A 114,837-nucleotide genomic window follows, 5' to 3' on the forward strand; every position below is an offset into this window, starting at 1 on the left:
TCGTTTTCCTGGTGGCGTCGCCCGTCCACGACGTGCCCGCACGGAGCCAGCTCCGCGGTGAAGGGTGAACTGGTGCTGATCATCGCCCACCTCCTTGTCTGGCGGGTGGCCACACCGACGATCGGTCTCCTCGGCCGGACAGGCGGGGCCAGGCGCCATGCGCGCCATGTGATCCATCTCACATCGGACGATACGCTCATTCGGCTGGGGTTGATCCCGTGCGGACCAGTAAGTTAACGGCAGTTCGCAATCCTGTGGAGGTGGGGAGTGGTGCTTGGATGCCGGGCCGCGGTGCTGTCCGGATACGGCGAGCCCACCCGGATCCGCGACATCCAGACCGACTCGCTGAGGGATCGGGAGATCCTGGTGCGGATGGTCGGTGTCGGCATCTGTCACACCGATCTGACGGCGGCCGCGGGCAGGATTCCCTTTCCGCTGCCCGCCGTACTCGGGCACGAGGGATCGGGTGTGGTGGAGTCGATCGGCCCGGGGGTCGAGGCGCTGAGCCCCGGCGATCACGTCGTCCTGAGCTTCGCGTCGTGTCGGAACTGCCGGAACTGCGACGGTGGCCATCCGGCGTACTGTGCGGATTTCGCCGCGCTCAACTACTCGGGGTACCGGCCGGACGGCAGCACCACGCTGCGGTCCGGGGCCGAGGACGTGCACGGCGGGTGGTTCGGTCAGTCCTCCTTCGCGACACACGCCGTGGTGGGCGAAGCGGGTGCGGTCAAGGTCGCGGACGACCTCCCGCTGGCGTTGCTGGGGCCCCTCGGCTGCGGCATCCAGACCGGCGCGGGCGCGCTCATGCGGGTGTTGCGACCCCAACCGGGCGCCTCGGTCATCGTCTTCGGCGCGGGCGCGGTCGGACTGGGGTCGGTCCTGGCGGCCGCCGCCATCGGATGCGCGACCGTCATCGTGGTCGATCCGCTGCCCGCCCGCCGGGCACTGGCCCTCACGCTCGGCGCCACCGCGGCGCTGGACAGCGCGGACCCCGGGCTCGGGCGCGAGCTGCGCAGACTGACCGGTGGCGGCGCGGACCACAGCGTGGACACCGTCAGCAGTGAGGAGGTCCTGAACCTGGCGGTTGCCGCGCTGCGTTCGCCGGGCAGTTGCGCGACCGTGGGCCTGCGAGGTCGACGCAACCCGGTGCTTCTCGACCAGTCGAGCCTGTTGATGGGCCGCAGCGTGACCGGTGTGATCGAGGGCGACGTCGACCCGCGGACGTTCATTCCCGAGCTCATCGATCTCTGGCGGGCCGGGCGCTTCCCGTTCGAGGAGATGATCACGATCTTCCCGTTCGAGGAGATCGAGACGGCTCTTGCGGCGGCGGCGAGCGGGGCCGTCGTCAAGCCGGTGCTCACGTTCTGAACTACCGCAGTCATCCGACCGATTCACCCGAGGACAGGAAGAGGCCGTGGCCGACGCACAGAGATTCAGGGAGCTGCTCGAGAGTGAAGGGCCCGTCGATCCGCGTGATCTCGATGGCATCTGGGCGGCGCTGCCGACCGTGCGCATCGAGGAGCTCGAGGGCAGGTGGCGGGGCAGCGGCTTCGAGACGGGTCATCGCACGGCCCGGCTGCTGGCCGGGTCCGGGTGGTACGGCAAGAACTTCGGAACGCGATTCGATGTACAGCCGATGCTGTGCCGTGGGCCGGACGGCGAGCTCTACTCCGATGTGGCGGCGGGCAAGGGGGAGGCGAGCCTGTGGATGGTGGAGTTCAGGGGCGAGTGCACCGCGACGATGGTCTATGACGGGATGCCGGTGTTCGACCACTTCAAGCGGGTCGACGATCGGACCCTGATGGGCATCATGAACGGCAAGGACGTGCTCGACGGCGGCGAGCACTTCTACTTCGCCCTGGTCAAGGACGAGACCGGCTAGCCGGTCTTCCGTGCGGGTGATTTCTTTGCGGGTGCCTTCTTGGCCGCGGACTTCTTCGCGGGCGCGGCCTTCGTGGACGCCTCGCCGGATTTCCCCGACTTCGCCGCATCGACGCTGCGCTGCAGCGCGGCGACCAGGTCCACGACCTCCGCGTCCTCCTTGTGCGCGGCGACCTCCTCCGGCGGGGTGACCTTCTTGCCGCCGTTCTTGATCGCCTCGTCGAGCATCTTCTGCAGCTGGATCTGGTACTCGTCGGTGTACGACTCGGGCTCGAAGTCCTCGGACATCGACTCCACCAACGACTTTGCCATCGTCAGTTCCTTGTCGCTCGGAGCGGCCGCCTTGTCGAGGGTCTCGAACTCCGCGGCCCGCACCTCGTCGGGCCAGAGCAGTGTCTGGATGACCAGCACGCCCTCGCGCACCCGCAGTGCGGCGAGCCGGGTGCGCTGTCGCAGCGTGAAGTGCACCAGAGCGGTGCGGTCGCTCTCGGTCAGCGTGGACGCGAGCAGCTGGTAGGCCTTGGGGGACGCGGAGTCCGGCTCGAGGTAGTAGCTCTTCTCGAACAGGATCGGGTCGATCTGCTCGGACGGTACGAACTGCAGGACCGGGATCTCGTGTTTCTCGGCGGCGGGCAGCTCGTCGAAGTCCTCGTCCGTGAGGATCACCTGCGTCCCGTCCTCGGACGAATACGCCTTGTCGATGTCGGCGAACTGGATGGTCTTGCCGCATTCCTGGCAGACACGGTTGTATTTGATGCGGCCGCCATCGGCGCCGTGGACCTGGTGGAACTTGATGTCATGGTCCTCGGTCGCGGTGTAGACCTTCACCGGGACGTTCACGAGCCCGAACGCGATGGAGCCTTTCCAAATAGACCGCATGAAACCATGATGGTGCACAGGACGGGATCAGGCCAGGCAGTACCCGAAAATGGGTGGGCAGAGCATGAGTCACAACACCGCGGTGATGGTGGAGGGCAGGCGCCTGTCCCTGACCAATCTGGACAAGGTTCTCTACCCCGAGACGGGGACCACCAAGGCGGAGGTCCTGCAGTATTTCACCGCGGTCGGGCCGCTGATGGTGCCGCTGCTCGCCGGTCGACCGGTCACGAGAAAGCGCTGGCCGGACGGCACGTCCGCGACCCCGTTCTTCCAGAAGAACGTCGACGTGTCGACGCCGGACTGGGTGGATCGCCGGACCATGACCCACTCGTCGAAGACCATCACCTACCCGATCGTCGACGACCTGGCGGCGCTGGTGTACTTCGCTCAGGCGGGCTCGCTCGAGTTTCATGTGCCGCAATGGAGATTCGGCGCGGGTGGCGTGCCGATGGACCCGGACCGCCTGGTGATCGACCTTGACCCTGGGCCGGGCGTCACGCTGGACGAGTGCGCCGAGGTGGCCCTGCGGGTTCGTGATCGGCTAGCGGACAGCGGTCTGGGTGCGCTGCCGGTGACCAGTGGCAGCAAGGGGATTCACCTGTATGCCGGGATCGGGGAGGGCTGGACGGCGGCGCGGTGCGTGGAGTTCGCGAAGAAGATCGCGGTCGAACTCGAACGGGAGACGCCGAAGTCGGTGATCTCCAAGATGACCCGGGCTGAGCGTGCCGGCAGGGTGTTCGTGGACTGGAGCCAGAACTCGGCGTCGAAGACGACGGTGTCGCCGTACTCGCTCCGCGGCACCGCGATCCCGAACGTGGCCGCCCCGCGGACCTGGGACGAGCTGACACGGCCGGGACTGCGCCAGTTGGACTTCCGCGAGGTCCTCGACCGGATGGCCGCGGGGGGTGAGCAGCCGGGGATCCCGCCGGCCCCGGAGCCCGAGCGCGCAGGCTCCTCACGGCGATCGCGCGCCGCCGCGGGCGATCTGGCTCCGATGCTGGCGTCGGCGGTGACCGTGGAGGACTTCGCGTCCAGGGCCGACCCCGAGGTGTGGGCCCTGGAGCCGAAGCTGGACGGTATTCGCGCCCTGGTGCATTTCGATCACGACGTTGACAGCGGCGTGTCCACGGTCCGGCTGGTCAGCCGCAGTGGATCGGACCTCACGCCGGGCTATCCGGAGTTGCTGGCGGTTCCGGAAGGCTTGCATGGTCATTCGGGCGTGGTGGACGGGGAGATCGTGGTCCTCGGCGACGACGGCGCCCCGAGCTTCGGGCGGCTGCAGCAGCGGATGGGCCTGACGAAGCCGCGCGATGTGCGGGCGGCTGCGGAGAAGAACCCGGTGCTGTTGGAGATCTTCGACGTCCTGCAGCTCGACGGGACGTCTCTGCGCGCCAAGGTCTACCGGGACCGGCGCAGGGTGCTCGACGCGATACGCCTGGACGAGGACGAGCCCTGGCGGGTGCTCCCGCTGGCGCCCGCGGACCTGGGTGAGGCGCTCGAGTCCAGTCGAACCGCCCGCATGGAGGGGCTGGTCGCCAAGCGCTGGGACTCGACCTACCGGGCGGGCCGGTCCGCGTCCTGGCTCAAGCTCAAGCATTTCCTGGACCTCGAGGTGGTGGTGGGTGGCTGGCAGCAGGGGGAGGGCCGTCGGTCCGGGGGCATCGGATCCCTGCTGCTCGGGGTGCCGGAGCGCGCCGGTGGCCTCCGGTACGTCGGCAAGGTAGGGACCGGTTTCAGCGATGCCGCTCTGACGCGGCTGGCCGGCCTGTTGGCGGACGCATCCGCGGACAGCTCGCCGTTCGGCGACGCGGTTCCCGCGGTGGATGCTCGCGCCGCCCACTGGGTGCGTCCGGAAATCGTTGGGGAGGTGCGGTACTCCGAGCTGACCGGTGACGGGAGGCTACGCCACCCGAGCTGGCGCGGGCTCCGTCCAGACAAGAGTCCGGATCAGGTCGCGGGCCTGGGGTGAGGCCGACTGAACGGACGGACCGATTGGTCTAGACCTTATTGAACGCGCGATGAACAGTCGGGATACGCGGTGCCATTCGGTGCGCAATTGGTCTAGTCCTATTGCATTCTCGTCGGCGTGACCACGAAGCGCACCCGCACCCTGACCGCACTGTCCATCGCGATTGCCGGCGCAGTCTCCGCCGGAACAGCAACCGCCGCAACGCCTCCGGCCGCAACCGCGTCTGACGGTCCCGCGAAGATCGTCGTCATCGGACTCGACGGGACGATGCTCGACCACATCAAGCGCGCCAACACCCCGAACCTGCACCGGCTGATGGCGGAGGGGACTACCGGGTCCTCCTCGATCCTCGGCCACCCCACCATCTCCGCGCCGTCCTGGTCCACCATCCTGACCGGTGTCTGGAACACCGAGCACGGTGTCCAGGACAACTCCTTCGCCGGTGCCCGGTACGACCGGTACCCCAGTGCGTTCACCCAGATCGAGAACGCGGACCCCGCGCTGCGCACTGTGGCGATCTCGACGTGGGACGGCATCGCCACCGTCGCGGGCAGCGGCTCGCCGAAGGCCGACGTCGTCACCACCACGCCGAACGCGGGCAGCGAGGGCGCGACCGACACGGCGACCGCCACCGCGGTGGCAAGCGAGATCGCAGCGTCAGGACCCGATTTCGTCTTCACCCAGCTGGACCAGGTGGACGGGGCCGGGCATTGGACCGGCACCCTCGGCCCCGCGTACAACCAGGCAGTGGAAGCGGTCGACGTCGAGGTCGGCAGGATCGTCGCGGCGGTGGACCGGCGTCAGCGCGACGCCGGCGAGCGGTGGACCGTGCTGGTCACCGCCGACCACGGTCACCTGCTGTTCGGCGGGCACGGCGGTCAAACCCCCGACGAGACCTCGACTTTCGTGATCGCGCGCGGCGATGGATACCAGGCGGGCGGCATCGACAACGGCTACACGATCACCGATATCACCCCGACCGTGTTGGAGACCCTCGGCGTGCCGCGCCCGGCGAACCTCGACGGCAAGCCGTTGGCGAAGAGCGTTCCCGTGGCGTGACCGTTCGCTGGATCGGGTGCGCAGACGGCCGTGGAAGTCGGCGTGTCGGTGCGGGTTGCTAGTTTTGTGTGGGCGGCTCCGATCGGGCACTGCTCGACGGTTCCTCCGAAAGGTGTTCTCTCACATGGTGATGGGTGCTACCCATGCTGTTTCCGGCGCGGTCGCGGGTCTGCTTGCCGCGCAGGTTCTTCCACCCGAATGGGGCGGGCCGACCTCGACGGCCGAGGTGTTCACATTTGCGGGCGTGTGCGCGGGTGCCGCGCTCCTGCCCGACCTCGACACGGCGCAGTCCACGGTCGCGAGGTCCTTCGGTCCGGTCAGCCAGCTGGTCGCCCGCGGTGTGGACGAGCTCTCGCTGTGGTTCTACCGGCTCACCCGCGGGAAACGGGACCCCAAGCGTCGCGGCGGCCACCGGACGCTCACGCACACAGCGTTGTTCGCGATCGCGTTGAGTGCGGGGATCTCCGCGTTGGTGATCGAGTTCGGGCGCCCGGCGATCATCGGCACCCTGTTCGTCACCCTCGGCCTGGCGCTGCGCGGCCTGGCGGGGAGCTGGGCCGCGCGCAACGGCTGGATCGCGGTCACCCTCGTCGCCGCGGCGCTCTCGGCATTCACCTGGACCTGGTATCCGGACGAGGTGGGCTCCAGGGCGCTCGGTGTCGCGGTGGGCCTCGGGTGTGCGGTGCACTGCCTCGGCGATGCGATCACCAAGGAGGGCGTGCCGTTCCTCGCGCCGCTCCTGCCATGGGGGCGCAGGCGATGGTGGGAACTGCGCCTGCCGTCGATGCTCTCGATCCGGGCAGGCGGCACGGTCGAAAAGGTTGTCCTCGGTCCGCTGCTGACCCTCGTCGCGGTGGGTCTGGCGATCTGGGCGATCGAGGGTGTCCCCGGCGCGGTCACCGAGGTCGTGGCCGAGATCCGCGCCTGGGGTTGATGGTCGGCAGGGTTGCTCTCGCCAGCGTGCGCCGGACAGGGTTCGGGGCTCGTCGGAACACCGCGGCCATTGCCAGGCCAACCGCCACCGGGTCGGCACGCTCGGAGAGATAGGCGCGCTGTCGGCCGGCAGGCAAGTCGAAGAACGCCTCGAAGAACTCCGCGGTGAGTGGGGGTGGCAGCCGGAGCAGCGCGCGCAGTCCGACCTCGCGCAGACCGCGGACCGCCCGGGCGGCTGTCGGCCACAGCGCGGCAGTCGGATCGTCGTCGTCGAGGATGGCGCCGACCAGGACGTCGACGGCGGACAGCGAGGCGGCGACGCTGTATCCGGTGCCGGGGTGCATGATCCCGGCGCGCGCGCCGAAGGTGGCCACCGCGGACGCAGCGCGCGGAACCTGAACCGGGAACCGCACCCGTTCGCGTTCCCCGTCGGCGGCCAGCGGCACCCTCCGCGCGCGCAGCCTGGTCTCCAGGCGCGTGCGCAACACTTCCTGGGACAGCCCCGGCCGGCCCACCAGGCAGGTCTCCTCGAGCAGGACCCGGTCGCGGCCGAGGGGGACCGCGTAGAGGAACGACGGGGTCTCGTCCGGTGCTGCGCCGCTGTCCGCGCGCCAGTCCATGAACCATGCCTCGCCGTCCCCGAGGACCGGCACCGCGGCTTCCCCGGACACCACCACGCCGTAGGCGGTCTGCTCCGCCAGTCCCCGCGCGGGCTGGGCGCCGCGGGCATCGATCACCTGTCGGGCGCGCAGACGGCTGCCGTCCCGGAGGATCACCCGGTCCGGCTCGACCTCGGCGGCGGTACCGGCGAGCACCCGGGCGGAGCCGAGGTCCAGTGCCGCGCGCAACGCGTCGTTGTCGAGCACGCAGTAGGGCCGCGTCAGCACGTGCTCGCGGGTGGTCCACACCCGGGGCCGGTCGACCCGGGCCGCGGCCACCGCGTGCGCGTCGAGCCAACCGGGCAGCTCGTCGCACCATGTCGCGTAGGTGGGCGTCCATCGGCGGTCGGGATGCGGATCGACCGCGACCACGTCGAGCCCGGCGGCGGTGGCCCGGTGGGCCAGCGCCCGGCCGGCCGGCCCCAGTCCGACCACGGCGAGATCGGCAACCGGATCGTGGGTCGTCATCGGATCACTGGTGGCTCACCACGTTGATCACGCGGCCGTTGGGGTCGCGCACGAAGAACCGGCGCACACCCCACTCCTCGTCCTGCAGTGGGTGCACGATCTCCGCGCCCGCCTCGACTACGCTCGCGTAGACCGCGTCCACGTCGTCCACCTCGACGCTCATGTCGGGATGGACGGCTGCGGTGGCGTCCGGGCCCATGAGCGTCAGCTGGGCCGTCGGGTTCGACGGCGACGCCAACGTCCTCACCCAGCCCAGGTTCATCACCTCCACGAAGCCGAGGAGGCCGTAGAACCTCCCGCTCCCGTCCAGATCGTCGGTGTGAATGTCCGGCACGACACGGCGAATGGTCATGACTACATCGAACCCGTCGAGAGCAGCCCGCCGTCCACCCGGACCGTCTCGCCGGTGATCCAGGAGGCGGCGTCCGAGACCAGGAACCCGACCAGGTTCGCGACGTCCTCCGGCGACCCGAGCCGCTTCATCGGGTAGCCCGCCGCGGCCTGGTCCTCGCCCGCCGCGACCAGCGCGGCCGCGAACTGTGTCTTCACGATGCCGGGGGCGACCGCGTTGACCCGGATCTTCGGCCCGAGCTGCCAGGCCAGCTCCTCGGTCAGGCGGATCAGCGCCGCCTTCGAGGCACCGTACGCGGCGATCACCCCGGTCGATCGCAGTCCGCCGACGCTGGCGAGGTTGACCACCGCGCCGCCGTGTTCGCCCATCCAGGCCCGGTATGCCTGCTGGATGTAGCCGAGAGCGGCGACCACGTTCACGTCGAAGATCTTCCTGACCGCGTCCAGGTCGGCGTCCATCAGCGACCCGAAGACGGGGTTGATGCCGGTGTTGTTGACCAGGATGTCGAGCGAGCCCAGCTCGGCCACGGTCCGCGTGACCGCCTCCGCGCGCGCATCGGCGTCACCCGCGTTGCCCGCGATCGGCAGGACAACGGCGCCCGCGACGGCGTCCCGCAGCTCCTGCGCGGCGACCTCCAGCGGTTCCGGCTTGCGGGCGGTGATGGCGACCGTGGCGCCCCGGGCGAGGAACTCGGCCGCGATGGCCCGGCCGATGCCGCGGCTCGCGCCCGTGACCAGCGCCGTCATTCCCTGCAGATCCTTCGGGGGAGTCATCTGCGGAACGTTAGCCGAATCACATCGCCGCGCAACTCCCGCCGGGAATGTCACGGTAAAGTGGAGCGTTCTTGTGTCTCGTGCGCCGTCGGCGTTTGCCCGGCCACGAAAAGTTTCCCGTTTCCATTTAGGAGTTCTAGTTGATTACCGCCACCGACCTCGAAGTTCGTGCCGGTGTGCGGACCTTGCTTTCCGCGCCTGGCCCCGCCCTGCGGGTCCAGGCAGGCGACCGGATCGGCCTCGTCGGCCGGAACGGTGCAGGCAAGACCACCACGCTGCGCATCCTCGCGGGCGAGGGCGAGCCCTACGCGGGTTCGGTGATCCGCACCGGTGACCTCGGATACCTCCCGCAGGACCCCAAGGAGGGCGACCTCAGCGTCCTGGCCAAGGACCGGGTGCTCTCCGCGCGCGGCCTGGACACGATCATCCGGGACATGGAGAAGCAGCAGACCCTGATGGCCGAGCTGGTCGACGGCGCCGAGCTGGACAAGGCCGTCCGGAAGTACGGCGCGCTGGAGGACCGGTTCTCGTCCCTCGGCGGCTACGTCGCGGAGAGCGAGGCGGCCCGGATCTGCAACAGCCTGGGGCTCGCGGACCGCATCCTCGCCCAGCCGCTGCGCACGCTGTCCGGTGGTCAGCGCCGCCGCGTCGAGCTGGCCCGCATCCTGTTCGCCGCCTCGGACGGCAGCGGCGGCCGGTCGGACACCACCCTGCTCCTCGACGAGCCGACCAACCACCTCGACGCCGACTCGATCACCTGGCTGCGCGGGTTCCTGCAGAACCACGACGGCGGGCTCATCGTGATCAGCCACGACGTGGAGCTCCTCGGTGACGTGGTGAACCGGGTCTGGTTCCTGGACGCGGTCCGCGGCGAGGCCGACATCTACAACATGAACTGGAAGAAGTACCTCGACGCGCGCGCCACCGACGAGCAGCGTCGCAGGCGCGAGCGCGCCAACGCCGAGAAGAAGGCGGGCGCGCTTCGGGTGCAGGCCGCCAAGCTCGGCGCCAAGGCGACGAAGGCGACCGCGGCCCAGAACATGGCCAAGCGCGCCGACAAGCTGATGGCCGCCCTCGACGAGGTCCGGGTCTCGGACAAGGTCGCGCACATCCGATTCCCGGAGCCCGCGGCCTGCGGCAAGACGCCGCTGATGGCGAAGAACCTGACCAAGATGTACGGCTCGCTGGAGATCTTCGCAGGCGTCGACCTGGCCATCGACCGCGGTAGCCGGGTGGTCGTGCTCGGGCTCAACGGCGCGGGCAAGACGACCCTGCTGCGGATCCTGGCGGGCACCGAGCAGGCCAATGCCGGCGAGTTGGTGCCCGGTCACGGGATGAAGGTCGGCTACTTCGCGCAGGAGCACGACACCCTCGACGACGACGCCTCGGTGTGGGAGAACATCCGTCACGCCGCGCCGGACACGGGGGAGCAGGAGCTGCGCTCGCTGCTCGGCGCGTTCATGTTCACCGGCCCGCAGCTCGAGCAGCCTGCGGGCACCCTCTCCGGCGGTGAGAAGACACGTCTCGCGCTGGCCGGCCTGGTCTCCTCGGCGGCCAACGTGCTGCTGCTTGACGAGCCGACCAACAACCTGGACCCGATCTCGCGCGAGCAGGTGCTCGACGCGCTGCGCAGCTACAAGGGTGCCGTCGTGCTGGTCACCCACGACCCCGGAGCTGCGGAGGCGTTGAACCCGGAGCGGGTCATCCTGCTGCCCGACGGCCAGGAGGACCACTGGTCGCAGGAGTACCTGGAACTGATTCAGCTGGCCTGATCGTTGCCGCGGCGCGGCGCGGGTGGCTAGCCTGAGAGTGTTCGCTCAAGTCCGCCGAATGACGGCACGCGCCGCGCGCGAGGGATTCGTGCGCACTCCTGTATGGAGGTCAGCCATGGCCGAGCTCACGCGACTACCCAAGGGCGCCCGGGTGTCTGGGGGTGCGCGGGAGGCCCTGCAGACCGAGCTGCGGGATCGCTATCAGTCGGGCACCAGCATCCGGACGCTCGCGGACGCAACCGGCCGCTCGTACGGCTTCATCCGGGCCCTGCTCACCGAGGCGGGCGTGACGCTGCGGGGCCGCGGCGGCGCGAACCGCCGCGGCCGCCTCTCGCATTGATCGCGGCGGCCGCCGATCGCGTCAGTCTCGGCGGCGGACCGATTCCTCGACCAGGTCCAGCACGGCGGACAGGTTCTCGCCCGCGTGTCCCGACGCGATCCGGGCGATGAGCCCGTCGAGGACCAGATCGAGATAACCGACCAGCACATCGGTCGGGAGGTCGTCCCGCAGCCGGCCCGCGGACTTCTGGCGTTCGAGCCGGTTGATCGTCGCCTCGGTCAGTTCCGCGCTGCGCTGGGACCAGCCCCGCGCGAATTCGGGGTCGGTCCGGAGTCGGCGGGCGATCTCGAGCCGGGTGCCGAGCCAGTTGAACTGGTCCGGCTGGGCCAGCATGTCCCGCATGACCTGGACCAGGCCCTGGTTCGCCGCGACATCGGCCATCCGCATGGCGTCCTCGTGTGCGAGCGCGAGGAACAGGCCGTCCTTGTCCTTGAAGTGGTGGAAAATCGCTCCCCGCGAGAGACCAGTGGTCTCCTCGAGGCGGCGCACGGTGGCACCGTCGTAGCCGTACTCCGCGAAGCAGCGGCGAGCGCCGTCGAGGATCTGGCTCCGCCGTGCGGCGAGGTGGTCTTCGCTGACCTTCGGCACAGCCGACGTCCTTTCGTACGAAAAGGGAACGGCGGGCCCGAGACGAGACGTCCCGAGCCCGCCGTCAGCGCAACTGCGTGGTGCCAGTTGTGACTAGCCCTTGATCATGTTGCGGAGCACGTACTGCAGGATGCCGCCGTTGCGGTAGTAGTCCGCCTCGCCGGGGGTGTCGATGCGGACGACCGCGTCGAACTCAACCTTGGTGCCGTCCGTCTTGGTGGCCGTGACCTTCATGGTCTTCGGGGTGACGCCCTCGTTGAGCTTGGCGATGCCCGTGATGTCGAAGGTCTCGGTGCCGTCCAGGCCCAGCGACCCGGCGGACTCGCCGGCCGGGAACTGCAGCGGCACAACGCCCATGCCGATGAGGTTGGAGCGGTGGATGCGCTCGAACGACTCGGTGATGACGGCCTTGACGCCGAGCAGGCTGGTGCCCTTGGCGGCCCAGTCACGCGAGGAACCGGAGCCGTACTCCTTGCCGCCCAGGACGACCAGCGGGATGCCGGCGGCCTGGTAGTTCTGCGACGCGTCGTAGATGAACGACTGCGGGCCGCCCTCGAGGGTGAAGTCGCGGGTGTAGCCGCCCGAGACGTCGTCGAGGAGCTGGTTGCGCAGGCGGATGTTCGCGAACGTGCCGCGGATCATCACCTCGTGGTTACCGCGACGCGAGCCGAGGGAGTTGTAGTCCTTGCGCTCGACACCGTTGGCGTCCAGGTACTGCGCGGCCGGGGTGCCGGGCTTGATCGGTCCTGCCGGGCTGATGTGGTCGGTGGTGACCGAGTCGCCCAGCAACGCCAGGACGCGGGCGCCCGTGATGTCGGCGACCGGGGTGGTCTCCATCGTCATGCCCTCGAAGTACGGCGCCTTGCGGACGTAGGTCGAGTTCTCGTCCCACTCGAAGGTGTCGCCCTCCGGGGTGGACAGGTTCTGCCAGCGCTCGTCGCCCTTGAAGACGTTGGCGTAGGAGTTGACGAACATCTCCTGGTTGATCGAGGAGGCGATGGTCTCCTCGATCTCCTTGGTGGAGGGCCAGATGTCCTTCAGGAAGACGTCGTTGCCGTCCGTGTCCTGTCCGAGCGGGTCGGTCTCGAAGTCGAAGTCCATGGTGCCTGCGAGACCGTAGGCGATGACCAGCGGCGGGGAGGCCAGGTAGTTCATCTTGACGTCGGGGGAGATGCGACCCTCGAAGTTTCGGTTACCCGACAGCACCGCGGTGACCGACAGGTCGTTGTCGTTGATCGCCTTGGAGATGTTCTCCGGGAGGGGACCGGTGTTGCCGATGCAGGTGGTGCAGCCGTAGCCACCGAGGTAGTAGCCGAGCTTCTCGAGGTACGGCCAGAGGCCGGCCTTCTCGTAGTAGTCGTTGACGACCTGCGAGCCCGGCGCCATGTTGGTCTTGACCCACGGCTTGGTGGACAGGCCCTTCTCGACCGCGTTGCGGGCCAGCAGGGCGGCGCCCAGCATCACCGACGGGTTCGAGGTGTTGGTGCAGGAGGTGATGCCCGCGACCACGACGGCGCCGTGGTCGAGGACGAACTCGCCCTGCTCCGGCGTGGTGACGCGCACCGGCTTGGAGGGGCGGCCCTCGGCGCCGTTCGCGGCCGACGCCACGGCGCCCGCACCGTCGTCGGCGAAGGAGAGCGCGGCGGGATCGGACGCGGGGAAGGACTCCTCGACGGCCTCGTCCAGTTGGCTGTGGTCGGCCGCGGCGTGATCCTCCACGTAGGTGTGGATGTCGCGACGGAACGCGTTCTTCGAGTCCGAGAGCAGGATGCGGTCCTGCGGGCGCTTCGGGCCTGCGATGGACGGCACCACGGTGCCGAGGTCCAGCTCGAGGTACTCGGAGTAGTTGGGCTCGGCGTCGGCGTCGTGCCACATGCCCTGTTCCTTGGCGTACGCCTCGACGAGCGCGAGCTGCTCCTCGCTGCGGCCGGTCAGGCGCAGGTAGTTCACGGTCTCCTCGTCGATCGGGAAGATCGCGGCGGTGGAACCGAACTCGGGGCTCATGTTACCCAGGGTGGCGCGGTTGGCCAGCGGCACCTCGGCGACGCCCTTGCCGTAGAACTCCACGAACTTGCCGACGACGCCGTGCTTGCGCAGCATGTCGGTGACGGTGAGCACCACGTCGGTGGCGGTCACGCCGGGCTTGATCTCGCCGGTCAGCTTGAAGCCGACGACGCGCGGGATCAGCATGGAGACCGGCTGGCCGAGCATCGCGGCCTCGGCCTCGATGCCGCCGACGCCCCAGCCCAGCACGCCCAGGCCGTTGACCATGGTGGTGTGCGAGTCGGTGCCGACGCAGGTGTCGGGGTACGCCTGACCGTTACGGATCATGACGGTGGGCGCCAGGTACTCGATGTTGACCTGGTGCACGATGCCCATGCCCGGGGGGACGACCTTGAAGTCGTCGAACGCGCCCTGGCCCCAGCGCAGGAACTGGTAACGCTCGCCGTTGCGCTGGTACTCGAGGTCGACGTTGCGCTCGAGGGCATCGGCGCGGCCGAAGACGTCGAGGATGACCGAGTGGTCGATGACCATGTCGGCGGGGGAGAGCGGGTTGACCTTGCTCGGGTCGCCGCCGAGGGCGGTGACGGCCTCACGCATGGTGGCGAGGTCGACGATGCAGGGCACGCCGGTGAAGTCCTGCATGATCACGCGGGCCGGGGTGAACTGGATCTCGATGCTCGGGTCGGCCGACGGATCCCAGCTCGCGATCGAGCGGATGTGGTCGGCGGTGATGTTCGCGCCGTCTTCGGTGCGCAGCAGGTTCTCTGCCAGGACCTTCAGTGCATAGGGCAACTTCTCGGTGCCGGGAACGGCGTTGAGGCGGAAGATCTCATACGAGTTCTCTCCGACCTCGAGGGTTCCCTTGGCGCCGAACGAATCAATACTGGTGCTCACGTCAGCTCCACTCGTCATTGAGGTTCGCCGTCGACGGGGCTGTGCCGACGGCTGAAGCGAAGCGCATCGCGGCGGACCAAACGGTCACGCCGGGCGCATCGCGGCAAGTCTAACAGTACGCTTGTCCTGTGAGAATTTCGGGCATGTGTGTAGGGCGCGTCGCGCCCGATCCGACACCTGTCGATTCTTGTCGACGGCACCGGCGCCCGCAACGCGGCAATCCCGGGTTTCGCCGCGCCGCGACATGTGTCACGTAATGTGCATCGGGTCAGCAGCGATGGTCCCCATACCGTCGTTCCCGTAACGCTGCATATCCCTCGACCCGATCCGGATGAAAGATGCCTGCTGCTCTCACCTCTGTGTTTCGTCCGGTCCTGGCTGACGTTCCTCCCGATATCGGCATCGACGCGATCCTGGCCGACGTCCAGGACGACGGGGTGTCGGCGCCCGCGAGTGATGTGGACGGGCTCAGGAGCGTCGTGGACCGGGCCGAGCAGGACGGGATCGAGCTGAGCGTCGTTGTGCTCGCGGCGAACCCGGTGCGTGATTCGCAGCTGCGAGACATCGCGACCGAGGTGGGTCAGCAGGAGGGCGGCACCGTGCTGGTGCTGAGCCCGAGCTGGGTGGGTACCTACAGCGACACCCTCAGTCGGGTCACCGTCGAGGATGCGCAGGACAAGGCGTACACCGGAAACCCGGTGGCCTCGGCCGACAACTTCCTCGGTGCGATCACGCGACCGGACCCGCCGTACGGGCTCATCACGGCGGCGCTGGTGCTGCTGGTCGGCGGCGTTGCCGCGGTGAGCTTTTGGGCGCGCTCGCGGCGTTCGGCGGCCGCCGTCGACGGCGACGTAGACGCCCGATAAGGCGACTCATTCGGGTGGCCGTCCGTACCACTCGGGGATCGATCCGTCCGTAGCGAGAAATCCCAACTCCGCGAATATCTTTCGCAACCGATTCGACAAACCCGCAGCTCACGGCGCCCCGTGGGGGTGTGAATCAGTGTTTTTCTTGTGACTAGAGTTCCACTAGTGGGCATTGTGTCGTACGATACTTTTGGCACTTATGGGGAAGAAGTGTCGCTTTGAGCAGCATGACCACGCAAGTGGCGCGAGTTCGACGTTTGTTCGTTGACGTCGAGTGCTGCGGAGCTTGCGCGTCTTCCCTGTGCGGGTACGACCGAGCTGAGCGCTGATCCGTCCGGCTCGGTGGAGAACCGAGGGAGAGACCTGTGAGGCGAAGGGCACCGCGCACGAGGACTCGTAGTGCACAACTGCTGATCGGAATGGCGATAGTGGCCTCACTGGTCACGGGAACCCCAGGACTGGCCGCCGCAGTGCCGCCGCCACCGCCGAATCCGAGCGAATCCGAACTGCAACAGGCCGGCCAGGGCGTCGACGAGCGCGTCGGTCAGGTCAGCACCCTCATCAACGACGTGGCCGCCGCCGACCAGCAGTTGCGCGCGCTCGACGATGAGGTCGCGATCAAGCGTGAGCAGGTGAACAAGGCGCTGGTCGACCTGCAGATGTCCCGTGACGCGGCCGCCGCGGCCGCGGGTGCGGTCGGCATCAGCCAGCAGGCCCTGCGGGACGCGGGCGCCCAGATCGAGTTGGCGCAGACCAGGTTCGACGAGTTCGCGGCCAGAACGTACAAGCAGGGCACCGGCCTCGCGTCCTTCGCGTCGTTCCTGGGATCGCAGGGACCCGGCGACGTGCTCGACCGCGCCCAGGTGATGAAGATCCTCGCCACCAACAAGAATTCGGTGATGGACGCGCTGCAACGCGCGAGAACCGAACAGGCGAACAAGGATTCGTCGACGCGCGAGGCGAAGCAACAGGCGGATGTCGCCGCCGTCGCGGCCGAGTCCCGCAAGTCCGACGCCGAGAACGCCATCTCGGTCGCGAGGTCCGCGTTGGCGGAGCAGGCCGGCAAGAAGGCCGCGATCGAGGCACAGAAATCGTCGGCGGAGTCCGCGCTCGCGGCGGCACGGGAGAATGTCTCCGGGCTGCAGAGCCAGCGTCAGGCCTTCGTCAACTGGGACACCCAGCGGGCGGCCGAGCAGGCCGCGATCGCCGCAGCGGCTGCCGCTGCCCGAGAGGTCGCTGCCGCGGCCGCGGCGCGCGTCGCCGCGAACCAGGCGGCGAAGGACCGGGCCCGCGAGCTCGCCACGGGACAGCGCCCGCACACCCAGATCGAGGACGACACGGCGACCGACTACGGCACCGAGGAATCGGGCACCGTCGACTCGGAATCCGAGGAGGCCGAGTCCGAAGCGTCGGAGGAGTCCGAGGAGTCGCCGCCGGTCACCACCAAGCCGGTCAAGCCGAAGCCGAAGCCGAGCAAGCCCAAACCGGCCGTCACCGGCAGCGCCGCCGTCGAGACCGCGATCGACCGAGGGATGTCGCAGCTCGGTGTCACCTACGCCTGGGGCGGCGGAGACGAGAACGGGCCGACCCTCGGTATCCGGGACGGTGGCGTGGCGGACAGTTACGGCGACTTCAACAAGGTCGGTTTCGACTGCTCGGGCCTGATGATCTACGCCTTCGCAGGCATCGGCGTCTCGCTGCCGCACTACACCGGCTATCAGTACACGGCGGGCGAGCAGGTGCCGTCCTCGGAGATGCGACGCGGCGACATGATCTTCTATGGACCGAACGCCAGTCAGCATGTTGCGCTGTACCTTGGCAATGGGGAGATGCTGGAGGCGCCGCAGTCCGGTTCCATCGTCAAGGTGTCGCCGGTGCGCTGGGACGGCATGACCCCGTACGTGGTCCGAATGGTGTAGCGACCTGACCGCCTTCCGGGACACGGAGGCGGATCGAGGCGATCGATGTGAAAGCGGTGGATTCTTGGTGACCTCAGCTGACGGGGCAACCGGCAGTACGGACGTGCAGATCCTCGAGAAGGTGATCTACGAGGTCAAGCGAGTCATCGTCGGGCAGGACCGGCTGGTCGAGCGCATTCTCGTGGGGCTCCTCGCGAAGGGGCACGTGCTCCTCGAGGGCGTGCCGGGCGTCGCCAAGACGCTGGCGGTGGAGACCTTCGCGACCGTCGTCGGCGGTTCGTTCTCCCGGGTGCAGTTCACCCCGGACCTGGTGCCGACCGACCTGGTCGGTACCCGGATCTACCGGCAGGGCCGGGAGGAGTTCGACACCGAACTCGGTCCCGTCGTCGCGAACTTCGTGCTCGCCGACGAGATCAACCGGGCACCCGCGAAGGTCCAGTCGGCACTGCTCGAGGTGATGGCCGAGCGGCACGTCACCATCGGCGGCAAGACGTTCCCCATGCCGGAGCCGTTCCTGGTGATGGCGACCCAGAACCCGATCGAGAGCGAGGGCGTCTACCAGCTGCCCGAGGCCCAGCGTGACCGCTTCCTGTTCAAGATCCTGGTGGACTACCCGTCCGTGGAGGAGGAGCGCGAGATCGTCTACCGGATGGGTGTCGCGGCTCCCGAGCCGAAGCCGATCCTGGATCCCGCCGAGCTGATCCGCCTGCAGAAGGCCGCAAGCGCGGTCTTCGTGCACCACGCCCTGGTGGACTACGTGGTTCGCGTCATCGCGGCCACCCGCACCCCCGCCGATCTCGGCCTCACCGACGTGGCCGGGTGGATCGCGTACGGCGCCTCGCCGCGCGCGACGCTCGGCATCATCGCCGCCTCGCGGGCCCTCGCGCTGATGCGCGGACGTGACTACGTGGTGCCGCAGGACGTGCTCGAGGTGATCCCGGACGTGCTCCGCCACCGCCTGGTGCTCTCGTACGACGCCCTCGCGGACGACGTCTCGCCCGACGACGTCATCACCCGGGTGTTGCAGAGCGTCGGTCTCCCGCAGGTGGCGGCCCAGCCGGTCGCCCCGCCCGCGCAGGCGCCGAACGGCGCGGTCGCCCCGCAGGCGGCCCCGCAGTCCAACGGCACGCCGCAGCAACAGGCTGTCGCCGACCCGACCGCGTCGGTCGGTGGCCAGCAGCGGTGAGCGCCCCGGCTCATCGTGACGGCGGCGCGTTGCCCTCGTTCCGTTCGGGCGAGCTGCGCAACCCGGAGCTGTCCGCGGCTCTGCGCACCCTCGAGCTGACGGTCCGCAGGCGGCTCGACGGCGTCCTGCACGGCGAGCACCTCGGGCTGATCCCGGGGCCGGGCACCGAATCGGGCGACGCCCGCGAGTACCAGCCCGGTGACGACGTTCGCCAGATGGACTGGTCGGTGACCGCGAGGACGACGCATCCGCACGTGCGGATGTCGGTGGCCGATCGCGAGCTCGAGACGTGGCTGGTCGTCGACCTGTCCGCGAGCCTCGACTTCGGGACGACCGGGGCCGAGAAGCGCGACCTGGCGGTGGCCGCCGCGGCCGCCGTCACCCACCTCACCAGCGGGGGCGGCAACCGGATCGGCGCCATCGTCGCGACCGGCGAGCGGACCGTGCGCATCCCCGCGCGCGGCGGCCGGTTGCACGCGCAGGCCATGCTCCGGAAGATCGCGACCACCCCACAGGCCCCGGACGGGGTGCGGGGCGACCTGCGCGGCGCGATCGAGTCACTGCGCCGACCGCAGCGCCGACGCGGTCTCGCCGTGGTGATCAGCGACTTCCTCGGTCCGATCGACTGGGAGCGGTCGATGCGCGCGTTGTCCGGCAGGCACGACCTGCTGGGCATCGAGGTCCTCGACCCCCGTGACCTGGAGCTGCCGGACGTCGGAGACGTGGTGCTGCACGACCCGGAGACGGGCCGGACCCGGGAATTCCATACCAGCCCGTCACTGCGTGCTGATTTCGCCGCTGCCGCGCAGGAGCACCGGCGCGCGGTCGAGCACACGCTGCGGGGGTGCGGCGCGCCCGTCCTGGCGCTGCGCACCGACCGGGACTGGATCGCCGATGTCGTTCGCTTCGTGGCGTCGCGCCGACACAGTTATGGTGCTCGGGTGAATCGGGTGCCGCGCCAGTGAGCTTCGCTGATTTCGCGTCCCCGCTGTGGTTGGCGTTCCTCGTGGTGGTGGCGGCCCTCGCCGTCGCCTACGTCCTCGTCCAGCGCACCAGGCACAAGCATCTGCTCCGGTTCTCCAACCTCGAGCTGCTCGAGAAGGTCGCCCCGTCGCGGCCAGGGCGTTACCGGCACGTGCCCACCGCTCTGGTGCTGTGCGGACTGTTGCTGCTCACGGTGGCGCTCGCCGGCCCGACCTCGGAGAAGCGGGTGCCGCGGAACCGGGCCACCGTGATCATGGTGATCGACGTTTCCCTGTCGATGAAGGCCACCGACGTCGAGCCGACCCGGTTCGACGCAGCCAAGGCCGCCGCGAAGGACTTCGCGGACGGGCTGACGCCCGGGATCAACCTCGGGCTGGTCGCGTTCGCGGGTACCGCCTCGGTCCTGGTCTCGCCGACCATCAATCGCGAGGAGACCAAGACCGCGATCGACCACCTCAAGCTGAGCGAACGCACGGCGACGGGCGAGGCCATCTTCACCTCGCTGCAGTCGATCGAGACGCTCGGCGCGGTCCTGGGCGGCGGGGATCAGGCGCCGCCCGCGCGGATCGTGCTCCTCTCCGACGGCAAGCAGACGGTTCCCGACGATCCCGATGCCCCGCGCGGCGGCTACACCGCCGCCAGGGAGGCGAAGGAGAAGGGCGTGCCGATCTCGACGATCTCGTTCGGTACCACCTACGGCACCGTCGACATCGAGGACGAGCGGATCCCGGTCCCGGTCGACGATCCGTCGCTTCGCGAGATCGCGAACCTGTCCGGAGGTAGTTTCTTCACGGCGTCCAGCCTCGAGGAACTGCGCAAGGTCTACGACACCCTCGAGGAACAGATCGGGTTCGAGACGACAAGGGGCGACGCCAGCAGGCCCTGGCTCGTGCTCGGGGTGCTGTGCACCACGGCGGGGCTCGCCATGGCGCTGGTTCTGCGCCAACGCCTGCCCTGACGGGGCCATGACCCGTCACAATTCCACCGACCGACGCCGATACGGCGTACACGAACAGATAGGTTGATCGCATGTCGAACACCCCCTCTCCGTCCCGTTCCGTGCTCGTGACCGGAGGCAACCGCGGCATCGGCCTCGCGGTGGCCCAGCGTCTGGCGGCGGACGGCCACAAGGTGGCGGTCACGCACCGTGGCTCCGGGGTTCCCGAGGGCTTGTTCGGCGTGAAGTGCGACGTCACCGACGCGGAGTCGGTGGATCGGGCGTTCACCGAGGTCGAGGAGCACCAGGGCCCGGTCGAGGTGCTGGTCGCCAACGCGGGTATCACCGACGACACGCTGCTCATGCGGATGACCGAGGAGCAGTTCACGAACGTCATCGACGCCAACCTGACCGGTGCCTTCCGCTGCGCCAAGCGGGCCAACCGGGGCATGCTGCGCGGACGTTGGGGCCGGATGATCTTCCTCGGTTCGGTGGTGGGCATGGCCGGTCAGGCGGGCCAGATCAACTACGCCGCCTCCAAGGCCGGCGTGATCGGTCTGGCGCGCTCGGTGACCCGTGAACTGGGCTCGCGGTCGATCACTGCGAACGTGGTCGCGCCCGGCTTCATCGAGACCGACATGACCGCCGATCTGCCGGAGGACATGAAAGAGATGGCCAAGAAGTTCATCCCGCTGCAGCGAGTGGGCAAGGCCGAGGACGTCGCCGCCGTGGTCAGCTTCCTCGCCTCGGAGGACTCCGCCTACGTCTCCGGCGCGGTCATTCCCGTGGACGGCGGCATGGGTATGGGCCACTAGGTCCGCTCGAAACATCACGCACCCAACGACTTTCATTCACAGGAGTAGAAACATGGGCGGACTGCTCGAAGGCAAGACCATCCTCGTCACCGGGATCATCACCGACTCGTCGATCGCATTCCACGTCGCGAAGGTGGCGCAGGAGCAGGGCGCGAAGGTCATCATCACCGGGTTCGACCGGCTGCGGCTGATCGACCGCATCGCGCAGCGCCTGCCGCAGCCGGTGCCGCCGGCGATCGAGCTCAACGTGCAGGACGATGAGCACCTCGCGACATTGGCGGACCGCGTCCGTGAGCTCGCGCCCGAGGGCATCGACGGCGTCGTGCACTCCATCGCGTTCTCTCCGCGCTCCGGCCTGGGTGCACCCTTCCTCGACGCGCCGTGGTCGGACATCTCGACCGCACTCGAGGTGTCGGCCTACTCGTACGCGTCGCTGGCGAAGGCGCTGCTGCCGGTGCTCAACGACAACGCCTCGATCGTCGGCATGGATTTCGACCCGTCGCGGGCGATGCCGTTCTACAACTGGATGGGTGTCTCGAAGGCCACCCTCGAGGCAGTCAACCGCTACGTGGCGAAGGAGGTCGGCGTCCGTGGCATCCGCTCGAACCTCGTCGCCGCGGGTCCGATCAAGACCCTGGCCGCCAAGGCCATCGCGGGCGACAGCACCGGACCGGGTGCCGAGCTCGACAGGCTGAACACGGGTTGGGACGACGTCGCACCGATCGGCTGGAACGTCGATGACCCGACGCCCGTCGCCAAGAGCGTCTGCACGGTGCTCTCGGACTGGCTGCCCGGTACCAGCGCCTCGATCATCTACGTCGACGGCGGCTTCCACGCGATGGCCGGATAGGTACGAGCTCTCACACCATGACCACCGAGTTCGATGCCCTGCTGCTGCTCTCCTTCGGCGGACCCGAGAAGCCCGACGACGTCCGCCCCTTCCTGGAGAATGTGACCAGGGGCAGGGGAGTGCCGCCCGAGCGCCTCGACGAGGTGGTCGAGCACTACCTGCACTTCGGTGGGGTATCGCCGATCAATCGGCTCAACCGCGACATCATCGCCGCGGTCGAGTCGGAGTTCGCCGGTGCGGGAATCGAATTGCCGATCTACTTCGGTAACCGCAACTGGCATCCGATGGTCGAGGACACCGTCGCTCGCATGCGCGACGACGGTGTCCGCTCGGCGCTTGTGTTCCCCACTTCGGCGTGGGGCGGCTACTCGGGGTGCCGGCAGTATCACGAGGACATCGAGCGGGCCAGGTCCGCGGTCGGCGACGGTGCGCCCGCACTGGTGAAGTTGCGCCAGTACTACGACCACCCCCTGCTCATCGCCGCGTTCGCCGAGGCGATCGTCGCGGCCCGCGAGCAGCTCCCGGCCGATCGGCGCGCCGGGGCCCGGCTCGTGTTCACCGCGCACTCGATCCCGGTCTCCGCCGACGCCTCGGCTGGTCCGCCCGCCGACGGCGGCAGGCTCTACAGCCGCCAGGTGGCCGAGGCCGCCCGGTTGTGTGCGGACGCAGTCGGTGTCGAGGAGTTCGACCTGGTCTGGCAGTCGCGGTCGGGTCCGCCGCAGATCCCGTGGCTCGAGCCCGACATCTGTGATCACCTCGACGCGCTGGCCGCGGCAGGCACCGAGGCAGTGATCGTGTGCCCAGTTGGTTTCGTCTCCGATCATCTCGAGGTGATCTGGGACCTGGACACCGAGGCAAGGGACAGGGCCGCCGAGCTCGGGCTGGGCTACGTCCGGGTCGGCACGCCTGGCACCGATCCGCGCTTCGCGCAGTTGGTTTCGGCGCTGGTGCGGGAGCAGTCGGACGGGGCCGCCCCGCAGCGGCTCGGATCGGAACCGCTGTACGGAGCAGGTGCGAACGGCGCCCTGTGCGCGGTGGCGTGCTGCGAGCCACCTCGCAGGCCGGGGCGCTGACCGCTCGGATCAGCCGGAGATCTGTTGCAGGGTCCAGCTGTTGCCATCCGGGTCGGTGAAGCCCGCGTACGAGACGGTCGGCTTGCCAGGGGCGCCCATCTCCTCGACCTCACCCATCTCCACGCCGCGGCCCGCGAGTTCGGCCCGTGCGCCGTGGATGTCGTCGGCGACCAGGTGCAGGCCCTTCACCGAACCCGGAGTCGTGTCGACGATGCCGATGCCGAAACAGATGGAGCAGGCCGACCCGGGCGGGGTCAGCTGTACGACGCGGAACTGATCGCCCGCGCTGTGATCGTGGTCGAGCGTGAAACCCGCCTTGTCGATGTAGAAGGACTTCGCACGATCGACGTCGGCGACGGGAAGCGGTACGAGTTGGAGTCTCAGGTCCACGGTGGTCTGCCCTCTCCTGTGCGTGTCTGGGGACGATCATCGTGGATCCTCCTCCTCGGCCCGACCGGTTGTCGACGTACCTCGCCGACGGTGTCGGGTCGGCGAACAGCGGCGTAATGTTCGGACCGTCGGAACCTGGAGAGGCGATGGTACTGATGCGTACCGACGGAGACACCTGGGACATCGTGAGCAGCGTGGGCCGCACCGCATTGGGGGTGGCGACCTTCAGGGCGCTGGAATCGGAACGTCCCGATCCACTGATCACGGACGGATTCGCACGCTGGTTCGTGGAGGCGGCCGGTGACCAACACTTCACCCGGCTGCTGGCCGACCCGTCCCCACTCGAGAAGATGCCGTTCTTCTTTCCTGGCTTCATGGGCGTGCGGACCAGGTTCTTCGACGAGTACTTCACCGCGGCGTCCGCCGACGGGGTGGCGCAGGCGGTGATCGTTGCGGCCGGACTGGACGCGCGGGCCTACCGACTGGACTGGGCGCCGGACGTGGCGGTTTTCGAGGTCGACCAGCCGAAGGTGCTGGCTTTCAAATCCCGCGTGCTCGACGCGCACGGCGCCCGGCCGAAGGTCGATCGCAGGCCCGTCGCCGTCGACCTGCGCGAGGACTGGCCTGCCGCGCTGGAGGCCGGGGGATTCGACCCCGGCAGGCCGTGTGCCTGGTCGGCCGAGGGCCTGCTGCCGTACCTTCCCGGCGCCGCGCACGATGCGCTCTTCGAACGGATCGACGGGCTCTCGGCGGCGGGCAGCCGGATCGCCCTCGACGGGTTCGGTGCCGGGACGGACGTGAAACGGTTCCTTGCGTTGCGGGACAAGTACTTCGGGGACAAGCAGTTGGACGACATCGATATCGCGTCACTGTTCTACGACGACGAACGGGCCGACCCGGCGCAGTGGTTGACCGACCACGGCTGGACCGTGCGGCGGTTCAGCCCGGTCGAACTCACCGCGGCCTACGGTGTGGAGGTCCCGGATCTTCCCGACGACCTCGCGGACCTGGCGCGGACCCCCGCGTACCTGACGGCCACGAAATAGCGGCCGGGTCACACCCGAGGCCGGGCCGCTCGCACGGTCGCGGCGACCGCCCCCAGGCGGGCCGTCCGGATCGTCGACCAGAGCGGCCGAAGGGTCTCCTCGCGTGCCGCCACGCCCGCGGCGGTCTGCGCCCGGACTCCGGTTTCGCCCGCGACGGTGAGGATCGCGGCCACCTGGTCGGCGGTGTCGAAGATGCGCAGCGCGCGATCGGGAGTCGATTCGGGGTAGCTGTGGTGCGAGAACTCCTCGAGCGCCTCGGCGACTCGGGCGCGCGGGTCGCGGTCGTCTGCGGCGAACCCGCCGCGCATCGAGGCGAGGGTGTCGGCGGCGTCGCGGACGGCGCTGCGCATCTCGAACTCCGCCTCGCCCAACCCCATCTGTTCGGCCTGCTGCGGGATGACCGGCACCGGGAACACCGTCCAGCGCAGCACATCCGGGCCCTCCACGGTGGGCACGATGCCGACCCCCTGCCGGCCGGGCGCGCCGACCAGGATGCCCTCCTCGGCGTGGATGGCGGCCGCCGCGAAGTCGGTACCGGTGGGCAACCCTCGGACGTCACCCGGTGCGGGCAACACGAGGGTGAGCTGGGTGTCCGGGTCCTCGGCGCTCAGCATGCGGGCGATCCGCATCAACACGATCGGTCCGTTGTCCTGGAGCTGCGGCCAGGGCAGGTCCAGGCGCAGCGCCACCTCGGCGTCGCCCGCGCCCACCAGGTGCATGGGCGCCCAGGACTGGACGGCGTCGATGACGTCGTCGGGGGAGCTGGCCCCCGCGAGCCAGGAGGCGCCCCACAGGGTCAAGGTGGTGCTGGGACAGGACACGGTATTCCAGCATAGGTCGGCGTGGCGGGCTGCGACCAACCGAATCGGTGTCCTAGCGTTGTCGATCGTGAGTGCACGCGATATGTACGGCGGAAACATCTTCTCCGGCCACACCCGTAGCCGACGACCGGAGTACCCGAAGGTCCCCGCGGACAAGGGGCTCGTGGTCGAGGACTCGGCGACCGGCTACTGCGGCGCGGTGGTGGGCATGGAGAAGACGTACGACGGCGACTACGTGCGCCTCGAGGACTCCCGACGCCAGACGCGACTGTTCGCCATGCGTGAGGCTGCCTTCCTGATCGACGGAAAGCCGGTGACCCTGGTGCGGCCGACCGCCGCGAAGAAGCAGGCCGCGGCCACCAGGTCCGCGTCCGGATCGACCCGGGTGGAGGGGCTGAAGGCCCGCACCGCGCTGCCGAGCCGGATCTGGGTGGAGGGCATTCACGACGCCGCGCTGGTCGAGCGGGTCTGGGGCCACGACCTGCGGGTCGAGGGCGTCGTGGTCGAGCACCTGGAGGGGCTCGACAATCTCGCCGACCGGCTGGCCGAGTTCCGGCCAGGACCTGGACGGCGGGTCGGCGTGCTCGCCGACCACCTGGTCGAGGGCTCGAAGGAGTCCCGGATGACGCAGAACGTCGGGCCGCACGTGCTGGTCACCGGGCACCCGTACATCGACGTCTGGGAGGCGGTGCGGCCCAAGGCGGTCGGCATCGCGGCGTGGCCGAAGATCCCGCGCGGGCAGGACTGGAAGACGGGAATCTGCCGCGAGCTGGGCTGGGGGACCCCGCAGGACGGGTGGCGCCGGGTCTATGGCGCCGTGTCCAGCTTCCGCGACCTGGAGTCGCCGCTGATCGGGGCGGTCGAGCGACTGGTCGACTTCGTCACCGCCGCGGACTGATATCACGGTGCTTTCCCGGGCCGCACTCCGGCGGAACTCTGGTTAGATGGTGTTGTGGCAGCACTTGTCTGGCTGATAGCAGGAGTTTTGCTGGCCGCGGCCGAGGCATTGTCGGGGGACTTCTTCCTGTTGATGTTGGCCGGCGGCGCATTCGCCACGGCCGGGGTCAGTGCGGTGACCGACTGGCCGGTGTGGATCGACGCAGTCGTGTTCGGCGTGGTGTCGCTCGCGCTCGTCCTCGGGGTGCGGCCCGCGTTGCTGCGCCGCTTCGCGAAGCCGCCGCTGGTGCCAACCAATGTCGAGGCGCTGGCGGGTAAACATGCGCTGGTGCTCGAGGAGGTTGCCGAGCACGCGGGCCAGATCAAGCTCGCAGGCGAGGTGTGGACCGCGCGCCCGCTCGACAGTTCCGAGGTGTATCCGCCAGGAACGACCGTGACCGTGATGGAGATTGACGGCGCGACCGCCGTCGTATGGAGGGGACCCTGAATGGCTGGAGGGATGTGCACGTGGCCGCACTGATTGTTTTAGCCGTGATCGTGCTGCTGGTGGTGATCGTGGTGGCGAAGTCGGTCGCCCTGGTCCCGCAGGCGGAGGCGGCCGTCATCGAGCGGCTCGGCCGCTACGCGAAGACGGTGTCCGGCCAGCTGACGTTCCTGGTGCCGTTCGTGGACAGGATCCGGGCCAAGGTGGACCTGCGTGAGCGGGTGGTGTCCTTCCCGCCGCAGCCCGTGATCACCCAGGACAACCTGACCCTGAACATCGACACCGTCGTCTACTTCCAGGTGACCAACCCGCAGGCCGCGGTGTACGAGATCAACAACTACATCGTCGGCGTGGAGCAGCTGACCACCACGACACTGCGCAACGTGGTCGGCGGCATGACCCTGGAGGAGACGCTGACCTCGCGCGACTCGATCAACGGGCAGCTCCGTGGGGTGCTGGACGAGGCCACCGGCCGGTGGGGACTGCGAGTGGCCCGCGTCGAGCTCAAGAGCATCGATCCGCCGCCGTCGATCCAGGAGTCGATGGAGAAGCAGATGAAGGCGGACCGCGAGAAGCGCGCGATGATCCTCACCGCCGAGGGCCACCGCGAATCCGCCATCAAGACCGCGGAGGGCGACAAGCAGTCGCGGATCCTCGCGGCGGAGGGCGCCAAGCAGGCGTCGATCCTCAGCGCGGAGGGTGAGCGGCAGTCCCGCATCCTGCGCGCGCAGGGTGAGCGGGCCGCGAAGTACCTGCAGGCGCAGGGTCAGGCGAAGGCGATCGAGAAGGTGTTCGCGGCCATCAAGGCCGGCAAGCCGACGCCGGAACTGCTTGCCTACCAGTATCTTCAGACTCTGCCGCAGATGGCGCAGGGCGACGCGAACAAGGTGTGGTTGGTGCCGAGCGACTTCGGGGATGCGCTGAAGGGCTTCGCGCGGACCCTCGGGGCGCCAGGCGAGGACGGCGTGTTCCGCTACGAGCCCAGTCAGGCCGAGGAGGACCTGCTGAAGCCGGAGGACGACTCGGCGGAGGTCGCCGACTGGTTCGAGACCAAGTCGGATCCGGCCGTTGCTCGCGCGGTAGCGGCGGCGGAAGCCGTTGCGCGCCAACCCGTCGACACCTCGCTGGTGCCCGAGCATCAGCTCGAGCCGCAGCGTCACCAGGCGAGCGAGCTCCCGGCGGGCCCCGCGGATCCGGGTGGGCAGCTGCCGCAGCCGTAGCCGGAAGCGGTCGCTCAGGTCGGCGTGTGTGCGGGTCGACCCACGACCGATTCGACGACGCTGAGGACGGACGCCGCGAGACGCTCGGTCTGGCCGTCGCGGACGTAGTGGAGCACCATGTCGGGGTTGATGGTGGCCAGCAGGACCGGGGCCACTGCCTCGGCGTCGAGATCCGGTCGAGCCTCCGCGAGCAGAGCCGCGACGTGCCCGTACCAGAATCCGTGAATCGCCTCGGTGTGCGGGTCGGCGGTGGCGTTGTCGTAGGCGATCATCAGCTCGACGTTGTCCGCGACCAGTCGGAACATGGCGTCGAAGTACGCGAGCAGTCTGTCGCCTGCGGGCGCGCCGGGCCCGAGCGGCGGCTCGCCGCTGACGACCGCGTCGCGCAGATTGTGCGCGCGCTCGAGGACCAGGGCCTTCATCAGCCCGGCGCGGCTGCCGAAGCGGTGGAAGACGGTTCCCTTGCCGACCCCTGCCGCCGCCGCGATCTGCTCGACCGAGACGTTCGCGGCGCCGAACTCGCTCAGGAGCGCGTCGGTCGCGTCGAGGATCGCGCGGCGATTTCGGGCGGCGTCGCTGCGCTCCCGCGTTGATCCGCTACCCACTCGTGTACCTCCGTTGACAAGTTGACCGTCGGTCCATAACGTGACATTCGTCCATTAACTGGACCGGCAGTCAAATTAGGGAGTGTCGATGCGGGCAATAGTAATGACATCGGTCGGTGGACCCGAGGTCCTCGTCGAGCGGGACGTGCCCGCACCGCAGCCTGGGGTCGGGGAGGTGGTGGTCCGAGCCGAGGCGATCGGGGTCCATTTCGCCGAAACACAGCTCCGCTCAGGGATCTTCCCGTCGCCTGCGGTCCCTCCGTTCGTATTCGGGGGCGAGGCGGCGGGGACGGTCGTCGAGGTGGGTGGGGGCGTCGACCGTGGCATGATCGGCGCGCGGGTGATCGCGACGACCGATGGCACCGGTGCCTACGCCGAGCGGGTGGTGGCGGCGGCCGCCGCGACCGTCCGTGTCCCCGACGGGCTGTCGTTGACCGACGCCGTCGCGGTGTCGGTGCCGGGTGCGGTGGCGTTGACCCTGCTGCGAGCCGCTGACCTGCGGGGCGGTGAGGTGGTTCTCGTGGAAGCCGCCGCGACGGGAGTCGGCGCGTACCTGACCCAGCTGGCGGGAGAGTTCGGCGCGGCGCGCGTCCTCGCCACCGCAGGGACGGCCGACAAGCGAGACCGGGCGCGCGCGTTCGGCGCCGACGACGTGATCGATCACTCTGACCCGGATTGGCCGGGCCGCGTGCGCGAAGTCCTGGGCGACGCGACCATCGACGTCGCGTTCGAGTCGATCGGTGGCGAGTCCGCGGCGCGACTCCTGGATCTGATGACCCCGCTGGAGGGTCGAATGCTGTTCTACGGGTTGCTGAGTGGTCGGCCGGCCGCCATCGGGTCCACGGACCTGATGCTGCGAGGGCTCACGCTCACCGGCTGCGGCGGACCGGCCTGGCTGGGGCGTGTCGCGGCGACCAGGGCCGAGATCCTCGAGCGTGCGGCCGCCGGAACCGTCACACCCGTGGTCGATTCGATCCTTCCCCTCGGTGACGCCGCGCTGGCGCACGAGAAGATCGAGAAGCGGGCCGCCACGGGGAAGATGATCCTGGTGCCGACGGCCAGTGCTTCGGCATCTGAGTTCTTCAGTGTCTAGGTGATGAGCGCCTTCGCGACCCCGCACACCGCCACCGCCCACAGCACGCTGGTGAAGGTGCCGATGATGAACTGTTCGGACGCATGGGGTTCGCGCAGTTCCGGGTAGCGCGCCAGGCCCTTGACCGCGAGCACGATCGCGAGACCCTCGGGCCAGCCCGCCAGGATCGCCACCGCGACGGCGCTGCGCTCGAGCACGCCGATGATCCGGCCGCCACGCAGCGGGCCCTCGCCGGCGACGCGAGGAGCGAGCACCGCCGCGTCGGGCGTCGGCCCCGCGTCCTCCTGGCGCTTGGCGATGCGAAATGCCGCGCGTACCAACGGCGCTCCACCGGTGGCCGCGGCCAGCACGGCGAGTACCAGGGTCGCGCCGAGCGCGAACCCCGTGACAGGCCGGGTCGCGGTGGCGGCGAGCGCGGCGCCGCCGAGGGCGAGCGTCGCGATGGTCGGGCTGATCCACAGCCGGATCCGGCCGCTCGCGAGCACCGCGGGGGACACCGCGGCGAGGCCGAGCAGGACCAGGGCGAGCGTGGTCATCGGGCGGCCTCCTGGAGAAGTCGCAGGGCGAGGTCACGACCGGCGCACTCCGCCTGCCATCCGGCCACGGCCAACCGCTGCGAGATGGCCTGCTTGCTGATGCCGAGCCGCTCCGCGGCCTCGGCCTGGGTGAGTCCCTCCCGCATTGCGGCCACCGCGTCCCGACCCGGCGCGGACCGCCTCGACACGAGCACCGACACCAGCATGAGGGCGGTTTCCGCGTCGGCTGCTGAGGCGGCGTCGGGCCCGGTGACGGCGACCGAGCCGGGCAGGTTCTTGGCGCGATCGACGGCGTCCCTTGCGGCCTCGAAGGCCTGCCCCCGTCCGGCCCGGGTGCTGGCAGGCAGGGGGCTCTCGACGGCACCGACGCCGATCCCCACGCTCCAGTACCCGCGTGCCGCCAATTCGAGTGCGAGGTCGATCACCACATCGGCCCGCTCCGCCACCGCCTGCACCTCGTCGCCCGCGGTGCGCTCGAACGGGCGCAGCAGCGGTGCGTTGGCGAACTCGCGCAGGATCGGATCGACGCGGTCGACGTCGCGGCGGCTACCGCGCTGGTCGACCGTCATGACGAACATTTGTCAAGGCTAGGAACTGGATCCTACGAAGTCAAGGTTCATAACTTGATTGGTCACAATCTAGTGTGCAGCCTTGACCTCGGTGTTGTCGCTCCTGGTCGGCACGCCCATTCGGGCGTCCAGCACCAGGCCGATGACGCCGATTGCGATGCAGACCGCGGAGAAGGCGAGCAGTGCCGGGTTGGTATCGCCGCCGAGAGCGTTGCCGAGCACCACGACACCGATGGTGCCGGGCAGCACCCCGGCCAGGGTGGCGAGCATGTAGGGCAGGAGCCGGACTGACGACACGCCGCTGCAGTAGTTGATCACCGAGAACGGAACCGGGGCGATCAGTCGCAGCGAACCCACCGCCAGCCAACCCCGCCGGGCGAGCCGGTCGTCGATCGCCTGGATCGCCGGGTGCGTCATCCGAGAGGCGAACGCGTCGCGTCCGACGGCGCGCACGAGCAACAGGGCGAGTACGGCGCTGACGGTGGTCGCGGCGACGGCGATCAGGATTCCGGTCGCCGCCCCGAACAGCACCCCGGCACTGAGCGTGAAGACGGTGCGGGGGACCGGGGCGACCGTGACGAGGGCATGCACGGCGAAGAACACCAGCGGGAATGCGGGGCCGACGGACCGCGCCCACTCCCGAACCTGCTCGATGGACGGATGCGGCACGAGCAGCGCGGCGACCAGCAGCGCCGCGACGACCAGCAGCCCGGCGATCAGCTTCGGATCACGAAGGCGCCTGGTCACGTTCGCCAAGAGTACTCGGCGCGGGGCGGCGGCAGGTGACCGTCGCGACCCCGCACTCCCGGCCGTCGGCGTCGGTGCAGGTGACCCGGCTCACCGCGACCCGGCGTCCGGCGCGCAGCACCTCGGCCTCGAAGACGACCGGGCGGTCGAGCGGCACGGTCCGGAAGAAGTTGATCCGCAGGGAACTGGTGTCCATGGCGCCCGCCGACCCGGCCGCGGCCGCGTTGCCCGCGAGGTCGTACGCGCAGGCCTGCACACCGCCGTGCATCACACCGAGTGCGTTGGCGAGCGACCGGTTCGGCGGCACGGTCAGCCGCGCGCCGCGGTCGGTCCGTTCGAGGGTGCCGCCGATCGTCTCCAGTGGCGTCATCGTCGTCGGCCCGGACCCGTCGGCGGGTGCGAGCGGGCGTTCGTCGCGGGACTGTTGGACGCCGTCGACGAAGTTGCCCCATGCGGTGCCGGTGGCGACCAACTCGCCTGCGGCGTCGAACACCCGCACCGAACTCATCGCGCCGTCCTCGCCGCGGGTCTCGAGCCTGCCCTCGGCGGTCAGGTGCGGCCCGGTCCAGCCGGTCGGCCGGACGAAGTCGACAGACAGGTCGGCGCTGACCAGACCGGCCCGGTCGCCGCGCCGCTCGTACATGGTGAAACCGAGGCAGTCGTCGAGCAGCACCCCGAGCGCCGCGGTCCTGCCGTGTGGCTCGGGCGCGCCCAGGTCCATCGTCATCCGGTTCACCGCGCCGTCGCGGGTGGCCGGACTGACCCGGAACAGGGCCTGTGGCGTCCTCCGCTCAGCGCCCGTCCGGACATTCGCAATGCTCATTGCGTGGAGGTTACCGAAGGGTAGGTGATCCAGGCGATAGTGGCCGAAAGGGTGCGGCTAGCATCACAGAAACAATGACTGTGTCCGAATATGGAGAGGAAGCAGACACCGTGTCACAAGCTCCTGTGTCACACGCTTCACAGGCCGAGGACGCTGCGCGCGACTACGCGAAGTGGCAGAAGGCTGTGGCCGCGGTGCTGGCGAAGGCCCGCAAGGTCGATGTGGCTGACATGCCCGCCGAACCCGAGCGGCTGCTCGACACCACCACCTACGACGGTGTGACCGTCGCGCCCCTGTACACCCGGCGCGACGAGACCCCCGAAACCACCCTCCCGGGTGTGTTCCCCTTCGTCCGAGGTCGCGATGCCCACCGTGACGTGAACCGCGGCTGGCTCGTCAGTGCCAGTTTCGGTGCGGGCGAAGCGGATCCGAAGGCGGCCAACCAGACGATCCTGGACGGGCTCGAGAACGGCATCAGCGCGATCTGGCTCAGCGCGGGCGGCACCAACCTGCCCGCCGCGACCGTCGCGCAGGCCCTGGACGGGGTGCTGCTCGACCTCGCGCCCCTGACCCTCCACGCGGGCGCCGAGACGGTCACCGCCGCGGAGGCGGTGCTGGCCCTGCTCGACGAGCGCGCCGCCGCGGGCGACGGTGTCACGGATCGCTCCTCGGTCACCGTCAGCTTCGGTGCCGCACCGCTGACCAGTGGCTTCTCCGGTCGCGGCGACGTCGACCTGGCCGCCGCGGTCGCGCTGGCGCAGACCGCGGCCGGTCGGGACGAGACGGTCCGCGCCATCACCGTGGACGGCACCGCGTTCCACAACGCGGGCGCGAGCGACGCCGAGGAACTGGGTGCGGCCATCGCGGCCGGGCTGGAGTACCTGCGGGCGCTCACGGGCGCTGGCATCACGATCTCGGCCGCCCTCGGTCAGGTCGAGTTCCGGTTCGCCGCAACCGACGACCAGTTCCAGACCATCGCGAAGTTCCGCGCGGCGCGGCAGCTGTGGGCCCGCATCGCGCAGGTCTGCGGCGCCTCCGAGTTCGGCGGTGCGCCGCAGCACGCGGTCACCTCGGCCGCGATGATGTCCCAGCGTGATCCGTGGGTGAACATGCTCCGCACCACTCTCGCCGCGTTCGGTGCCGGTGTCGGCGGTGCCGACGCGGTGACCGTGTTGCCCTTCGACGTGGCGGTGCCCGACGGCACGCTGGAGACGTCGAAGTCGTTCGGTGCCCGCATCGCCCGCAACACCCAGCTTCTGCTGCTCGAGGAGTCCCACATCGGCCGGGTGCTCGATCCCAGCGCCGGCTCCTGGTACGTCGAGGACCTCACCGTCGCCATCGCGGCGAAGGCGTGGGAGTTCTTCCAGCAGATCGAGGCCGACGGTGGCTACGCGGCGGCGCTCGAGTCGGGCCTGATCGCCGATCGGGTCGCGGCCACCCGCACCGCCCGCGAGTCCGACATCGCCCACCGCAAGACCTCGTTGACGGGTGTCAACGAGTTCCCGAACCTCGACGAGAAGCCGCTTCCGGTCGACGCCGAGTCGCCGTTGGCCGACGTCGCCCGCTACGCGGCGGCCTTCGAGGCCCTGCGGGACCGCTCGGACCGGTACCTGGCGGACAACGGTTCCCGGCCGAAGGTGTTCCTCGCCGCGCTCGGCCCGGTGGCCGAGCACAACGGCCGCACCACCTTCGCCTCGAACCTGCTCGCGTCCGGCGGCATCGAGGCCGTGAACCCGGGCACCCTCGACCTCGCGACCGTGGCGGGCATCGTGCGCGAGGCGGACACCACCGTGGCGGTGCTCTGCGGCACCGACAAGCGGTACGTCGCCGACGGCGTGCCTGCGGTGGACGCGCTGCGCGCGGCGGGCATCACCACCGTGCTGCTGGCCGGTCCGGAGAAGACCTTTGCCGAGGCGGAAGGCCAGGACCGTCCCGACGGATTCCTCACCGCCCGTATTGATGCGGTGTCGGCGCTGTCCGACCTGCTCGACACCTTGGGAGTGAAATGACCACCCGCGAGGTCAAGCACGTGATCGGCAGCTTCGCCGACGTGCCGCTGACGGATCCCGACTTCCCGGCGCCGCAGGCACCGACCGCCGACGAGGCGACCGCCCACATCGCGGAGGCCGCGGCTGCGAATCACTACACCGCCGATCAGGTGGTGTGGTCCACCCCCGAGGGCATCGACGTCAAGCCGGTCTACACCCAGGTCGATCGAGACGCGGCACAGGCGCAGGGCTACCCGCTCGACAGCTTCCCCGGTGCGGCCCCGTTCCTGCGCGGGCCCTACCCGACGATGTACGTCAACCAGCCGTGGACCATCCGCCAGTACGCCGGATTCTCCACCGCCGCCGAGTCGAACGCCTTCTACCGGCGCAACCTCGCGTCCGGCCAGAAGGGTCTGTCCGTCGCCTTCGACCTGGCGACTCACCGCGGCTACGACTCCGACCACCCGCGCGTCCAGGGTGACGTCGGAATGGCCGGTGTGGCAATCGATTCCATCCTCGACATGCGTCAGCTCTTCGACGGTATCGACCTGTCGCAGGTGTCGGTGTCGATGACCATGAACGGCGCGGTGCTGCCGATCCTCGCGCTCTACGTCGCCGCGGCGGCCGAGCAGGGCGTCACGCCGGACAAGCTGGCCGGAACCATTCAGAACGACATTCTGAAAGAGTTCATGGTCCGTAACACCTACATCTACCCGCCCAAGCCGTCCATGCGGATCATCTCCGACATCTTCGCGTACACCAGTGCCGAGATGCCGAAGTACAACTCGATCTCCATCTCCGGCTATCACATTCAGGAAGCCGGGGCGACGGCCGACCTGGAGCTGGCCTACACGCTCGCCGACGGTGTCGAATACATCCGGGCCGGGCTCGACGCGGGCATGGACATCGATGCCTTCGCGCCGCGACTGTCCTTCTTCTGGGCAATCGGCATGAACTTCTTCATGGAGGTCGCGAAACTGCGGGCCGGCCGACTGCTGTGGGCCGAACTGGTCGCCAAGTTCGATCCCAAGAGCAGCAAGTCGCTCTCGCTCCGCACCCACTCGCAGACCTCGGGCTGGTCGCTCACCGCGCAGGACGTGTTCAACAACGTGCCGCGCACCTGCATCGAGGCGATGGCCGCGACCCAGGGCCACACCCAGTCGCTGCACACCAACGCACTCGACGAGGCCATCGCGCTGCCGACCGACTTCTCGGCCCGCATCGCCCGCAACACCCAGCTGCTGCTGCAGCAGGAGTCGGGCACCACGCGGCCGATCGACCCGTGGGGCGGCTCGCACTATGTCGAGTGGCTGACCAACGAACTGGCGAACCGCGCCCGCGCGCACATCGCCGAGGTCGAGGCGGCAGGCGGCATGGCGCAGGCCATCGGCGAGGGCATCCCGAAGCTGCGCATCGAGGAGGCCGCCGCCCGCACCCAGGCCCGCATCGACTCCGGCCGCCAGCCGCTGGTCGGCGTCAACAAGTACGTGCCGGACGAGCCCGACAGCATCGAGGTGCTCAAGGTCGAGAACTCGAAGGTGCGCGCCGAGCAGCTCGCCAAGCTCGAGCGCTTGCGGTCCGAGCGGGACGAGGCCGCGACGCAGGCCGCGCTGGCCGAGCTCACCAGGGCCGCCGCCTCGACCGAGGGCGGCATGGAGAACAACCTGCTGGCCCTCGCCGTCGTCGCTGCCCGCGCCATGGCGACGGTCGGCGAGATCTCCGACGCGCTGGAGAAGGTGTACGGGCGTCACCAGGCCGAGATCCGGACCATCAGTGGTGTGTACCGGGACGAGGCCGGAAAGGCGGAGAACATCGCCACCGCAACGGAACTCGTTGAGAAGTTCGCCGACTCGGAGGGCCGTCGCCCCCGCATCCTGGTCGCCAAGATGGGCCAGGACGGACACGACAGAGGCCAGAAGGTGATCGCCACGGCGTTCGCGGATCTCGGCTTCGACGTCGACGTGGGACCGCTGTTCCAGACCCCCGACGAGGTGGCCAACCAGGCCGCCGACGCCGACGTGCACGTGGTCGGTGTCTCCTCCCTGGCCGCCGGACACCTGACCCTGGTGCCTGCGCTCCGGGAGGCGCTCGCCGCGGTGGGACGGCCCGACATCATGGTCGTGGTCGGCGGCGTCATCCCGCCCGGCGATTTCGACGAGCTGTACCAGGCCGGCGCGGCCGCGATCTTCCCGCCCGGAACGGTGATCGCGGATGCGGCCACCGGCCTGCTGGAGAAGCTGGCCGCGCAGTTGGGGCACGATCTGAGTGCCAGCTGACAGGCCCGCCCTCGATCTGACGGCCCTCGGCGACGCTGTGCTCGCGAACAAGCGCGCACAGCTCGCGAAGGCCATCACCCTGGTCGAATCGACCAGGGCGGACCACCGGGAGCAGGCGCAGCAGCTGCTGCTGCGCCTGCTCCCGCACGCGGCCGGCGCGATCCGCGTCGGCATCACCGGCGTGCCGGGGGTGGGCAAGTCGACCACCATCGAGGCGCTCGGCATGCACCTGCTCGAGCTCGGCCACAAGGTGGCGGTGCTGGCGGTCGACCCCTCCTCGACCCGCACCGGCGGTTCGATCCTGGGCGACAAGACCCGGATGCAGAACCTGTCGGTGCAGCCGAACGCGTACATCCGGCCGTCCCCGACCTCCGGCACGCTCGGGGGCGTCGCGAAGGCGACCCGCGAGACCATCGTGCTGCTCGAGGCCGCCGGGTACGACGTGATCCTGGTCGAGACCGTCGGCGTCGGCCAGTCCGAGGTCACCGTGGCGAACATGGTCGACACCTTCACCTTCCTGACCCTGGCCAGGACCGGCGACCAGCTCCAGGGCATCAAGAAGGGCGTACTCGAGCTCGCCGACATCGTCACGGTGAACAAGGCCGACGGCAAGCACGCGATCGAGGCGAAGGCCGCCGCGCGGGAGCTCGCGGGCGCGTTGCGGTTGATCTACCCGCACGATGCGCTCTGGAAGCCGCCGGTGCTGACCATGAGCGCGCTGGAGAACGATGGCGTGGACAAGTTCTGGGACACCGTGCTCCGGCACCGCAAGGTGCTCGGCGACGCGGGGGAACTCGAGGCCAAGCGGCACCAGCAGCAGGTGGACTGGACGTGGTCGATGGTGCACGACCAGCTGCTCCGCCGGCTCGAGACCGCCCCGGAGGTCAAGGCGATTCGGCACGACGTCGAGCAGCAGGTGCGGGAGGGCTCGCTGACGGCGGCGCTGGCCGCGCACCAGATCCTGGACGCGTTCGACAAGTAGGCGCTGCGCGCCCGTGCGCGGTTAACGAGTCTCTGGACTCGCGAACCGCGCACGGGCGGCGAAGCCGCCTACGCGCTCGATGAGGTGGTCGAAGAACGCGGCCGGGTCGGTGCCGACGGCGATGTCCGCGTTAGGCCCTCGGCCCCACATGCCGGTCCAGTCGGCCACGGTGGTGCCGCGGGTGAGGGTGCCCTCGAGTTCGACGTCCACGGTCGCCGGGCGGGTGACGGCCAGGCCGGGATTCAGCGCGAGGGCCGCGGCGAACGGGTCGTGCATGTGCGCGAGGAAGCCCTGGCCGTGGTCGCGGTGGAACTCGAGGTAGAACCGCACCGCGTCCGACAGGTGCCGCACGATGGGATTGGACGTGCGCGAGCGGGTTCCGGGCGGGTCCTGTTCGGTGATGAGCTCGGCGGGTTCGCTCCCGGCCGCCTGGGCGAGCAGGCGGAGGTGCTCCGGCCGCATCTCGATCGTCTCGGTGACGTCGAGCGGGCAGATCAGCGGCCGACGGTCGGCGGGGACCACCGAGAAGGCCGCGAAGACCTCCTGCGCGGCCTCCGGGTCGACGAAGATGTTCCACTCGCAGGTCGGGGTGGTGTTCCCTGGATGGTTGAACACCCCGCCCATCACGACGAGACGCTTGAGCAGGTGGGGGAGCTCGGGCTCGAGCCGCAGCGCCAGAGCGAGATTGGTGAGCGGCCCGGTGACCAGCCCGGTCACCGAGCCAGGGCGCTCGCGCGCGATCTCGACCCAGGCGCGGGCCGAGCTGCGGTCCGACGGTCCGCGGGACGAGTGCGGCAGCTCGGCGTACCCGATGCCCTGTGGCCCGTGGGTGTCCTCGGTGGTCCGCAACGGGATTCGCAGCGGTGTGGGGGACCCGACGGTGACCTCGATGTCGGTCCGGCCGCACAGGTCCAGCCACGCCAGGTTGTTCGCGGCCACCTGCGCGACGGGCACGTTGCCGCCGGTGCTGGCGATCGTGAGGATCTCCGCCTCGGGGCTGGCGAGCAGGTAGAGCAGCGCCAGTGAATCGTCGATGCCGGTGTCGACGTCGACGAACAGAGGCACGCTGGAGCGCTCGGGACGGGTCATCTCAGGCCCCCACGAGGGCGGTGGGCCGGTGGTGCACCGGGAAGTTCACCGAGCGGGCGATGAAGCACTTCTCGTGCGCGGCCGTGTGCAACTCCGGCAGCTTCGGGAGCATGTCGGCGCTCGCTACCGTGACCTCCGGCCGCAGGACCACCTCCGCGAACTGTCCAGCCCCGCTTGGCTCCTCGGTCATCGTCCCGATCGGGCGGTCGAGGTAGTCGGTCACCACAACGCCCGCGAGGGCGGCGAGGTTCAGGAACCAGAGCATGTGGCACTGCGACAGGGCGGCGACCAGCAGTTCCTCCGGGTTCCACCGCGTTGGGTCGCCCCGGAACGCGGGATCCGAGCTGCCCGCCAGGTCCGGCTTGCCGTCCGCGGTCACCAGATGCTCGCGGCCGTAGGCGCGCGGGTCGGCGGTGCCCGTCCCGTGGTTGCCGGTCCAGGTGACGGTCAGTTCGTAGTGGTGGTCGCGCACGTGGAAGATCCTCTCAGATCCGGTGTGTGACGGGTCCGTCTGTTTCCCAGGACGGGTCAGATCCAGTGGGGCGCATCGGATCCCCAGTCGTGTGCGGGGTAGGGATACTGCGGGTGGCTTGGCAGCGGTGGGCGCGCGGAGGTGACGGCACCGTGGGTGGCGGTGGTAGCGGGGCCGGGAACCCGCGGCTCCGCAGGATCGGGCACCCGGCCCGGCGCGTCGAGCAGCCAGCGGGCGGTCCGGGCGAGTGCCACCGACACCGAACGTCCCCGTCCGTCCACGGCGCGTAATGCCAGCGCGTCCACGATGCCGGCGGCCAACAGGTACCCGCTGGCATGGTCGAGCGCCTGCACCGGCAGCGCGCCCGGATGCAGGCCGCCCTCGGCAAGGGAGATCCCGGAGGCGGCTTGGACGATGCTGTCGAACCCGCGCCGATGTGCCCACGGACCGTCGGTGCCCCAGGCGCTGACGGAGCCGTGCACGAGGCCCGAGGTGCCCTCGTGCAGCCCGAACCTGTCCAGACTGCCCGGCCGGTAGCCCGTGACCAGCACGTCAGCCGTCGCGAGCAGTGCATGGATGGCGTCGGCGCCGTCGGCACTCGCGAGGTCGAGCAGCGCCGAACGCTTGCCCTGGCCGGTGTCGCGGTGCTGCCAGTCGATCTCGTGCAGCTGCGGTGGGTCCACCCGCAGTACCTGCGCGCCGAGCAGTGCAAGAGCCCGTGCCGCGACCGGTCCCGCGAGCACCCGCGTCAGGTCCAGAACTCGGAGCCCGGCCAACGGTCGCAGCGGATCGGTGGTCAGTGGTGTCGGACCGGTGAAGGTCGCTCCGGAGGTCGTGTCCATCCGTACGATCGGCCCCGCGCCGGAGGCGATGCCCTGTGGATGCCTGGTCCACTCGGCCTCGGTGCGCACTCGTGCCGCGACGGCCCCCGCCTCGGCGGCACGGTCCTCGATCTCCTGTGCGGACAGCGTTCCGATGCGGGACGAGAGGAGGCCGGCATCGGAGTCCTCGGGCAGGTCCAGCGCCTCCAGGAGCCGGACGCGGTGGTGCGGGTAGTTGGCATGTGTCCGGACCCACGCGTCGGATGCGGCGAAGAACCCCGACATCGGCGCGAAACCGGGCACCGGGTCACCGTCGATGCGCATCATCCGGTCGCCCGCGAACGAGGCCGCGATCCGCTCCGGGTCGAGGCTCCAGCGGTGCGGTTCCTGGCCACGCACGACGAGCAGTCGGTCGAGGGCGGAGGCCAGTGCGCCGACGGACCCCAGGGCGAGGGCGGCTGTCGGCAAGCGGGATGTCAGGAAGCCGTCGCCGGGTGGGAAGCCCACCCGCCCCGGGTCGCGCGTCAGCCCACATCCGTTCGCGTAGTCGGTGACGAGTAGCTCCCCAGACGCCATCCCTGGACGGTATACCCGCCGCTCGCATGGGCGGATGATTGCCGACCCCGACACCGACGCTCGGACGCGGCACCCTCGCCGCACTCATGTCGGTGCTCATCGCGGCGGGCGTGCTCACGGCCGCACGCGCGGCCGCGAGCGGCCCCGTCGTGACTAGTTCCGCCGGGCGCTGATCTCGAAGCCCGCGGTGCGCAGCCGGTCCACGAGTGGGTCGCCGATCGCCGTCGCGGGCGTCAGCACGCCGGCCGCGTCGGGCAGGGCGTCCCGGTCGAGCGCGAGGGCGAGGGCCGATTCGCCGAGCATCACCGCGGTCGCGGCGTAGCCCGGGTCGCCCTTCGCCCGCACCCGGGCGACGTAGCGGGCGCCGGTGCTGGTGGTGGTGTAGGTATCGGTCGTGAAGTGGCCCGCGGCCCTGGCCTTCTCGCTCGGCCCCTCGCCGGGCTTGGGCAGCACCCGGTCCAGGACGTACCGGGTGGGGCCGAAGGCGAGGCCGGCCATCAGGGCGCCGAGGCCGGCCGATACCCCGGCCGCGAAGACGGGCGAGAGCACCGACTGCCCGACGCTCATCACCTCGCGGTACCGGAACGCGCGGCCGTACTCCCACTTGCGCAGCGCATTGCTCCGACGCACGACCCTGGTGTTGGTCGAGCCCATGACGAACGGTGCGGTGCGGCCGCCGAGGCCGGGCGCGATGTCCGAGCCCTTCAGCATCTCGACGTCGGACTGGCGGCCGAGGTCGGGTTCGGACGCCGGGTCCGGGCTCAGCGAGTACGGGTTCACGGCGATGCGGCGCGCCGACTTGTCGGCCTTGACGGTGTCGACGAGGTTGCGCATCGAGTCGATGGTGCCGCCGCTGACGCCGCCGCGCAGCGAGCTGACCACCATCGTGGTGTCGGTGAGGTCGCCCTCTCCGTCGGCAGCGACCTGCTGGTGCAGGACGTGCACGCCGATGTCGGAGGGGATCGAGTCGAACCCGCAGGAATGCACGATCCGGGCGCCGGAGGCGACCGCGACATCGTGGAACCTGTCGATGCTCTCGCGGCCGAACAACACCTCGCCGCTGAGGTCGACATAGTCGGTGCCCGCCTCGGCGCAGGCCCGGACCAGGTCGATTCCGTACTTGGCGTACGGGCCGACGGTGGTGATCACGACGTGGGCGGACTCGGCGAGCGCGGTCAGGGAGGTCGGATCGTCCGCGTTCGCGACGATGATCGGCCACTGCGCGGCGGCAGGGCCGAGTTCGGCCCGCACCGTCTCCAGCTTGGCCGTGGACCGCCCGGCGAGGCCGATCCGCGCGCTGCGCGGGGCGCTTCTGGCCAGGTACTGCGCGGTAAGCTTGCCGACGAATCCGGTGGCGCCGTAGACGACGATGTCGAGATCGCGAGTGCGGGTCATGTATCAGAACCCTACGCGGATCGCCTCGTTCGCGGCCGCCTTGCTACCAGCTCCACGTGTGCACCGGCTCGCCCGAGTGCATCCGCTCGAGGTACTCGCACAGCATGGCCCTCAGGGCGCTGTCACGCGACTGACCGGCACGTTCCCGCGCGGCCACGCACTCGCGCTGCCACACTGATCCGCTCCGGGCCGCGCGAGCGCGGCCCTCGATCACGCCCAGGTACTTGTCGCGCAGGGCGGCGTCGACCCCCAATTCCTCTAGTCCCGCGTCCGCCATCGGCAGCAGCGTGCGCTGCACGAGATCCTGTGGACTCACCGCGCGGTTCCCTGGCCACTGCAGCACGGAGTCGAAGCCGTGCCTCGCGCCGACCCGAAGGTTCTCCTCCGCGGCGGCGAACGGCATCTGCGTCCACAGCGGCCGGTCGGAGCGGGCGAGCGAGCGAAGCGTGCCGTAGTAGAACGCGGCATCGGCGAGGGTGTCGACGATGGTCGGGCCCGCGGGCAGCACGCGGTTCTCCAGGCGCAGCGGTGTCCGGCCGTCCGTGGGGTCGTAGACCGGCCGATTCCACCGGTAGATCGTTCCGTTGTGCATCGTCAGCTCGGCGAGTTCGGGGGTGCCGCCGCCCGCGACCACCGCGACCGGGTCCTCTGGCGTCAAATCCGGCAGGAGCGCGGGGAAGTAGCGCGAGTTCTCCTCGAACAGGTCGAATACCGACGTTATCCAGCGCTCGCCGAACCACACCCGCGGACGGACCCCCTGATTCTTGAGCTCCGGCGGCCGGGTGTCGGTGGCTTGCTCGAACAACGGGATCCGGGTTTCGTGCCAGAGGGCCCGCCCGGCGAAGAACGGCGAGTTGGCGGCGAGCACCACCTGGATCCCGGCCAGGATCTGGGCGGCGTTCCAGTGTGCGGCGTAGGTGGCGGGGGAGACCTGCAGATGCAGTTGGACCGAGGTGCACGCCGCCTCGGGCAGGATCGTGTGGGTCATGGTCGTCAGGTGATCGGACGTGGAGCGGCCCGGGAGCGGCACCCCCGTGATGCTCAGCTCGATGTCCTCGCCCCTTGCGGCGAGGATCTGTTGCTCCAGGACGGTGTACCGGGTGTCGGACGACATCCACTTCTGCTCGAAATGACCCTCACGCAGGGTGGGCAGGATGCCGATCATCGCGAGCCTGCCGCCGGACTCGCGGGCGCGGGCATCCGCGAGGTCGAGCGAGGCACGCAGGTCGTCCTCGAGTGCGGCGAGATTCGCGCCCGCCAGGGGCCTCGGCTCGACGTTGATCTCGATGTTGAACTGTGCGAGCTCGGACTGATACTTCGGGCCCGCGAGGTCGGCGAGCACCGCGGCGTTCACCATGGCGGGCTCGCAGTTCTCGTCGACCAGGTTCAGCTCGATCTCCATGCCCATCTTCGGGCTGGGGATCTCGGCGGCGTTCTCGAGGAGCGTGGCCAGGGCATCGAGGCAGGCCTGCACCTTCTCGCGGAAGTCCCGCCGGTCCCGGCGCGAGAACTTCAGCCGTGTCACCTCGTGGCCCATGGATGCTCCTCGGCCGGTGCTGACGCCCCGGACTCAGTATCCCCGCTTTGGGTCCCGCGCCGAAGCGGGGCGTTGGCCGTAGCGACTGCTTGCAGGTCGCTCGAAAGTGTCTGCCGTCACCAGGGGGACGGCTTGTAGTCCTTGAGGAAGCAGCCGTACAGGTCGACGCCCTGCTCGCCCTGCACGATCGGGTCGTACACGCGGGCAGCGCCGTCGACCAGGTCGAGCGGGGCGTGGAAGCCCTCGTCGGCGAGTCGGACCTTGGTGTAATGCGGGCGTTCGTCGGTGATCCACCCGGTGTCGACGGCGGTCATCAGGATGCCGTCCTCATCGAGCATCTCCTTGGCGCTGGTGCGGGTCAGCATGTTCAGCGCTGCCTTGGCCATGTTGGTGTGCGGATGCCCGGCACCCTTGTACGCGCGGCTGAACTGACCCTCCATGGCGGAGACGTTGACCACGTACTTGCGGCGGGCGGCCGCGGCGGCCATCGCGGGGCGCAGCCGGGACACCAGGATGAACGGTGCCACCGAGTTACACAGCTGCACCTCGAGCAGCTCGATCGGATCGACCTCCGCGACGGTCTGGACCCAGCTGTTGGTGTGCGCAAGGTCGGGCACCAGGCCGCCCGCGTCGATCGCGATGCCCTGCTCGATGCGTTCGAGCGAGGCGGAACCGGCGACCAGCGCGAGCTCGCTGACCTGGTGGATCACCGACTCCGGCGTCGGCAGCGAACTGGCCAGCGAGGCCGGGTGCGCGTCGCTGGTCTTGCCGAAGGTCAACACGTCCGGCAGTTCGCCTGCGGGCAGCGGGCCGGACTCGGCCTCCGCGAGCGCGGAGTAGGCGCCGGGGGAGCGCCGGACGGTCTGAGCCGCGTTGTTGATGAGGATGTCGAGCGGACCCTGCTCGGCCACCGAGTCGGCGAGCGAGACGACCTGCGCGGGATCGCGCAGGTCGATGCCGACCACCCGCAGCCGGTGGATCCAGTCGCCGCTGTCCTCCATCGCCTTGAAGCGGCGGATGGCGTCGTTGGGGAAGCGGGTGGTGATGGTGAGGTGGGCGCCGTCGCGCAGCAGCCGCAGCGCGATGTACATGCCGATCTTGGCCCGGCCGCCGGTGAGCAGCGCCCGCCTGCCGGTCAGATCCGTGCTGGCGTCGCGCTTGGCGTGGCTGCTGGCCGCGCACTCGGGGCAGAGCTGGTGGTAGAACGCGTCGACGACCGTGTAGCGCTGCTTGCAGATGTAGCAGGGCCGCGGACGGATCAGGGTGCCCGCGCTCGCGCCGGGCGCGTTCGAGGTGAGCAGCACGCCCGCGGTCTCGTCGTCGATGCGCTCGGGCGAACCGGTGGCGGTCGAGGCCACGACCTGGCGGTCGGCGTCGGACACGGCGTCGCGCGCCTCCACCCGTCGGCGCCTCTTGAGCTGCTTGAACATCTTGCCGCTGGCCCGCTGGAGGACCATCGAATCCGGGTGGTCGGCGTCGAGGCTGCCGGCCTCGGACAGCACGCGCAGGCAGATCTCCAGGTCGGCGGGATCGATGCCCGTCATTGGTTGTGCCATCGGTAGGTCGCTCAGTTCTGATCTCGAAGTGCCGGTCGACGTCGGATTCTACCGAGTCCGGGGATGCGCCGAGACCATCGCAGTTTCCGCCGATACAGGTGGTGACTTCGCTCACAAGCCCGAGGAGGATTTCGGTATCGGGGGATTCGTCGGCAGTTGATGCCGATCACCGAAAGGCCGAGATCATGAATGAGATGAATGGTTCCACGGATCCGCCCCGGTTCCCGAGAGCAGTGACCGACGACATGGCCAGTCCGAACTCGCTGCTGCACGTCGAGTCGGTGGTACCCGTCGAGGCCCCGGTGCAGAAGGACGGACCGTTCCTGCCGGAACTGACGGAGGTCGATCTCCTCGTCAGGGCGGCGGACGCCCGTCGTGAGTTCAACGTCGGAGGTTCCGGTGTCACCGTCGCGGTGCTGGACACCGGATTACGCACCACACACGTGGATTTCGCAGGCCGGGTGGTGCCGGGGCGCAATTTCACCCGGGACAACGGCGGCGACCCCGCGGAGGTCGCGGACGGTCACGGCCACGGCACGAACGTGGCGGGAATCGTGTGCGCGGCGCGGATCCACACCGGCATCGCCCCGAACGCACGCATCGTCCCGGTCAAGGTCCTGGACGACAGCGGCGGCGGGAGCTTCACAGACATCCGGGACGGACTGGACTGGGTGCTCGAGCGGCGGTCGTCGCTTGGCATCTCGGCCGTCTGCATGGCGCTTGGCGCCTCGGACAACCGGACGACCGACACCGACATGCCGGGCGACGGCATCGGCGCCCTGCTCCAGGAACTGACCGACGAGGGCGTCTGCTGCTGTGTGTCGGCGGGCAACGACTACTACGCGCACGGCGGCTTGCAGGGGATGAGCTATCCGGCGATCTTCCGGCAGACGATCAGCGTCGGGTCGGTCTACGACGCCGACGAGGGCAGCTTCCGCTACCGGGACGGGGCGAAGGCGTTCGAGACGGCGGCCGACCGCATGACGCCGTTCTCGCAGCGGCTGCACCGCAAGATCGGTGGGCCGTGCGCGACGGACATCTTCGCGCCGGGGTCTCCGGTGACGTCGGCGGGCATCCTCAACGACACCGGCGAGTCGCTCCAGTTCGGGACGAGCCAGGCGACACCGATCGCGACCGGCGTGGTCCTGCTGTTGCAGTCCTTCTACCTGCGGACCAGGGGCGAACTGCCCTCTGTCGCCGACGTGAAGCGGTGGCTGATTCGCGGCGCCACCGTCATCTACGACGGCGACGACGAGCACGACAACGTCGGGCACACCGGGCTGTCCTTCCCGAGGGTCAGCGCGGTCGGTTCGTTGCTCGCCTGTGCGAAGGACCTCGCGATGCGGGAACTGACGGCCGCCGAGCACGCAAGGGCGGAGGTGGCGACGGGCCGACGATGATGTCGGACAAGATAATTCGGAGAAACGAAAAAGGCCCCGGATCGTGATCCGGGGCCTTGCTCGTCTGTCTCAACTCAGAGTGCGCGAGGGGGGACTTGAACCCCCACGTCCATTAGTAGGACACTAGCACCTCAAGCTAGCGCGTCTGCCATTCCGCCACTCGCGCATGCACACCTTGTTGTTCGCCCGCCGTGTTCTGCGTGCTGGGAAAGATTAGCTGATGCAGCGCCCCATACCAAAATCAGCGCGTCTGCGCTGCTAGGAGGGGGTGTTCGGTGGTAGGAAAGTGGGGTGTCAGTCATCAAGATCAACTCCGATCGGGGCCGAGCAGAGGCCGAAGTCGTCGAACTGGTCAGCGCGCTGATCCGGTTCGACACCTCCAACACCGGTGAGCTCGCCACCACCAAGGGGGAGCGCGAGTGTGCCCAGTGGGTGGCCGCCCGGCTCGAGGAGGTCGGCTACGAGACCGAGTACGTCGAATCCGGTGCGCCGGGCCGCGGAAACGTCTTCGCCAGGCTGCGGGGCGCCGACCCGTCGCGTGGTGCGCTGCTGATCCACGGTCACCTCGACGTGGTGCCCGCCGAGCCCGCGGACTGGAGCGTGCACCCGTTCTCCGGGGCGGTCGAGGACGGCTATGTCTGGGGCCGCGGGGCGATCGACATGAAGGACATGGTCGGGATGACCCTCGCGCTGGCGCGCCAGTTCAAGGCGGAGGGCACCGTGCCGCCACGGGATCTGGTGTTCGCGTTCCTCGCCGACGAGGAGGCGGGCGGCAAGTACGGGTCGCAGTGGCTGGTCGAGCATCGTCCGGACCTGTTCGACGGCGTCACCGAGGCGGTCGGTGAGGTCGGTGGCTTCTCGCTGAGCGTGCCGCGCCCCGACGGCAGCGAGGCCCGGTTGTATCTGGTCGAGACGGCGGAGAAGGGGCTCGGCTGGATGCGGCTGACGGCCAAGGCCCGCGCCGGTCACGGCTCCTTCCTGCACGAGGACAACGCCGTCACGATCCTGGCCGAGGCGGTCGCGCGGCTGGGCAGGCACACCTTCCCGCTGGTGGTGCCGGACTCGGTCGCCGAGTTCCTCGGCGCGGTGAGTGCGGAGACGGGGGTCGAGTTCGACCCGACCTCACCGGACATCGACGGCACGCTCGAGAAGCTCGGGACGATCTCGCGGATCATCGGGGCGACGCTCCGTGACACCGCGAACCCGACCATGCTCAGCGCCGGGTACAAGGCGAACGTGATCCCGCAGACCGCTGAGGCGGTGGTCGACTGCCGCGTGCTTCCCGGCAGGCAGGCCGCCTTCGAGCGGGAGGTGGACGAGCTGATCGGGCCGGACGTCACCCGCGAATGGATCACCAAGCTGGACTCCTACGAGACCACCTTCGACGGGCACCTGGTGGACGCGATGAACGCCGCGATCTTGGCGCACGACGAGAACGGCAGGACGGTGCCGTACATGCTGTCCGGTGGCACGGATGCGAAGGCGTTCGCGAAGCTGGGGATCCGTTGCTTCGGGTTCGCGCCGCTGCAGTTGCCGCCGGAGCTCGACTTCACCGCTCTCTTCCACGGCGTCGACGAGCGGGTGCCCGTCGACGCGCTCGAGTTCGGTACCCGAGTTCTCGAGCATTTTCTCCATAATTGCTAGTGCCAGCATCCATCGAGTGATCGCTCCGGTTCCGCCCCTCACCCGCTGAAAGGTCTCACCATGGCTTCCTCGCACAATCCCTACGACGCGCTGCCCGAGCTCCCGTCGTTCACCCTGACCTCGACGGACATCGAGGACGGCCAGGTTCTGGCCAACGCTCAGGTGAGCGGGATCTTCGGGGCCGGTGGCCAGGACATCTCGCCGCAGCTGTCGTGGTCGGATTTCCCCGCGGAGACGAAGAGCTTCGCGGTGACGGTGTTCGATCCGGACGCCCCCACCGCCTCCGGCTTCTGGCACTGGGCCGTCGCGAACATCCCGGTGACGGTGACGTCGCTGGCGTCCGGGGCCGGTACCGCGGACGGGTCCGGACTGCCCGAGGGCGCGGTGCAGCTGCTCAACGACGGCGGCCTGTACGGGTATCTCGGTGCCGCTCCGCCGGCCGGGCACGGCCCGCACCGGTACATCGTCGCGGTGCACGCGGTCGGGGTGGAGAAGCTGGATGTGGACGGCTCGGTCAGCCCCGGGCGTCTCGGGTTCAACCTCTACAGTCACGCGATCGCGCGCGCGACGCTGACCGGGACGTACGAGCAGTAGCAAACCGATCGGTGCGCGGGCCCTCGAACCGACCGGTCGAGGGTCCCGCGCATCGGCGAGGGAACGGGAGCGGGGGAGCGAGCATGGAGATGCGCGTCTACGGGGAGCCCTACGAGACCGCCAAGGGCGCCACGATCATCACCGTTGCCAGGCTCGGCGGCAGCCGCTTCGGTCCTCGCGACGTCGCGGCCGTGCCCGTCGGTGTGTTCGTCATCCACGACGGCGCGGTGACCTGGAAGCCCGCCGTCGACGAGACCCGGATAGCACTGATGGCCGTGTCCATCGGCCTGGCGTCGGCGGTGCTGGCCACGCTGGCCGTTCTCCGTCGTCCGCCCTGGCCCGATCTGTCGCGGCGGTGACGTGCGCGGGTCAGCTGCCGTGGCCCAGCGGGTTGAACACGATGCGGTACCAGTTGCCCGTGGCGGGATCCTGCGTGCACGGGACGATGACGATAGCGCGCGACGTCTGCTCGATAAGCGCGGCCTTGCTGCACATGTGCTGGCCTGAATCGCCGGAGAACTCCGACCGGTAGAGCGGTCCGAACTCCCATGGCTGCGCGCCCGCGGTTGCGGTGCCGATCGTGGCCCCGAGGACGATGGGTGCCGCCAGCAGTCCGAGAATCGTTGCGGTGCGCCTGGTCTGCTTCTTTCGCACGAGTTCTCCTCCGTAACGTGGCGAAACGGTCCTGCCTGTTCCGTCGCCGGTGGCTGCAGGAGTGTTACGGCGATCGCTCACGATCGACCCGCGGAGAGATTCGCGTAGCTCGATCCAGCTAGCCGGACACCAGCCGAAGCCGTCGGGCCAGGTCGGAGGCGAAGACCCGGTCCGGGTCCACGTCGTCGCGGACCCTCCGCCATTCGTCGAGCCGCGGGTACATCCGGGCGATGCGCTCGGGGGTCGTGCGAGAGTCCTTGGCGAAGTAGAGGCGACCGCCTGCGGCCAACACCTGTTCGTCCAGCTCGTCGCAGAATCGGCCGAGCCCGGCGCGGATCGGGAAGTCGAGGCTCAGCATGAATCCCGGATGCGGCCACGAGAGCGGTGCGGGATTGCTGTCACCCATCCTCTTGAACACGTTGAGGAACGATCGATGCCCGGACTCGGCGATCGTGCGCACGATGTCGGCGAGTTGCTGCTCCGCGCCGAACGGGATGGAGAACTGGTACTGCATGAAACCCTGGGGGCCGTAGGCGCGGTTCCACTCTCCGAGCAGGTCGAGCGGGTGGTAGAACTGCGTCAGATTCTGGACGGTGCCCCGGCCGTGCTTCGGGTACATCCGGTGGGCGGCCTCCGCGGCGACCCGGGTCGTGAGGCGGTTGACCAGCCCGCTCGGGAAGATGTCCGGGACGGTCAACAGCTGAGGAGCGTTGAACCGCAAGGGGTCCCGGCGCAGCTTCGGCGGCAGCTGGTCGAGGGTCGCCAGCGATCCACGGGTGAACCCGGCTCGGCCGAGCTTCGGCCCGATAGAGATGGTGTCGGGCACCGACATCGAGTAGTCGTAGCCCTCGTCGGAGCCGCCGGTCAGCAGTTCCATCGTCTCGTCGAGGTTGGCGGTGCGGTCGTGATCGGCGATGAAATAGGCAGTCTCGGTGTGCTTCATCCGCACGCGCGCCCGGACAACGATGCCGGTCAATCCCATTCCGCCGACGGTGGCCCAGAACAGGGCCTTCTCGTCGCCGGCGGGCGAGATGGTGCGGACGTTCCCGTCGGCGGTCAGCAGGTCGAGAGACTCGACGTGGTTGCCGAAGCTGCCGTGGGAGTGGTGGTTCTTGCCGTGGATGTCGGCTCCGATGGCTCCGCCCACCGTGACCTGCCTGGTGCCGGGCAGGACGGGAACCCACAGGCCGTGGGGGAGAACGGCACGCATCAGCGCATCGAGGCTGACCCCGGCGTCGAGGTCGACGATGCCGGAATCGGGGTCGACGCTGTGGATCCGGTCGAGGGCGGTCATGTCGACGACCAGGCCGCCCGCGTTCTGCGCGGGATCGCCGTAGCTGCGGCCGAGACCGCGCGCGATGACCCCCCTCGGTCCGGCTTGGCTCACAGCCTTGGCGATGGCCTCGAGGTCGGGGGTCGACAGCACGTCGGCTGGTGTCGCTGCGCGCCTACCCCACCCGCTGAGAGAACGCCGTTCGGTTCTGAACTCGGTCGTCACAGTCACCGGACCCACCATAGCCACACCGAGCCGCAGGCATCCGCAACGAACGAGCACCATTGCGCGATAGAGCAGTTCGAGGCCTCCTGACGTGTCATGATCGTTCCCGTTTGGGTCTGGCGGCCGGGGGATCGGGGCGGCGGGACCCGCGTGTCGCACGTATGGAATCTGGGCGCTGTGCCGCAATACCGGCGAGCGTCGCGAGGAGGGGAGACTTCACATGTCGAACGAAACCAGCTGCACCTTGGGTGCGTATGTTCCGTTGCCGGATGGCAGGCACGCGTGGGAGGTTCAGGCGTCGTCGGCCACTGACTTCGGCGCGCTCGTCACGGCGGCGGGCGCGCAGGTGCTAGCGGACTCCGTCCTGGGCGCCACCGTCACGCACGGCGAGCTGCCGTCGGACGGGAGCCTCACGCTGACCCTGGTGCCGCATCTCGGCGGGGCTTCGGTGCAGGTCTTCCGTCAAGCGGGTGCGGCCGGTTTCATCCTCTTGTTCGAGGCGGTCGTCTCGACCGGTGCGGCCCTGCCGGAGCCGGTTGTCGCCGCCCCGGTGGAGCGGTCCACGTCGCCGATGGAGGAGATGCCCGAGGTGGTCGAATCCTTCGGTGGCAGGTGGGATTCCAGCAGCGGCGAGAGTCTGGAGGAGCGGCTGGGGCAGATCGTCGCGGAGTCCATGGGCTACGCGCCCGAGGATCTGCCCGCCGAGATCCCGCTCATCGAGCTGGGATTGGACTCGCTGATGGCGGTGCGGATCAAGAACCGGGTCGAGTACGAGTTCGACATCCCGCAGTTGCAGCTGCAGGCGGTCCGCGACGCGAGCCTGCGCGAGGTGGAGAAGTACCTGCGCTACGCGATCGAGAACCGCGAAGAGGTGGAGGCGCTCGCCGAGCAGCAGAGGCAGGAGAAGGAGTCTGAGCAGGCGCCCGCGGCACTCCCCGCCGAGTCCGAGATTGCCGCGCAGGCGCCGCAGGCCGCGCCCGCCGCGCCGTCCGACGTCGATGTGCCCCCGCGTGATGCCGCCGAGCGGCTGACGTTCGCGAGCTGGGCCGTCGTCACCGGGAAGTCGGCGAAGGGCATCTTCACCACCCTGCCCGTGCTCGATGACGACACCGCGGAGCGGCTGGCCGCGCGCCTGACCGAACGCGCGGGCGGCGAGGTGAGTTTCGACGACATCCTCGACTCGGAGACCATCGAGCAGCTCGCCGAGAAGGTGCGCGAGCACCTGGAGGACGGCATCAAGATCGACGGGCTGGTGCGCACCCTGCGTGCCAGGCCCGAAGGGTCCTCCGCGGTGCCGGTGTTCGTGTTCCACCCGGCAGGCGGCTCGACGGTTGCGTACGAGCCGCTGCTCAAGCGGCTACCGGCGGGCACCCCGATGTACGGTCTCGAGCGCGCCGCAGGCTCGCTCGACGAGCGGGCCGCCGCGTATCTCCCATTGGTCCGCGAGATCCAGGGCGACGGGCCGTACGTGCTCTACGGCTGGTCGTTCGGTGGCGCACTGGCCTACGCCGTCGCCCAGCGGCTCCGCGCGGAGGGCGCGGACGTTCGCATCGTCGGTCTCATCGACACGGTCATGCCCGGCGAGAAGGTCGAGGACACGCCGGAGGAGACCCGCAGGCGATGGCAGCGGTACGCGGCGTTCGCGAAGAAGACGTACAACCTCGACTACCCGCTGCCCTACGACAAGCTGGCGGCGGCCGAGAGCGACGAGGCGCAGATCCAGATCCTGATGGATCTGCTCAGGATGAGCGGCACCAGGATCCCCGGCGGCATCATCGAACATCAGCGCAACTCCTGGCTCGAGTACCGCGCCATCCAGACCGCGGATCTCGGGACCTATGACGGGGACGTCGTGCTGTACCTGACCGACAGCTACCAGGACGACCTGATGGACCTCGAACCGTCGTTCCGGACCCGTCAGCCAGACGGAGGCTGGGGCGAGGCGGTGCAGAACCTCGAGATCCTGCACGTCGGTGGCGATCACATCCAGATCATCGACGAGCCGCGGGTCAGGGCGGTGAGCGCGGACCTGATCAAGAAGCTCGCCCTCATCGAGGTGGACCTGGAGAGCCACGGCCGGGAACGGGGTTCACGCGCCTAGAATCCGTACATGAGCCACTACGTCAGGCAGGAACCGGTCGAGCCGGAACCCCGTCCTGCGCAGTCCCAGGGCCGTCCTCGGTTCCGGTGGGTCAGGGCAGGTCTGGATTCGCTTCGCCCTGGGAACCTGCTCCGCGACCGGGCGGCCAGCAGGTACTCGTCGGTGGCGCCACGGCATCCCGATGGGTCCCGGACCAAGATCATCCCGTTCAACGGCAATGGCTGGGGTCGATAGGGCCGTTCAGTCTCGGCGCTGCCGACGGCGAGCGACGAGCACCGTCGTGACCGAACCGCCGATCGCCACCAGCAGCGCGGCGACCGCGACGCCGAGATAGCGCCGCTCGGACGCCTCGCTGTACGGAAAGGTGTCAGCCCAGTCCAAACCGAGGCGCACGACGACCGCACCGAGCAACCAGCTCAACAGCAAACCGGCGATGACGGGCGCGTGACGCATCACGCCATAGTACGAGCGCTCAGGCGCGGTGCTCGGCGCCGACCGCCTCGGACAGCGAGGAGTAGCCGGCCGCCCGGACCCGCTGTGCCAGGCCCTTGTGGATTCGGCGCATCCAGAACGGGCCCCCGTAGATGAACCCCGTGTAGCCCTGAACCAGGCTGGCGCCGGCCAGGATCCGCTCCCAAGCCTGGTCGGCGGTCTCGATGCCGCCGACGGAGATCAGCGCCAGCCGGTCCCCGACCCGCAGGTACAGGCGGCGCAGGACCTCCAGCGATCGGTCCGCGACGGGAGGGCCGGACAGGCCGCCTGCGCCGATCGCGGTGACGTCGGATTCCGGTGTGCGCAGGCCGCTCCGGCTGATCGTCGTGTTGGTGGCCACGATGCCCGCCAGGCCGAGCTCGACCGCGAGGTCCGCGACCGCGTCGACGTCCTCGTCGGACAGGTCCGGCGCGATCTTCACCAGAACCGGTACGTCCACGGCGGCCTGCACCGCGCTCAGCAGCGGACGCAGCGACGCGACGGCCTGCAGGTCGCGCAGGCCCGGCGTGTTGGGGGAGCTGACGTTGACGACGATGAAATCGGCGAGCGGGCCGAGCAGCCGGGCGCTGGCCGTGTAGTCGGCGTCGGCCTCGGTCGCGGGCACGACCTTGGTCTTGCCGATGTTCGCGCCGATGGGCACGCCGTTACGCCGCTGACGCAGCTGGTTCGCCGCGTGGCCCGCCCCGTGGTTGTTGAAGCCCATCCGGTTGATCAGCGCGCGGTCGGCCGGCAGCCGGAACAGGCGCGGCGCCGGGTTGCCCGGCTGTGCCTGCGCGGTGACGGTGCCGACCTCCGCGAAGCCGAACCCGAGTGGCCCCCAGGCGTTCACGCCGGTCGCATCCTTGTCGAACCCGGCGGCCAGGCCGAGCGGAGCCGGGAAGTCCACCCCGAACACGCGGGTGCGCAGCACCGGATCGGAGACGGTGAGCACCTTGGCGACCAGTGCGCGCACCAGCCCGACGGCGGTGACCAGCCGCATGGCGCGGAACGCGATGTGGTGAATTCGTTCCGGCTGGAGGCGGAACATCAGGCGAAGCAGCAGGCTGTACAACGAATCTCCCTAGATTCCGGTCGTGCGAGCGTTGGCGGTGACCACCGTCATGACTGCGCCTTGGTGTCGATCGACTGCAGCCCGTCGCCGACAGCCGAGCCGACGAAGAGCGTGCCGGTGCCGGGGTCGACCGCCACCGCGTTGGGCTGGCGGACGGTGGGGAAGCGATGCTTCTCGACCGGGATGCCGCTCGAGAGGTCGTAGCCGATCACCTCGTTGCTGCCGGTCAGCGTGACCCAGACCAGGTTGGCGTTGTCGTCGTAGGCGATGCCGTACGGGGAGTTCGGGACCGGGAAGCGCTGACGCATCATCAGCGGATCGGTGGTCAGGGCGATCAGTTCGCCGCCGCGGGTGTCGGTGACCAGGACCCGGCCGAAGTGGTCGGTGGTGAGGTTGGTGGCACCCTCGCCCGCCCGCAGGGCGCGGCCGAGATGCTTGTCCGGGATGTCGATCTCGGTGACGGAGGTCTGCCTGCGATCGAGGGCGGTCAGTTGCTCGCCGGTCACGCCGAGCGCGTCGACCGACGCGAGCCCCGAGATGCGCTCGGTTTCCTTTCCGGCCGAGTCGAGGACGAGGACCGAGCCGTCGGCGGTGCCGACCGCCGTCGCGCCGGACTCGAGGAGGGCGGCGGAGCTGACGTCGCCGTCGACCTCGACGGTGGTCGCCTGACCCGAGGCCAGGTCCACCCGGACCACGGCGCGGCCTGCGGGCACCAGCAACACGCCGTCGCGCGGCGCGCCGAGATTCGCCACGCCGCCGGGCAATTGGACCTCACGCGGGGCCGCCGCGGGATCGGCGGCGGGCAGCAGCAGGAGACGGTCCGCGTCGGCTGTGAGCAAGGCCACGGTCCCGGTCTTCGGGTCGAAGCCCGCCGTCTCGACGGCGCCGGGGAGCGGTCGCACGGTGCCCGCGGGCGGCGCGACCGTCGCGGGTGAGACCGCGGCGGTGGCCGGCTCGATGGTCTTGAGGTTCTCGCCCTCGTCCTTCGAGGAACAGCCGGTGACCAGCAATAACAGCGCACCCGCCAAGACCGTGGTTGTGCGTCCCGCCGGTACCCGCATGTACGTCTCCTCAGTCGCGTTTCGGCGTCGCGGGCCGAGGCCGCGGCGTGCCCGCCGCCGACCCGTTTGCCCGGTGTTCACCGTGTCCGTCCCCTAGCATCCCTGATCGCGTCTCGTCCGAATAATCCGACTCGGGCCTGCGGGCCGGATCGGGACTACCGTGAACGCACCTGGACTGGCGTCCGGCAGTTTTCGTGGACCGCGGCAGGGAGGAGGCGGCGTGGACTCAGGCAAGACCACCGGGTTCGCGTTGGAGGACCTGAGTGTCGGTCCCTACGCACACGGATTCGGCACCAACGCGGACGGCCAGGCCTTCGCGTTCCGCGTCCGCCGCAGCACCCTCTTCGTCGAGGTGTATCGCGCGGACCTCGAGTCCACCGTCCCGGACAAGTCGGACGTGGTCGCGACCGCCGAGCGCTCGATGATCACCGTCGACCTGACCGACGAGCGCAGCATCGCCGCCGCGGTGCGCGATGCCGTCGCCGCGGCGGAACCGGTCAACCCCGGAACCGCCACCGGCACCACCCTCCGGGCGCTGCTGGGTCGACTCAGCTCGATACTCGACCGCCGCTGAGCCCCGCCGAGTGTGCAGCTGCCGTGGCCCGCACTCGGCGGATGCGCCGGCAGGTGCACACTCGGCTCAGTCCCGCTGCGGCAGGACCAACTGGGCGCCCGAGCGCGGATGCGCGATCACCTCGACGGGGTGGCCGTACACCCGGCTCAGCAGGTCCTCGGTGAGCACCTCGCGCGGGCTGCCGTACGCGGCGAGCGCGCCGGCCTCCAGGACGGCGACGGTGTCCGCATAGGCCGCTGCCAGCGCGAGGTCGTGCAGCACCACCACCACCGCGGTGCCCGCCCGGGCGCGCTCACGCACCAGGGACATCACCGCCTCCTGGTGGCCGAGGTCGAGCGCCGCGGTGGGCTCGTCCAGCAGCAGCGTCTCGGTGCGCTGGGCGAACACCCGGGCCAGGGCCACGCGCGAGCGTTCACCGCCCGAGAGTGCGGCGAACGGCCGTTCCGCGAACCTGGCGACGTCGCATGCCTCCATGGCCTCGCGCACCGCGTCCGCATCCTCGTCCCGGCAGGCGGTGCGTACCCACGGCGCCCGGCCCATCCGGACCACCTCGAGGGAGGTGAACGAGAACCCGACGGTGTGCTGCTGGGGGAGTACCGCGCGCCGCTGGGCCATGTCGGTGCCGGTCCAGCGGTCCAGCGGCCTGCCGTCGAGCTCGACGTGGCCCGCGGCGATGTCCTGATCGCCCGCCATCGCCGCCAGCAGCGTCGACTTGCCGGCGCCGTTCGGTCCGACGAGGGCGAGCACCTCGCCGACGCGCACGTCGAGCGAGACGGATTCCAGTACCCGGCGCTGCCCGCGGTCCACGCTCACGTCCACCGCGCGCATGCTCACCGCGCCCGGCTCCCGTCGCTCGGGGACCTCGAGCTCGCGCGCGAACAGGTTGCGCAGCTGCGCTGCCAGTGTCGCCATCAGGCCCACCCGCCCTGCTGGCGACGGGTCCGGCGCAGCAGCCAGAAGAAGAACGGGCCGCCGACCAGCGAGGTGAGCATGCCGAGCGGCAGGTCGGCGTTGGGCACCAGGGTGCGGGCGCCGAGGTCCGCGGCGAGCAGCAGGATCGCGCCGCCGAGCGCGCTGGCCGGGATCAGCAGGCGGTGGCCCGGCCCGACGATCATCCGCATCAGGTGCGGCACCACGAGGCCGACGAACAGGATGATTCCGGTGAACGCCACCGACGAGGCGACGAGCAGCGCGACGACAACGACCGCGAGCTGGCGTACCCGTTCGACGTTCACGCCGAGATGCGCGGCCGCGCTCTCGCCGAGGGCCAGCAGATCCAGCTTGGTCGCCATCGTCATGGTCACCGCGATGCCGACGGCCGCCATCGGCGCGACGATGGCCACCGAGTTCCAGGTGGCGCCATTGAGGCTGCCGAGCTGCCAGAACACGATCTGATCGCGGGCCGCGGGGGAGGCGGCGAACGTGAAGTATGCGATCAGGCCGCCCGCGAATGCGTTGATCGCGATACCGGTCAGGACCAGGGTGACCACCTCGGTGCGACCCTCGGACCGCGCCAACAGGTAGACCAGGGCCGTGGTGATGAGCCCCGCGAGGAAGGCGGCCGCCGCAACGGGCGGACCGGCGACGAACGCGCCGCCGGTGACGATCACGGCGCTCGCCCCCACCGCGGCGCCTGCGGAGACGCCGATGACCCCGGGCTCGGCGAGCGGGTTCGCGAACACGCCCTGGAGGAGCGCGCCCGCACAGGCGAGCCCGGCGCCGACCACGATCGCCAGCGCGACCCGCGGGAACCGGACCTGCCAGAGGGTGACCTCGCCGCTCGGGTGCGCGGGCATCGGGCCGAGGTCGAGACCGATGCGGTGCAAGACGCTGCCGATCACCTCCATCGGCGCCGTCGGCACCTGCCCCACGCAGGCGGAGACCAGCGCGAGCACGATGAGCGCGATGCTCAGGGCGGCCAGGACCGCCCCGCCGCGGAGCCGCCTGCGCGGCGGCGCGGCGGCGGGAGCGGCCGTCGTCGCGGTCACTGGGCGGGCGGGCCGTACACGGCCGTCGCCAGTGCCTTCAGGACGGCGCCGGTGCGCGGCCCGAAGCTGAGCAGGGCGCCGTCCTGCATGTCCACGATCCGCTGGTTACTGCCGGCGGGGGTCTGTGCGATGCCCGGGATCGCGGTCAGGCCCTCGACGCCGCCGATGGATTCGAGGCCGCCCGTCATCATCAGGAACACGTCCGGCGCCGCCGCGATCATCGCCTCGCTGGTGATCGGCGTGAAGTCCTTGGTGAGCCCGGCCGCGGTCCCCGCGTCGGTGGCTCCGAGTCCCTCGATCAGCGAGTCCGCACCCGACCCGGGGCCGGCGAGCATCGTGATCGCGGGGCCGCGCATGTAGAGGAATGCGATGGTCAGCGGGTCGGCGTTCGAGGGCACGAGGGCGGAGGCCTCGGCGATCTCGGCGGCGGTCCGCTCGCGCAACGCGGTGCCCTCGGCGGGAACGCCGAGCGCGTCGGCGACAGCCTGGATCTGGTCCGGCACGCTCGCCAGCGAGCGGCTGGGGTCGAAGTACACGACGGGGATGCCCGCCGCGCGCAACTGGTCCTGGACGGCCCGTGGCCCGATGCTGGAATCGGTGAGCACCACGGTGGGGTGCAGGTTCAGGATGGCCTCGGCGGACAGCTGGCGGCCGCTCGGGGTGACGTTCGGAACCGACTCCACGGCGGGGAACTTCGCCGCGATGTCCCGGCCGACGAGACGGTCACCGAAGCCGAGCGCGTAGACCGTCTCGGTGAGGGTGCCGTACTGATCCGCCGCGACGATCCGGCTGGTGTCGGTGATCGTCACGTCGACGCCGTCGGCGCTGCGGACGGTCACCGGCAGGTTCGAGACCGGGTGCTCCGCGATCTGCTCGGGGTCGAGGCTCTCGAGGGTGGCCGTGGTCCGGCCGGTCTGCGCGCCGGTCGGCGCGTCGCCGCCTGTCGCGCAGGCGGTGGTCATCGCCGCGGCGGCCAGCGCGATGGCCAGCAATCGCACGCCCCGAGCGCCGAGCAGTCGGCTCATTTGACGAGGTAGCTCTCGATCTCGGCCTCGAGGTCCGCGAACAGATCTCCGTTGAGACGGTAGGCCAGGATCACCTCGTCGATCAGGCGCTGCTGCTCGTCCGCGGACAGCGGTGCGGCGTCGAGCTTGCCCCGGTAGGCGTCCTTGTAGAGCTTGGGCTTCTCGATCTGGTCGAAGATGTAGAACCGCAGGCCGTCGGTGGTGTAGCCGTAGGCGCGCTCGAGCATCCGGCGGATGATCTGTCCGCCGGAGAGGTCGCCCATGTAGCGGATGTAGTGGTGCGCGACGAAGCCGGCGGGCCAGTCGAACGCGATCTCGTGGAGCCGGTCGACGTACCGGGTGGTGGCGGGCAACGGGGTGATCTCGTCGCGCCAGTTCGCGCCGAGCAGGAACTCCAGGTCGGCCTCGAGCGCCTCGGTGCGCAGGAGCTCGTCGCCGAGGAACTCCGCCACGATCGGGTTCGATGCCTGGGCGCGGCCCGCCTCCTCGAGCGCGAGGTAGACCAGGTAGGTCTGGCCGAGCAGGGCCGCATATCCGGCGCTGGTCAGCTTGCCCGCGAGGAGTTCTCCGACGAAGCGCGACTGCTCGGTCTGGCGGTGCGCAGCGTCGGTCTGCGTCCTGATCCGCTCGGCCAATCCGGTCGCATCATCCGCGGCGTCGACACCGGAATCGAGCATTGTCATCGTTACTCCTGTAACTCTTCGGAAGCGCAATTCATCCTAGGTTAGCCTGCCCTAGTAGATCGGGTGTCCAGGGCCGACCAGGAGGCCCATCGGTCCGGATCGATCGCGACCACCGGACCCCCTGGCGGAGACGCCGTGTACTGCACGTACTTCCGTACGAGCGCGTCGATGCCGATCCGGCTCTCCGTGTCGTCGTCGAGCACGCGCGCCGAGCCGTCGACCCGGATCCACCACAGTTGCGACCAGTCCTCGGCGTACTCGTCGACGAGCAGGCTGACCCGCCCGGTCGCGGTGATGTTGTCGAGCCGCCGCAGCCGCCGCGTCGACTTGGGCTTGTCGTCGACCGCCGTGTAGATCACCCCGCCCGCCATCGCGAAGACCACCGGCACCAGGTGCGGCAATCCGTCGGCGCCGACCGTGGCCAGCCTCGCGACCCGCGCGCGGTCGAACCGGCTGTGGAGCTCGGCCTGCGGTATCGACGGGGGCGGCACCCCTTCAGCGTAGGTCGCCTCCGCGCGGGAAGGGGTCGGTCAGGCGCTGACGTCGTCGAGGGCCGCCGCGATCGCCGCGGGCAGCTCCAGGTCCTCGGCCGCCAGCACGCCGGTGTGCTGGGCGTAGTCCCTTGCGCCGACGATGGCGCTCGCCACCCCTGGCCGGTCGCACACCCACGCAAGCGCCACGGCCAGCGGGGAGGCCCCGAGCCCGTCGGCCGCCGTGACGACGGCCTCGACGACCCGGGCGGTGTGGTCGGCGTTCAGGTATCCGACGACCAGGTCCGCGCCGGTCTCGGTGGCGCCCCGGGAGTCGGCGGGGATGCCGTCGCGGTACTTGCCGGTGAGCACGCCGCCCGCCAGCGGAACCGCGGCCAGCAGGCCGATGCCGTGGTGGTCCGCGGCCGGGATCAGTTCGTCCTCCACCCCGCGCGCGAGCAGCGAGTACTCGGCCTGGGTGGCGATGAGCTTGGTGCCCGCCGCCGCGGTGGCCAGCTGCCAGCCCAGGTGGCCGCGCGCCCCGACGTACCGGGCGCGCCCGGTCGCGACCGCGAACTCGAGCGCCGAGGCCACCTCCTCGACCGGGGTGAAGGGATCCCAGGTCGCAACCTGCCACAGGTCGAGGTGGTCGGTGCCCAGCTCCTTGAGTGTCGCGTCGAGCTGACCGATGAGCGCGCGGCGCGAGCAGTCCAGGCGTTCTCGTCCGGCGTGGATGCCCGCGCTGCTGCTCAGCACCAGCTGGTTGCGTGGAACCACGTCGTCGAGCAGCTCCGCCAGGATTCGCTGCGAAACGCCGTCGCCGTAGAACGGTGCCGAATCGACCAGGGTGCCACCGGATTCCGCGAAACCCATCAGCTGGGCCGCGGCCTCGACCCCATCCGTGTCCCGACCCCAGCCGAGCGTGCCGAGTCCGATGCGGGACACCCGGAGTCCGCTGTCGCCGACCGCGCGCTGCCTCATAATTCGATCACCACAAGAAGGGGAGCGTAGTGGTGCCGTGCGGCGCGCGCCCAGGGGCGCGCCGGGTACGGTCGCTCCCGTGAATCTTCTTTGCCGCGTTACCGTGTCCCCGGGAGTCCGCCTGTGATCGTGGAATCGATGACATGGCTGCAGGCCATCGTCCTCGGAGTGGTCCAGGGACTGACCGAGTTCCTGCCGATCTCCTCGTCCGGCCACCTTCGAATCGTGTCGGAACTGTTCTGGGACACCGACGCGGGCGCCTCGTTCACTGCGGTGACCCAACTGGGCACCGAGGCCGCGGTGCTCGTCTATTTCGCCAGGGACATCTGGCGGATCGCGATGGCCTGGTTCCGTGGTCTGTTCGACCCAGACAAGCGCGGCGATCACGACTACAAGATGGGCTGGTACGTCATCGTCGGCACCATCCCCGTCGGCATCCTCGGGTTCATCTTCAAGGACCAGGTCCGGACCGGCGCTCGTAACCTGTGGCTGGTCGCGAGCATGCTCATCGTCTTCGCACTGGTGATCGCCGCGGCGGAGTACTACGGGCGCAAGCGCAGGCCGATCGAACAGCTCACGCTCAAGGACGGCGTGATCATGGGCTCGGCTCAGGCGTTGGCCCTGATCCCAGGTGTGTCACGGTCCGGCGGCACCATCAGCGCAGGCCTGTTCCTCGGTCTCACCCGTGAGGCCGCCGCCCGCTACTCGTTCCTGTTGGCGATCCCCGCGGTCACCGCGGCCGGATTGTTCAGCCTCCCCGACGCATTCGCGCCCGCGGGCGAGGGGCTCAACGCCAGCGGGGCCCAGCTGATCGTGGCGACCCTCATCGCCTTCGTGATCGGGTACGTCACCATCGCGTGGTTGCTGCGGTTCGTGGTCGACCACTCGATGTACTGGTTCGTGGGCTACCGGATCATCCTGGGTCTGCTGGTGTTCGGGTTGCTGGGCACGGGCGTGATCTCCGCGACCTAGGCTGGGTCCATGACAGTGATCCTGCTGCGGCACGGGCGGTCGACGTCCAACACCTCGGGCATGCTCGCCGGCCGGTCGCCGGGCGTCGATCTCGACGATCGGGGCCGGGAGCAGTCCCGCGCGGTGGTTGATCGGCTCGCGGACGTGCCGCTGGCCGCGATCGTGCGCTCCCCGCTGCTGCGCTGCGAACGGACCGTCGAGCCGCTGGCGCGGGACCGGGACCTGGACCCGATCGCCGACGAGCGGTTGATCGAGGTGGACTACGGCACGTGGACCGGACAGGCGATCAAGGACCTGTTGGAGGAGCCGCTGTGGAAGGTGGTGCAGCAGCACCCATCCGCCGCGGTGTTCCCCGACGGCGAGGGCCTGGCGCAGGTGCAGGCCAGGGCGGTCGCCGCGATCAGGGCGCACGACGCCAGGCTCGCCGAGGAACACGGCGGGGACGTGCTCTGGTTGGCCTGTACGCACGGCGACGTGATCAAGTCGGTGCTCGCCGATGCGCTCGGCACCCATCTGGACGGGTTCCAGCGGATAGTCGCCGATCCGGCCTCGGTGAGCGTGGTGCGCTATACCGCGACCCGACCGTTCGTGCTGCGGATGAACGACACCGGTGACCTGTCGGGACTCAACGGCAGCGCTCCCGCCAAGCCCGCTGGTGTCGGATCGTCGGATGCCGTTCCCGGCGGCGAGGTGGGAAGGTAGGGGTAGGCGGATAATCACAGATAGCGACCACTCGACCAGACGGAGGTGCTGATGTCCCGAGCAATACACGTTTTCCGCACCCCTGATCGATTCATCGCCGGCACCGTCGGCGAGCCTGGTGACCGTGCCTTCTATCTCCAGGCGATCCACGAGTCCCGCGTGATCAGCGTGTTGCTGGAGAAGCAGCAGGTGCAGGTGCTGGCCGACCGGATGGGGCTGCTGCTCGACGAGGTCCACCGCCGGTTCGGCACGGCTGTGCCGCCGCAGGACGTCGAGCTCGATGACCTCAGCCCGTTGATGACGCCGATCGACGCCGAGTTCCGGGTGGGCACGATGGGCCTCGGCTGGGACGCGGATGCCGGCTCGGTGGTCGTCGAGTTGCTGGCGGTCAGCGAGTCGGAGTTCGACGAGTCCGTGGTTCTCGACGACGCCGAGGACGGGCCGGACGCCGTCCGGGTCTTCCTGACGCCCGAGCAGGCCAGGGCGTTCGCGCTGCGGTCCGTGCGGGTGATCGCGGCAGGGCGCGCGCCGTGCCCGCTGTGCGGCGAGCCGCTGGCCCCGGAGGGGCATGTCTGCATCCGCACCAACGGCTACCGCCGCGGCGCGAACTTCGAGCGCATCGACGAAGTACCCGAAGAGGAATAGCCGTTGACCGCCGACCACGTCGTGGACGAGGAGTCCGAGTTGCTGCACACCGGCGAACTGTCAGTGCTGGGTCGGATCGTCAGTGCCAGCAACGCCACACTGGTCTGTGAGGCCACGACGAACGGGCAGAGCGTCCGCTGCGTCTACAAGCCGATCCGCGGTGAGCGCCCGCTGTGGGACTTTCCGGACGGCACCCTCGCCGGCCGCGAGGTCGCGTCTTACCTGATCTCCGAGGCGCTCGGGTGGGGCGTGATCCCGGAGACGATCCTGCGGGACGGGCCGTACGGCCCCGGCATGGTGCAGCGCTGGGTGGAGACCCCGGAACCGACCGGCGAGTTGGGTGAGCGGATGGCGCTGGTCGACATCTGCCCGCCGGATCAGGTGCCTGCAGGCTGGTTCGAGGTGCTCCTCGCGTACGACGGCGATGGCGAGCAGGTTGCACTGGTCCACGCCGACGACCCCCGTCTGCAGCGGATGGCCGTGCTCGACGTCCTGCTCAACAACGCGGACCGCAAGGGCGGTCATGCACTGGAGGGCATCGACGGTTCGGTGTACGGCGTCGACCACGGCATCTGCCTGCACAGCGAGGACAAGCTGCGCACCGTGTTGTGGGGTTGGGCCGGTCAGCCGGTGCTCGGCGGGCTGCTCGTCGACGTCGAGGCCCTCGCGGAGCGCCTGCGGGGCCCGCTGGCCGACCGACTGCGCGAACACATCACCGGCGACGAGGTGGACGCGCTGGTGGCGCGGACCGAGGGCATGCTGGCTGACCCGGTGATGCCGCTGCCAGGAGACCACCGGCCGATCCCGTGGCCCGCGTTCTAGCGGGAACGCGTTCCGGTCGACTTCTGACCCTCCGATAGGCTCGTCCGTATGCAGTCCTGGTCCGACACAGCCGTTCCCTCCGTTCCCGGTCAGGGGCCGCCGCTGCGGCTCTTCGACACCGCGGACCGCCAGGTTCGGCCCGTCACCCCGGGCGAGACCGCCACCATGTACGTGTGCGGGATCACCCCCTACGACGCCACGCACCTCGGGCACGCGGCCACATACCTGACGTTCGACCTCGTCAATCGCCTCTGGCGCGACGCTGGGCACGACGTGCACTACGTGCAGAACGTGACCGACGTCGACGACCCGCTCTTCGAGCGCGCCGCCCGTGACGGCGAGGACTGGGTGGTGCTCGGCATGCGGGAGACGGCGCTGTTCCGCGAGGACATGGAGGCGCTGCGGGTGCTGCCGCCCCGCGACTACATCGGCGCCGTGGAATCGGTGAACGAGGTCGTCGAGATGGTGGAGAAGCTGCTCGCCGCAGGCGCCGCGTACGTGGTCGACGACGAGGAGTACCCCGACGTCTACTTCCGGGCGAATGCCACCGAGCAGTTCGGCTACGAGTCCGGGTACGACCGCGACACCATGGAGCGGTTCTTCGCCGAGCGCGGGGGAGATCCCGAACGGGCCGGGAAGCAAGACCGGCTCGATGCGCTGGTCTGGCGCGCCGAGCGACCGGGCGAGCCGTCCTGGCCCTCGCCGTTCGGTGCGGGCAGGCCGGGGTGGCACATCGAGTGCTCCGCGATCGCGCTGAACCGGATCGGCTCGGGCTTCGATCTTCAGGGTGGCGGCAGCGATCTGATCTTCCCGCACCACGAGTTCTCGGCCGCGCACGCCGAATCCCTTGTGCTGGACCGTCGATTCGCGCGGCACTACGTGCACACCGGGATGATCGGTCTCGACGGCGAGAAGATGTCGAAGAGCCGCGGCAATCTGGTGTTCGTGTCGAAGCTGCGCGGCGAGGGCGTCGATCCGATGGCGATCCGGCTGGGCTTGCTGTCCGGGCACTACCGCATCGACCGGGCCTGGACGGGCGACGTGCTCGCCGAGGCCGAGGAGCGCCTGGCGCTGTGGCGTCGCGCCGCCGCGCTGGGGTCGGCGCAGTCCGCGGACGACACCGTCGCCCGGCTGCGCCAGCACCTGGCGGACGACCTGGACACCCCGAAGGCGATCGACGCCGTGGACGCCTGGGCCCGGTGGGCCGTGGACCACGGCGGCTCGGACGCGTCGGCGCCAGGGACGCTCGCGGACGCCGTCGACGGACTGCTCGGGGTCTCGCTGCGCTGACCGGCGCCCCCCGTGCCGTCGGCTAGGGTCGGCGTCATGGGGGAACAACGAGATCGAATGCTGCGCGGCGAGCTCTATCGGGACGACGACGCCGACCTGGTCGCCGAGCGGAAGTCCTGCCAGCGCCTGCTCGACCAGTTCAATGCCACTGGGGCCGACGAGGATTCGCTGCGGCACGGTGTTTTGAAGCGACTCCTCGGCTCGATCGGCGAGGGGTCCTGGATCATGCCGCGATTCCAGTGCGACTACGGATCGCTGATCACGATCGGTTCGAACAGCTTCCTGAACTACGACGCGATCCTGATGGACTGCGCGCCGATCACGATCGGGAACGACGTCTCGATCGGCCCGCGTGCCCAGCTGCTCACCGCGCTGCATCCGATGGAGGACCACGAGGCGCGGCGGCAGCGGTGGGAGTCGGCGGCGCCCGTCGTGATCGGCGACAACGTGTGGCTGGGCGGGGGAGTGATCGTCTGTCCCGGCGTGACCATCGGGGACGACGTCGTGATCGGCGCGGGCTCCGTGGTGACGAAGGACGTGCCGCCGCGGGTGTTCGCGGCCGGCAACCCGTGCCGGGTGATCCGGGAACTGTCCTAGCCGTTGGGGATTCGCGGCGCATCCTTCCCTGCGCGGTGGCGCTGGATCGCCTTGTCGGCGACTTCGGCGCCGCGACTGGTGAAGTCGAAGGATCCGCCGTCGATGCCCCAGGAGACCACCCGTTCGGGGTGAATTCGGATGACCGCGCGTTCCTGGGGTCGGAACGGTGGCTCCTCGTCGTCGAGCGCCTCGGCCCTGCCGCGTACCTCGATGCCGCGAATCACGTATGGATCCAATGAAACCTGTTGGTCGATGACGAACGACACCCGGCTGCCCGCCTCGACATTGCGATACTTTCGACTGGCAAGCATCCGCATTCCCCCGATGTCAATCGTGCCGTCGGCGTTCACCCGATAGTTGGTCGGGTTGTTCTGCACAACACCGTCGGGCGACACCGTGGCCAGCCGCCCGATCCCGGCCTCCGCGAGGAACTGCTGTTCATCGATGGTGAAGGTCATGTCGGTTACTCCTCGGTGAATTCGATATCAGGTGTGCCCCCGGCGATCAGCCGGAAGTTGTTGGATGCGGAAAGCTCTCAGGGCTCGAGCACGTAGCGACCGCGCGTCCCGCCCTTGGCCATGGCCCGGTGGGCGTCCGCGGCCTGGGCCAACGGCATGACCTCATGCACTCGAGTCGGCAACCCGCCGGACGCGGCGCGAGCCAGCAGCTGCCCCAATCGAGGACCGTCCGACTGCGCCATCAGTACGTTCACCGTGATCCCTCGCTCGGCTGCGGGCACGATATTGGGCCGGACGCCGACGAAGGCCCCGCCGTCGCGGACCGGGGTCAGGCCCCACGCCTGCTGCGACGTGGTGTCGACGACCGCGTCCCAGCCCGGCTCGGCCTCGGTGACGAAGTCGGCGCCGAGACCGCGGACGAACTGCTCGTCCCCGGCTCGGGCCAGACCGGTCACCTGCCAGCCTCGATCGGGTGCGAGCGCGGCCACGTTGGCCCCGATCGCACCGGCCACTCCGGTCACCAGCAACCGGTTGCCTTCGGCAGGCGCGTCGCCGAGTAGATCGACGATCTGCGCCGCACTCAAACCGCTGAGCGGCACCGTCGATGCCGCGACCAGGTCGAGCCCGTCGGGCACCACGGCGAGCTCGGCGGCGGGCACGACGAGTTGTTCTGCGTAGGTGCCGAAGTCGCGGTCGAAACCGAGAACGACACCGGCAACCCGAGTCCCGACGGCCAGGTCGACGCCCGGGCCGGCAGCGAGCACGGTGCCCGCGAAGTCCCAGCCCAGGCCGGTGCGCTCGGGTTGGTTGATCATGCCCATCTGGTGGAAGAAACCGCCCACGACCCCGAGGTCGGTGGGGTTGACCGGCGCTGCTGCGACCGCGACCCGGACCTCGCCGGGACCGGGCTCGGTGGTGGGGACGTCGATGATCTCGATCGAGTCGGGTCCGCTCGGTGTGCGGACGACGGCGGCCCGGAAGGTGGGTGTGCTCATTGTTTCGCTCCTCAATCAGTTCGGTTTTGATGAGGTCGAGACTGCTCCCGGGGGTTTGGAAGGCACTTGGAGCCGACTTGGAACGCTGGACGTGGCGGGCTGAGGCACCCGACGCCGGTCTTGCTTTCAGCGTCGCTGCGGAGGCGAAACATGCACGCCGAGAACACGATCAGCGCGGGTTCGGGCGTCGGCGGACCAGTGGGGGGCGTTCCACCGATCGGCGATGACAGCCGCCAGGGCGAAGTGGGCGGCGGCCTCGTCGTCGCGGCCAAGGAGGAGAGCGAGTTCGCCGAGCGTGTGGGCGACCGGGCGCACGGCCAGCGACAGGCTCGCTGCGCCCGCCGGCGGACCGTCGCGGAGCGGAAGCAGGTCCGCGTAGATCTGCTCGGCAGCATCGCGGTCGTTCAAGGCGACGACCGCCATCGCGCGCAGGCTCGTCAGGAAGCTGAAGAAGAAGTCGGGCCGGATCGGGCTCGGTGAGGTGCGGGCCCGGCGGGCCTCGTCGCTGCGGCCGGCGGCGTGCAGGGCGAGCGTGAGCAGGTCGGCGACCATCGGGCCGAGCGCCTCGTGAAGAGACCGCACGTCGTCCAAGTGGTCGCCGAGCGTGCCGTCGTTGAGCCAGGTCACCGCCAGCGTGAGGCGGAGGAAGCCAGCGGCGTGCACCGATCCGGCGCGTTCCAGGCGTTCGGTGGCCTCTACGTAGAGGCGCTCGGCGTCGGCGAACCGTCCCTCGATGAGTACCAGCGATGCCAGCGCGATCTCGGCGGCACCGGCCGCCTCCGGCATTCGGTAGGTGCGGGCGAGGTCGAGCACCTCCCCGATCAGGCGGCGCATGGTCGCCGGGTCGTTGGCCGCTGCGGCGTTCGCGGCCAGGTTGAGCAGCCCGGTCATGCGGTAGACCGGCAGGTCGTGCTCGACCCCGATCTCCACCAGCTCACGGGAGTACTCCTCCCGCCCGGACTCGCGCCCGAGGACCAGCAGCGCCGCGGCCCGGAGAACGGGATCGGTGGCCAGATCGAGCGCTTCGCGCGCGGCCGCCATAACTGTCGGATCGCCCTCGCCCACCAGCTCGTGGGTGTACGCGATGAGGAGGTGGGACCGCACGTCGGGGGCAAGACCGGTCCGCGCGAGCAAACGGCTGAGGCGGTCGACGATGGGACGGTCGACCGTGCCGTAGGTGCGGGCCTGCCAGGGGGTGGGCTCGGTCCAGGCGGTGAACGCGGCGATCATCAGGTCCTCGCGCCCGACGGACTCGGCGTACTGCACGGCCTGCTCACGCGTGTCCCTGGCCGCAGCGACGTCCCCTGCCCTGACCTGTGCGCGCAGCAGCCTGCCGAGCAGGTCGATGTGCTCGTCCGGGTCGCCGGCATTGGTGACGGCGTCCGTGAGGAGCGCGGCCGCCACGTCGTGGGCATAGCGCGCCTCGGCCAGTTCGGCGGCCCGCACGCAATAACCGACGGCCTTCGGTGATCCCGCCCGCGCGTAATGGTGGGCGAGGGCCGTGACGTCGCCGGAGCCCTCCAGGGCCGCGGCGATCCGGGCGTGCATCCTGGTGATCCGCACCCGGCTGACATCGGTGACCAGCGTGTCCCTGACCAGTGCGTGAACGAACCGGACACGCCCGGGTCCTGGCTCGTCGAGCAACCCGGCGATGACGCCCGCGTCCAGCGCGTCCAGCACGCCGTCCTCGTCGGTGTCGGCGGCCTGCACGAGCACCTCCACCGAGCTTTCCCGGCCGGCCACAGCCGCCAGCCGCAGGACGGATACGCCGCTCTCGGGCAGCCTTGCGAACCGGCGCCGCAGCACATCCCGTACGCCCTCCGGGACCTCGGAGAGCGCGATCAGGGCGCCCTCACTGCCCAGCAGCCGCGTGCTCTCCCGCACGTAGAACGGGTTGCCGCCGGTCCGCTCGGCGATTCCGGCCACGGTCGCGTCGTCGGCCTGGCACTCGGCGCGGACGAGCTCCGCGACGGCGTTGCCATTCAATCCGGGCAGGTCCAGCCGGAGGGGTGCGGTGCGGGCGAGGGACCCGAGTGTTGTGGTGAGGCGCTCGCTTTCGTCTGCGCGGTAGGCCGCGACGACCAGGATCGGGGCCCGCGCGTCGACGCCGCCGCCGAGCAGCTCCAGCGTGGCCGCGTCGGCCCAGTGCAGGTCGTCCAGGACGACGGCTACCGGACGGTCGGCGGCGGCCGCCGAGAGCCGGGCCCACAAGGCCTGCCGCAGCCGGAACCGCCCGGCCGCGGCGTCACCGTTCACCTGCGCGGAGTCCGAGAGCAAGGGTTCCAGGTCGTTGGCGAACTCGCCTACGGGAACGCTCACGGCGACCGTCCGCAGGACCTCGACCCATGCCCACGCGGGTGGCGCGCTGTCCACATCGGGGCAGCGTCCGGTGGCCACGAGCCACCCGTCCTGCGCGAGCCGCGCTCCGAGATGCTCGAGCAGCGTCGACTTGCCGAGCCCTGCCTCCCCGGTGACGAGCGCGACGCGCGCCCCATCGGAGATGGCCTCCTCAGCGGCCGTCACCAGCGCCGAAAGCTCGTCTGACCGGCCCACGAACGTTGTCTCGCCTGGCTCGCTGCTCGGCGGCGGCGGGGTGACCTGGGACCGGGGTGCGTCTACACGGGGCGCGGGGACGGCCGCGCGGAGGACATCCGTGCGTTGGGTGAGGATCGCCTCTTCCAGGGTCACCAGGTCAGGGCCGGGGTCGAGGCCCAGCTCGTCGGCGAAGGTGGCGCGGGCGCGGCGGAGCACTGCCAGGGCGTCGGCCTGGCGACCGCTGCTCCACAGCGCGAGGGCGTGCAAGCGCCAGCCCTCCTCGCGCAGGGGATCGTCGCGAGTGAGGCTCTCCGCATCGGGTACCACCGTCGCGGGGTGGCCGAGCCGCAGTCCCACCGCGATGTGCAGCTCGCGTGCGACCAGACGCAACTCGTTGAGCCGGACGGTCTCCGCGACAGCCCACGGCTCGTCGGCGACCTCTGCGAACGCAGGTCCCCGCCACAGCGCGAGCGCCTCGTCCAGCCGGACGCGAGCATCACGGGGATCGGCGAGCGTGCGGGCCTGGTCGAGCAGCTGCTCGAAGCGCCATGCGTCCACCGCCTCCTGCGGCAGCCGCAATGCGTAGCCGGGCGACGCGCTCACCAGCAGGCGGGCCGGGGTCCGTGGCGGGCGGGCGGGCTCCAGCAGGCGACGCAGGTTGGACACATACGCCTGCAACGACGCCAGCGCGCGCGAGGGCGCTTCGCCGCGCCACAGGTCCTCGATCATCCGGTCGACAGGCACGACTTGTCCGCGCGCGGCCACCAGCAGGGCCAGTACGCCGCGCTGCCGCGGTCCGCCGAGGGGCAGGGGTTCACCGCCTGCCTCGGCTGCGAACGAGCCCAATACCCGTATCAAGACCATGACGTGCACATCGTACGCGCGGCCACGTCAAGTTTTCCAAGTCGGCTCCAAGCGCGTTCCAAACCCCCAGGAGCAATGTCGAGACATCGAAAACCGTTGAAAGGCAGGAACAGATGAGCGTCAACACACAGGACATGGAGATCGTCCACCGCGCCTTCCGCCGCGAGTCGCGGTTGCTGATGGAGCTCGTCGCGGCGGTCGCTCCCGGTGGCACCGCGCGCGCGACGGTGATCGCCGATCACTTCCGCGACTACCGGCTGGGCTTGAAGAACCACCACGAGGGCGAGGACGAGTTGCTGTGGCCACTGCTGTTGTCCCGGGTCGATCTGGAGGCGGACATCATCTTGCGCATGCAGGCCCAGCATGAGCGCGTCGAATCCACGTTGACCAGACTGGATGTCGCGATCCCGGTGTGGGAGGCCAGTGCCGGAGCCGACGAGCGCGACACCCTCGTAGCGGCCTTGGCCGAGCACCGGGCCGTCCTGCTCGAACACCTCGACGACGAGGAGGCGACCCTCCTTCCCCTCGCGGCCGAGCACATCACCGAAAAGGAATGGGCCGCCCTGGGCGACCACATGGTGGCCAGCACGCCAAAGCTCACCCTGCTCACGCTCTTCGGGCTCGTCCTGGAGGACGCGAATCCCGCCGAACGCGCCACGCTGCTCGGCGGTCTCCCCGCACCGATACGCGGCATCTGGCACGCCATCGGCCGCCCCCGCTACGCCCGCCACATTCGCCGCGTCCGCGCGGCCCGACCCTGACCCTGCCCCGCCCTTCCTGCGTGAGGTCACTCACACCGGCGCGAACTCCAGGCCGCCCTCCGCCGCGGCGAGGACCCGGCGGCGCAGCGGCGAGCCGAGCGCGGTCGCCAGATCGCTGCCGTCGTGCTCGGCCAGCAGTTCCCCGTCCGTCCAGACCAGCAGGGCGGCGCTCACGGACTGCTCCGCGGTCGAATGCGCCAGGTCGTAGTGCGCGCACCCCGGCACGCCCGCGTACGTCACCCACAGGTCGTATCCGGTCATGAACAGGTCCAGGTCGAATTGCACACTCAGTCCGAGCAATTCGCTGCGGCCGTTGTCGTCGACACCGGCGAAGGCCTCGTCGAGGCCGAGCAGTCGAGGCGAGTGCGGGTCCGCCGAGGACAGCATCACGTGCGCGGCCGCGAACAGCGGCAGGTGCAGCGATACCGACTGCTCGCCGCCCGAGAGGGCGCCGTGCCGGGCCACGGTCAGCCGATCCTCGCTGCCGTCGCCGCCGATCAGGGTGAAGGAGAAGACCCGCCAGCGGCGGTAGTCCAGGGCCGTCGCCAGGATCTCGGGGTACGACCGCTCCGGGTGCGCCGCCCGGGACAACCGGATCTGTGTCGCGAAATGCGCTCGCATGGCGGCCAGTTCGTCGGCTCCGAGCGCGGAGGCATCGCGGTCGAGCAGCTTCGAGATCGCCCGCGAGCTCTCGTCGAGGTTGTCGGCCAGCACCCAGTGCACGCCGATGGTGTTGCCCGAGGACATCCGACGCTCGCGCATCTCGGTGCCCATCTGCGCGATGAGTACCCGCGCGTCGGCCGTGCGCTCGTGGATCTGCTGCGCCAGACCCGTCAGCAGCGCGTCCTCGAGGATCCGGCGCTCGGACTCGGTGAGCAGATGTTCCTGATCCTGGCGGGCGACGGCGATGCGTCCCGCGAACTCGCCGATGGAGGAGTGGCCCTGCTCATCCTGCACCCGCACGGTGGTGAGCCCGTCCGGGGCGTCCCACTGCAGCCGGTAGTCCTGGCCCGCCGCCGCGAGCTGGGCATCGAAGTCCTGCAGGGCGGTGGTCAGCGCGGTCCTGGTGGACTTGCGTGCCCCGTCGCTCACCCGCACGGACTCCGTCGCCTCCGTCAACGCACGATGGAGTGCTTCCACCTCGTCGGGGAGCACCGACGCGCCTGCCCCGTCCTCGTTCTGGATCCGGTAGACGATCTGATCGGCGGTCAACCATGCCGCCGCGCTCGCGGGCCAGGAGTGGTTCTCGGTGATCCCCAACAGCTCGAGCAGGTCGCGGCGGGCGTACGGCGCCAATCGGTCCGCGTCGGTCCTGGCCTCGGTGAGTGCGCTGCGCAGCGCCTCGATCGCGGCGCTGTGGGCGCCCTCCGCCTTGCCGATCTGCTCGACCGCGGACTCGTTGGCCTTGCGGGCCGCCCGTTGCTCCGACTTGAGATCCTCGATCCGGGCGCGGACCTTCTCCAGGTCCGCGTCGATCTGCTCGGCGCTCGCACCGAGATTCTCGCGCAGCATCGCCAACCGCTGCACCTGCTGTGCGTAGTTCTCCTCGGCGATCGCCGATTCCTCGGCGAACTCCTCGGCGATCGCGCGCGCCTCGCTGTGCCGGTCGTCCGATTCGCGGTGGTGCTCGACCTCCTTGTCGTGCTCGCGCCTGCAGCGCTGCACCAGGTCGCCCTGCTTCTCGAAGTGCCGGATCGCCGCTGCGAGCGAGTCCAGTTCCCGGCCCGCATTCGGGGTCCGGTGCGCGACCGCGGCCGCGCGCAGTTGCTTCTCCTTCGCGCCCAGGTCAGCGATTGCCTGGTCCAGCTCGCGCTGGGTGGTGGCGGCCGATTCCGAGCGGGTGCGCAGTGCGCCCGCCGCCTCGGTGACCGACTTGAGCGCCGTGAGCACCGGCGTGGTGCGGGGCAGGCCCTTCGACGCGGTCGCGAGCCTTCCGGCCAGCTCGCCCGCCTCGGCTTGCGCGGCAAGGGCTTCGGTGCGGGATCGCTCGGCCTCCTCGATGGCCTGGTCCAGCTCGGCCAGCCGCAGCTCCCGTCGCCTGGCTCGCGCGGTGGTGCCGATGTACTCGGCGTCGGGCTTGCTGTGGCTACCCTGCTGCACGCCCTGCCAGAAGCGTCCGTCGCCCCCGACGCCGACCACGGCGTCCGGTTCGGTGGGCTCGGTGTGCAGTGCGATCGAGGACAGGACGGCCAGCACCCTCGCCTCGGGCACCCCGGTGTCGGCCTCGACGGTCAGCACGTCGGCGAGCGTCGGGCCGTCGGGCCGGTCCGACTCGGGCAACGCCACCAGGTACTGCTCCGAATCGGCTGCCGGGGCGGGCTCCTCGTCGCCGTAGACCCACCCGTCGAGCAGATTCGAGGCCTGCAGCGCGGATTCGACGCCCGCGGCCATCTCCCGGCTCACCCCGTCGGCGAAGCGAACCAGGCGCCAGAGCGGAGCGCCCGCCAGACCCTCGCGAGAGCCGGACCTGGCCGCGAACGGTGGTGGGGCATCATCGGTTTCCGCGGAGATCCGGTTCCGGTCGGCGGACAGTTCGGTGACGCCCGCGGCCGACTGGCCGGCCAGGAGCTCGGCCTGGGCCCGGGTGGCCCGCACAGTGTCGAGCCCGGCCTCGGTGTGCTCGGCGAGCACCGTTGCCAGACTCGGTGATTCGTCGTCGCCAACGCCTGCCAGGGCGGAGTTGAGCGCGTCGAACAGGGTGTCGTCCACCCCGATGGATGCGAACAGGGCGGAATGGTCCGTCCACCAGGACCGCAGCGCTGCTGCACATTCGGCGCGGGCGAGTTCCGTGGACGCCTCGGCCTCCGCGACGGCAGCCCTGGCCGTCTCGAGCAACTCGCTGCCGCGGGCGGCGGCCCGGTCGGCGCGGGTCCGCTCGGTCCCGGCCTTCTCCACGGTGGTGAGCGCGGCCCGCACCGCGCGCACATCGCCGTCGCGCTCCTCGGCGTGACCACGCAGCGCGGCCGAGAACTGGTCGGGGCGCGAGGTCGCGGGCAACGGCGTCCAGGCGATCCCGGCGTCCTCGGCCGCAGTCTGCAGTTCGTCCTCGGCCCGGGTCAGCGCCGCCACCGCGCGGGCCACCTCGCTCGCGGACCTCGCGGCCTCGTCGGCGCGCTGTTCGAGACCGGCCTGTGCCTTGTGGGCCTTGTCGAGCTGCTGCTCGGTCGAGACCTTGAGCTGCGCGACCACGGCGGCCAGGTCGTCGAGCTGCTGCTTGCCCTCGTACGCGCCGGACCGCTGCAGCGTCTCGAGGTCGGTTCGACCCTGTTCGAGCGCGCGCTCGGCGGTGTCGAATCGTTCCTCGGCGGCGACCCGCTCCTCCTGGCGGCGGGTCCGCAGTTCCGCGGCCTCGGCCAACGCGACGATGCCCTGGTCGACGGACTCGAGCCGCCGGGACACCTGCTCGACGTCCGCGCGGGCCTGTTGGCGGAGGTACTTGGTGTACACCCCGACGAAGCCCTGCGCGGCCTGATCGGCGGCGGCCAGGCCCTCGAGCGCACGCCCGACCTCCTCCATGTCGCTGAACGAGCGGGCGGCCTCGAGCACCAGCTGCTCGTCGAGCGGGCGCAGGCCGTCCGTCAGTGCCTGGGAGAGGCCCTTCGGGTCGAGGTTCTTCGCCAGCTGCGGTCGGCGCAGGGTGAGGATCAGGTTGATCAGCTGGTCGTAGCGTTCGGCGCCGAGGCCGAAGAGCCGGGCATCGATCGCGGCCCGGTAGTCGGTGGGCCGGTCGGTGATCGCGTCGGTGCCGATCTGGTCGGCGAGCTGCCGCTTGGTCAGCGGGCGGTCGTCGTCGCCGAGCAGGGAGAAATCGACGCCAACCCGCCCGTCCGCGACGAAGTGCCATCGGGTGACCTTGTCGTTCTGCCGGGTGGCGCGCATCCCGATGCCGACGGTGACCGCCTCGGGGTCCGCCTGGGATCCGCGGGCGAACTCCATCCAGACGTAGGAATGCGCGCTGTCCTGGCCGCGGTAGAGCAGGTTCGACTTCATGGTGCGCTCTTCGCCCGCGAACGGGTTCAGCCGCCGCGGTTCGATGCGGCCGTCGAGCACGAACGGGAAGAGCACCTCGAGGGCCTTGGTCTTGCCGGAGCCGTTGGGCCCGCGCAGCACCAGGCGGCCGTCGGCGAAGGAGAACTCCTGGTCGCGGTAGTCCCAGAGGTTGATGATCCCGGCCCGGGTCGGGCGAAAGCGCGCGCTTGCCATGCGAATTCTGCCTCTACTTCTCTACTGGTTCGGACGGGGCTGCGAGTTCGGCATCGTCGGTGAACAATTCGGGCTGGCTGGCCCGGTCGCGGACGTTCACGACGACGCCGCGATAGCGGGCCAGCGCGGGCAGCACGAGCACGCCGCCCTCGGTGCGCCGGAGCAATCGCTGCTTGTCCAGCAGCGCGACGGCCTGCTCGCGCAGTCCGTCGTGGTCGGCCTGCCATTGCGCCGCGAAGGTCCGGCCGTACCGTCGCACCAGCTCCGCCACCGCGGCCGCGATCCAGGCGTCGTCGATGAGCGGGAACAGCGCGGGCTCGGGGCCGGACCCGGGATCCGGTGCCGGGTCGTCGGACGGCTCCTCGGCCAGACCCTGGAACACGCCTGCCGCCGGGATGGCGCCGTCGAGCGCGTCGATCAGGGCGGCGGTGCGGGACTGCGGGGCCGGAACCCGGACGAGTTCGCTCGCGTCCGGGTCCAGCACCCGGTCCGCTATCTCGCCCGCCAGCAGCAGGGCCACCTGGGCGACGGTGCCCGTGCTCGGGAAGCGCAGGTCGGACATCCGGCCGGACGTGTCGATCAGCGCGATGCCCTCGGCCCGTCGCTCTGCAGCCAGGCCGGTCAGGACCTCGACGTCCGCCGCCGTCCGCGGCAGCGCCAGCTGGAGGCGTTCGTCGTCGTCGAGCTCGTCCGCGTAGACCACCGGGCGTTCCACCAGCGCCCGGCGTACCCGCCTCGCGGTCTCCCTCGGGTCCGTTGGCCGGTCGGGCACGAGCCCGTCCTCATCAGCCGGCTGCACCTCCGGTCCCGCCAGCAGGCCCCTGATCGAGGTCAGGTGCTGGAGGGCGCGTGGCGGCCGGAAGAGCGCGACCACGACGGAGCGGTCGATGTCGTACAGCGCCTCGCCCGCGCTGGGGTTGGCCGCCCAACCGCCCGCGTCGCCGTCCGCGAGGGCGATGGCGCCCCTGGCCGCCAGCCAGCCGACCGCGTCGACGAACGCGTCCCGGTCGGCCGCCCGCTCGGTGGACAGTTCCACGCCGTCGATCTGGGTGGCGTCGGCCGCGACGTGATCCGCCAGCTCCGAGAGGGTGATCTGGTTCCCGGCGCGTCCGAGTGCCGCGAGACACAGCGCCAGGTAGGCGTAGCGGTGCCGGTCGAAGGTGCGGTCGGTGCCGGTCCTGGCCGCCGCCGTGGGGTCCAGCCGGTCGGTCACGGTGAACAGCCGTGCCGTCGTCTCGGTGACCTCGAGCCGGTAACCGAACAGTTCGAGGAGGTCCTCGCGGAGCTCGGTGGCCCACCTGCGCAGCAGCGGCAGCGCGATCCGATCCGGATATGTCTGTGTGACAAGGTGATTGGAGAGGATGATCCGTGCCGCGCGCTGGTAGGAGTCCAGGGCCAACGACGGGATCTCGCGCGCCCTCACTGCACGCTCACCTGCAGCCGGTCGAGGTGCAGCCTGCCGCGGGCGGTCTGGACCGTCGTCGACTCATCGTGCGGGCGCAGCGTCAACCGGACCCCGTTCTCGGCGCCGGTCGAGCTGCCGACCCGACCGCTCACCGGCACCCGCGCGGTCAGCGCGGCGTTGAGCAGGCTCAGCAGCACCTCGGTCTCCTGCTCGTCGAGGACCCGGTCGTAGACGCCGCCGGTGGCCAGCGACTTCGCCGCTGTGGCGCGGGCCCGCTGCGCCGCGAGCTGACCCTCGCGCAGCCGGCGGATGCTGGCGTCGTTGCGTTGCACCCGGCCGGGCAGGCCGGGGGACGGGGTGCGGCCGGTCTCGGCGAGGGTGCGCGAGATCTCCACCGGCGGGGCCTCCCACCAGGACCGCGACTCGGGGATGATGTCGGCGTCGGGGTGCAGCATCGACAGGTGCCTCGGCCTGCCGAGGTCGAAAACGGCCTGGTACAGCGCGTGCGCGGCGTCCTCGGTCGGGGTCGCCGCGAACCAGCCGGCCAGGTGCCGTAGCTGGCTCTCCCGGCTCACGCCCCCCTTGCGCGTCTCGGTGACGCGGCGCAGCAGCGAGAGCACCGCGGCGATGGCGCTCATGGTGCCCTCCCGCAGCCGGTCCGATTCGCTGACGCCGCCGTCGGCGACGAACCAGTGCTTGAGCCCCGACCACCGGGACCGCCAGTCGTCTTCGCGTTCGTGCAGGGGCAGCAGCACCCGCTCGTCGCTGGCCGCGGCCCTGGCCACCAGGCGGTCGATCCCGGTCTCCTCGACGGCCGCGATGGCCCCCGCGAGCTTGGGTGCATACCGGGCCAGATCCGAGCTGAACTCGCGCATGTGGGTCAGCAGCGCGTCCTTGTGCGCGAGGAACGACTCGGGGGTGATTTCGGTGGTGCGCACCAGGTCGCCGAGGGTGAGGTAGAACTGGGCCGCCCTGGACGCCATGTCCGACAGCGTGGAATCGAGCCTGCTGAGTTTGCGGTAGATCAGGTCGCCGTCGGCGGCCCGGTTCGCCTCGGCGAGTTCCCGCATGTCCGCCAGCAGGTCGGGCAGCGCGAGTCGGGAGAGCGAGGCGTCCTCGAGCCGGGCCCCGAGCACGTCCTCGACCGCCCGGAAGGCCTGGTAGCCGGCCTGGCTGAACTGGTACACGAAGTGCCGGTTGCGGTACTCGGCGAGGGTGGCCGCCCGGCTGCCGTCGTAGCTGCGTTCGAGCACACCCCACAGGTGCAGCTGCTCGAGCAGCGGCGTGATCTCGACCCCGGTCAGCCGGCCGGCCTGGTCGTCGCCCGCGATCCGGCCGAGGATCTCGGCGATCTCGCCCGCGTGCAGCAGCACCACGTAATTCGCCCTTGCGTGATCGAACGCCCGCAGCACCCACAGGTACTCGCCGCGCTTCTCCGCGCTGGTGAAGGCGAACAGCCGCAGCCGGTCATCGCGCGGGCCCGCGGCGGGCGTTCCGGAATCACTCATCGTGAACAGGGTAGGGGACCGGACGGCACCTAGCGGGCGTTGGGATCGGCGTTTCACGGCCGACCACCCGGTGCACGGACGAGGGCCGGGGGACGCGAACCCGCGTCCCCCGGCCCTCGTGCTGCCCTGTGTCCGGCCTACAGCGGCACCGGCGCGCCGTAGGTCATCGCGATGTCACCGGATGCGGTCTCGACCCGGGCGTACGGGCGGAGTGTGACCTGTCCGAGGGCCCCCGAGATGCTGCCGTGCACACCCGCGAGCCGGATCCTGGCCCCCGGGCCGTCGAACTCCTTCTCGCTGACCAGCGGGACGTCGGTGATACCGCCGGGTTCGAGGTCGACGATCAGATTCTGTTGCGGGATGATGTCGCCTGCCAGCATGCCGCGGTTCTCGAAGCCCAGCTCGACGTCGGGTTCGCCGAACACGTCGCCGAAGATGATGCCGTCGGTGTGCTCGAGCTCGAAGCCGAGGCCGGGGGTGTTCAGCTGTACCGACGCGCCCGTGAGGGCGACCGGGTAGCCGATCTGGTAGCCGAAGGACAGCTTGGTGCCGGTGAAACTAGCTGCCGTTGGGCCGTCGATGGTGACCTGCGCGTAGCCGTTGTGGAAGAACTCCCGGCTCAGCGGTGAGCTGTCGAGTGGCGGCACGGCATTGATGAAGGTGTCGCCCTGTGAGACTTCGACGCGATTACCCGCGCCGTCGATGAGGCTGTTCGCATTGTTGACCACCGCCGCCGAGGTGCCGTTGCCCAGAACCATTCCGACGGCCGCAACCGCGGCGATCGCAGCCGCTCGACGGGGCCCGGTTCCGCGGCGGCGCCGAGGTCCACGAATTCTTGCCATGAATCCACATCCGTTCGGTCGAGTTTTCCGATCACGTACTTGCGATTGGCTCAAATCAACACAGATCCCCGATGCTTCTCGAACGCTAGTTGATCTGTAAGGATGCCGCGACATTTTCGACGGTGTGGCGGTGAGTGTTCACGCGCGGTTCTGGTTTGCGGTCTCCCAGGCCTTGTCGTAACGGTTGCCGCCGGGGCGCTTGACGTCCTTGCTCCGGTAGACGATGTACGGCCGGCCCAGGTATCCGATCGGCGCGCTGAACACGTGCACCAGGCGGGTGTACGGCCAGATCGCCAGGAGCGCCAGCACCGTCAGCCCGTGCAGTTGGAAGCTCAGCGGGACGCCGACCATCAGGTCCGGCTGGGGGTTCAGCGTGAACAGGCTGCGGAACCAGGGCGAGACCGTCGAGCGGTAGTTGTAATCGCCCAGGATCAGGTTCTCTCCGAGAGTGTTGTACATCCCGGTCGCGATGACGGCGATGAACAGCACGTACATGATCTTGTCGCTGGTGCTGCTGGACTGACGCACGGCAGGAACACTGATCCGCCGGTACACGAGAATGGACAGGCCCACGACGGTGGCGATTCCCGCAGGCACACCCAATCCGACCGCGAGCAGGTGATAGGTGTGATCGGAGATGCCCAGCGCCTCTGTCCAACTGGCCGGGATCAGCACGCCGCCGATGTGCCCCGCGAGCACGGCCAGGATGCCGAAGTGGAACAGCGGGCTGCCCAGGCGCAGCAGACGGCTCTCGTACATCTGGGAGGAGCGGGTGGTCCAGCCGAACTGGTCCTTGCGGTAGCGCCAGATATGCCCGACCACGAATGAGGTGAGGGCGATATAGGGCAGGGTCAGCCACATCAGCGTGGTCACCGTCGTTCTCCCATCTCGGGGTGCAATGCGGGGTCGAGCGCGTACGTGTCGAGGCCGACCGCTTCCTCGGGTGGCCCCTCGGACGCCATCTTCGCCACCTTCTGCCGGTCGTCGGTATCGAGTTCCGGCAGGGTCGCGCAGACCGCGTCCAGGACGGCAGCGAAGGGGGAGTCGCTGTCGCGCAGCGACAGTCGGAGCACCTCGACGACGGCTCGGTGTTCGACCAGCAGCCGCCACCCGCGCGCGGCATCGGTCGTCGCCGCGAACTCGAGGACCACGGGCAGGAAGTCGGGCAGCTCGTGGTCACCCAGCGTCACGCCGCCGTTGCGGTAGGCGTTCTTGAAGCGCAGCAGCGCCATTCCACGATTACGGGTGTCTCCGTACGCGTAGTAGGACAGGTGCAGACTGCTGCGCCGACGCAGGTCGAACGTCTCGACGTACAGCGACGACAGCTCGATCCGGGGCGTGCGCTGCATGAAGTCCACGCAGGCAGCCAGGTCGCCGCCCGGCTGCCCCGGCACCGTCTCGGCCGCCGCGCGCAGATCGCCGAGCATCCCCAGCGTCTGCTCCGTCGGGTAGTCCAGCAGGAGGGCGGCGATCCGCCACACGACCCGCTGGTCCCGCTCGGACAGCGTCGCCTCCGCCCCTGGCCGGAACTTGTTGGACACCTTGCGGCGCAATCCGAGCGCGACCATCAGGCGCCGTCCGATCCCGGCGTCGGGATGCCGGTGCCCGGCCCGGTGCCGGATCCCGCCGCCGCCGGGATCAGCCCCCTTGTGCTCTTGCCGTCCCAGTTGAGCAGGTTGATCCGGCCGGACTTGTTGTCCGGTGCCGCACCGGAATTGGTGTCGACGACCTGCTCGGTGAGATGGAACTTGTCGGCCATCACGTCGAACGCGGTCATGCCCGGCCCGCCGTCGCCCTCGAGGCTGCACCCGGTGGCGAGCGCGTCGAGCCGGTGGGCGTCGGAGCCCGCCCCGTTCGGGATGACGTACCGGTCCTCGTACTTCGCGATCGCGAGCAGTCGGTACATCGACTCCAGTTCGGTCTCGGTCAACCGAACCGCGTTCGCGACCTCGGGCCGCGTCGGCTCACCCAGGTTGACCCGGCGCATGTGCGCGCGCATCGCCGCCAAACGCTGCAGGGAGGCACGTACGGGCCCGATCTCGCCCGCCGTGAAGAGTTCGGCCAGGTACTCGACCGGGATGCGGAGCGAGTCGATGGCGCCGAACAGGTTGTCGGCCTCCTCGCCGTCGTGGCCGGTGTCCGAGAGGGCCTCGACCATCGGCGACAGCGGCGGGATGTACCAGACCATCGGCATGGTGCGGTATTCCGGGTGCAGCGGCAGCGCCACCTGATAGTCGACGATCAGCTTGTAGACCGGGGAGTTCTGCGCGGCCTCGATGAACTCGGCGGAGATGCCCGCCCGCTCGGCCTCGGCGACCACCCTCGGGTCGTGCGGGTTGAGGAACACACCCAGCTGCGACGGGTAGAGATCCTTGTCATCGGTGACCGAGGCGGCCTCCAGCACCGCGTCGGCGTCGTACAGCATCACGCCGATGTACCGCAGCCGGCCGACGCATGTCTCCGAACAGATGGTCGGGATGCCGACCTCGATCCGCGGGTAGCAGAACGTGCACTTCTCGGCCTTGCCGGTCTTGTGGTTGAAGTAGATCTTCTTGTAGGGGCAGCCGGTGACGCACTGGCGCCAGCCGCGGCACTTGTCCTGGTCGACGAGCACGATGCCGTCCTCGGAACGCTTGTAGATCGCTCCGGAGGGGCAGGATGCCGCGCAGGCCGGGTTCAGGCAGTGCTCGCAGATGCGGGGCAGATAGAACATGAAGGTCTGCTCGAACTCGAGCTTGACCTTGGTGGAGACCTTGGCCAGCAACGGATCCTTGCCGACCTGCTCGGGTCCGCTGCCGAGGTCGTCGTCCCAGTTGGCACCCCAGGTGACCTTGGTGTCCTCACCGGTCAGCAGCGATTTCGGGCGGGCGACCGGGACCGTGTCCATGGCAGGCGAGGCCAGCAGGTTCTCGTAGTCGTAGGTCCACGGCTCGTAGTAGTCCGAGACCGTCGGCAGGTCGGGATTGGCGAAGATGTTGAGCAGGCGCTTGAGCCGGGAGCCGGTGCGCAGCGTCAGCTTGCCGCGCTTGTTGAGCGTCCAGCCGCCCTTCCACTTCTCCTGGTCCTGGTACTGCCTCGGATAACCCTGGCCAGGGCGGGTTTCCACGTTGTTGAACCAGGCGTACTCGACGCCGCCACGGTTGGTCCAGGCCTGCTTGCACGTGACGCTGCAGGTGTGGCAGCCGATGCACTTGTCCAGGTTCATCACCATGGCCATCTGCGCCATAACTCTCATCAGTACGTCACTTCCTGGTCGCGGCGGCGGATCGTGGTGACCTCGTCGCGCTGATTGCCGGTCGGGCCGTGGTAGTTCATCGCGAAGGACTGCTGGGCGTAGCCGCCGATCAGGTGCGAGGGTTTGATCATCAGCCGGGTCAGCGCGTTGTGGATGCCGCCGCGCTTTCCGGTGCGCTCGGTGCGCGGCACGTCTACCGCGCGATCCTGGGCGTGGTACATGAAGACGGTGCCCTCGGGCATCCGGTGGCTGACGATGGCGCGGGCGACGACGATGCCGTTCCGGTTGCTCGCCTCGATCCAGTCGTTGTCCGCCACACCGATCTTGGCGGCGTCCACGTCGGACATCCAGATGGACTGGCCGCCGCGCGAGAGCGTGAGCATGTGCAGGTTGTCCTGGTACGCCGAGTGGATCGACCACTTCGAGTGCGGGGTGAGGTACCGGACGGTGACGGTGCCGCCGACCCCGTTTCCATGGGTCTCGCCCACCGCGGGCTCGCTGAACAGCGCCGTCATGTCGAGCGGTGGACGGAAGATCGGCAGCTGCTCACCGAGCTCGGCCATCCAGTCGTGGTCGAGGTAGAAGTGCTGCCTGCCGGTGAGGGTGTGCCAGGGCTTGAGCCGCTCGGTGTTGATGGTGAACGGCGAGTACCGCCTGCCGCCGGTCTCCGACCCCGACCATTCCGGCGAGGTGATCACCGGCACCGGCCGGGCCTGGGTGTCCGCGAAACGGATTCGGGTGCCCTCGTTCTCGGCGGCCAGGTCGACCAGCTCGGTCCCGGTGCGCTCCTGCAGGTGCTCGAAGCCCTGGGTGGCCAGCCGTCCGTTGGTTGTGCCCGACAGCGCGAGGATCGCCTCGCAGGCGTGCTTGTCCTTGGCCAGCGAGGGACGCCCGGCCGCGACGCCGGTCTGCACCGTTCCGTTCACGCCGCGCAGGTACTCGACCTCCTCGGTGGGATGGGTGGTGACTCCCTTGGTGGTGAGGCCGAGCTCCTCGACCAGAGGGCCGAGCGCGCCGAGCTTCTCCGCGATCGCCGCGTAGTCCCGCTCGACGACGACGATCTTCGGCATCGTCCTGCCCGGGATCGGCTCGCATTCACCGCGTTTCCAGTCCAGCACCCGGCCGCCGGGCTGAGCGGTGGCGTCGTTGGTGTCGTGGATCAGCGGCATCGCGACGATGTCGCGCCGGGTGCCGAGGTGCTTCTCGGCCAGCCAGCTGAAGCCGCGGGCGATGCGGTGGAACGCCTCGAAGTCGGTCTTGGTCTCCCAGGGCGGGGAGATGGCGGGGGAGAAGGCGTGCACGAACGGGTGCATGTCCGTGCTGGACAGGTCGTGCTTCTCGTACCAGGTGGCGGCCGGCAGCACGACGTCGGAGAACAGCGTGGTGCTCGTCATCCGGAAGTCCAGCGTGGTGAGCAGGTCGAGCTTGCCTGCCGGTGCCTCGTCCCGCCAGATCAGCTCCTCGGGCCTAATCCCCTCGGAGTCGCGGGCATTGAGGTTCGAATCGGCGCCGAGCAGGTGCTTGAGGAAGTACTCGTTGCCCTTCGCGGACGAGCCGAGCAGGTTCGAGCGCCACACCGTGAGGCAGCGCGGGAAGTTCTCGGGCGCGTCCGGGTCCTCGACGGCGAACTGCAGGTGACCGGTCTTGAGACCGTCCACCACGTGCTCGGCCGCGCTCTTGCCCAGCCGGTCCGCCTCGTCCGCCAGGTCGAGGGGATTGCGGTTGAAGGTCGGGTAGCTCGGCATCCAACCGAGGCGGGTGGCGAGGGCGATGTTGTCCGCCGCCGTGCGGCCCGCGAACGTGCCGTTCGCCAGCGGCGAGGACATCACCTCGGCGGTGAAGGGGTCGTAGCGCCACTGGTCGGTGGCCAGGTACCAGAAGATCGTGCCCTGCATCTGTCGGGCGGGCCGGGACCAGTCCGAGCCGAATGCGAGTGTCGCCCAACCGGTGACAGGCCGGCACTTCTCCTGTCCGACGTAGTGTGCCCAGCCGCCGCCGTTGACGCCCTGGCAGCCCGTGAGCATGGTCAGGGTGAGGAAGGACCGGTAGATCTGGTCGGAGTGGAACCAGTGGTTGGTGCCCGCGCCCATCAGGATCATCGAGCGGCCGCCCGACCGGTCGGCATTGTCGGCGAACTCGCGGGCGACGCGCGCCGCGGCGGCAGCCGAGACGCCGGTGATGCCCTCCTGCCACGCGGGGGTGTACGGCTCCTCGGTGTCGTCGTAGCCGGTGGGCCAGTTGCCGGGCAGGTCCGGACGTCCGACGCCGTACTGGGCGAGCATGAGGTCGAACACGGTGGTCACGCGCCTGCCTGCCACCATCCGGGTCGGCACACCGCGGCGCAGCACCCCCGGGGTGGAGGTGTCGTAGCGCGGGAAGTCCACGGCGACCGCGTTGGCCGCCATCCCCGGATCCTCGTGCATGGTCATCAGCGGGTCGACGCCGTGCAGGTCGAGGTTCCAGTGGCCCTTGCCGGATTCGGTGAACCGGTGGCCCAGCGAGCCGCCGGGGACGACCGCCTCACCGGTCTCCGCGTTCAGCAGCACCGTCTTGTGCTCGGCGCCCTCCGCGGAGTCACCGAGATCGGCTGCGGTGAGGAACTTTCCGGGCACGTACCCGTCGCCCCGCTCGTCGAGCGTGATCAGGTACGGGAGGTCGGTGTACTTCTTGACGTACTCGGTGAACCGTTCGGTGTTCTTCTCGACGAAGAACTCCTTGAGGATCACGTGACCCATCGCCATCGCGAGGGCGCCGTCGGTGCCAGGGCGAGCGGGCAGCCACTGGTCCGCGAACTTCGTGTTGTCGGCGTAATCGGGGGAGACCACGACGACCTTCTGGCCGCGGTAGCGGGCCTCGGTCATGTAGTGGGCGTCCGGAGTTCGGGTGACCGGGACGTTCGAGCCCCACATGATCAGGTAGCCGGCGTCGAACCAGTCGGCCGATTCGGGCACGTCGGTCTGGTCGCCGAACACCTGCGGCGAGGCCTCGGGAAGGTCGGCATACCAATCGTAGAAGGACAGCATCGCGCCACCGATGAGCGAGATGAACCGGGTGCCGACCGCATGGCTGACCATCGACATGGCGGGGATCGGCGAGAACCCGGCGACGCGGTCGGGGCCGTACTTCTTGATGGTGTGCACGTGCGCGGCCGCTACGATCTCGGCGGCCTCCCACCACTCGGCTCGGACGAAGCCGCCCTTGCCGCGGGCGGACTTGTAGCGCTTGGACTTCTCGGGGTCGGAGGCGATGTCCTCCCACGCGAGCACGGGATCCTTGAGGCGTTCCTTGGCATCGCGGTACATCTCGAGCAGCACACCGCGCACGTACGGGTAACGGACCCGCGCGGGCGAGTAGGTGTACCAGGAGAACGAGGCGCCGCGGGGGCAGCCGCGCGGCTCGTACTCGGGCTTGTCCGGGCCGATCGACGGGTAGTCGGTCTGCTGGGCCTCCCAGGTGATGATCCCGTCCTTGACGTAGATCTTCCAGGAGCAGGAACCGGTGCAGTTCACGCCGTGCGTCGACCGGACCACCTTGTCGTAGGACATCCGGTCGCGGTAGAACTCGTCCGACGAGCGGCCGCCGATCTGGTACAGCGTGCGCAGGTCCTCGGAGGCCTCGCCGCGCTGGAAGTGCTTGCCGAACTTGAGCAGGGAATCGGCGAGATCTGTTCCCGCGACTCCGGTTGTGCTGCCGGGCTTGGTCGAGATTGGCATCGGTACCTCTCCGAGGATCTTCGGGCCCTGCCGCCGGCTGGGCCCCACTTGTTGAGCTGCGTCTTGTGTGCCAGGTGCCTAGATGTCGACCGTCACCATTCCGTCGACGACCCGGGCCGTGTAGGTCTGCGCCGCGCCGACACCCTCCGAGGTGCACGCGCCCGTGTCGAAGGAGAACGCGTACTGGTGCAGCGGACACATCACGACGCCGCCGTCGATCTGACCGTCGGCGAGCGGGCCGCCCTTGTGCGGGCACACCGCATCCATCGCGCGGATCGTGCCGTCCGACAACAGGAACACCGCCAGCTGGAGCCCACGGACGACGTACGCCCTGCCCTCGCCCGGGGTCAGGTCGGTGACCGCGCCGAGCGTCGTCGGCGTCGCGCCCTCGGCGATGGCGGTCATCGGACCGGCACCTGGGGGAGCGGGAGCAGCGGAAGCGACGGCACGAACTGTGCCGGCGATTTCGGTTCGGTGCGTTCCTGCCATGGGTCGCGGTACCCGGCGACCGCGATGGCCATGCGCTCGTCCAACCCGGCCACGGCCCCCTCCTCGTCGCGGATCAGTATGGCCTGCAAGTGTTCCAGTCCCACCCGTGGAACCCAGGCATATGTGCGTTCCAGCCACTTCGCGTCCTCGCGGTAGTACTGGATGAAGCGGCCTGCCACGTCGAGTACCGCGTCCGACGATTCGACGGTCGCGAGCAGATCGCCCTTTCGGATGTGGGCCCCCGCCGCGCCGCCGACATAGATCTCCCACCGGTCCTCGCCCACCGAGACCACGCCGAAGTCCTTGCACAGCGCCTCGGAGCAGTTCCTCGGGCAGCCCGCGACCGCCAGCTTGAGCTTGGCGGGCGTCTCGAGCCCCTGGAACCGCTCCTCGAGTGCGATGCCCAACGCGGTCGAGTCGCCAAGACCGTACCGACAGAAGTCGCTGCCGACACAGGTTTTCACCGTGCGCATGCTCTTGCCGTAGGCGTAGCCCGACGGCATGTCCAGATCACCCCACACCTTGGGCAGGTCTTCCTTGCGGATGCCGAGCAGGTCGATGCGCTGGCCGCCGGTGACCTTCACCAGCGGCACCTGGTACTTGTCGGCGACATCGGCGATGCGGCGCAGTTGGTCCGGGGTGGTCACCCCGCCCTTCATCTGCGGCACCACCGAGAAGGTGCCGTCCCGCTGGATGTTCGCGTGCACCCGGTCGTTGATGAAGAGGGCGCCGCGCTCGTCGACCCAGTCCGGTCCCCAGATGGTGCGCAGCAGCGAGGCCAGCGGCATCTTGGACCCCGCGTCCTCGGTGCCGTCGGTCGCGAGTGCCGTGAACACCTGGGAGACCGCGCGCAGGTCCTGCTCCCGGATCGCGGAGATCAGCTCGGCCTTGGTCATCGGGATGCACGGGACGTACCAGTCGGCGGACGGATCCGGCACCAGCGCGCCACCCGCCGCGCAGGCGACGATGTCGGCCACGAGCCCCTTGCAGGAGCCGCAGCCCTTTCCCGCCCTGGTCTTCGCGATGACCTCGCCGAGCGAGGACGCGCCCGCGTGCACGCAGGACACGATGTCGCCCTTGCTGACCCCGTTGCAGTTGCAGACCTGGGTGTCGTCCGGCAGGTCGGCCGCGCTGGTCGCGGCGCCGCCGTCGGCGAGGTCGAACAGCAGGCTGAGGCGGTCCTCCGGGAGTTCGATCTTGCCGTCGAAGGCCTGGGTCAGCATCCCGGCCTTGCCGACCTCGCCCATCAGGGTCGCCCCGATCAGCTTGCCGTCGCGCACCACGACGTTCTTGTAGGTGCCGTTGCGCGAATCGTAGAACTGGAGGAACTCGTCGCCGTCGAGTTCGGGGCCCTTGACGCCCATCGCCGCGACGTCGACGCCTGCGACCTTCAGCTTGGTGGTCGACCGTGAACCCTCGTAGGCGGCTTCGGGATTCGAACCGGTGAGGTGTTCGGCCAGCACCACGGCCTGCTCCCATACCGGCGCGACGAGTCCGTACAGCTCGCCGCGGTGCTGTGCGCACTCGCCGACCGCGTAGACCGAACCCTCGTCCTCGCAGCGCATCTGGTCGTCGACGACGATGCCGCGTTCGATCACCAGTCCGCCCGCGCGGGCCAGCTCGGTGTTCGGTCGGATTCCGGCGGTGACGACGACCATGTCGGCGGCGAGTGAGCTGCCGTCGGTGAAGGCGACACCCGTCACCCGTCCCTGCTCGTCGTGCAGCACCGCGTCGGTCCGGACCGAGGTGTGCACACCAACGCCAAGCGCCTCGATCTTGGCGCGCAGCACCGATCCGCCGCGCTCGTCGAGCTGCTGGTTCATCAGGTGCCCGGGGGAATGGACGACGTTGACCGTCAGCCCCTGGGTGCGCAGCCCGTAGGCCGCCTCGAGCCCGAGCAGACCGCCGCCGATGACCACCGCGGAGACGTCGTCCTCGGCCTGTGCCATCTGCAGCATGCCGTTCGTGTCGGCGATGGTGCGGAATCCGAACACGCCCCGCGCGAGCCGTCCGTCGGCCTCGCGCAGGCCGTCCATGTTCGGGAAGAAGGTGTTGCTGCCGGTCGCGACGATCAGGACGTCGTAGGCGACCTCGCGGTCGCTCTCGCAGGTCACGGTCTTGGCGAACCGGTCGAGCCGGATGGCGCGGTCGCCGGCGTACAGCGTCACGCCGTTCTCCCGGTACCAGCTCATCGGGTTGAGGATCAGGTCCTCGTCGTCGGTGCTGGACTCGCCCGCCAGCACGTGCGAGAGCATGATCCGGTTGTAGTTGCCGTACGGCTCGTCGCCGATCATCGTGATGTCGAACTGGTCGCGGCCGCCTCTGGCGAGGATCTCCTCCACCGTGCGGGCGCCCGCCATTCCGTTGCCGATCACAACCAGTCGTCGCATCAGAGCACCACCTGTCCGAGGTCCGTGACGGCCCCGCCGGTGTACCTGTCCACGCTGCGCAGGTACCGCCGTGTGCTCGTCATGGATTCGAGGGTGCTGCGCTCCGGTGACGAAGTGGATGCGCAGAGGTTACGTGGGAATCAGGAAGAACTCACCGGCCGGAGAGGCCACATGTCAGGACATGAATCACAGGCCTGTGATCTGGCAGGATCGGCCCCGCGGGCCGGGGCCGATCCTGCCGAAAGGGCTCCCGCCGACCGGGAGAGACGAATCTCACAGACCGCCGAAGCTGCCCGGTCCACGCCTGCGCAGGTAGCGCTCGAACTCGGCCGCGATGGCGTCGCCGTCGATCTTGGAGATGACCTCCGAGATGTCGACCTCCGCATCGCCGCGCTCCTCCAGCGAGCGAACGTACTCGGTGATCTCCTCGTCGTCCTTGGTCATCTCGGTGACCGACTGCTCCCACTCCTCGGCCTGTGCCGGCAACTCGCCGAGCGGAACCTCCACGTCGAGCACCTCCTCCACCCGCTGCAGGAGCGCGACGGTGGCCTTCGGATTCGGGGGCTGCGACACGTAGTGGGGGACGGCGGCCCAGAACGAGATCGCGGGAACCCCGGCCTTGACGCATTCGTCCTGGAGCACCCCGGTGATCCCGGTCGGCCCCTCGTATCGGGTCTGTTCCAGGTTGAACCGTTCGGCCGACTCCGTGCTGTACGCCGTGCCGGTGACCGGCACCGGCCGGGTGTGCGGCGTGTCGGCGAGTAGCGCGCCGAGGATGACCACGGTGGTGACGCCGAGGTCCTCGATGATCTCGAGCAGGTCGTCGCAGAAGCTGCGCCAGCGCATGTTCGGCTCGATGCCGCGCAGGATCAGCACGTCCCGTTCGCTGCCGGGGGGCGAGCACACCGAGACCCGGGTGGCGGGCCACTCGATCTCGCGGGTGACCCCGTCGACCTGGCGAACCGTCGGACGATTGACCTGGTAGTCGTAGTAGTCCTCGGAGTCGAGTTCGGCCAGCGGTCGTGCGTCCCAGATGAGTTCCAGGTGCTCGACCGCGCCGCTGGCGGCGTCGCCCGCGTCGTTCCAGCCCTCGAAGGCGGCGACGAGAATGGGGTCACGCAGCGCGGGCGCGTCGTGCTCGGACGTGACTTCGGGTTCGCTTGGACTCACCCGACCAGCCTACGACCAGGGTCCTTCAAGGGGCCCACTACTCTGGACGGCATGTCTGCCCCATTTCACTCCGCCCTGTTGGATGCGCTGTCGCAGCGCGTTGTCATCGGCGACGGTGCGATGGGAACCATGCTGCAGGCCGCGGACCTCACCCTCGACGATTTCCTCGGCCTCGAGGGCTGCAACGAAATCCTGAACGAAACCCGCCCCGACGTGCTCGCGGACATCCACCGGGCGTACTTCGAGTCCGGCGCCGACGCCGTCGAGACCAACACCTTCGGATGCAACCTGCCCAACCTCGCGGACTACGACATCTCGCACCGGATCCGCGATCTCTCCGAGCGCGGTACCCGGATCGCCCGCGAGGTCGCCGACGAGATGGGCCCCGGCCGGGACGGCATGGCGCGGTTCGTGCTCGGTTCGATGGGGCCCGGTACCAAGCTCCCCACCCTCGGGCACGCGCCGTTCGCGGTGCTCCGTGACGCGTACACCGAATCCGCGCTCGGCATGATCGAGGCGGGCGCCGACGCCATCCTGGTCGAGACCTGCCAGGACCTGCTGCAGGTCAAGGCCGCGATCATCGGTAGCCAGCACGCCATGGAGAAGCTCGGACGCCGGATCCCGATCATCACCCATGTCACCGTCGAGACCACCGGAACCATGTTGCTCGGCAGCGAGATCGGCGCCGCGCTGACCGCGCTCGAGCCGCTGGGCATCGACATGATCGGCCTCAACTGCGCGACCGGGCCCGCGGAGATGAGCGAGCACCTGCGGCACCTGTCCAAGCACTCGACGCTGCCGGTGTCGGTGATGCCGAACGCCGGACTCCCCGTGCTGGGCGCGAATGGCGCCGAATACCCGCTCACCGCACCGGAACTCGCGGAGGCCCTGAGCGGCTTCGTGTCGGAGTTCGGGCTCGGCATGGTCGGCGGTTGCTGTGGCACCACGCCCGACCACATCCGTCAGGTCGCCGACGCGGTGCGACTGGTCGAGAAGGCCACGCGCACCCCGGTTCCCGAGCCCGGTACGTCCTCGCTGTACGCCGCGGTCCCGTTCGAGCAGGATGCCAGCATCCTGATGATCGGTGAGCGCACGAACTCCAACGGTTCCAAGGCATTCCGCGATGCGATGATCTCCGGGGACCTGGATCGGTGCATCGACATAGCGAAGGACCAGACCCGCGACGGCGCGCACATGCTCGACCTCAACGTCGACTACGTCGGGCGCGACGGCGCTGCCGACATGACCGCACTCGCGAGCAGGCTCGCGACCGCCTCGACGCTGCCGATCATGATCGACTCGACGGAACCTGAGGTGATCCGGGCCGGCCTCGAGCACCTCGGCGGGCGGTCCGCGGTCAACTCGGTGAACTACGAGGACGGCGACGGGCCGGATTCGCGGTTCCAGAAGATCATGCGGCTGGTCAAGGAGCACGGCGCCGCTGTCGTCGCGCTGACCATCGACGAGGAGGGCCAGGCGCGCACCGCCGAGCACAAGGTGCGGATCGCGGAGCGGCTGATCGAGGACATCACCGTCAACTGGGGCCTCGACGAGTCCGACATCATCATCGATGCGCTCACCTTCCCGATCTCGACCGGTCAGGAGGAGGTGCGTAAGGACGGCATCGAGACGATCGAGGCGATCCGACAGCTGAAGGCGTCTCACCCCCGCATCCACTTCACCCTCGGCATCTCGAACATCTCGTTCGGACTCAACGCCGCCGCCAGGCAGGTCCTCAATTCGGTCTTCCTGCACGAGTGCACGGAGGCGGGCCTGGACACCGCGATCGTGCACGCGTCGAAGATCCTGCCGATGGCGCGGATCCCGGAGGAGCAGCGCCAGGTGGCGCTCGACCTGGTCTACGACCGCCGCCGCGAGGGCTACGACCCGCTGCAGAAGCTGATGGAGCTGTTCGAGGGCGTTTCCGCGGCCTCGGCCCGCGAGACCCGCGCACAGGAGCTCGCCGGTCTGCCGCTGTTCGAGCGGCTCGAGCGGCGCATCGTCGACGGCGAGCGCAACGGACTCGAGGCCGACCTCGACGAGGCGATGACCGAGAAGCCTCCGCTGGTGATCATCAACGAGACACTGCTGGGCGGCATGAAGATCGTCGGCGAGCTGTTCGGGTCCGGACAGATGCAGTTGCCCTTCGTGCTCCAGTCCGCCGAGGTGATGAAGGCGGCCGTGGCGTACCTCGAGCCGCACATGGAGGCCACCGACGAGGACGGCAAGGGCCGGATCGTGCTGGCCACCGTCAAGGGCGATGTGCACGACATCGGCAAGAACCTGGTCGACATCATCCTCAGCAACAACGGCTACGAGGTGGTCAACCTCGGCATCAAGCAGCCGATCGCGACCATCCTCGACGCGGCGATCGACAAGAAGGCCGACGTGATCGGCATGTCCGGGCTGCTGGTGAAGTCGACCGTGGTGATGAAGGAGAACCTGCAGGAGCTCAACGCCAAGGGCGTCTCCGAGCAGTTCCCGGTCCTGCTCGGCGGAGCGGCACTGACGCGGACCTACGTCGAGAACGACCTCGCCGACATCTACGAGGGCGAGGTGTCCTACGCGCGCGACGCCTTCGAGGGCCTGCGGCTGATGGACACCATCATGACCACCAAGCGTGGCGGTGGACCGGACCCGGACAGCCCCGAGGCACTGGCCGCGAAGGAGAAGGCCGCCGAACGCAAGGCGCGCCACGAGCGCTCGAAGCGAATCGCCGAGGCGCGCAAGGCCGCCGAGGTCCCGGTCGAGGTGCCCGAACGTTCCGATGTCGCCACCGACATCGGGATCCCGACGCCGCCGTTCTGGGGCAGCCGCATCGTCAAGGGCATCTCGCTGGCGGACTACTCCGGTCTGCTCGACGAGCGGGCGCTGTTCCTGGGGCAGTGGGGCCTGCGCGGGCAGCGCGCAGGCGACGGTCCCACCTACGAGGAGCTGGTGGAGACCGAGGGCAGGCCGCGGCTGCGCTACTGGCTGGACCGGCTCAGCACCGACGGCATCCTCGCGCACGCCGCGGTGGTGTACGGCTACTTCCCGGCCGTCTCCGAGGGCGACGACGTGGTCGTGCTCACCGAGCCGACTCCCGATGCGCCGGAACGGTTCCGGTTCACCTTCCCGCGTCAGCACCGGGATCGGTTCCTGTGCATCGCCGACTTCGTGCGCTCGCGCGAGGAGGCACGGCGCACCGGCCAGGTCGATGTGCTGCCGTTGAACCTGGTGACGATGGGCCAGCCGATCGCGGACTTCGCGAACGAACTGTTCGCCGCGAACTCGTACCGGGACTACCTGGAGGTGCACGGCATCGGCGTGCAGCTCACCGAGGCGCTCGCCGAGTACTGGCACCGCCGGGTCCGCGAGGAGCTGGTGCTGGCGGGCGGGCACAACCTCGCCGAGCAGGATCCCGACGACGTCGAGGACTTCTTCAAGCTCGGTTACCGGGGCGCCCGTTACTCGTTCGGTTACGGCGCCTGCCCCGACCTCGAGGACCGCGCCAAGATGGTGGCACTACTCGAGCCGGAGCGGATCGGCGTTGTGCTGTCCGAGGAGTTGCAGCTGCATCCCGAGCAGTCGACCGATGCGTTCGTGCTGCACCACCCCGAGGCCAAGTACTTCAATGTCTGAGGCCTCGGTGTTCGAGGCGTCGATGACGGTGTCCGGTCCCGATCTCAAGGCCGTGCTCTGGGACATGGACGGCACCCTGCTCGACTCCGAGAAGCTCTGGGACGTCGCCATGCACGAGCTCGCCGCCGAGCTGGGCGGGGTGATGTCGGAGAGCACGCGGCACGCCATCATCGGCGCCTCCGGCCCCGATGCGCTGGCGATGATCTTCGGTGCGCTCGAGCTGGACCCGACACCCGCGGCCCTCGCGGACGCCGCGGCGTGGATGAACGGCCGTGTGACCGAGCTGTTCTCGCTCGGCATCCCGTGGCGGCCGGGCGCACGGGAGGCGCTGCGCACGGTGCGCGCGAGCGGGCTGCGCACCGCGCTGGTGACCAATACCGAGCGGGTGCTGGCCGAGCAGGCGCTGGACACGTTGGGGCGCGAGCACTTCGACGTCACCGTCTGCGGTGACGAGGTTCCGCGCGGCAAGCCCGAGCCGGATCCGTATCTGCGTGCGGCGGAACTGCTCGGCATCGCCCCCGAACACTGCCTGGCCGTCGAGGATTCGCCGACCGGTTCGGCGGCAGCGGAGGCGGCAGGCTGCGCGGTCCTGGTGGTGCCGTGCGAGGTCGCGGTGCCGGTCGGACCGCGGCGGGTGCACCGGGAGAGCCTCGAGGGGATCGGGGAATCGGGGTTCGCCGCGGCGTGGCGGACCGTCCACGCCTGAGCCGAGCCATGGCAGGATTCCCGGCATGACGCCTCGGTGGACCGGTCGGCTCCTGCGTGGGGTGGCCGCGTCGACCGTGGCCGTCGCTGTGCTGGCGTCCTGCTCGGCAGGCGCAGGCCTGTCGAGCGCGGGCGGACCGGATACGTTCACCGTCGCACTCACCGCGAAACCGGACAACCTCGACTTCACCCGCACCGCGGGCGCGGCGATCCCGCAGGCGTTGCTGGACAACGTGTACGAGGGGCTGGTCCGGCTCGACGACCACGGCGCGATCGTCCCGCTGCTGGCCTCCTCGTGGACGGTCAGCCCGGACCGGACCGTCTACGAGTTCGCGCTGCGGGAGGACGCGACCTTCTCCGACGGCGAGGCGTTCACCTCCGAGGACGTCAAGTTCAGCCTCGACCGGGTCAAGACCGAGTGGACCGCGAACTCGCCTGCGCTGATGGCTGTGGTCGATCGGGTGGAGACACCGTCGCCGCATCTGGCACGGGTGATCCTGCGGGCGCCGAGCAACGCCTGGCTGTTCAACATGACAGGACCCGTCGGCGCCATGTTCACCCCGCGCGGCGTCACCCAGCTGGCCACCACCGCGATCGGGACCGGCCCGTTCACAGTGGCGCGCTGGAACCCGGGCTCGGAGCTGGTGCTCGCGGCCAACCCCCGCTACTGGGGCGCGCAACCGGCCATGAAGACGGTGCGGCTGAAGTACTTTGCCGATGCCACCGCGCAGGCGAACGCGATGCTCAGCGGCGGGGTGGACGCTATCTACGGTCTCGGGGCCCCGCAACTGCTCGGTCAGTTCGGCGCCGATCCCCGGTTCCGGGTCATCGAGGGCGGCACCAACGGCGAGGTCACACTGTCGATGAACGGGGCGGTCGCGCCCTTCGACGACATTCGGGTCCGCCGGGCGGTGATGTATGCCGTGGATCGGAAGGCCGTGCGGGACACAGCGTATGCGGGCTACGGCGAGCTCATCGGATCGATGGTGCCGCCCACCGACCCCTGGTACGAGGATCTCACCGGCGTATACCCGTTCGATCCGCAGCGGGCCCGCGAGTTGCTGGCCGAGGCGGGCACCCCGAATCCCGTGGTGCGGTTCGACGTGCCGAACCTGCCCTATGCCACCGCCGCCGCACAGGTGGTGAGTTCGCAACTGCAGCAGGTCGGTTTCACCGTGAAGACCAATCCGGTCGAGTTCCCCGCGGTGTGGCTCGATTCCGTGTTCGGCAGACACGCGTACCAGATGTCGGTGATCCAGCACTCCGAGCCGCGGGACATCGTCACCTTCGGCAATCCCGACTATTACTGGGGCTATCGCAATCCCGAGGTCAGTCGGCTGATCGCGGAGGCCGATGCGGCGGACGAGGCCGGCTACGTCGAGAACATGCGGACGGTGGCGCGCACGATCACCGACGAGGCGGCGGCGGACTGGCTCTTCCTCTTTCCGCTCCTCGCGGTGACCGATGCCGACATCTCCGGGCTCCCGGCGAACGCGACCTCCCTGGCGCTCGACCTGTCCCGGGTTCGGCGCGGGTAGGGCGGGGTGATGGCGATCGCGCTGGCAAGGCGGCTCGGTATCTTCGCGCTCACGGCCGCGTTCGCGTCGGTGCTCGTGTTCGCGTTGCTGTCTGTGCTCCCCGGTGACCCAGCGCGAATCGCGCTGGGGGTGCAGGCCTCGGCCGAGGAGGTGGCCAGGGAGCGGACCGCGATGGGCCTCGACGCGCCTGCCCATGTGCGCTACGGCAATTGGGTGTGGGGCATGCTGCACGGCGACATGGGCGAGTCCTACCTGACCAGGCAGCCGGTCGGGCCGGAGATCTTCGATCGGTTGCAGGTCACGCTCTGGGTCGTCGGTGCGGCCATGGTGGTCGCGCTGCTGGTCGCGATCCCGCTCGGGGTCCTTGCCGCGATCCGGCGCAGCCGCCCCGACGGAGTGCTGATCGGCGGGCTCAGCCAGGTGGGCATCGCGATCCCGGCGTTCCTGGCAGGCGTGCTGTTGGTCACCGTGTTCGCCGTCGAGCTGGGCTGGTTGCCGTCGAGCGGTTGGCAGGCGCCGATCGAGGGGATCGGCGGGTTCCTCAGCTACCTGACGTTGCCCGCGTTGGCTCTTGGACTGGTGCAGGGTTCGGTACTGACGCGGTACGTCCGTTCCGCCGTGCTCGACGAGCTGGGGGCGGACTATCTGCGGACGGCGCGGGCCAAGGGGTTGACCAGGACGGGAGCGCTGCTGCGGCACGGGTTGCGCAACGCCGCCGTGCCGGTGGTCACCGTCGCCGGCCTCCAGCTGGCCACGCTGCTGATCGGGGCCGTTGTCGTCGAGCGGGTCTTCGTGGTGCCCGGGCTCGGCAGTCTGTTGCTGGACAAGGTGAGTCAGCGGGACATGGCGGAGGTGCAGTCCATCGTGATGGTGCTGGTGTTGATGGTGCTGCTGCTCAATCTCGTGGTGGACCTGCTCTACACCGCGATCGATCCCCGCATGCGGAGCGCGGCATGACACAGCATGCGGAGCGCGGCATGAATCGGGTTCGGTGGTCGGGCACGCTGACCCTGGGCGTCGGACTGGTCGCCGCGGTCGTGTTGGCCGCGCTGCTCTCCTTCGCCTGGACGCCCTACGACCCGACAGTGGTCGACTCCGGTGCGCGGCTGCTGCATCCGAGCGCCCGACACTGGCTGGGCACCGATGATTTCGGCCGGGACATCTTCAGCTCGCTCCTCGTCGGTGCCAGGACGACGCTGCTGGTCGGCGTCGTGGCCGTGGCCATCGCGGCGTCGATCGGCATCCCGATCGGGGTGGCCGCCGGGATGCGCCCCGGTGTGCCGGACGAGATCCTGATGCGTGGCAACGACGTGCTCCTTGCGTTCCCCGCGTTGCTGCTGGCCATCGTCTTCGCCGCGGTCTGGGGCGGGTCGACGGTGACGGCGATGACCGCACTCGGCGTCGGGACCGCGCCCGCGTTCGCTCGCGTCGCCCGCGGCGGAACCAGACAGGTGATGGCCAAGGATTACGTGCTGGCGGCGCGGGCGGCGGGCAAGAGCTCGCTGCGGATCGCGCTGCGGCACGTGCTGCCCAACATCTCCAGCGCGCTGATCGTGCAGGCATCGGTGACCTTCGCGATCGCCGTGCTGGCCGAGGCCGCGCTCTCCTATCTGGGCTTCGGGACCCCGCCGCCGACCCCGTCGTGGGGCCGGATGCTGCAGGAGTCGCAGCCGTACCTGTACCTGCAGCCCGCGGTGATGCTGTGGCCCGGCCTTGCGATCGCGCTGACCGTGCTCGGGTTCAACCTGCTCGGCGACGGGCTGCGCGACCGATTCGACCCGAAGACGGTGCGGCAGTGACGGGCCCGCTGGTCGAGGTCTCGGACCTCACCGTCCGCGCGGGCGGTCGCACCCTGCTGGACGGAATCGGGTTCACGCTGAACCGGGGTGAGCGGCTGGGGCTGATCGGCGAATCCGGGTCGGGTAAGTCGCTGACCGCACTGAGCCTGATGGGGCTGCTGCCGGACCAGCTGTCGGCGACCGGTTCGATCGCCCTCGACGGCGTCGACGCGAATCTCGTCGGCGCGCCGGAGCGGTTGCTGACCACCCTGCGGGGAGACGACCTGGGGATGGTCTTCCAGGAGCCGATGACGGCGCTGAACCCGTTGATGAAGGTGGGCAGGCAGGTCGCCGAGGTGATCGAGCTGCACGACGGCGCGCTGAGCCGCGGCGAGCGGCGGGAGGCGGCGCTGGCGCAGCTCGCCGCGGTCAATCTTCCCGACCCGGTGCGCATCGCCCGGTCCTATCCGCACGAACTGTCCGGTGGGCAGCGGCAGCGGGTCCTGATCGCCATCGCGATGGCGAACCGCCCTCGGGTGCTGATCTGCGACGAGCCGTCCACCGCCCTCGACGTGACCGTGCAGGCGCAGATCCTCGACCTGATCGACACCACGGTCCGCGAGCACGACACCGCGTTGCTGTTCATCACGCACGACCTGGCCGTTGTCTCCGCGCTGTGCGACCGGGTGCTGGTGATGCGGGACGGGGCGATCCTCGAGTCCGGACCCATCGAGCGGGTGTTCGGGGCTCCGCAGCACCCCTACACCCGCGCCCTGCTCGAGGCGTCGGACCTGAGCGGGTCGAGGCTCAGAGGGACGGCGGCGGCCGTATCGGTGCCGGCGCCGGGGGAGCCCACGGAGGCCGCGCAGGTGTCGAACGAGCAGGCCGAGCCGCTGGTGTCCGTGCGGGGGCTCGGTCGCACCTACCGAGGGTCACGGTCCTCGCTCCGGAGTCGGGCGGAGCCCGTGCACGCACTGGCCGACGCGTCGTTCGACATCGGTCGCGGCCAGCGGTTCGGCGTGGTCGGCGAATCGGGTTCGGGCAAGTCCACGCTGATCCGGTTGCTGTGTGCCCTCGACACACCGACGGCGGGTTCGATCGTGGTGGACGGGCAGGAGGTCGTCGGGGCACGGGAACGGGAGCTGCGCCAGTTCCGGCGCGATGTCTCCATCGTCTTCCAGGATCCGATGGGTTCGCTCGACCCGCGGATGAAGGTCGGCGACGTGGTGTCCGAGCCGCTCGACACGCGCGCGGGTTCGGCCGAGGCCGTCGCCCAGATGCTCACCGCCGTCGGGCTGGAGCCGGCGATGGCGCACCGGTACCCGCACCAGTTCTCCGGCGGTCAACGCCAGCGCATCTCGATCGCCCGCGCCCTGATCACCAAGCCGAAGATCCTGGTAGCGGACGAGCCGGTCAGCGCGCTCGACGTCTCGGTGCGCGCTCAGGTCCTCGACCTGCTGGCCGAGCTGGTCGACGAGTACGGGCTGACGTTGCTGTTCGTCTCGCACGATCTGGCCGTTGTCCGGCACGTGTGCGACGTGGTCGCGGTGATGCACCGGGGCCGGATCGTGGAGTGCGGGCCGACCGAGGACGTGTACGAGCGGCCGCGGGAGGAGTACACGCGAACGCTCATCGCGAGCGCCCCGAAACTGGTCCTGCCGGACCTCTGATCCCCCGTACCGACTGCTTGCAGGTCGCTCGAAACAACACTGGGGGCGGGTTGTGGCGGGGCGGTGGGGAGTCCCGGCTCGTCCGTGAAAGAATCGTGACCCGTGAAGACCTTCGATTCGCTGTTCGCCGAGCTGACCGACCGTGCCGCCACCCGTCCCGAGGGCTCCGGCACCGTGGCCGCGTTGGACGCGGGCGTCCATGCGCAGGGCAAGAAGGTGCTCGAGGAGGCGGGTGAGGTGTGGATCGCCGCCGAGCACGAGAATGACGAGTCGCTGTCCGAGGAGATCTCGCAGCTGCTCTATTGGGTGCAGGTGCTGATGGTCGGTCGTGGCCTCAAGCTCGAGGACGTCTACCGACATCTGTGAGTCGCGCTCCGCACCGACTCCGCACGTCCTCTGGCCACTTCTCGCCACTTCCGGAAGGAACACCCCCATGCTGCGCGTCGCAGTACCGAACAAGGGCTCGCTGTCCGAGTCCGCCGCCGAGATCCTCGACGAGGCCGGCTACCGCCGCCGTACCGACTCCCGTGACCTGACCGTCCTCGATCCGGCCAACCAGGTCGAGTTCTTCTTCCTCCGCCCCAAGGACATCGCGATCTACGTCGGGTCCGGCGAACTCGACCTCGGCATCACCGGTCGTGATCTCGCCCTCGATTCCGGCGCCCCGGTCTCCGAGCGGCTGTCCCTCGGGTTCGGTCGGTCGAGCTTCCGCTACGCGGCCCCCGCGGGCAAGGACTGGTCGCCCGCCGACCTGGCAGGCCTCCGGATCGCCACCTCGTACCCGAATCTGGTGCGCAGGGACCTCGCCGCCCGCGGCATCGAGGCGACCGTCATCCGTCTGGACGGCGCCGTGGAGATCTCGATCCAGCTCGGCGTCGCGGACGCCATCGCCGATGTCGTCGGTTCCGGTCGCACGCTGCGCCAGCACAACCTGGTGGCCTTCGGCGAATCCCTGTGCGACTCCGAGGGCGTGCTGATCCAGCGCGAGGGCTCGGACGGCACCGACAAGGCCCGCAACCAGCTGATCGCCCGCGTGCAGGGCGTCGTCTTCGCGCAGCAGTACCTGATGCTCGACTACGACTGCCCGCGCGCGCTGCTCGACGAGGCGCTGCGGATCACCCCCGGCTTGGAGTCGCCGACGATCTCGCCGCTGGCCGACGAGGCGTGGGTCGCGATCCGCGCGCTGGTGCCGCGCAAGGTCAGCAACGACGTGATGGATCAGCTCGCCGAGATCGGCGCCAAGGCGATCCTGGCGTCCGACATCAGGTCCTGCCGGGCCTTTTGACGCGGCGGCGTCCGCGTAGAACAACGTCGAACGGCCCCGGTCACACCTCAGGTGTGACCGGGGCCGTCGACGTTCCGTGGTCAGTACAGCCGGCGCTCGTGCAGATTGCGGTCGAACGCCGGGATGGGCCCGCCGTCGCGGAGGATCGTCGCGAGGGCCGGATCGGCCAGGTGCAGTCGCCCGATGGCGACCAGGTCGAACTCCACGTCCTCCAGTCGGCGGAGGAGCCCGTCGAGATCCGCGGGACCCGGCGTGCCGGCATCGCGAAGCGACTTGTCGAGCCCGACGCTGCCCACCGCCATGCTGACCGCGCCGGTCAGCTTCTTTGCCCAACCGGCCAGGGTCAGCTCGCTGCCCTCGAACGCGGGGGCGTCGAACCGGCGGATGCTCGCGTCGAGCACGTCCACCCCGGCCTCCACCAGCGCGTTCAGGACGACGGCGAGCTCGTCGGGGGTGTTAGCGATCCGCGCCCCGTAATCCTGCTGCTTGTGCTGCGAGAACCGGTAGAAGATCGGCAGGTCGGCACCGATCTCGCGCCGGATCGCCCGCACCACCTCCACCGGGAACTCCGTGCGTCGTTGCAGGTCACCGCCCCAGCGATCGCTTCGCTGGTTCGTCGATTCCCAGAGGAAGGCGTCCAGCAGGTAGCCGTGCCCGGCGTGGATCGCGATCCCGTCGAACCCGACGTCGACCGCATTGCGCGCCGACCGCACATAACCGTCGATGACGTCCGCGATGTCGCGCTCGGTCATCGCCTGCGTGGGAACGCTCGCCCGCGCGAGGTAGTCCTCCGGGTAGACGGTCTTTCCGACCCGACCCCACAGCCCGGAGGGGCGCATCGGCGTCAGTGCCGGATCCACTGCGCGCATCGCGCCCCACAGCGGACCGACGTGCCACAGCTGGGGAATGATCCGGCCGCCTGCCGCGTGCACCTCGTCGATCACGGTGCGCCATCCCGCCAGCGCCGACTCGCCGTGCAGGCGGGGGACTCTGGTGCTGTCGACGGCCGTCGGATGGTCGATCGCCACGCCCTCGGTGATCAGCAGACCGGTACCGCCCTCGGCGCGTCGCCGGTAGTAGGCGGCCACGTCCGGGCCCGGCACCCCGGCAGGGGAGTGCTCTCGAGTCATGGGGGACATGACTATCCGGTTGGGCAGCGCCAGCGACCGGATCTGCAGCGGGGCGAAGAGCGGGTTCACAGCGCCTGCAGGTAGTCGAAGAAGCCCTCGGTCACGTCCTCACGCAGCCGGGTGAGCTTCCGATAGCTGATCAGCCAGCGGCCGTTCACCTTTCGGTACTCCTCGTGGTAGTGCCCGTAGCCGTGGAGATGTTCCTCGTGGTCGCCGTTGGTCCACCACAGCTTGTCCTCCATCGCCCAGATCCCGCGGGCGGTGTCGTCGGAGGTCAGCTCGATCTCCGGGGTGTGGCCGTGGTGGACGGTGGTCACCGCGGTCGGTCCGCCGAGCAGGGTGCTGATCGCGCGGGTCAGTTTGTCCTTGCCCACGACGCGGTTCGAGGTGCCGCCGGTCTGCGGCTGCTTGTCTCCGGGCAGCCCGCCCCACGTCTCGGAGACCACGTCGTCGGTGTGCAGTGTCGGGTAGAGGTCCCACTGCTTGTTGTCCATGCATCGCAGCCGCGCCGCGAAGGTGCGCTTGATCTGTTCGATCGCCAGGAGTTGTTCGGGGACGGTCAGTGTGAGCTCGGATTTCATGGCAACACGCTGTCAGGGGTCCGGCGTGCGGGCAATTCTCGTTTCCGATCAGCGGACTCGGGCCAGGTCAGGGCGGGGAGTTCGGTCAGGTCCGCTGCCCAGCCGCTCCGGTGAGATCGAAGTAGTGCGCGATCGCAGTTGCCGCCATCCGCACGGGCGCCGCATGCCGTTGATCGAACTTCAACCGGTCCATCGGTCCGCTGACCGACAGACCGACCTCGGCACCGCCAAGGGAGCCGACACGCGCTCCGATGCAACCGAACCCGGCCTTACAGGTACCGAACGAGACGCCGGGCCGTGGTGCTGACGCGAGCAGTGCCTTGCCGATCGTCGACGATCGCGCGGGTATGCGTGTCCCGACCCGCGTCTGCAGGTGGGGCGCTGCGGAACCACCGACCTTCTCGAGGTAGAGCACGTCCTTGCCGTCGAGAATGCCCAGATGGACGACGTGGCCCGTCACCAGGTGCAGTTCGCGCAGCAGCGGTGTCACCACCCGGTCTGCGCTGCCCCGGTACAGCGACAGCGCCCCGAGTTCGGCGAGTGTGTCCCCGAGTTCGTACTCGGCACCCCTGCGGCGGAGCCACCCCATCCGCACCAACTGCTCGAGCATCCGGAGCGTGCTCGTCCGGGGTATGCCGGTTCCGCGGGACACCTCCGTCAGGCTGAGTCGCGGCGCGCTGCGGAAGCTGTCCAGGACCAGGGAGAGCCGATCGAGCGTGGAGGTGGGCAGGCTCGCTTTCGAGCTGTCTCCGACCGACATTGGCATCTCCTCCCGTGCGACTTCCGCAGCATCGCCGACGGACCTCCGGGCCTGCGTAGGCACTGACATCCCACAGTGGGGAGCGGTGCGACGCCAGGGGGTCGTCCGTTCAGTGGGATGACTCGAGGGAGGCGGACGGACCGCGGTGTGGTGCCGGCGGCACGAGAGCTGCCCGACATGGCTGACCTGCGTCTATTCCGGTCAGCGGGTGCGCGAATTGAGGCAGGTTCGTCGGGCTGAGAAGGTCACCTCACGCGGTGACCGTGATCACATCGACCTTGCCGCGGCCGACCTTGTGAATGCCCAGACAAACGAGAGGATCCACTGTGGACATCGAGGAATCCGATGAGGTTCGCATCATCGACGAGGGCACTCCGCCCGCTCGCTTCGCACGTGGCTGGCACTGCCTGGGGCTGGTGGAGGGTTTCCGCGACGGGAAGCCGCACTCCATCGAGGCCTTCGGGACCAAGCTCGTCGTGTTCGCCGACAGCAACGGCGAGATCAAGATCCTCGACGCCTATTGCAGGCACATGGGCGGCGACCTGAGCCAGGGCACGGTCAAGGGCGACTCGATCGCCTGCCCGTTCCACGACTGGCGCTGGGGCGGCAACGGCAAGTGCACCGGCATCCCCTACGCCCGCCGGGTCCCGCCGCTGGCCCGCACCCGCACCTGGCAGATCATGGAGCAGGACGAGCTGCTGTTCGTCTGGAACGACCCGGAGGGCAATCCGCCGCCGCCGGAGGTCGCGATCCCAGCCATGCGGGCCGGCGATTCCGAGTGGACCGATTGGCAGTGGAAGTCGATCGTCATCGACACCAACTGCCGCGAGATCATCGACAACGTCGTCGACATGGCGCACTTCTTCTACGTGCACTACTCGTTCCCGACCTACTTCAAGAACATCTTCGAGGGACACGTCGCGATCCAGGAGCAGTCAGGCGTCGGCCGCGAGGACATCACCGAGTGGACCGATCCCGACGTCCCGAAGCTGGTCGGCCACGGCTCGATCGCGGCCTACCACGGGCCGTCGTTCATGATCGATGACCTGGTGTACCACTACGACAAGTACGACGTCGAGTCCGTCCTGATCAACTGTCACTACCCGATCTCGCCGGACCAGTTCGTGCTGATGTACGGCATCTCCGTCAAGAAGACCGAGCAGATCCCGGCGGAGATCGCCGACCAGCTGGTCGACGCGATGATCGGCTACATCGGTGTCGGCTTCGAGCAGGACATCGAGATCTGGAAGAACAAGACCCGGATCGAGAATCCGCTGCTCACCACCGAGGACGGCCCCGTCTACCAGCTGCGCCGCTGGTACGAGCAGTTCTACGTGGACGTCGCGGACGTCAAGCCGGAGATGGTGGACCGCTTCGAGTTCGAGCTCGACACCACAAGGCCGGTCGAGGTGTGGAAGCAGGAAGTCGCCGACAACATCGCCCGGCGCGATGCCGCGAAGATGTCGGTCTGATGCGGCACATCGATTGTGCGCGTTGCGGAGTCCAGGTCCTCGTGGAGAAGAACAGCTGGCAGCACACCAGCGTCCAATGGAGCACCGCCCGCCCCGACTCCGTCTGCGATCAGTACCGGGACGACCCGACACTGACGCTGCGCGGCGCTCGGGTGGGGTGCTGCCCCGCACTGCGCGAATCGATCGTCGCGGCCGCCGTGGACGGACGCATCCCCGTCGCCGACTGACAACCGACCCAAAGGAATCGAGACAACGATGATCGACAAGGACAAGTACGGCCCGTGGGCAGTCATCGCAGGCGGCTCGGAGGGCGTCGGTGCCGGGTTCGCCGAGGAACTGGCAGAGACGGGGCTGAACCTCGTGCTGCTCGCTCGCAAGCCCGGACCCCTCGAGGAGACCGCGGCCAAGGCGCGAGCTCACGGAGTCGAGGTGCGCACCCTCGCCGTCGACCTCCTGGCGGCGGATGCCGTCGAACGGATCCGGGAGACCACCGCGGATCTGGAAGTGGGACTGTTGATCTTCAACGCCGGTGCCAACACCTACGGTCACGAGTTCGTCACCGGCGATCTCGACGCCTGCCGAAAGGTCCTCACGCTCAACATCGATCGCCAACTGGAGCTGTCCCAGATCTTCGGCGCACCGATGCGCGAGCGTGGCCGCGGTGGCATCATCCTGCTCGGCTCGCTGGCCGGGTTCGTCGGCGCCGAACACATGAGCATCTACGCGGCGGCGAAGGCATTCAGCCGCGTCTTCGCCGAGGGACTCTGGCTCGAGATGGCCGAGCAGGGCGTCGACGTGCTCGAGCTCGTCCTCGGCGTCACCCGAACGCCTGCAATGGAACGAGCCGGCCTCGATTTCGATCTGCCCGGTCTCAACGCCTCGGACCCCTATGCGGTCGCGCGCGAAGGTCTCGAGCACCTCGCCGACGGACCGATCTGGGTGGCGGGCGGCAATTACGAGCTTGCCGCCCGCCGTGCCGGCTTCCCCCGCGCCGAGATCGTGAGGGCAGCGTCGGCCGAGGCCCGCGCGATGATGGGGCGCCGATGACCGAGACAGATCCGGGTTTCGAGTATCGGCTGCAGGTCCTCGAGCAGCGCCTGCGGCTGCTCGAGGACCACAACGAGATCATGCGACTCATGTATTCCTACGGTCCGAGCGTCGACAGCGGCCTCGCCGATGTGGTCGGCGGCCTCTGGATCGAGGACGGCGTCTACGACGTCGACACCGGGCGGATGGCCGGTCGATGCGAGATCGAGAACATGGTCCGGACTCACCCGCACCAGGGCTTCATCCAGCAAGGATGCGGGCACATCATGAGTCCGGCGCACATCACCGTCGACGGTGACGCTGCCGTGGCGGTATGTCACACCCAGCTGATTCTCCGTCGGCCCGACGGGAGCGGCTATCAGGTCAGCCGGGTCACGGCCAACAGGTGGGAGCTGATCCGCACCAAGGACGGCTGGCGGGTCACGACGCGGACCAGCCGAATTCTCAACGGGCAGGAGGGTTCACGAGCGATCCTCGCGAGCGCCTTCCGACAGGGGGACGCAGTCCCGCGATAGCGGACGGGCGGCCGCGCACCGGGGTGCGCGGCCGCCCGTCTCGCCGTCACCTGGCCCGGACCTGCACTGTCTGATTGATCCGGCCGACCGGACCCGACTCGTCGTGCAGTACGCCCGCGCACATCCCGACCCCGTCCGGGCCGTAGGAAGTCTCCGCGGCGATGCCTACCCACTCGCCCTCGGGAACCCGGAACAGGTGCACCGTCAGGTCGGTGTTGAGGAAGGTCCACTCGGCCGGGTCCAGCTTGGTGCCGACCCCGTTCGCGACATCGGCCACCACGAACAACCGCTGGACGGGGGAGAGCGGTTCGCCCTCCACGAGAACGGCATTCGGGCGCGCCCACATCTGCCCCGGACCCTCGCAGCCGATGTCGGTCAGCCACATCCACTCGAGGCTGGTGACGAACCCGGTGTCCCAGAACGGGCCCTCCAGCGCCGTCTCGTGGGCCTGCGACCGCGGGGCCAGTGCGGGGTCGCTTGCATGCGCGATGGCGGACGAGTCGGCGGTCTGCATGCGCCAGCCGGTGCCGCGGGCCGCCGCGCGGGCGGTGCCGTCCGGGCCGGTGGCCCAGAGTTCGGCGACCACCAGCTCCACGCGCTTGCCGGGACGCTCGACCCAGGACCGGACCTCGATCTCGGAAATCGGTACCGGGCCGAGGATCTCGATGACCACCCGGGTGAGCCGGGAGTCATCGCGCGGAGCACACCGTTCCAGCGCCCGCACCAGCAGAGCCGACGGGGGAGCGCCGTGCTGCATGGTGTTTCCCCACGTGCTCTCCGTCAGCGCGGTACTGGCAAAGCGTTCGGTGCCGTCGGCGTCGCGTCCCAGCGGGACGTAATAGGCCTGGTCGCTCACTTAGCTGATCTCCTCGAAACTGTCTTCCTCAGCCGGTGTTTCCGGCCAGCCCGGATAGGGCGGCGGCGTGCCACCGAACTCGGGGCAGCGCACCTTATGATCGCACCAGCTGCACAGGCGCCCCGGCTTCGGTCGGAAGTCACCCGTCTTGCCCGCGGCGAGGATCGCCTTCCAGATCGCGGACAGGGTCCGCTCGAACCGGAGCAGTTCCGCCTCGTCCGGTGCGTAGGTGAGGATCTCGCCGTCGGTGAGGTAGATCAGGCGTAGCTGTGCGGGCACGATCCCCCGGGTGCGCAACAGCACCAGCGCGTAGAACTTCATCTGGAACAGCGCCTTGGATTCGGTCATCTCGCGCGGCGCACGGCCGGTCTTGTAGTCGACGACGCGGACCTCGCCGGTGGGTGCGACGTCGATCCGGTCCACGAATCCGCGCAGCAGCACCCCGTTGTCGAGCTCGGTCTCGACTCGCAGCTCACAGGACTCCGGCTCGAAGCGGGTGGGGTCCTCGAGCTTGTAGTAACCCTCGATCAGCGTGCGGGCCTCGGCGAGGAAGGCGGCCCGCTCCTCGGCGGGCACGGTGTCGGCGATCTCGGGGGATTCGGCGAGCAGTTGTTGCCACGCCGGGTCGACAAGGGACACCGCGCGGTCGGGTACCCGCTCCTGCGCGGGCAGGCCGTACAGCGACTCCAGTGCCGCGTGCACCACAGTCCCCTTCAACTGCGCCTTGGACGGCACCTCCGGGATCCTGTCGACGGCGCGGAAGCGGTACAGCAGCGGGCACTGCTTGAAATCGCCCGCACGGGAGGGGGACAGGGCGGGCCGTGAGCGCGGGCGCACCGTCCCCGTGTCGGCGGCGTCGGAGGACTCGGCAGGGGGCGTCGACACGGGAGAGCTCACACCTGGCAGGGTATGCGGCGGGTCCGACACCGCTGTCGGGGCCGGCGCGTGGGTCGCCGGGAATGCTGAATACGAGGAGATCTGAGTCGTGGCTGGGCAAGACGTGAGCACACGCGAGAAGCGACCGACCGGACCGTTTCGGGAGGGCGACCGCGTTCAGCTCACCGACGCGAAGGCGCGCAAGTACACGGTGGTCCTCGAGGCGGGCAAGGAGTTCCACACCCATCGCGGTGGGATCGTGCACAACGACCTGATCGGCGCCCCCGAGGGCAGCGTCGTCACCTCCACCAACGGGACCCCGTACCTGGCGCTGCGGCCGCTGCTCGTCGACTACGTGCTGTCCATGCCCCGCGGCGCGCAGGTGATCTACCCGAAGGACGCCGCGCAGATCGTGCACGAGGGCGACGTGTTCCCCGGGGCACGGGTCCTCGAGGCCGGGGCCGGCTCGGGCGCGCTGACCTGTTCGCTGCTGCGGGCCGTCGGGCCCGAGGGCAAGGTCATCTCGTACGAGGTGCGCGACGATCACGCCGAGCACGCGGTCCGCAACGTCGAGACCTTCTTCGGCGGCCGCCCCGACAACTGGGAGCTCACGGTCGCGGACCTGGCGGACTTCGACGCCGAGGCGAACGGCGGCCCGGTGGACCGGGTGATCCTGGACATGCTCGCGCCGTGGGAGACGCTGCCCGCGGTGTCGAAGGCGCTGGTCCCCGGCGGCGTGCTCATCGTCTACGTCGCGACGGTCACCCAGCTGTCGCGGGTGGTCGAGGCGCTGCGTGAGCAGGAGTGCTGGACCGAGCCGCGGTCCTGGGAGTCGATCGTCCGCGGGTGGCACGTCGTCGGCCTCGCCGTGCGTCCGGAGCACCGGATGCAGGGCCACACCGCGTTCCTGGTCAGCGCGCGCAAGCTGGCGGAGGGAACCGTCACCCCGAAGCCGCAGCGCCGCGCAGGCAAGGACAAGAAGGTTTAGAGCAGGCGCTTCGCGCCCGTGAGCACTTCTGGACCCTATGGGGACCGGAACCACTCACGGGCGGCGGAGCCGCTACTTCACGCAGGTGAGCTTGCCCATCGAGAAGATGGTGCAGACGGCGTCCTCGGAGATGACCCACTTGCCGTCGACCTGATCGAAGACGACCTCGGTCGGGGCGCCGCCGTGCGGGCCGGCGATGGTGGTGGTGGCCGAGACCGTGTCCTCGTCGACCGGGGTCACCTTGGTCACCTCGGCGGTGAGCGGGTAGCCCTGGAGCACCCCGTTGAACTGCTCGAGCACGGCCGCCTGGGCGTTTCCGTCCTCGATGAGTGCGATCTTCTCGGTGGCACCGACCGCGGGGTCGAAGAAGGTCACAATGGTCGCCTGCAGCTCGGCGGCGGACGGGGTGGCGGCGGCCGCGGCACTGGCGCTCGTGCTGGTGGAGGCGGCGGAGGTGCTGGTATCCGATGCGCTGGACGAGTCGTCCGAGCTGCAGGAGGCGACGCCTACGGCCAGTGCGATGGTTCCGACGGCGATGAGGGACTTGCGAATGATCACGAGTGGGGCCTTTCTCGTTGGCTACGGTGCCAATTAGTCAGGTAAGGCTAACATCAGAGATGGTGCGGGTGAGGCGGCTCGCCGTCCCACACTGTGCGACGCCTGCGGTCCGTGTCCGCCTGTCGGTCCGCAGTTTTGGTACGGCGGCTGTAGCGTTGATAGATCGTCACTGGGAGGAGTCGCACATGAGCGCAACAGAGAATCCGGACTCGTTCGCCGCCCGGGCCGAGCTCGAGGCGCTACGCCTGGAAGCTGCTGGTCTTCGCCGCCAGCTCGCCCAGTCGCCCGAGCAGGTACGAGAGCTCGAGTCCCGTGTCGACTCACTGTCGATCCGAAACTCCAAGCTGATGGACACGCTCAAGGAGGCCCGTCAGCAGTTGATCGCGCTCCGCGAGGAGGTCGACCGTCTCGGTCAGCCTCCCAGCGGCTACGGCGTGCTCATCTCCGCCCACGAGGATCAGACGGTCGACGTGTTCACCTCCGGTCGCAAGATGCGACTGACGTGCTCGCCGAACATCGACACCGAGACGCTCCGACCAGGTCAGACGGTTCGGCTCAACGAGGCGCTGACCATCGTCGAGGCCGGGGCTTTCGAACGGGTCGGGGAGATCTGCAGCCTGCGCGAGATCCTCGACGACGGCGAACGGGCCCTGGTGGTCGGTCACGCCGACGAGGAGCGAGTGGTCTGGCTCGCGCATCCGCTCGCGTTGGCCGCGTCCGACGCGACGATCCATCCCGAGGACGAGGACATCGATTCGCCGTCGCGCAAGCTGCGGCCGGGGGATTCCCTGCTGGTCGATTCGAAGGCGGGCTATGCCTTCGAACGCATCCCCAAGGCGGAGGTCGAGGACCTCGTGCTCGAGGAGGTGCCCGATGTCGACTACGGCGACATCGGTGGCCTGGGGCGGCAGATCGAGCAGATCCGCGATGCCGTCGAGTTGCCGTTCCTGCACAAGGACCTGTTCCACGAGTACGCGCTGCGGCCGCCGAAGGGCGTGCTGCTGTACGGCCCTCCCGGCTGCGGCAAGACGCTCATCGCCAAGGCCGTCGCCAACTCGCTGGCGAAGAAGATCGCCGAGGCCAGGGGCCAGGATGCCAAGGACGCCAAGTCCTACTTCCTGAACATCAAGGGCCCTGAGCTGTTGAACAAGTTCGTCGGCGAGACCGAGCGGCACATCCGGATGATCTTCCAGCGGGCCCGTGAGAAGGCCTCCGAGGGCACCCCGGTGATCGTGTTCTTCGACGAGATGGACTCGATCTTCCGTACCCGTGGGTCGGGCGTGTCCTCCGACGTCGAGACCACCGTCGTTCCGCAGCTGCTCAGTGAGATCGACGGCGTCGAGGGACTCGAGAACGTCATCGTCATCGGTGCGTCGAACCGTGAGGACATGATCGACCCCGCGATCCTGCGGCCCGGCCGGCTCGACGTGAAGATCAAGATCGAGCGTCCGGACGCGGAATCGGCGCAGGACATCTTCTCGAAGTACCTGACCGAGCACCTGCCGGTCAACGCCGACGATCTGGCCGAGTTCGGCGGGGACCGGGCGGCCTGCATCAAGACCATGATCGAGCGGGTCGTGGACCGGATGTACGCGGAGAGCGACGACAACCGATTCCTCGAGGTGACGTACGCGAACGGCGACAAGGAGGTCCTGTACTTCAAGGACTTCAACTCGGGCGCGATGATCCAGAACATCGTCGACCGGTCGAAGAAGTACGCCATCAAGTCGGTGCTCGAGACGGGGGCGCCCGGACTTCGGGTGCAGCACCTCTTCGACTCGATCGTCGACGAGTTCTCCGAGAACGAGGACCTGCCCAACACCACCAATCCCGATGACTGGGCACGCATCTCGGGCAAGAAGGGCGAGCGGATCGTGTACATCCGCACGCTGGTCACCGGCAAGAACGCCAGTGCCAGCCGCGCCATCGACACCGAGTCCAACACCGGCCAGTACCTGTAGCGCGACGACGCAGGGCCGGGCACTCGTTCCGCGGGTGCCCGGCCCTCTCTCGTTGCGGCGGCGCCGTGCGGGTTCTGCTCAGGCGAAGTAGCCGGCGAGCAGTGTCCTGGTGTCGGGGACGAATGCCCATGCGGGGTCGGCGAGGTGGGCGCGCAGCTCCGCGTCGGTCCACCACCAACCGTCGACGATCTCGCTCGCCTGGTGATTGATGGGGCCGTCGTAGCGCCCCTCGAAGGCAAACAGGTGGCATCGCAACGGTTTACCGTCCCACCGGCCGTCCCACCTGACCTGGGCGATGGGAGACAGATCGACCCCGGTGACGCCGAGTTCCTCGGCGAGCTCGCGGGCCGCGGTCTCGCCGGGACTCTCGCCGGGATCCACCACCCCGCCCGCGAGGCAATCGTGCATGCCTGCGAAGACCGCCTTGTCGGGGGAGCGGCGGTGCACGTAGACCCGGCTGCCGTCCATCGAGCGCAGCAGTACCCCCGCGCTGGCGTGCCACAGGCCCTCCGCATACACCCGCGATCGTGGGGCCGTGCCGATGGCCGCTCCTGCGGCGTCGTAGACCGTCACGACCTCATCCGGCGCGGAGGGGTCGCCCGGCGGCGACGATGGGCGCTGATCCATGCGTCCATCGTTCCACGTGGCGATAGGCTGACCACGTGCCCCTTCCGCGCAGGCTCGCCGAGTTCAACAAGGTGGTCACCAATCGCGTCAGCAGGCTCGTCGCCGGCTGGTTGCCCGGCTGCGCCATCGTGCTGCACCGCGGACGGCGGTCCGGCCGCCTGTACCGGACACCGGTCAATGTGTTCCGGCGCGGCGACGGTTACCGGTTCGCACTGACTTACGGTCCGGACAGCGACTGGGTGCGGAACGTGCTGGAGGCCGGACAAGTCGACATCACGACCCGCGGCCGGTTGGTCTCGCTGACCGATCCCCGTCTGGTCACCGATCCGTCAGCGAACTGGGCGCCCCACGGAGTCCGCCTGGTGCTCCGCCGAGTCCGTGCGGACACCTACCTGCAATGCCGGATCGACCGCTGACGTCGTCGGTGTTCCTGCGCCGGATCGCCTGACGCGGCCCTCGCCGGCCAGCAGGAGATAGCTTCGGTGCCACAGCCATTCGACCGGGCCACGCTCGAACCGGCGGAGCCACAGGTGCGCGGCGGCGATCACCGCCGCGGCGACGCCGAGGTAGATCGCTACGGTCGCGGGTACCCGGGCGTCGGGGGAGAGGCGGGCCGCAAGGCCGAGGCCCCAGCCGTAGCAGAGTGCCGACGCGAGCAGGTTCTGGAGGACGTAGGAGCTCAGCGCCATCCGCCCGACATCGGCGAGCCGGACCCCGACCGTGCCGATGCGGGGGCGGCGGCAATAGAACTCGGCGACCAGCGCGAGCAATCCCAGCGAGACGATCGGCGCGGTCCCGTAACGGGCAACCAGCAGGCCGGCCTCGCCGCCGAGGATCCCCGTCGCGAGGTCGATGGGCAGCGCGATCCCGAACCCGAGAATCATCAGGCGCCGACGGATTCGGGAGCCCTCGGGCGCCAGGACGCCCGCCCGAAACAGTGTGGCGCCGAGCAGAAACAACGCGATCGACAGCGCGAAGATGAAGACCGGCTCGATCCGGAACGCTGCCATGTTGTCGATCCGGAAGAGCACGAGGTCCCACCACGAGCCGTCCGCGTACGGGTTCGGGTCGAGCGGTGAGGGATCGGGGCGCGGCGGCTGCGCAGCGAACGCGAGGGCGCCGAGCGTGAGCAGCACCAGATGGATCACCGCGGCCCAGATCATCCAACGGCGCTGCGCGCGTTCGCTGCTCGCCAGCACGAACGCGACCACCAGGCCGGTGACGGCGTACCCCATCAGCACGTCGAACTCGACGACGAGCAGGTAGTGCACGACGCCGTCCACGAACAGCAGTGCCGCTCGCCACGGGTACTTCCCGGGCCATGGCCTACCAGCGCGGAGTGCGGAGCGCTGCTGGATGGCGAGCCCGATCCCGAACATCAGCGTGAGCAGCCCGAGGAACTTGCCCTGCGCGAGCTGCTGGAGCACTTTCTCGGCCCACCCCCAGCCGCCGTCAGCGGCCGCGGTGCCGTTCAGGTAGCCGACCAGTCCCTCCGGGTTGGTGAAGATCCAGATGTTGGTCGCCAGCGTTCCGAGGATCGCTATGCCGCGCAGTACGTCGAGGCTGGGGTAGCGGGGAAGAGGTTCGGCCATGGGGCAAAGATGCCGGGATTCTTCGGCGAGGGGATCCGCCAAAGGGATGATCCGAAGGATGATTTGGAGGTTTTGAAGCTCCGGCTTTCAGGCGTCCTTTCCTGGGATAATGTCATAACGCAGCTTATCGGCGTTTCAGCCGAGGGCGGCGACATCGGTCGGCGAACCATCTAGAACACGCATCGACGGCGGGGGTTGGTCGGCTGTGATTCGATTCGAGGATGGTTGATGAAGACCGGTTGACGTTGGCAGGGCTGCACAGCGAACGAACTCCGGGCTGGGTCGCACCAGTCGTGTTTGCATCACCATTCCCAAGATCCGGGTTGCGGTTGCGCAGCCGA

105 protein-coding genes, 1 tRNA gene and 1 pseudogene (2 of these 107 cut by a window edge) are annotated in these 114,837 nt (G+C 69.4%); 53 read left to right on the top strand and 54 right to left on the bottom strand.

Annotation, left to right across the window (positions count from 1 at the left end; all coding sequences use genetic code 11):
• Positions 1-83: the 5' portion of a hypothetical protein gene (locus FCG67_RS09895; protein WP_136909358.1), read on the bottom strand. It extends 151 nt beyond the left edge of the window; 83 of the gene's 234 nt are visible here — the first part of the coding sequence; the start codon lies at positions 81-83; the stop codon falls past the left edge of the window.
• Between the two features lie 187 nt (positions 84-270).
• Between FCG67_RS09895 and FCG67_RS09900 the strand changes: the two genes are divergently transcribed.
• Positions 271-1,368, top strand: a complete 1,098-nt coding sequence (locus tag FCG67_RS09900) for an NAD(P)-dependent alcohol dehydrogenase (protein ID WP_136909904.1) — start codon at positions 271-273, stop codon at positions 1,366-1,368.
• Between the two features lie 46 nt (positions 1,369-1,414).
• Complete coding sequence (locus FCG67_RS09905) at positions 1,415-1,882, top strand: DUF4334 domain-containing protein (RefSeq protein WP_136909360.1); 468 nt, start codon at positions 1,415-1,417, stop codon at positions 1,880-1,882.
• Here the strand turns inward: FCG67_RS09905 and ku are convergent.
• Positions 1,879-2,760, bottom strand: a complete 882-nt coding sequence (gene ku, locus FCG67_RS09910; protein ID WP_136909362.1) for a non-homologous end joining protein Ku — start codon at positions 2,758-2,760, stop codon at positions 1,879-1,881. The genes FCG67_RS09905 and ku overlap by 4 nt on opposite strands.
• Before the next feature lie 64 nt (positions 2,761-2,824).
• Here ku and ligD point away from each other — a divergent pair, with 64 nt between their 5' ends.
• The 3 genes from ligD to FCG67_RS09925 all read left to right on the top strand — a co-directional run bounded on the left by ligD (position 2,825) and on the right by FCG67_RS09925 (position 6,722).
• A complete protein-coding gene (gene ligD, locus FCG67_RS09915; protein ID WP_136909363.1) occupies positions 2,825-4,729 on the top strand; it encodes a non-homologous end-joining DNA ligase in 1,905 nt (634 codons plus the stop codon).
• Between the two features lie 117 nt (positions 4,730-4,846).
• Positions 4,847-5,788 carry an alkaline phosphatase family protein gene (locus tag FCG67_RS09920; protein ID WP_136909365.1) on the top strand — a complete coding sequence of 314 codons (942 nt, stop codon included), beginning with the start codon at positions 4,847-4,849 and terminating at the stop codon, positions 5,786-5,788.
• 124 nt (positions 5,789-5,912) lie between these two features.
• Positions 5,913-6,722, top strand: coding sequence for a metal-dependent hydrolase (locus tag FCG67_RS09925; protein WP_136909367.1), 810 nt, complete (start codon positions 5,913-5,915; stop codon positions 6,720-6,722).
• On the opposite strand, the gene FCG67_RS09930 is transcribed toward FCG67_RS09925, so the two are convergent.
• The 3 genes from FCG67_RS09930 to FCG67_RS09940 are packed head-to-tail and all read right to left on the bottom strand — an operon-like array spanning position 6,685 to position 8,973.
• Positions 6,685-7,848 carry a lycopene cyclase family protein gene (locus FCG67_RS09930; RefSeq protein WP_136909369.1) on the bottom strand — a complete coding sequence of 388 codons (1,164 nt, stop codon included), beginning with the start codon at positions 7,846-7,848 and terminating at the stop codon, positions 6,685-6,687. The genes FCG67_RS09925 and FCG67_RS09930 overlap by 38 nt on opposite strands.
• Positions 7,849-7,852: 4 nt before the next feature.
• The gene (locus tag FCG67_RS09935; protein ID WP_136909371.1) at positions 7,853-8,200 is read right to left on the bottom strand and encodes a VOC family protein; all 348 of its coding nucleotides are present in this window, start codon (positions 8,198-8,200) and stop codon (positions 7,853-7,855) included.
• 2 nt (positions 8,201-8,202) lie between these two features.
• Positions 8,203-8,973: an SDR family oxidoreductase gene (locus FCG67_RS09940; protein ID WP_136909373.1), complete on the bottom strand. Its 771-nt coding sequence runs from the start codon at positions 8,971-8,973 to the stop codon at positions 8,203-8,205.
• Positions 8,974-9,113: 140 nt separating this feature from the next.
• Here FCG67_RS09940 and FCG67_RS09945 point away from each other — a divergent pair, with 140 nt between their 5' ends.
• Positions 9,114-10,745, top strand: a complete 1,632-nt coding sequence (locus FCG67_RS09945; RefSeq protein ID WP_077043665.1) for an ABC-F family ATP-binding cassette domain-containing protein — start codon at positions 9,114-9,116, stop codon at positions 10,743-10,745.
• Between the two features lie 115 nt (positions 10,746-10,860).
• The gene (locus FCG67_RS09950; RefSeq protein WP_077041561.1) at positions 10,861-11,085 is read left to right on the top strand and encodes a helix-turn-helix domain-containing protein; all 225 of its coding nucleotides are present in this window, start codon (positions 10,861-10,863) and stop codon (positions 11,083-11,085) included.
• A 21-nt stretch (positions 11,086-11,106) separates the two neighbouring features.
• Here FCG67_RS09950 and FCG67_RS09955 read toward each other — a convergent pair whose 3' ends face one another.
• On the bottom strand, positions 11,107-11,673 hold the full coding sequence (locus FCG67_RS09955; protein ID WP_136909375.1) for a TetR/AcrR family transcriptional regulator: 567 nt from the start codon (positions 11,671-11,673) through the stop codon (positions 11,107-11,109).
• A 93-nt stretch (positions 11,674-11,766) separates the two neighbouring features.
• Positions 11,767-14,571, bottom strand: a complete 2,805-nt coding sequence (locus FCG67_RS09960; protein WP_136909377.1) for an aconitate hydratase — start codon at positions 14,569-14,571, stop codon at positions 11,767-11,769.
• A gap of 338 nt (positions 14,572-14,909) precedes the next feature.
• Here FCG67_RS09960 and FCG67_RS09965 point away from each other — a divergent pair, with 338 nt between their 5' ends.
• From FCG67_RS09965 to FCG67_RS10000, 8 genes are all read left to right on the top strand, one after another.
• Positions 14,910-15,437, top strand: a complete 528-nt coding sequence (locus FCG67_RS09965) for an Rv1476 family membrane protein (protein WP_136909379.1) — start codon at positions 14,910-14,912, stop codon at positions 15,435-15,437.
• Positions 15,438-15,856: 419 nt separating this feature from the next.
• Positions 15,857-17,356: an NlpC/P60 family protein gene (locus FCG67_RS09970; RefSeq protein ID WP_136909385.1), complete on the top strand. Its 1,500-nt coding sequence runs from the start codon at positions 15,857-15,859 to the stop codon at positions 17,354-17,356.
• A 64-nt stretch (positions 17,357-17,420) separates the two neighbouring features.
• Positions 17,421-18,542 (top strand): chaperone MoxR1, encoded by a 1,122-nt coding sequence (locus FCG67_RS09975; protein ID WP_136909387.1) that lies wholly within the window; start codon positions 17,421-17,423, stop codon positions 18,540-18,542.
• Positions 18,539-19,507: a DUF58 domain-containing protein gene (locus FCG67_RS09980; protein WP_136909389.1), complete on the top strand. Its 969-nt coding sequence runs from the start codon at positions 18,539-18,541 to the stop codon at positions 19,505-19,507. Before FCG67_RS09975 ends, FCG67_RS09980 begins: the two co-directional genes overlap by 4 nt.
• Positions 19,504-20,484 carry a VWA domain-containing protein gene (locus tag FCG67_RS09985; RefSeq protein ID WP_097209826.1) on the top strand — a complete coding sequence of 327 codons (981 nt, stop codon included), beginning with the start codon at positions 19,504-19,506 and terminating at the stop codon, positions 20,482-20,484. The genes FCG67_RS09980 and FCG67_RS09985 overlap by 4 nt, the downstream gene beginning before the upstream one ends.
• Positions 20,485-20,555: 71 nt before the next feature.
• Positions 20,556-21,278, top strand: coding sequence for a 3-oxoacyl-ACP reductase FabG1 (gene fabG1 / locus FCG67_RS09990; protein ID WP_027501904.1), 723 nt, complete (start codon positions 20,556-20,558; stop codon positions 21,276-21,278).
• Positions 21,279-21,330: 52 nt separating this feature from the next.
• Positions 21,331-22,128: an NADH-dependent enoyl-ACP reductase InhA gene (gene inhA / locus FCG67_RS09995; protein ID WP_097209824.1), complete on the top strand. Its 798-nt coding sequence runs from the start codon at positions 21,331-21,333 to the stop codon at positions 22,126-22,128.
• A 17-nt stretch (positions 22,129-22,145) separates the two neighbouring features.
• On the top strand, positions 22,146-23,201 hold the full coding sequence (locus tag FCG67_RS10000) for a ferrochelatase (protein WP_136909391.1): 1,056 nt from the start codon (positions 22,146-22,148) through the stop codon (positions 23,199-23,201).
• A 9-nt stretch (positions 23,202-23,210) separates the two neighbouring features.
• On the opposite strand, the gene FCG67_RS10005 is transcribed toward FCG67_RS10000, so the two are convergent.
• Positions 23,211-23,591, bottom strand: coding sequence for a VOC family protein (locus tag FCG67_RS10005; protein ID WP_136909393.1), 381 nt, complete (start codon positions 23,589-23,591; stop codon positions 23,211-23,213).
• A gap of 155 nt (positions 23,592-23,746) precedes the next feature.
• Between FCG67_RS10005 and FCG67_RS10010 the strand changes: the two genes are divergently transcribed.
• On the top strand, positions 23,747-24,637 hold the full coding sequence (locus tag FCG67_RS10010; protein ID WP_136909395.1) for a class I SAM-dependent methyltransferase: 891 nt from the start codon (positions 23,747-23,749) through the stop codon (positions 24,635-24,637).
• Between the two features lie 8 nt (positions 24,638-24,645).
• Here the strand turns inward: FCG67_RS10010 and FCG67_RS10015 are convergent, their stop codons facing one another.
• Entirely contained in the window at positions 24,646-25,458 is an 813-nt protein-coding gene (locus tag FCG67_RS10015) for a hypothetical protein (RefSeq protein WP_136909397.1), read from the bottom strand.
• A gap of 67 nt (positions 25,459-25,525) precedes the next feature.
• Between FCG67_RS10015 and FCG67_RS10020 the strand changes: the two genes are divergently transcribed.
• The 3 genes from FCG67_RS10020 to FCG67_RS10030 are packed head-to-tail and all read left to right on the top strand — an operon-like array spanning position 25,526 to position 28,059.
• Positions 25,526-26,356 (top strand): DUF3097 domain-containing protein, encoded by an 831-nt coding sequence (locus FCG67_RS10020; RefSeq protein ID WP_246044982.1) that lies wholly within the window; start codon positions 25,526-25,528, stop codon positions 26,354-26,356.
• Positions 26,357-26,410: 54 nt separating this feature from the next.
• Positions 26,411-26,842, top strand: coding sequence for an NfeD family protein (locus FCG67_RS10025; RefSeq protein ID WP_136909399.1), 432 nt, complete (start codon positions 26,411-26,413; stop codon positions 26,840-26,842).
• Between the two features lie 20 nt (positions 26,843-26,862).
• On the top strand, positions 26,863-28,059 hold the full coding sequence (locus FCG67_RS10030) for an SPFH domain-containing protein (RefSeq protein WP_136909401.1): 1,197 nt from the start codon (positions 26,863-26,865) through the stop codon (positions 28,057-28,059).
• A gap of 14 nt (positions 28,060-28,073) precedes the next feature.
• Here the strand turns inward: FCG67_RS10030 and FCG67_RS10035 are convergent, their stop codons facing one another.
• Positions 28,074-28,664 carry a TetR/AcrR family transcriptional regulator gene (locus tag FCG67_RS10035; protein WP_136909403.1) on the bottom strand — a complete coding sequence of 197 codons (591 nt, stop codon included), beginning with the start codon at positions 28,662-28,664 and terminating at the stop codon, positions 28,074-28,076.
• 88 nt (positions 28,665-28,752) lie between these two features.
• Here FCG67_RS10035 and FCG67_RS10040 point away from each other — a divergent pair, with 88 nt between their 5' ends.
• On the top strand, positions 28,753-29,757 hold the full coding sequence (locus tag FCG67_RS10040) for a quinone oxidoreductase family protein (protein ID WP_136909405.1): 1,005 nt from the start codon (positions 28,753-28,755) through the stop codon (positions 29,755-29,757).
• Here the strand turns inward: FCG67_RS10040 and FCG67_RS10045 are convergent.
• From FCG67_RS10045 to FCG67_RS10060, 4 genes are read right to left on the bottom strand one after another with little or no spacing between them, the layout of a single operon-like run.
• Positions 29,754-30,293 (bottom strand): hypothetical protein, encoded by a 540-nt coding sequence (locus FCG67_RS10045; RefSeq protein WP_136909407.1) that lies wholly within the window; start codon positions 30,291-30,293, stop codon positions 29,754-29,756. The genes FCG67_RS10040 and FCG67_RS10045 overlap by 4 nt on opposite strands.
• A complete protein-coding gene (locus FCG67_RS10050) occupies positions 30,290-30,871 on the bottom strand; it encodes a helix-turn-helix domain-containing protein (protein WP_136909409.1) in 582 nt (193 codons plus the stop codon). Before FCG67_RS10050 ends, FCG67_RS10045 begins: the two co-directional genes overlap by 4 nt.
• Positions 30,872-30,931: 60 nt before the next feature.
• On the bottom strand, positions 30,932-31,609 hold the full coding sequence (locus FCG67_RS10055; RefSeq protein ID WP_136909411.1) for a TVP38/TMEM64 family protein: 678 nt from the start codon (positions 31,607-31,609) through the stop codon (positions 30,932-30,934).
• Positions 31,590-32,432, bottom strand: coding sequence for a PaaI family thioesterase (locus FCG67_RS10060; protein WP_136909413.1), 843 nt, complete (start codon positions 32,430-32,432; stop codon positions 31,590-31,592). Before FCG67_RS10060 ends, FCG67_RS10055 begins: the two co-directional genes overlap by 20 nt.
• Positions 32,433-32,557: 125 nt before the next feature.
• Here FCG67_RS10060 and mutA point away from each other — a divergent pair, with 125 nt between their 5' ends.
• The 3 genes from mutA to meaB are packed head-to-tail and all read left to right on the top strand — an operon-like array spanning position 32,558 to position 37,678.
• On the top strand, positions 32,558-34,441 hold the full coding sequence (mutA, locus tag FCG67_RS10065) for a methylmalonyl-CoA mutase small subunit (protein ID WP_136909415.1): 1,884 nt from the start codon (positions 32,558-32,560) through the stop codon (positions 34,439-34,441).
• Positions 34,438-36,696: a methylmalonyl-CoA mutase gene (scpA, locus tag FCG67_RS10070; protein ID WP_136909417.1), complete on the top strand. Its 2,259-nt coding sequence runs from the start codon at positions 34,438-34,440 to the stop codon at positions 36,694-36,696. Before mutA ends, scpA begins: the two co-directional genes overlap by 4 nt.
• Positions 36,686-37,678, top strand: a complete 993-nt coding sequence (gene meaB, locus FCG67_RS10075; RefSeq protein WP_136909419.1) for a methylmalonyl Co-A mutase-associated GTPase MeaB — start codon at positions 36,686-36,688, stop codon at positions 37,676-37,678. Before scpA ends, meaB begins: the two co-directional genes overlap by 11 nt.
• A gap of 21 nt (positions 37,679-37,699) precedes the next feature.
• On the opposite strand, the gene FCG67_RS10080 is transcribed toward meaB, so the two are convergent.
• From FCG67_RS10080 to FCG67_RS10105, 6 genes are all read right to left on the bottom strand, one after another.
• Positions 37,700-38,767 (bottom strand): nucleoside hydrolase, encoded by a 1,068-nt coding sequence (locus FCG67_RS10080; RefSeq protein WP_136909421.1) that lies wholly within the window; start codon positions 38,765-38,767, stop codon positions 37,700-37,702.
• A 1-nt stretch (position 38,768) separates the two neighbouring features.
• Positions 38,769-39,239: an OsmC family protein gene (locus tag FCG67_RS10085; protein WP_136909423.1), complete on the bottom strand. Its 471-nt coding sequence runs from the start codon at positions 39,237-39,239 to the stop codon at positions 38,769-38,771.
• Between the two features lie 56 nt (positions 39,240-39,295).
• A complete protein-coding gene (locus tag FCG67_RS10090; protein ID WP_136909426.1) occupies positions 39,296-40,636 on the bottom strand; it encodes a CoA transferase in 1,341 nt (446 codons plus the stop codon).
• A 153-nt stretch (positions 40,637-40,789) separates the two neighbouring features.
• On the bottom strand, positions 40,790-42,031 hold the full coding sequence (locus tag FCG67_RS10095) for a saccharopine dehydrogenase family protein (RefSeq protein WP_136909428.1): 1,242 nt from the start codon (positions 42,029-42,031) through the stop codon (positions 40,790-40,792).
• 43 nt (positions 42,032-42,074) lie between these two features.
• Positions 42,075-43,568 carry a glutamate-cysteine ligase family protein gene (locus FCG67_RS10100; protein ID WP_136909430.1) on the bottom strand — a complete coding sequence of 498 codons (1,494 nt, stop codon included), beginning with the start codon at positions 43,566-43,568 and terminating at the stop codon, positions 42,075-42,077.
• Positions 43,569-43,684: 116 nt separating this feature from the next.
• Positions 43,685-45,124 carry an SDR family NAD(P)-dependent oxidoreductase gene (locus FCG67_RS10105; RefSeq protein ID WP_136909432.1) on the bottom strand — a complete coding sequence of 480 codons (1,440 nt, stop codon included), beginning with the start codon at positions 45,122-45,124 and terminating at the stop codon, positions 43,685-43,687.
• A gap of 194 nt (positions 45,125-45,318) precedes the next feature.
• Between FCG67_RS10105 and FCG67_RS10110 the strand changes: the two genes are divergently transcribed.
• Positions 45,319-46,524, top strand: coding sequence for a S8 family serine peptidase (locus FCG67_RS10110; RefSeq protein WP_246044983.1), 1,206 nt, complete (start codon positions 45,319-45,321; stop codon positions 46,522-46,524).
• An 80-nt stretch (positions 46,525-46,604) separates the two neighbouring features.
• On the opposite strand, the gene FCG67_RS10115 is transcribed toward FCG67_RS10110, so the two are convergent.
• Positions 46,605-46,690: transfer RNA gene (locus FCG67_RS10115), tRNA-Leu, on the bottom strand.
• 125 nt (positions 46,691-46,815) lie between these two features.
• On the opposite strand from FCG67_RS10115, the gene FCG67_RS10120 reads away from it, so the two are divergent.
• The 3 genes from FCG67_RS10120 (at position 46,816) to FCG67_RS10130 (ending at position 49,121) form a co-directional block, all read left to right on the top strand.
• Positions 46,816-48,168 (top strand): M20/M25/M40 family metallo-hydrolase, encoded by a 1,353-nt coding sequence (locus FCG67_RS10120; RefSeq protein WP_097209805.1) that lies wholly within the window; start codon positions 46,816-46,818, stop codon positions 48,166-48,168.
• Positions 48,169-48,228: 60 nt separating this feature from the next.
• On the top strand, positions 48,229-48,762 hold the full coding sequence (locus FCG67_RS10125) for a YbhB/YbcL family Raf kinase inhibitor-like protein (RefSeq protein ID WP_136909436.1): 534 nt from the start codon (positions 48,229-48,231) through the stop codon (positions 48,760-48,762).
• Between the two features lie 83 nt (positions 48,763-48,845).
• Positions 48,846-49,121, top strand: a complete 276-nt coding sequence (locus FCG67_RS10130; protein WP_136909438.1) for a hypothetical protein — start codon at positions 48,846-48,848, stop codon at positions 49,119-49,121.
• A 10-nt stretch (positions 49,122-49,131) separates the two neighbouring features.
• Here the strand turns inward: FCG67_RS10130 and FCG67_RS10135 are convergent, their stop codons facing one another.
• Positions 49,132-49,416 carry a hypothetical protein gene (locus tag FCG67_RS10135; protein ID WP_136909439.1) on the bottom strand — a complete coding sequence of 95 codons (285 nt, stop codon included), beginning with the start codon at positions 49,414-49,416 and terminating at the stop codon, positions 49,132-49,134.
• A gap of 118 nt (positions 49,417-49,534) precedes the next feature.
• Positions 49,535-50,932 (bottom strand): decaprenylphosphoryl-beta-D-ribose oxidase, encoded by a 1,398-nt coding sequence (gene dprE1 / locus FCG67_RS10140; protein WP_136909441.1) that lies wholly within the window; start codon positions 50,930-50,932, stop codon positions 49,535-49,537.
• A gap of 187 nt (positions 50,933-51,119) precedes the next feature.
• Between dprE1 and FCG67_RS10145 the strand changes: the two are divergent.
• Positions 51,120-53,015: pseudogene (locus tag FCG67_RS10145) on the top strand (thioesterase domain-containing protein); the annotation flags it as partial.
• Positions 53,016-53,255: 240 nt separating this feature from the next.
• Here FCG67_RS10145 and FCG67_RS10150 read toward each other — a convergent pair.
• The 3 genes from FCG67_RS10150 to FCG67_RS10160 are packed head-to-tail and all read right to left on the bottom strand — an operon-like array spanning position 53,256 to position 55,619.
• Positions 53,256-53,468, bottom strand: coding sequence for a hypothetical protein (locus tag FCG67_RS10150; RefSeq protein ID WP_136909445.1), 213 nt, complete (start codon positions 53,466-53,468; stop codon positions 53,256-53,258).
• 19 nt (positions 53,469-53,487) lie between these two features.
• Positions 53,488-54,558 carry a quinone-dependent dihydroorotate dehydrogenase gene (locus FCG67_RS10155; RefSeq protein WP_136909447.1) on the bottom strand — a complete coding sequence of 357 codons (1,071 nt, stop codon included), beginning with the start codon at positions 54,556-54,558 and terminating at the stop codon, positions 53,488-53,490.
• A gap of 47 nt (positions 54,559-54,605) precedes the next feature.
• The gene (locus tag FCG67_RS10160; protein ID WP_136909449.1) at positions 54,606-55,619 is read right to left on the bottom strand and encodes a YncE family protein; all 1,014 of its coding nucleotides are present in this window, start codon (positions 55,617-55,619) and stop codon (positions 54,606-54,608) included.
• 220 nt (positions 55,620-55,839) lie between these two features.
• Between FCG67_RS10160 and FCG67_RS10165 the strand changes: the two genes are divergently transcribed.
• Entirely contained in the window at positions 55,840-56,193 is a 354-nt protein-coding gene (locus FCG67_RS10165) for a hypothetical protein (RefSeq protein ID WP_136909451.1), read from the top strand.
• Between the two features lie 66 nt (positions 56,194-56,259).
• Here FCG67_RS10165 and FCG67_RS10170 read toward each other — a convergent pair whose 3' ends face one another.
• From FCG67_RS10170 to FCG67_RS10195, 6 genes are read right to left on the bottom strand one after another with little or no spacing between them, the layout of a single operon-like run.
• On the bottom strand, positions 56,260-57,105 hold the full coding sequence (locus FCG67_RS10170) for a heme ABC transporter ATP-binding protein (RefSeq protein WP_136909453.1): 846 nt from the start codon (positions 57,103-57,105) through the stop codon (positions 56,260-56,262).
• Positions 57,105-58,181 carry a FecCD family ABC transporter permease gene (locus tag FCG67_RS10175; protein WP_136909455.1) on the bottom strand — a complete coding sequence of 359 codons (1,077 nt, stop codon included), beginning with the start codon at positions 58,179-58,181 and terminating at the stop codon, positions 57,105-57,107. Before FCG67_RS10175 ends, FCG67_RS10170 begins: the two co-directional genes overlap by 1 nt.
• Positions 58,178-59,143, bottom strand: coding sequence for a heme/hemin ABC transporter substrate-binding protein (locus FCG67_RS10180; RefSeq protein WP_136909908.1), 966 nt, complete (start codon positions 59,141-59,143; stop codon positions 58,178-58,180). The genes FCG67_RS10175 and FCG67_RS10180 overlap by 4 nt, the downstream gene beginning before the upstream one ends.
• Positions 59,144-59,202: 59 nt before the next feature.
• Complete coding sequence (locus FCG67_RS10185) at positions 59,203-59,889, bottom strand: biliverdin-producing heme oxygenase (protein ID WP_136909457.1); 687 nt, start codon at positions 59,887-59,889, stop codon at positions 59,203-59,205.
• Between the two features lie 41 nt (positions 59,890-59,930).
• Entirely contained in the window at positions 59,931-60,380 is a 450-nt protein-coding gene (locus FCG67_RS10190) for a TIGR03668 family PPOX class F420-dependent oxidoreductase (RefSeq protein WP_246044984.1), read from the bottom strand.
• A gap of 39 nt (positions 60,381-60,419) precedes the next feature.
• Positions 60,420-61,340 carry an aldo/keto reductase gene (locus FCG67_RS10195; RefSeq protein ID WP_136909459.1) on the bottom strand — a complete coding sequence of 307 codons (921 nt, stop codon included), beginning with the start codon at positions 61,338-61,340 and terminating at the stop codon, positions 60,420-60,422.
• A 126-nt stretch (positions 61,341-61,466) separates the two neighbouring features.
• Here FCG67_RS10195 and FCG67_RS10200 point away from each other — a divergent pair, with 126 nt between their 5' ends.
• Genes FCG67_RS10200 through FCG67_RS10225 form a run of 6 tightly spaced genes read left to right on the top strand, consistent with a single transcriptional unit; the run spans position 61,467 to position 66,368 of the window.
• Positions 61,467-62,312, top strand: a complete 846-nt coding sequence (locus FCG67_RS10200; protein WP_211243173.1) for an undecaprenyl-diphosphate phosphatase — start codon at positions 61,467-61,469, stop codon at positions 62,310-62,312.
• A gap of 9 nt (positions 62,313-62,321) precedes the next feature.
• Positions 62,322-63,014, top strand: coding sequence for a histidine phosphatase family protein (locus tag FCG67_RS10205; RefSeq protein ID WP_136909463.1), 693 nt, complete (start codon positions 62,322-62,324; stop codon positions 63,012-63,014).
• Between the two features lie 51 nt (positions 63,015-63,065).
• Positions 63,066-63,659, top strand: a complete 594-nt coding sequence (locus tag FCG67_RS10210) for a DUF3090 domain-containing protein (RefSeq protein ID WP_136909465.1) — start codon at positions 63,066-63,068, stop codon at positions 63,657-63,659.
• A gap of 3 nt (positions 63,660-63,662) precedes the next feature.
• Positions 63,663-64,481 carry an SCO1664 family protein gene (locus FCG67_RS10215; RefSeq protein ID WP_136909467.1) on the top strand — a complete coding sequence of 273 codons (819 nt, stop codon included), beginning with the start codon at positions 63,663-63,665 and terminating at the stop codon, positions 64,479-64,481.
• A gap of 48 nt (positions 64,482-64,529) precedes the next feature.
• Positions 64,530-65,771 carry a cysteine--1-D-myo-inosityl 2-amino-2-deoxy-alpha-D-glucopyranoside ligase gene (mshC, locus tag FCG67_RS10220; RefSeq protein WP_136909469.1) on the top strand — a complete coding sequence of 414 codons (1,242 nt, stop codon included), beginning with the start codon at positions 64,530-64,532 and terminating at the stop codon, positions 65,769-65,771.
• Between the two features lie 36 nt (positions 65,772-65,807).
• Positions 65,808-66,368 (top strand): sugar O-acetyltransferase, encoded by a 561-nt coding sequence (locus FCG67_RS10225; protein ID WP_136909471.1) that lies wholly within the window; start codon positions 65,808-65,810, stop codon positions 66,366-66,368.
• Here the strand turns inward: FCG67_RS10225 and FCG67_RS10230 are convergent.
• The 3 genes from FCG67_RS10230 to FCG67_RS10240 form a co-directional block, all read right to left on the bottom strand.
• Positions 66,365-66,826, bottom strand: coding sequence for a PPOX class F420-dependent oxidoreductase (locus FCG67_RS10230; protein WP_136909473.1), 462 nt, complete (start codon positions 66,824-66,826; stop codon positions 66,365-66,367). The genes FCG67_RS10225 and FCG67_RS10230 overlap by 4 nt on opposite strands.
• Before the next feature lie 77 nt (positions 66,827-66,903).
• Positions 66,904-67,821 carry an NADP-dependent oxidoreductase gene (locus tag FCG67_RS10235; protein ID WP_136909475.1) on the bottom strand — a complete coding sequence of 306 codons (918 nt, stop codon included), beginning with the start codon at positions 67,819-67,821 and terminating at the stop codon, positions 66,904-66,906.
• Between the two features lie 126 nt (positions 67,822-67,947).
• Positions 67,948-71,220, bottom strand: coding sequence for an ATP-binding protein (locus FCG67_RS10240; protein ID WP_136909477.1), 3,273 nt, complete (start codon positions 71,218-71,220; stop codon positions 67,948-67,950).
• A 113-nt stretch (positions 71,221-71,333) separates the two neighbouring features.
• Between FCG67_RS10240 and FCG67_RS10245 the strand changes: the two genes are divergently transcribed.
• Positions 71,334-71,981: a hemerythrin domain-containing protein gene (locus FCG67_RS10245; protein ID WP_136909479.1), complete on the top strand. Its 648-nt coding sequence runs from the start codon at positions 71,334-71,336 to the stop codon at positions 71,979-71,981.
• Between the two features lie 30 nt (positions 71,982-72,011).
• Here FCG67_RS10245 and FCG67_RS10250 read toward each other — a convergent pair whose 3' ends face one another.
• From FCG67_RS10250 to FCG67_RS10300, 11 genes are all read right to left on the bottom strand, one after another.
• Positions 72,012-76,184, bottom strand: a complete 4,173-nt coding sequence (locus tag FCG67_RS10250; RefSeq protein ID WP_136909481.1) for a TIGR02680 family protein — start codon at positions 76,182-76,184, stop codon at positions 72,012-72,014.
• 13 nt (positions 76,185-76,197) lie between these two features.
• The gene (locus tag FCG67_RS10255) at positions 76,198-77,607 is read right to left on the bottom strand and encodes a DUF2398 family protein (protein WP_136909483.1); all 1,410 of its coding nucleotides are present in this window, start codon (positions 77,605-77,607) and stop codon (positions 76,198-76,200) included.
• A complete protein-coding gene (locus tag FCG67_RS10260; protein WP_136909485.1) occupies positions 77,604-79,097 on the bottom strand; it encodes a TIGR02677 family protein in 1,494 nt (497 codons plus the stop codon). The genes FCG67_RS10255 and FCG67_RS10260 overlap by 4 nt, the downstream gene beginning before the upstream one ends.
• A gap of 137 nt (positions 79,098-79,234) precedes the next feature.
• On the bottom strand, positions 79,235-79,939 hold the full coding sequence (locus FCG67_RS10265) for an MspA family porin (protein ID WP_136909487.1): 705 nt from the start codon (positions 79,937-79,939) through the stop codon (positions 79,235-79,237).
• 138 nt (positions 79,940-80,077) lie between these two features.
• A complete protein-coding gene (gene narI / locus FCG67_RS10270) occupies positions 80,078-80,812 on the bottom strand; it encodes a respiratory nitrate reductase subunit gamma (protein WP_136909489.1) in 735 nt (244 codons plus the stop codon).
• The gene (narJ, locus tag FCG67_RS10275; protein ID WP_136909491.1) at positions 80,809-81,507 is read right to left on the bottom strand and encodes a nitrate reductase molybdenum cofactor assembly chaperone; all 699 of its coding nucleotides are present in this window, start codon (positions 81,505-81,507) and stop codon (positions 80,809-80,811) included. The genes narI and narJ overlap by 4 nt, the downstream gene beginning before the upstream one ends.
• Positions 81,507-83,165, bottom strand: a complete 1,659-nt coding sequence (narH, locus tag FCG67_RS10280) for a nitrate reductase subunit beta (RefSeq protein WP_136909912.1) — start codon at positions 83,163-83,165, stop codon at positions 81,507-81,509. The genes narJ and narH overlap by 1 nt, the downstream gene beginning before the upstream one ends.
• 8 nt (positions 83,166-83,173) lie before the next feature.
• Positions 83,174-86,887, bottom strand: coding sequence for a nitrate reductase subunit alpha (locus FCG67_RS10285; RefSeq protein WP_136909493.1), 3,714 nt, complete (start codon positions 86,885-86,887; stop codon positions 83,174-83,176).
• A 78-nt stretch (positions 86,888-86,965) separates the two neighbouring features.
• A complete protein-coding gene (locus FCG67_RS10290; protein ID WP_136909495.1) occupies positions 86,966-87,292 on the bottom strand; it encodes a Rieske (2Fe-2S) protein in 327 nt (108 codons plus the stop codon).
• A complete protein-coding gene (gene nirB, locus FCG67_RS10295) occupies positions 87,289-89,766 on the bottom strand; it encodes a nitrite reductase large subunit NirB (protein ID WP_136909497.1) in 2,478 nt (825 codons plus the stop codon). Before nirB ends, FCG67_RS10290 begins: the two co-directional genes overlap by 4 nt.
• Positions 89,767-90,039: 273 nt before the next feature.
• Positions 90,040-90,936 carry a PAC2 family protein gene (locus FCG67_RS10300; protein ID WP_027501842.1) on the bottom strand — a complete coding sequence of 299 codons (897 nt, stop codon included), beginning with the start codon at positions 90,934-90,936 and terminating at the stop codon, positions 90,040-90,042.
• Between the two features lie 51 nt (positions 90,937-90,987).
• Here FCG67_RS10300 and metH point away from each other — a divergent pair, with 51 nt between their 5' ends.
• The 8 genes from metH (at position 90,988) to hisG (ending at position 101,533) form a co-directional block, all read left to right on the top strand.
• On the top strand, positions 90,988-94,557 hold the full coding sequence (gene metH, locus FCG67_RS10305; RefSeq protein ID WP_136909498.1) for a methionine synthase: 3,570 nt from the start codon (positions 90,988-90,990) through the stop codon (positions 94,555-94,557).
• Positions 94,550-95,263: an HAD family hydrolase gene (locus tag FCG67_RS10310; protein ID WP_425467814.1), complete on the top strand. Its 714-nt coding sequence runs from the start codon at positions 94,550-94,552 to the stop codon at positions 95,261-95,263. The genes metH and FCG67_RS10310 overlap by 8 nt, the downstream gene beginning before the upstream one ends.
• 25 nt (positions 95,264-95,288) lie before the next feature.
• Entirely contained in the window at positions 95,289-96,800 is a 1,512-nt protein-coding gene (locus FCG67_RS10315; RefSeq protein WP_136909500.1) for an ABC transporter substrate-binding protein, read from the top strand.
• A 9-nt stretch (positions 96,801-96,809) separates the two neighbouring features.
• Positions 96,810-97,757 (top strand): ABC transporter permease, encoded by a 948-nt coding sequence (locus FCG67_RS10320; protein ID WP_136909502.1) that lies wholly within the window; start codon positions 96,810-96,812, stop codon positions 97,755-97,757.
• 20 nt (positions 97,758-97,777) lie between these two features.
• Complete coding sequence (locus FCG67_RS10325; RefSeq protein ID WP_136909916.1) at positions 97,778-98,599, top strand: ABC transporter permease; 822 nt, start codon at positions 97,778-97,780, stop codon at positions 98,597-98,599.
• On the top strand, positions 98,596-100,248 hold the full coding sequence (locus FCG67_RS10330; RefSeq protein WP_136909504.1) for a dipeptide ABC transporter ATP-binding protein: 1,653 nt from the start codon (positions 98,596-98,598) through the stop codon (positions 100,246-100,248). The genes FCG67_RS10325 and FCG67_RS10330 overlap by 4 nt, the downstream gene beginning before the upstream one ends.
• A 102-nt stretch (positions 100,249-100,350) precedes the next feature.
• A complete protein-coding gene (locus FCG67_RS10335) occupies positions 100,351-100,614 on the top strand; it encodes a phosphoribosyl-ATP diphosphatase (protein ID WP_136909506.1) in 264 nt (87 codons plus the stop codon).
• Between the two features lie 67 nt (positions 100,615-100,681).
• Positions 100,682-101,533 carry an ATP phosphoribosyltransferase gene (hisG, locus tag FCG67_RS10340; protein ID WP_136909508.1) on the top strand — a complete coding sequence of 284 codons (852 nt, stop codon included), beginning with the start codon at positions 100,682-100,684 and terminating at the stop codon, positions 101,531-101,533.
• 80 nt (positions 101,534-101,613) lie between these two features.
• Here hisG and FCG67_RS10345 read toward each other — a convergent pair whose 3' ends face one another.
• The 3 genes from FCG67_RS10345 to FCG67_RS10355 all read right to left on the bottom strand — a co-directional run bounded on the left by FCG67_RS10345 (position 101,614) and on the right by FCG67_RS10355 (position 104,004).
• Entirely contained in the window at positions 101,614-102,732 is a 1,119-nt protein-coding gene (locus FCG67_RS10345) for an NADH:flavin oxidoreductase (protein ID WP_136909510.1), read from the bottom strand.
• Positions 102,729-103,244 (bottom strand): nuclear transport factor 2 family protein, encoded by a 516-nt coding sequence (locus FCG67_RS10350; protein WP_136909512.1) that lies wholly within the window; start codon positions 103,242-103,244, stop codon positions 102,729-102,731. Before FCG67_RS10350 ends, FCG67_RS10345 begins: the two co-directional genes overlap by 4 nt.
• Before the next feature lie 85 nt (positions 103,245-103,329).
• Positions 103,330-104,004 (bottom strand): IclR family transcriptional regulator, encoded by a 675-nt coding sequence (locus FCG67_RS10355; protein ID WP_136909514.1) that lies wholly within the window; start codon positions 104,002-104,004, stop codon positions 103,330-103,332.
• 299 nt (positions 104,005-104,303) lie between these two features.
• Here FCG67_RS10355 and FCG67_RS10360 point away from each other — a divergent pair, with 299 nt between their 5' ends.
• From FCG67_RS10360 to FCG67_RS10375, 4 genes are read left to right on the top strand one after another with little or no spacing between them, the layout of a single operon-like run.
• Positions 104,304-105,476 (top strand): 3-ketosteroid-9-alpha-monooxygenase, oxygenase component, encoded by a 1,173-nt coding sequence (locus FCG67_RS10360; protein ID WP_136909516.1) that lies wholly within the window; start codon positions 104,304-104,306, stop codon positions 105,474-105,476.
• A 41-nt stretch (positions 105,477-105,517) separates the two neighbouring features.
• Positions 105,518-105,703 (top strand): hypothetical protein, encoded by a 186-nt coding sequence (locus FCG67_RS10365; protein WP_246044986.1) that lies wholly within the window; start codon positions 105,518-105,520, stop codon positions 105,701-105,703.
• Between the two features lie 28 nt (positions 105,704-105,731).
• Positions 105,732-106,523, top strand: a complete 792-nt coding sequence (locus FCG67_RS10370; RefSeq protein ID WP_136909520.1) for an SDR family NAD(P)-dependent oxidoreductase — start codon at positions 105,732-105,734, stop codon at positions 106,521-106,523.
• The gene (locus FCG67_RS10375; protein WP_136909522.1) at positions 106,520-107,038 is read left to right on the top strand and encodes a nuclear transport factor 2 family protein; all 519 of its coding nucleotides are present in this window, start codon (positions 106,520-106,522) and stop codon (positions 107,036-107,038) included. The genes FCG67_RS10370 and FCG67_RS10375 overlap by 4 nt, the downstream gene beginning before the upstream one ends.
• 46 nt (positions 107,039-107,084) lie before the next feature.
• Here FCG67_RS10375 and FCG67_RS10380 read toward each other — a convergent pair whose 3' ends face one another.
• Positions 107,085-107,894, bottom strand: a complete 810-nt coding sequence (locus FCG67_RS10380) for a thioesterase family protein (protein ID WP_136909524.1) — start codon at positions 107,892-107,894, stop codon at positions 107,085-107,087.
• Positions 107,895-108,779 (bottom strand): RecB family exonuclease, encoded by an 885-nt coding sequence (locus tag FCG67_RS10385; protein ID WP_425467822.1) that lies wholly within the window; start codon positions 108,777-108,779, stop codon positions 107,895-107,897.
• A gap of 100 nt (positions 108,780-108,879) precedes the next feature.
• On the opposite strand from FCG67_RS10385, the gene FCG67_RS10390 reads away from it, so the two are divergent.
• On the top strand, positions 108,880-109,758 hold the full coding sequence (locus FCG67_RS10390; protein ID WP_425467815.1) for a tRNA (adenine-N1)-methyltransferase: 879 nt from the start codon (positions 108,880-108,882) through the stop codon (positions 109,756-109,758).
• A 72-nt stretch (positions 109,759-109,830) separates the two neighbouring features.
• On the opposite strand, the gene FCG67_RS24930 is transcribed toward FCG67_RS10390, so the two are convergent.
• Entirely contained in the window at positions 109,831-110,316 is a 486-nt protein-coding gene (locus FCG67_RS24930) for a WKL family lipoprotein (RefSeq protein WP_169310488.1), read from the bottom strand.
• 185 nt (positions 110,317-110,501) lie between these two features.
• Between FCG67_RS24930 and arc the strand changes: the two genes are divergently transcribed.
• Positions 110,502-112,277, top strand: a complete 1,776-nt coding sequence (gene arc / locus FCG67_RS10400; RefSeq protein ID WP_136909526.1) for a proteasome ATPase — start codon at positions 110,502-110,504, stop codon at positions 112,275-112,277.
• 78 nt (positions 112,278-112,355) lie between these two features.
• On the opposite strand, the gene FCG67_RS10405 is transcribed toward arc, so the two are convergent.
• Positions 112,356-112,904 (bottom strand): NUDIX hydrolase, encoded by a 549-nt coding sequence (locus tag FCG67_RS10405; RefSeq protein ID WP_136909528.1) that lies wholly within the window; start codon positions 112,902-112,904, stop codon positions 112,356-112,358.
• A gap of 35 nt (positions 112,905-112,939) precedes the next feature.
• Here FCG67_RS10405 and FCG67_RS10410 point away from each other — a divergent pair, with 35 nt between their 5' ends.
• Complete coding sequence (locus FCG67_RS10410; RefSeq protein WP_136909530.1) at positions 112,940-113,320, top strand: nitroreductase family deazaflavin-dependent oxidoreductase; 381 nt, start codon at positions 112,940-112,942, stop codon at positions 113,318-113,320.
• Here FCG67_RS10410 and FCG67_RS10415 read toward each other — a convergent pair.
• Entirely contained in the window at positions 113,234-114,496 is a 1,263-nt protein-coding gene (locus FCG67_RS10415) for a DUF418 domain-containing protein (RefSeq protein ID WP_136909532.1), read from the bottom strand. The genes FCG67_RS10410 and FCG67_RS10415 overlap by 87 nt on opposite strands.
• A gap of 9 nt (positions 114,497-114,505) precedes the next feature.
• Here FCG67_RS10415 and FCG67_RS24935 point away from each other — a divergent pair, with 9 nt between their 5' ends.
• The gene (locus FCG67_RS24935) at positions 114,506-114,670 is read left to right on the top strand and encodes a hypothetical protein (protein ID WP_169310489.1); all 165 of its coding nucleotides are present in this window, start codon (positions 114,506-114,508) and stop codon (positions 114,668-114,670) included.
• A gap of 142 nt (positions 114,671-114,812) precedes the next feature.
• A protein-coding gene (locus FCG67_RS10420; protein WP_136909534.1) for a nitrilase-related carbon-nitrogen hydrolase crosses the window boundary here: on the top strand, positions 114,813-114,837 show its beginning. Its footprint extends 437 nt past the window's final position; 25 of the gene's 462 nt are visible here — the first part of the coding sequence; it begins with the start codon at positions 114,813-114,815; the stop codon falls past the right edge of the window.

The organism is Rhodococcus oryzae, assembly GCF_005049235.1.
In the GTDB taxonomy this organism is placed as follows: domain Bacteria; phylum Actinomycetota; class Actinomycetes; order Mycobacteriales; family Mycobacteriaceae; genus Rhodococcus_G; species Rhodococcus_G oryzae.

Excerpts from the sequence above, each read along its gene's own strand:
- FCG67_RS10195 (WP_136909459.1), bottom strand. The coding sequence starts at position 61,340 with ATGAGGCAGCGCGCGGTCGGCGACAGCGGACTCCGGGTGTCCCGCATC.
- FCG67_RS10210 (WP_136909465.1), top strand. The coding sequence starts at position 63,066 with ATGTCCCGAGCAATACACGTTTTCCGCACCCCTGATCGATTCATCGCC.
- FCG67_RS10260 (WP_136909485.1), bottom strand. The coding sequence starts at position 79,097 with ATGAGTGATTCCGGAACGCCCGCCGCGGGCCCGCGCGATGACCGGCTG.
- metH (WP_136909498.1), top strand. The coding sequence starts at position 90,988 with ATGTCTGCCCCATTTCACTCCGCCCTGTTGGATGCGCTGTCGCAGCGC.
- FCG67_RS10170 (WP_136909453.1), bottom strand. The coding sequence starts at position 57,105 with ATGGCGACACTGGCAGCGCAGCTGCGCAACCTGTTCGCGCGCGAGCTC.
- FCG67_RS10125 (WP_136909436.1), top strand. The coding sequence starts at position 48,229 with ATGGCTTCCTCGCACAATCCCTACGACGCGCTGCCCGAGCTCCCGTCG.
- FCG67_RS10080 (WP_136909421.1), bottom strand. The coding sequence starts at position 38,767 with ATGACCCGTCCCGAGCGCTCCAGCGTGCCTCTGTTCGTCGACGTCGAC.
- FCG67_RS10310 (WP_425467814.1), top strand. The coding sequence starts at position 94,550 with ATGTCTGAGGCCTCGGTGTTCGAGGCGTCGATGACGGTGTCCGGTCCC.
- FCG67_RS10110 (WP_246044983.1), top strand. The coding sequence starts at position 45,319 with ATGAATGGTTCCACGGATCCGCCCCGGTTCCCGAGAGCAGTGACCGAC.
- FCG67_RS10235 (WP_136909475.1), bottom strand. The coding sequence starts at position 67,821 with ATGAGCACACCCACCTTCCGGGCCGCCGTCGTCCGCACACCGAGCGGA.
- narH (WP_136909912.1), bottom strand. The coding sequence starts at position 83,165 with ATGGCGCAGATGGCCATGGTGATGAACCTGGACAAGTGCATCGGCTGC.
- FCG67_RS10355 (WP_136909514.1), bottom strand. The coding sequence starts at position 104,004 with ATGTCGGTCGGAGACAGCTCGAAAGCGAGCCTGCCCACCTCCACGCTC.
- FCG67_RS09940 (WP_136909373.1), bottom strand. The coding sequence starts at position 8,973 with ATGACTCCCCCGAAGGATCTGCAGGGAATGACGGCGCTGGTCACGGGC.
- hisG (WP_136909508.1), top strand. The coding sequence starts at position 100,682 with ATGCTGCGCGTCGCAGTACCGAACAAGGGCTCGCTGTCCGAGTCCGCC.
- FCG67_RS10040 (WP_136909405.1), top strand. The coding sequence starts at position 28,753 with ATGCGGGCAATAGTAATGACATCGGTCGGTGGACCCGAGGTCCTCGTC.
- FCG67_RS09965 (WP_136909379.1), top strand. The coding sequence starts at position 14,910 with ATGCCTGCTGCTCTCACCTCTGTGTTTCGTCCGGTCCTGGCTGACGTT.
- FCG67_RS10185 (WP_136909457.1), bottom strand. The coding sequence starts at position 59,889 with ATGACAATGCTCGATTCCGGTGTCGACGCCGCGGATGATGCGACCGGA.
- scpA (WP_136909417.1), top strand. The coding sequence starts at position 34,438 with ATGACCACCCGCGAGGTCAAGCACGTGATCGGCAGCTTCGCCGACGTG.
- ku (WP_136909362.1), bottom strand. The coding sequence starts at position 2,760 with ATGCGGTCTATTTGGAAAGGCTCCATCGCGTTCGGGCTCGTGAACGTC.
- FCG67_RS09950 (WP_077041561.1), top strand. The coding sequence starts at position 10,861 with ATGGCCGAGCTCACGCGACTACCCAAGGGCGCCCGGGTGTCTGGGGGT.
- FCG67_RS10265 (WP_136909487.1), bottom strand. The coding sequence starts at position 79,939 with ATGGCAAGAATTCGTGGACCTCGGCGCCGCCGCGGAACCGGGCCCCGT.
- FCG67_RS10000 (WP_136909391.1), top strand. The coding sequence starts at position 22,146 with ATGACCACCGAGTTCGATGCCCTGCTGCTGCTCTCCTTCGGCGGACCC.
- FCG67_RS10090 (WP_136909426.1), bottom strand. The coding sequence starts at position 40,636 with ATGGCGTCTGGGGAGCTACTCGTCACCGACTACGCGAACGGATGTGGG.
- FCG67_RS10325 (WP_136909916.1), top strand. The coding sequence starts at position 97,778 with ATGAATCGGGTTCGGTGGTCGGGCACGCTGACCCTGGGCGTCGGACTG.
- FCG67_RS09935 (WP_136909371.1), bottom strand. The coding sequence starts at position 8,200 with ATGACCATTCGCCGTGTCGTGCCGGACATTCACACCGACGATCTGGAC.
- FCG67_RS10350 (WP_136909512.1), bottom strand. The coding sequence starts at position 103,244 with ATGAAATCCGAGCTCACACTGACCGTCCCCGAACAACTCCTGGCGATC.
- FCG67_RS10010 (WP_136909395.1), top strand. The coding sequence starts at position 23,747 with ATGCGTACCGACGGAGACACCTGGGACATCGTGAGCAGCGTGGGCCGC.
- FCG67_RS10230 (WP_136909473.1), bottom strand. The coding sequence starts at position 66,826 with ATGACCTTCACCATCGATGAACAGCAGTTCCTCGCGGAGGCCGGGATC.
- FCG67_RS10240 (WP_136909477.1), bottom strand. The coding sequence starts at position 71,220 with ATGGTCTTGATACGGGTATTGGGCTCGTTCGCAGCCGAGGCAGGCGGT.
- FCG67_RS10150 (WP_136909445.1), bottom strand. The coding sequence starts at position 53,468 with ATGCGTCACGCGCCCGTCATCGCCGGTTTGCTGTTGAGCTGGTTGCTC.
- FCG67_RS10290 (WP_136909495.1), bottom strand. The coding sequence starts at position 87,292 with ATGACCGCCATCGCCGAGGGCGCGACGCCGACGACGCTCGGCGCGGTC.
- FCG67_RS10105 (WP_136909432.1), bottom strand. The coding sequence starts at position 45,124 with ATGGCACAACCAATGACGGGCATCGATCCCGCCGACCTGGAGATCTGC.
- FCG67_RS09925 (WP_136909367.1), top strand. The coding sequence starts at position 5,913 with ATGGTGATGGGTGCTACCCATGCTGTTTCCGGCGCGGTCGCGGGTCTG.
- FCG67_RS10285 (WP_136909493.1), bottom strand. The coding sequence starts at position 86,887 with ATGCCAATCTCGACCAAGCCCGGCAGCACAACCGGAGTCGCGGGAACA.
- FCG67_RS24935 (WP_169310489.1), top strand. The coding sequence starts at position 114,506 with ATGCCGGGATTCTTCGGCGAGGGGATCCGCCAAAGGGATGATCCGAAG.
- FCG67_RS10100 (WP_136909430.1), bottom strand. The coding sequence starts at position 43,568 with ATGGGCCACGAGGTGACACGGCTGAAGTTCTCGCGCCGGGACCGGCGG.
- FCG67_RS10160 (WP_136909449.1), bottom strand. The coding sequence starts at position 55,619 with ATGCGGGTACCGGCGGGACGCACAACCACGGTCTTGGCGGGTGCGCTG.
- FCG67_RS10205 (WP_136909463.1), top strand. The coding sequence starts at position 62,322 with ATGACAGTGATCCTGCTGCGGCACGGGCGGTCGACGTCCAACACCTCG.
- FCG67_RS10250 (WP_136909481.1), bottom strand. The coding sequence starts at position 76,184 with ATGGCAAGCGCGCGCTTTCGCCCGACCCGGGCCGGGATCATCAACCTC.
- FCG67_RS10315 (WP_136909500.1), top strand. The coding sequence starts at position 95,289 with ATGACGCCTCGGTGGACCGGTCGGCTCCTGCGTGGGGTGGCCGCGTCG.
- dprE1 (WP_136909441.1), bottom strand. The coding sequence starts at position 50,932 with ATGGTGGGTCCGGTGACTGTGACGACCGAGTTCAGAACCGAACGGCGT.
- FCG67_RS10415 (WP_136909532.1), bottom strand. The coding sequence starts at position 114,496 with ATGGCCGAACCTCTTCCCCGCTACCCCAGCCTCGACGTACTGCGCGGC.
- FCG67_RS10050 (WP_136909409.1), bottom strand. The coding sequence starts at position 30,871 with ATGTTCGTCATGACGGTCGACCAGCGCGGTAGCCGCCGCGACGTCGAC.
- FCG67_RS10130 (WP_136909438.1), top strand. The coding sequence starts at position 48,846 with ATGGAGATGCGCGTCTACGGGGAGCCCTACGAGACCGCCAAGGGCGCC.
- fabG1 (WP_027501904.1), top strand. The coding sequence starts at position 20,556 with ATGTCGAACACCCCCTCTCCGTCCCGTTCCGTGCTCGTGACCGGAGGC.
- FCG67_RS10370 (WP_136909520.1), top strand. The coding sequence starts at position 105,732 with ATGATCGACAAGGACAAGTACGGCCCGTGGGCAGTCATCGCAGGCGGC.
- FCG67_RS10225 (WP_136909471.1), top strand. The coding sequence starts at position 65,808 with ATGGGGGAACAACGAGATCGAATGCTGCGCGGCGAGCTCTATCGGGAC.
- ligD (WP_136909363.1), top strand. The coding sequence starts at position 2,825 with ATGAGTCACAACACCGCGGTGATGGTGGAGGGCAGGCGCCTGTCCCTG.
- FCG67_RS10095 (WP_136909428.1), bottom strand. The coding sequence starts at position 42,031 with ATGACCCGCACTCGCGATCTCGACATCGTCGTCTACGGCGCCACCGGA.
- mshC (WP_136909469.1), top strand. The coding sequence starts at position 64,530 with ATGCAGTCCTGGTCCGACACAGCCGTTCCCTCCGTTCCCGGTCAGGGG.
- FCG67_RS10045 (WP_136909407.1), bottom strand. The coding sequence starts at position 30,293 with ATGACCACGCTCGCCCTGGTCCTGCTCGGCCTCGCCGCGGTGTCCCCC.
- narJ (WP_136909491.1), bottom strand. The coding sequence starts at position 81,507 with ATGGTCGCGCTCGGATTGCGCCGCAAGGTGTCCAACAAGTTCCGGCCA.
- FCG67_RS09930 (WP_136909369.1), bottom strand. The coding sequence starts at position 7,848 with ATGACGACCCACGATCCGGTTGCCGATCTCGCCGTGGTCGGACTGGGG.
- FCG67_RS09970 (WP_136909385.1), top strand. The coding sequence starts at position 15,857 with ATGGCGATAGTGGCCTCACTGGTCACGGGAACCCCAGGACTGGCCGCC.
- FCG67_RS10320 (WP_136909502.1), top strand. The coding sequence starts at position 96,810 with ATGGCGATCGCGCTGGCAAGGCGGCTCGGTATCTTCGCGCTCACGGCC.
- FCG67_RS10405 (WP_136909528.1), bottom strand. The coding sequence starts at position 112,904 with ATGGATCAGCGCCCATCGTCGCCGCCGGGCGACCCCTCCGCGCCGGAT.
- FCG67_RS10375 (WP_136909522.1), top strand. The coding sequence starts at position 106,520 with ATGACCGAGACAGATCCGGGTTTCGAGTATCGGCTGCAGGTCCTCGAG.
- nirB (WP_136909497.1), bottom strand. The coding sequence starts at position 89,766 with ATGCGACGACTGGTTGTGATCGGCAACGGAATGGCGGGCGCCCGCACG.
- FCG67_RS10360 (WP_136909516.1), top strand. The coding sequence starts at position 104,304 with ATGCCCAGACAAACGAGAGGATCCACTGTGGACATCGAGGAATCCGAT.
- FCG67_RS10245 (WP_136909479.1), top strand. The coding sequence starts at position 71,334 with ATGAGCGTCAACACACAGGACATGGAGATCGTCCACCGCGCCTTCCGC.
- inhA (WP_097209824.1), top strand. The coding sequence starts at position 21,331 with ATGGGCGGACTGCTCGAAGGCAAGACCATCCTCGTCACCGGGATCATC.
- arc (WP_136909526.1), top strand. The coding sequence starts at position 110,502 with ATGAGCGCAACAGAGAATCCGGACTCGTTCGCCGCCCGGGCCGAGCTC.
- FCG67_RS10180 (WP_136909908.1), bottom strand. The coding sequence starts at position 59,143 with ATGACCACCGCCTGCGCGACAGGCGGCGACGCGCCGACCGGCGCGCAG.
- FCG67_RS10060 (WP_136909413.1), bottom strand. The coding sequence starts at position 32,432 with ATGAGCATTGCGAATGTCCGGACGGGCGCTGAGCGGAGGACGCCACAG.